This is a genomic window from Flavobacterium crocinum, from assembly GCF_003122385.1.
GTDB lineage: Bacteria > Bacteroidota > Bacteroidia > Flavobacteriales > Flavobacteriaceae > Flavobacterium > Flavobacterium crocinum.
The window spans coordinates 1,960,833-2,076,175 of the sequence record NZ_CP029255.1; the positions used below are offsets into that span (position 1 = coordinate 1,960,833).

Sequence of the window (115,343 nt, forward strand, 5' to 3'; positions counted from 1 at the left end):
AATAGCGCCATAAACCAGAATTTGTAGTAATGACAATCGCATAGTTTTTATTCAATTCAACATCTGCTAAACGAACCACTTTTTGATTTGGAGTTCCAAAAGTATCCATTGGAATAAATTCGTAGAAAATTCCGTAATCCAGCATCAATAATAAATCGCTGGAATTGTTCAAATCCTGAATAGCGAAAAAGCCTTCAGAAGCATTATAAATTTCATAGTATTTGAAATCTTTACTTGGTAAAATTTTCTTGTATTGCTCTTTGTAAGGAGAAAAACTCACACCTCCATGAAAATATACTTCAAGATTTGGCCAGAGTTCTAATAAACTTTGTTTTCCGGTATTTTCTAAAACTTTATTCATTAAAACCAACATCCAGGAAGGAACTCCGGCAAAACTGGTTACGTTTTCATTTTTAGTTTCGTTGATAATAGCAGCAATTTTAGTTTCCCACTCGCTCATCAAAGAAGTTTTACTGCTCGGTGTACTGCTGAATTCGGCCCAGATTGGCATGTTTTCAATCAAAATAGCCGATAAGTCTCCAAAGAACGTATTGTTGTTTTCATAAATCTGAGAGCTTCCGCCCAAGCGAAGGCTTTTTCCTAAAAACAATTCAGAATCTTCATTATTGTTCAGATAAAGACATAATAAATCTTTACTGCCTTTGTAATGACAGTCTTCCAGAGCTTCATTACTCACAGGAATAAATTTACTCTTAGCGTTTGTGGTACCACTGGATTTGGCAAACCATTTAATTGGTGTTTCCCAAAAAACGTTTTGTTCGCCTAAACGGGTACGTTCTATGAGAGGTTGTAATTCTTCATAAGTGGCAATAGGGACTCTTTCAGCGAAGGTTTGATAAGAGCTGATAGTCGAAAATTCATATTTTTTTCCAATAACCGTATTTTCGGATGCTGTTATTAAGTTGTGCAATAATTCTTCCTGAACTTCATTGGGGTATTTTAAAAAAAGCTCTATTTGATGAATCCTTTGTTTAAGAACCCAAGAAGCAAACGAATTAATTATGGATAAAGGCATGAATTATGATTTTTAGATTTACTGATTTTAGGTTTTAAATCTCACAATCCATGTAAAACAAAAAACTTAAAATTTGAATATAGGGAGACAAATAGTAACTTTGTCTTCATATCAAAAATAGTGTTTTTTTGTAAAAAACAATTCGATTTAAGACAAAGATTCTACTAATAAGGTCGAATTTTAACACTAAAAATTTTAATTCTGTTGATTCATCTAAATCAGCAATATAAATCAAAATAGCAATGCAATATCAAGGTGTCCTGACAAAAATGCAAACCGAATTGGGAAGTCCAATTCAATATTATTTAGTTTTTGAAGATAGTTTTCTAAACGTGAATCAATTATTGGATAAAGAAATCGAAATCAATTTTGTTGGTTTTCAATGTTTGAATTGCGGTAAAAAGAAAAAAATATACCGACAAGGTTTTTGTTACGAATGTTTTTATTCAAGTCCCGCAGTTGGGGATTGGATTATGAGACCAGAATTAAGTACAGCGCATTTAGGAATTGCAGACCGAGATTTAGATTACGAATCTAAAGTACAACTGCAGCCACATATTGTATATTTGGCAGCTGCTTGTGAAATTAAAGTTGGCGTAACCCGTAAAACTCAAGTTCCAACGCGCTGGATTGATCAAGGTGCCTCACAGGCCATTGCTGTTGTGGAAGTCCCGAACAGATATTTGGCAGGAATTACAGAGGTAGCTTTGAAAAATCATTATACAGATAAAACCAACTGGAGAAAAATGCTTCAAAATTCTGTTGAGGTTTTTGATTTGGTAGCAGAAAAAGTAAAGATTGAAAGTTTAATTCCGGATGAGGTTAAAGAATACTTTTATTCTCAAAAGAATGATTTATACGAATTGCAATATCCGGTTTTGAGTTATCCTGCAAAAGTAAACAGTTTAAATTTGGATAAAACACCTTCATTTAGTGGTAAATTAACTGGAATAAAAGGACAGTATTTGCTTTTTGAAAACGGAACAGTGTTCAATATACGTGGTTCAGAAGGCTATGTTGTGACCATAGACGTGTAAGGTTTTATTATCAAATCGTTGTGTTTTTTTGCTTTTAAGTTATTTTAATTTAAAATTTACAATTTATTTTGTGGTTTTGTGTTAATTAGTTGATGAATAATTATAGCTTTGATGTGTTGAAGCAAATTTAATTTTCAAAAACAAATACCCCTCAAATTAAATACCACATGAGTAACTTAAAAAAAGTGAATGCTTTTAGGCGTTCCCTAATGCGCAATCTGACAAAGAATATCGGCAATTCAAATGTCAGTAATACGGGATCTATTGATAAGAGTAAGATCAAAAAAGTCTTAATCTGTAGACCAAATGGCCGATTAGGAAATATGCTTTTAATTACTCCTCTGGTAGAAGAAGTGACTAAAACTTTTCCAGGTTGTAAGATCGATGTTTTTGTAAAGGGTTTTGTTGCCCCAATTGTTTTTGAAAATTATAATGATGTAGACAAAATTATTCCTCTGCCTAAAAAGCCATTTAAAGAATTAGTAAAATACTTTAAAGTCTGGACTTTAATTAAAAAACAGAATTACGATATGGTAATTAATGTCGATCAGAATTCATCTTCCGGGAGGCTTGCAGTAAAATTCTCAAACGCTAGGTACAAGTTCTTTGGAAATCTTCCTGAAAATGTTACTCTGGATCATGACGATTATGAACATATTGCAAAATATCCGGTATATAATTTTAGATACTTTTTAAGTCAATGTGGGATAGAAGATAAAAATGAGCCGATAACGCTTATAGATTTAAAATTATCTGAAACTGAAATTGCAAACGGTAAGCAAATTTTAGATAAAATTATTGATCCGGGTAAAAGAAATATTGCCATTTTTACTTATGCAACTGGTGAAAAATGTTACGGTCCTTCCTGGTGGGAACCATTTTATGCAGAATTAAAAAAAGAGTTTCCAAACGAAAATATCTTTGAAGTCCTTCCGGTAGAAAATGTTTCTCAAATCAATTTTGAAGCACCTACTTTTTACAGCAAAGATGTTCGTGAAATTGGTTCTGTTCTGGCAAATGTAGATGTTTTTGTAGGAGCAGACAGCGGAATTATGCATTTGTCCAGCGCTTCTAAAGCCCCGACAATTGGCTTGTTCTCAGTTTCGAACCTGAAAAAATACGAACCATACGGAAACGGAAGTGTAGGTCTGGATACAAATATTTTTGGGGTTCCGGATTTTATTAAAGTAATAAATAAAATTCTAAATAAATAGAATTCAGAAAATAAACAAAAAAGAAAATCCTGTTCAAGAATCTGAACAGGATTTTTTATTTATTAAAGCGAACTAAAAAACTTAGTATCTCAGCATCTTAGCTTACGGATTCTTTTTCTTGAAAAGACCATTCAGCAAGTCGTTGGCTTTTTTGGTTACTTCTTGCGTTTTTTGCTCTTTTTCAGTTTTTGCAGCCTGAGTAGTATCTTTAGCTTTTGTGTTCTTGTTGATTAAATCAGTAAGTGCTGCAGTTCCTTTTTGAGTCAGTTTTTCTTTCTGTTGATTCACCAATTGTGTTGTCAGATTGCTCACAGCAGTTTTCATATCCGTACTGATTTTAGGATTTGAAAAATTTCCGGTTAAACTGGCATTGATTGGAATATTATCCAGTTTTGCAGCATCGGCAGGAGATAATTTTGCAATTAAATTGTTTGCTTCAGTTCCCAAATATTTAGCAGGAACATCGAATTTCAGAGTGTAATTCATCGTTTGATCAAAACCATGAGTACCGCCAACAGTTACTTTTATGTCTTGATATTTTATGTCAAATGGTTTTATATTAACTTTTCCATTGTCAAAAGTCAGCGCTGCTTTGATGTCATTTAAATTTACTTTATTCAAATCGATAAATTTAACATTTGAACTTAATGCAGTAAGCAAAGTTGAGTTGCTGGAATTTACAGTAGTTGAAAGTAGTTGACCAATCAAATCACCGGAAATAGATTTTAAATCCGGAGTTAGTTCTTTTGCATCCAGATTACCATTCAGTTTAATAGTCGAATTTAATTTTCCGTTGATAATTCCGGCAATCGGAGCAATCTTTTTCATCATGTCCAACTGTGTAAAAGTCTGCGCAATATCAACCTGATTAAATCCAAGATTCATATCAAATGTTGGCACTTTTTCTTTAGTAGAAACTGCTCCGTTAAGGCCGATAGATCCTCCGAAGATATTGGTTTTAAAGTTCTCCAAAGTGGCCTTTTCATCCTTAATAAGCAATCTTCCGGAAACATCTTTTAATTTTAAATTGTCATATAAAACTGTTGTGGCTTTTGCGTTTAAGGTACAGTTTAAGAAAGCTGGAATTTTCATTGCTTCAGCTGGTTTTGCCGCAGTTTTAGTTTCTTCTTTTGCAGGTTCACCGGCAGTCATAAAATCATCTACAGCCAATTGATTCGAACTCATGTTGAAGTTTCCTCTCAATTCCTGTTTTTTAAACATAAAACCGTAGAAATTTTCCAAAACTCCATTGATGCTGATATCGCTTTTTCCGGTTGTAGCATCAAATTGTTTTAAGTTGATTTTACTAGGATTGAACTCCACCAATGCCGTACTGATGTTCATCGATTTATTGTTTTCATCAGTATATTTAAATCCTGATAAACTCATTGTCCCGGCGTTTTTGATATTTTGGTATTGGCTTTTTTCTACAGAAGCCATATCAAAATTAGTCGTAACGTCTGCTTTTAAAATACCGGCAAGAGGTTTGTCCATTTTAATTGGATAAGCTTTTGAAAGATTAGCCAAATTGATTGTTCCTTTCAAAGCGGCATCCACAATAGGATTTACAGTAATGTTTTTGATATTTGCTTTAGCATTAAAAACATCCTGATCAATTCTGAAAGATAGTTGGTCTAAGTTTACATAAGTATCGTTTAGAATTCCGGTTTCGTTGATAATTTTAGTATCAATTACAATATTCTGAACCGATTTTGGCAGGTTAGGATATTGGAAAGAAGCATTGTTAGAAGCAATTTCGATATTAAATTTAGGAACTGTCGTTTCTGTTAATTCGCCTTTTGCGAAACCGTTTACAGTAAAATCTCCAGTAGTTTTTACACCATCTAAACTCGAAGCATAAGCAGAAGGAATTAAACCTAAGAAATTGGTAAAAGATGAAGTAGGAGTTTTAAACTTCAAATCGTAAATCTGTTTGTTTTCAGCCATTTGAATAAATCCGTCAAATTCCAATGGTAATTGATTGATTAAAGCTTTGTTTTCTTTAAAAGTATATTTGCTTTGATCCAGATCAATTCCAAGAACAGCGTCTAAAGTCAGTTTTACATTTTTCATGTAATTCATTTTGTCCATGTCCAAAGAGACTTTAGCAGTAGATTTTGTTGTTAAATCTAATTTTGAATTGGTAAAATCCCCAGTCCCTTCGTGGTTTAAACTGTCAATTACCATTTTGATTTTAGAACCCTGATCGATATATCTGAAAGTAAAATTCTCGATTTTATAATTCTGAATTTTTAGAGAAAGCGGTTTACTTGCGTCGTCTTTCTTTTCTTCTTTTTTGTCTTTCAAAGCAATGTCGAAGTTTCCAACACCATCTTTATTGAAGATAATATTTACTAATCCGTTTGTAGAACTAATTCCCTGAATACTTAAAGGTTCTTCTTTTCCTTTGAAAAGTTCCTTAACACTCATTTTTAAATTTAATTCTCCTAAAGAAACCAATGTATCACCTTCAAAAGGTGCTTTGTTAATGATAACCAGTTTCTCGATTCCGACAGTTGCGTTTGGGAAATTTTTGAATAAACTTAAATCAGCATCTTTAAAACTTACTTTAGCATCAACACTTTCGTTAATGGCTTCTGTAATTTTAGCTTTGATCTGATCCTTGAAAAGAAACGGAATGGCAAATAATGCAGCAACAAATACCACAATTACAATGGCACTTATTTTTAAAACTTTCTTTAGCATATAATTAGATTTGAGGGTTTACTATTTTAAAATCGACTCTTGCAAAAATAGTTTTTTTTAGCAGAGTGCGAAGATAAAATTTTCTTAAAAATGTAAGAATAATACTTATTTTTGTTAAATAAAAAAAACCGCTTGAAAATAGTTCAAACGGTTTTTAGGTCTTGTTTATTTTATTATTTCTGAATAAATGAAACGATCTTATCTATAAGTGTTTCCGATATAGGAAGTGTTTCATTATTATAACTGGCCATATTATCATTATGATCACCTTCTATGGTTTTCATGATATGGTTCATTTTATCAATTATTACCTTTTCAGAGTTTTTATTAGCTTCTGCTAAATTTTCGGCATCCTGAACAGAAACTTGTAAATCGCTACTTCCTTGTACAATCAAAATTGGAATAGTTAGTTTTTTTATTTCTGTCTGCGGATTGTATTTAAACCAGGAAATTAAATAAGGCTGAATACTTGGTCTGAAAAGCGAATTCAGCATTGGGTCGACTTTGCTTACGGTATGCCCGCTTTTTAAACTATCAATTATTGGGAAGGTCATATCGTCCAGTTGTTTCATCTTTTTTGCCCCAATCTGTGTTTTGATAATTTTGTCAGCAGAATCTCCTGCTCCGGCAATTGAAACAAATTTATCCGCTTTTGCTCCTCCAATCATTCCAATTAAAGAACCTTCGCTGTGACCAATTACAATTACTTTCGAAAAACGTTTGTCTTGTCTTAAAAAGTTGATCCAGCTTTTCACATCCTGAATATAATTCTCAAAAACCAGAGTACTTTCAGATTCTCCGCCAGCCGCTTTACTTTCTCCAATTCCTCTTTTGTCATATCGTAAAGATGCAATTCCGTTTTTTGCCAAATCTTCTGCCAGCATTTTCAGTGAATTGTTTTTCATCATGGCATTGTTTCCGTTTCGGTCTGTTGGGCCGGAACCAGCAATGATTAATGCAACCGGATATTTTTTGGTCAAATCCGGAGTTGTCAGCGTACCGTATAATTGATCGGTATTAATTTTTAAAACAGCCGGTGCTTCCTTAAAAGTTAAGTCTTTTTTAGTCTGAGCATTTAAAACACCCAAAAATAAAACCGTCAAGTAAAGGATAATCTTATTCATCTTTCAATTAATAAATATTGATTCCGTAAGGCATTATGGTCTGGACTCCTTTTAATTTCTGGAATTTCTTTACCTGCTCAATAAGCATGTAATTTTCTTCTCCAATTTCTTCTTTTATGAAAGCCTCTTTAGATTTTGCAAAAGGCAGACCTGACAGTATATCGTTTAAAGTTTTTTCGTACTCCGGATAATTCTGAGTGCTGTATTTTTTGATTTTAGCAATCTTAGCCGCTTCTGCAATAGCATCATTTAAACCACCTATTTTATCCACTAATCTTAATTTTACTGCTTCTGTTCCTGACCAAACTCTTCCTTGCGCAATAGCATCAACCTGATCAAAAGTCATTTTACGTCCTTCAGCAACATGAGTTACAAAAGTATTGTAGATTTTTTCAACTCCTTCTAAAGTGAAGGCTTTAAACTTCTCGTCAACTGGTACAAACGGACTGTAATTAGCTGAGTTTTCATGAGTTTTAACCTGCTCAGAATTGATTCCTAATTTATTTGCTAACGGACTAAAGTTTGGCAGCATTCCGAAAACGCCGATAGATCCCGTGATAGTATTGTTTTCAGCAAATATTTTATTAGCGTTGCAGGCAATATAATATCCTCCCGAAGCAGCGTAATTTCCCATCGAAACCACAACTGGTTTTACTTTTTTAGTAATTTCAATTTCTCTCCAGATTAAATCAGAAGTTAAGGCACTTCCTCCTGGGCTGTCAATTCTCAGAACAATCGCTTTTACATTGTCATTTTTTCTCGCTTCCTGCAAAGAACGGCGCATAGAACCTTCTCCAATTGTATTAACATCACCTTCACCGCTTCCAATTTCGCCCTGAGCGTAAATAATAGCAATTTGATCAGTAGCCGTATTAGTTAAAGCAGATGTAACATTATTTTGAGTATAATCTAAAATCGAGATTTTGTTGTAATCTTCGTCTTTGTCTACTTTCAGTGCTTTTCTGATGGCATCATGATACACATCTTCGTATGCAATAACATCTACCAAATGTTGTTGTTTCGCCATTTCAGGAGTTCTCGCTAAAAGACCGTTTGCAATTTCGTTTAATTTTGGAAGCGGAATATTTCTGCTTTTTGAAATATCTGCAGAAACAGTAGCCCAAATTGAATTTAAAAGTGCAGTAATTTGTTCTCTGTTGGCATCGCTCATTTTGTTTTCCAAGAAAGGCTCAACAGCACTTTTATATTTTCCGTGACGAATCACTTCCATACGGATTCCCGATTTATCCTGAAAATCTTTAAAGAACATAACTTCAGAAGAAAGACCTTTAAAGTCCAGATCTCCTGCCGGATTTATGTAAATCGTATTCGCAACAGAAGTCAGATAATATTCTTTCTGCGAATAATCGTTGGCGTAAGCCCAAACAAATTTCCCTGATTTTTTAAAGCTTTCCAATGCATTTCTTAAATCTTTGTATTGTGCAAGACCAAGAGAAGACTGATCGTTTAAAATAGAAATTCCTTTAATGTTGTCATCTGTTTTGGCAGCTTCGATTGCATTGATGACATCCGTTAATCCAATACCTTTTTGCTCAGAAAAACGAGTAACCCAGGGATCTTTGTATTTTCCTGCGTAATCGTTTTTAATTTCTTTTAAATTCAATTCAATAACCGAATCAGATTTAACAGAAACAGCATCGTCTCCGCCAAAAAGGGTTGCAATAAATATTACTCCAAAGAAAAAGAGCATGATAAAAACAAAAATACCAATTACTGTGGCGAGTACATTTCCTAAAAATTTCATGATGTATATTTTTTTAATAAGTAGCATTAAAGGGCTATATGTTACAAAATCTTAGGATATTAATTTTCAAAATAGACAATTTAGTCTTTTTTACTTTGTTTTAATAATATAATAATTTCTTCTTTGTCTTTAAGATGTAATTCATACTGTCCCTTTACAAATATAATTTTTTCTTTTAAAGTTTTGACATGTTCTTTAAGTTCAAAAACTAATGTCTCCGATGCTGATAATAATTGTGAGCAGGAAATAGTATTGTCTTCTTTAATAGTATGGGTACCTAGTTTTTTATTTTGTATTTCATTTTTATCTACACCCAATATACTAGAAATAATGTCCCATTCAGATTCTAGTATTTTGCTACTTCCTTTTTCTTTTCGATAATACTGAGGTTGGGAAATTTTTAAATATTGAGCCATCTGTTCTTGTGAAATCCCTCTTTCTTCTCTGATTTGTCTTAGTTTAATTTCCATGGTTTGATGATTTAAATTAAGGACTTTTTTTATTATGCATTTATTATTCATGATTTTATTGATTAAGAATAAAATTATATTTTATATTTGAAATATATAATTTTTCTTACTTTTTAACATTTTGCGTACGGAGATTTAAAAGTGAGACTATACAGTAAAATTTTTATAAACTTTAAAATTAAAATTTATGAACTTAGAAAATCAATTGCCAGTCTTAATTGAAGAAAACCAATTACTTGAAAGGTTTCAAGTGGAAGAATTAGAGAAAAGATATGAGTTTGGTTGGACTGTTGTTGTGGGACCGCTAGATCCGCCAGATAATCCGATTCCACTTCCAGAACCCCCAATGCCTTTTTAAATTGATATATTAAAATTGAAAAGCCAAGCAAATTTTTAAAAAGCTTGGTTTTTTGATGTTATTGTAGCAATAGATACAACTTTTAATAATAAACAGAAATGCATGAGATTGAACTACTTTAAATTATTATTACTACTGTTATTCAAAAGTTCAATTAATGGACAAATCTTACAAATAAATAAAGTGGTTGTTGATTTCCAGACAAAACAGCCATTGGAATATGTTAATATTAGTAATGATATAGATAATACAATTTCAAATAAAGAAGGTTTATTTGTTTTTGTTTCTAGAGATAAACATATTAATATAAGCTCAGTAGGTTATGAAACCATTAATACCACTTTTGAGGAAATCAACAAACAAGACACCATTTTTTTAAAGTCAAACATAATTGAGCTTGAAGAAATTATTGTAGACAATGTAAGTTTAGTTCTAAACGAAGTGTACAGAAATGGTTATAAAAATTATTTTCTAGAACCTTATTTAGAGGAGTTTTTTTTAAGAGGTATACTAAAACGAGATAATACAATAATAAGATTTCAAGATGTTTTTGGAAAAGTTGAAAGAAATTCTTTGTTTGTAACTCAGAAAAATCCGCAAGAGAAGTATTTAGTAGAAATTTCTAGTTTAAGGAAAATTGGAATATCTGAAAAGGAGAATAATGAGTATATAGAATTTCCAAGTTTTAAAACGTTGTTTAGATGGTATTCGGCAGTTTTTAATTTGCCTAATGAATATGTTTTTACTATTGAAAAAATAAACGATTTAGATTATTTGAAGATTAATTTTTCTAAAAGCGAGGAAAATAAAAACACTTTAACTAGAAAAGGATACTATGTAATAAATAAAAAAGATAAATCGATAAAGGAAGTTAATTACAGTATGGTGGGAGATGTAGATAAAATTGAATTTAATGGAAGTAGAGGATTGAAATGGCGAACAATTGGTATTGATTTATATATTCATTTCAAGAAAAATGAAATAGAGAACAAATACTATATTGGAAATGCAACTCTTAAAAATACGTTTGAAACTATTAAAGGAGATAAAAAAACTATTTATGAAGCTTTCTATGATCTAATTACGATAAGAAATGATGTTAAAGAAAAATTGAGCTCTAATTTTTCAGTTGATAAGGATATTTTTAAAGCTAAATTTCCGTATTCAGAACAATTTTGGAATACTCAAAATCAATTGCCACTAACAAATGAACTACATGAATTTATAAAACGAGTTTTGGATAATAGAAATAATAAAGAATTTGAGATAATGGGTAACTTTAAATAATAGTCATGAAGTTTAAAAGTTATATTGAAAAACTGGATCTTCTACATAGCTTTAAAAGTCAAATTTTGGAAGAAGATTTTATAAATAAGAATCCTGTTTATTATCAAAACTATCCATCGCTTTTTTCGAAGTCTTTTTCGATAGCTACAGATGATTTAGAGTTGCTTGATATCGCGGGATACCTGTATTATCAAGCAACAATATTTACAGATTTATTGATTGATGAAGGGGATTTTTCTAAGTTTCCTTTAATTGGAATTTGCCAAGAGGAAAGCATTAAAATTTTGACTAGTATTTATGGTTTAGAAAGTGATTTTTGGAGGTATTGGAACTTGCGAAGAAATGAATATTTGCAGGCTGTCTATTTGGAAAAATCTTTTCTGCAAAGAGAAAATATGAGAATTGAAGAATATGAAGAATTAGCAGATAAAAAGTCGGCTTTTGGAAAAGTAGCGATTGACTGTCTTCATAATTTAGATAGTGAGAATAACAAAGTATATCAAAAATTGTTATTATCTCATAAATACTTTTCGACGGCTTTTCAGTTGAATGATGATATTCAGGATTTTAAAAGAGATTTAAAAAAAGGGCAATTTAATTGGGCTAATTATCTATTAAAAAAGCAAAATATAGACAGCCAAAATCCTGAAGTTTTAGAGAAATACTTGTACATACGAGGGATTAGCAGGGATATCTATGGTCTAGGAATTTCATATTGTGATAAGGCTTTAAAATTGGTAGAAAACATAATTGTTCCAGATTGGATAAAAGTATTGAATGATACCAAGAAAAGATTTGTTATGGCGATAAAAGAAATAGATAATTATTTAGAAATCTTAACTGCCGAAATCAATTTATCAGATGTAAAGAAAGAAAAAAACGATGTTCAGTGTGCTATTAGTAATTCTATTGAGTTTATTAAAAAGAGACAAAATGAAGACGGAAGCTGGAGAGAATATGTAAATCAGGGAGGTATAAGTAATATCTGGGCTACAGCATTTTTAACGGCGAAAATTTCTGAGAATAGTTACTTAAAAATAGTCTTTGAAAATGAAATTTTAAAATCATTAAAATTCTTTATTGAAAACACAAAAAACAATTTATGGAGTTACAATTCTACTTGGATAGAAGACGCTGATTCTACAAATTTTGCATTATTATCTCTTTTGCAGAATAATGTAGAAATTGATGTTAATATTATTAGCCATTTGATAAAATATCAAAATGAAACTGGAGGATTTTCTACCTACAATGATAAAAAATATTTAATTCAATCACTTGAAGATAATAATATAACAGATGTTTCGGGCTGGACTAGCTCTCATAATTGTGTGAGTGCTGTGAGTTTTTACTTTTTAGCTTTGTATAATCAAAAAAGCACTTCTTTTCTTAATTTAAGAAATTATTTTGAAATAGATTTTGAAAAGAAAACAGATTCATATTGGTGGACAAGTTCACTCTATACTTTGAATTATCTGGCCAAAACGTATTATCATCTTGAAGAATTTGAAAAACTAAATTGGATTATTATGGAAACTGAAAAACTGCAAAATGACAATGGAAGTTTTGGAGATAAATACGGAGAAAGTAAATTTTATACTGCTTTGGGTATCGAAATTTTATTGTTAGGTAGTAGTTCTAAATTGAAAACTCAAAAAGGAATATCCTATTTATTAGAAAATCAATTTGATGATGGTTCATGGGAGAATTCAAATGCTTTACAAGTTCCAAATTCCAAGAGTTTAAAACCAGATGAATTAATGTATCCAATTTCATCATTTGGAATGAATGTGAGGGCAAAAGAATTTAATAGATTATTTACTACTATTTCGGTTTTACAAACACTTTCAAAATATGAACGAAGATATAATTCCTAAGCTTTCTAATGATATTTTTATCCATTCATTGAACAAAGATGATTTCTTTATCCATCAAACTCATTTTGATCATCGAGTAAAAATTTCAAGTGATTTAAATAATTTCATAACATCAATAGATGGAAAGCAAAATTTAAAAAGTTTAGTTGAGAATTATAATGCATTATATAATATTGAATTGACAACCGATTTTGCATATGAGTTTTTATACAATAAATTGGCAAGATTTGGTATTATAGAAAGTGAAATAATTCCAGTAAAACCAAATTTAAAGCCTAGTTATATCAAGCTGAGTTTTATTGTCATAAACGAGCGCATAGTTTCTAAGTTAACTAAGTATTTAAAATTTTTACTTTTACCCAACGTGATGAAAAGTATTTTAATTACTGCAACTTTTATTTTAGCAGGATGTTTTTATTTTTTTTATGATGAAATTTTGCATACTACAATTGCAAAATCGGAATGGTTATTATTATTCTCTTTAAGTTTTATTGGTGTTACGTTTCATGAATTCGGGCATGCTTCCGCCGCTCATTATTTTGGGGCAAAACACGGAGGAATTGGTGGAGGTTTTTACTTGTTTATTCCTGTTTATTTTGCTGATGTTACAGATATTTGGAAACTTCAAAAACATCAAAGAATTATTGTGAACTTAGCAGGCATGTATTTCGAATTAGTTTATGTCGTTTTTTTAGTTTTAGTTAGTTTGCTTTTTCAAAATAATTTAATTCTTATTTTAGCATGTATATATTCGATGTCAATTCTACATAGTTTAAATCCTTTTGCAAGAAGTGATGGATACTGGGTTTTATCTGATGTTATTGAAAAACCAAATTTAATGCATCAAGGTTTTACTAGAGTAAAAACCGTTTTTAAGATTTCAAAAAAGTGGAAAGTAATGGATTATTTTTTACTTGTTTATGGTTTAATTAGTTGTAGTTTTATTCTTTTTTTTGTGTACTTCGTAGTTGTGAAAAATCCAGATTCAATTTTATATTTTCCTCAAAACTTAATCAAATTTTTAAAAACTGTTTTTGAAGATAACTCTAAATTTTCATTGGCAGATTTAGGAAAGTTATTTATTCCTGTCTTATTTTTTTATCTTCTTTTTGGATTGCTGAAAAATCTCTTTATGAAGATAAGATAGTTGCTATAGAATTTAATAAATGCGGTTAATTCTAAAATAGTTTTAGTTAATTTGCATTAATTATGAAATTACAGCATCAAGTCGTTTTATCGATAGGCAGCAACCAAGGCAGCAGACTAGAAAATATCCAAAATTGTATTGATTTAATTCATCAAAATGTAGGTACTGTCATTCAGGTTTCAAAACTTTACGAAACTCCAGCCTGGGGTTTTGAAAGTGATGCTTTTTATAATTGTGCGCTTCTTTTGCATGCCAATTCTTCTGCGCAGAAAATATTAAGTCAGGTTTTAAAGGTTGAAAAAGAATTAGGACGAATCCGCTCTAATCAAGAAGGTTATCAATCTAGAATCATAGATGTTGATTTGATTGCTTTTGATGACGAAATTATCCATTCGGAAAAACTTCAGGTTCCACATCCTTTAATGCAAAACAGAAATTTTGTTTTGCTGCCTATGCAGGATTTAAAATTAAGCTGGAAACATCCTGTTTTGCATAAAACAATTGGAGAATTGATAGCAGTTACTCCGGATGAAAGTGTTTGTACAGTAGTTCAGAGTTTAGAAAATCCGCTTGACGAAATTCCTTTAAATCAATTTAATTATATTTCTTTTGAAGGAAATATTGGTGCAGGAAAAACTACTCTGGTGCATAAAATTGCGGAGGATTTTAATGCAAAAACTGTTTTAGAACGATTTGCAGATAACCCATTTCTTCCGAAGTTTTATAAAGATCAGAACAGATATGCTTTTCCGTTGGAAATGTCTTTTTTAGCAGATCGTTATCAGCAGTTATCAGATGATCTGGCACAGTTTGATTTGTTTAAAGATTTTATTGTAGCCGATTATCATATTTTTAAATCACTGATTTTTGCTAAAATTACGTTACAGGAAGACGAATATCGTTTGTACAGAAATCTGTTTGATATTATTTATAAAGAAATGCCAAAGCCTGATTTGTATGTTTATTTATATCAAAATACAGAACGACTTCTGCAAAATATCAAAAAACGCGGCCGTAATTACGAACAAAATATTGAGGCTTCGTATTTGGAAAAAATCAACAATGGTTATTTGGAATACATAAAATCACAAACCGATTTGAATGTTTTAATTATTGATGTTTCTGATCGTGATTTTGTAAAAAGACATGAAGATTACATTTTTATATTGAATGAAATTAAGAAGAAAACAGCATCTTAAATTTATATTATTCCAAGTTGTTTTCTAAGTTTTGCCGATAATTTTTCCTGAACAAGACGATAAGATTGCTGAATGTATTTTTCCCATTCCGACTTTTTCATGCGTGTAATATCGTCAATCAAAACCCATTTGTATTTTGCAACATAGGGTGCTGGTTTAAATCCGGGTTTGCTGCTCATTTCTTCAAATTCTTCATCCAAAACTTTAAATGAGGCTGAGGTTGGATTTTGATCAAGTCCTACCACACAATACATTTTATTGCCTACCGAAAATACAAGATCATGATCCCATTTAATAGCTTCAGTTGCACCGGTTAATTTTTGACAGATTTCACGGATTGTTTCTATAGTCATATTATCGTTTTAATGTAAAGTGCCCTTTTAAAATAGGCATTGTATCATCAATTTTTAAAGCGTACCAATAATCCGAAGCAGGAAGGGGAATCTGATTTAGAGTACCATCCCAGCTCATTTTTGCTCTGCTTAACTGCGCGATTAGTTTTCCGTATCGGTCAAAAATAGTGACTTGGGCCTGAGGGTAGTTTTCCATTCCGGTTACTTCCCAGACGTCATTAAATGTGTCATTGTTTGGAGTGAAAAACGGAGGGAACACAAGAACGACAAATTGCTTTGTAACTTGCCCGCATCCGTTTTTTTCTCGCGCATAGGCTGTTTGCAATCCACCTGGAACATCGTAGAAAACAAAAGAATCCTGAAAGCTGATTCCATCTACAGAATATTCAAAATAATCTTCTGCTTTAACAGGGTAAACAATGGCTCTTGTTTCTTCAACCACTATACGGTCAATCTGTGGTATTTTATGTTCTTCTACTACAATCGTCTTTGTGCTAGAGCAATTTTCAGGATCCGGACTTGTGACTTTTACAGTGTAAGTTTCTCCCGAATTGACAGTGATCGTTTGAGTTGTAGCTCCATTTGACCAAAGATAATTCATTCCTGCAATTCCGGCGTCTAAGGTTAGATTTTGAAACTGACATAGCGTTAAATTTTCATCAGTAACAACAGGAGGCGTGTAGATTATAATGTTTATTGGAGTTCTATCTGGGTTAATACAACCATTGTTTGAAGCTTCAGCATAATAAGTTTTATTGGATGAAATAGTAGGAGTTGTAAAAGTACTACCGGAAAATATACTACTTCCGCCAGTCTCGGTTGTAAACCAGTTAATGTTTCCAATGTTTGATGTTGCTCTAATGGTTACAGTTCCGGGTCCGCAGTTAGAATAAGTGTTTTTTTCAGCAATTGGTGTGTTTGGAGTAGTATTAATAACCGCAGTTACCGATTTTCTATTCGCTTCACAACCGGCATCAACATAATAAACAGTAGTTGTATTGATGATTGGAGTAGTGTAGGTTGTTCCGGTTCCTAATAAATTTCCTCCGGTTGCGGCATCAAACCATCTAATTGAGGTGCTGGTTGTTGCTGTTGCACTAAGAGTAAAACTTCCAAAATCACAAATCGGATTTGGATTTGCTGCCAGTGTTGCTACCGGAATTGTGATTTTGGTACTGGCGGCAATTTCCAACGGGGTTTCACCAGGCATTCCGCCATATTCTACTACATAGCCTTTTGGCTGATAATTGTCTCCGGCAACTGTAGATCCCGTATTTGATAAATCATTCCATGATCCTCTAATTCCCACTCCTGGTTGTGTGATATGAGCATAATCTTCGTCGCCTTGGTTGTTAGGTTCTCCAGTATTCCAAAAAGCAAAATTTGGTGTAGAACCGTTAGCATTACCATTCCAAAAAATAGTTCCGGCTTCAGGGCCAGTAACCCATTTCCAGACACCTTCAGTTTCAGCATCACTTCCGCCAATCCATCCTGTGCCCGAAGCTTGTTCTCCAACTAATTTGGATTCATCGGCAGATAAAATAGTGGCTAAATAACCTTTAAGGCCATAATATGTACTTACTTCTGCTGCTATTTTTGCAGCACTCCATGTAATTCCTACACTTGGCACAAAGAGATAATAATGTCCTGTAGAAGGCAAATAATTGGCTTGGCCAATAGTGATAGAAAATGTTCTTGTTCCGGAAGCCGTTGCGAGTGTATTCGAAAAAACAATATCTTTTATAGCTGCTTCGAGATCAGAATATAATATTTCGCCTCCGGTAATACTTGACAGCGTAAGTTTTCCGGCAGTAGAATCCCAGGTTGTACTAATAGAAGGATAGAGAGCTGGGTTTGAAAGACTAAGTTTGTCACCGTTGGAATAACCGGAGGAAATTTGAATGTAACCGGCAGTTGTTCCTGTTTCGCTTAAATCATGTTCTATCAAAAATGTTTCAACTATTTTTATATCCGGACCAGGACAGTAAGTCTGGTCTCCAGTGGCTTTTAGTACAGGTGCTGAAGTTAGAAGTTTACTGCAGTTTGTAGAATAGACGGCAGCACCATCCTTATACGACATCCAATTGGAATTAGAAAAAACTTCGTTGTCTACCTGTATACAGTTCAGATTTGAATTTGACTGAAAGGCACCAGCAATAAGATTAGTGTTTTTTCCATTTTTTAAGTTTAGCGTCTGTAAATTATTATTGTTGCATAATAAGCGCTGTAAGGTAGTGCTGTTGGAAAAATCTAAAGCTGTTATCTGATTATTGTTGCAATAAACATTAATTAAAGCTGTATTTTTTGAAACATCTAAACTCGATAAATTATTATGGTTAGTTTCTAAATTAGTTAGAAGTGTACTAGAACTAATGTTAAGACTTGTAATTTGATTATTGTTGCAACTTAAATGGACTAATGCCGGATTTGTAGAAACATTCAGATTTACAATTTGATTTTGTTCACATTCTAAAAAATTAAGTTGCGGACTTTTAGAAACGTCCAAACTGGTTAATAAATTGTTATTGCAATAAACTATAGTCAGGGCAGTATTATTAGCAAGATTTAAACTTGTTATTCTGTTTCTTTGACAGTCCAGTTCTTTTAAGGCTATATTGTTAGAGGTGTTCAGGCTTGTAAGCATGTTAAGCCCGCAGCTTAACTTAACAAGAGCTGTGTTTTGTGAAATATCTAAAGTAGTTAAGGCGTTCTGTAGACAGTATAATTCTTGTAAAGAAGTGAAATCTTGTAAACCGGTTAAATTTGTACATCCTTTACTGGAAACATTTAAGGAAATCACTCCGGCGACACTTGATGTCAAAACTCTGCCGTCAATAGTAGGATTTGTATCAATCCCAAGATCAATTAAAGCTTTTTCGAAATTCGGATCTGGAATTGCGGTATATTGTTGGGCAAATCCAAAAAAACTCGAAAGCAGTAAAAAAAATAAAATCGATATTTTTAATAAATTGATACTTTTCATTTTATAAAAGTATCAATTTTATAATAATAAAAAAATATATTTGAATTTCTAACAATTTAGGATTCTAAATAATTCAAAAATCACAATATTTTAATAAAAGTATTCTCTAATTGTGATTTGGCCAGTTTATTTTTTGAAATAAATCCCAAACGACAATTCCGGCACTTACGGAGATATTTAAAGAGTGTTTTGTTCCAAGTTGCGGAATTTCTATACAGCCGTCGCAAATAGCAACAGCTTCCTGAGCTACACCATAGACTTCATTGCCAAAAACTAAAGCATATTTTTGTCCTTTTTCAACTTGAAAATCCTGAAGAAAAACAGAGCTTTCGACTTGTTCGATGGCCATAGTTAGAACATTTTCTTTCTTAAGGTTTTCAATAACTTCAAGAACATTTTCGTGATGTTCCCAAGCTACGGTTTCGGTTGCGCCAAGAGCGGTTTTATGAATTTCTTTATTTGGAGGAGTTGCAGTAATACCGCATAAGATTATTTTTTCTATCAAAAATGCATCAGCGGTTCTAAACACAGAACCAATATTATGAAGGCTTCGAATATCATCCAAAACTAATATTAAAGGTGTTTTTTCAGATTTCTTAAAATCTTCAATTGATTTACGGTCCAGTTCGCTGTTTTCGAGTTTTCTCATTGGTATTAAATTCAAGTCATAAAAAAAGCTTCCAAAGATAAGGAAGCTTTTTGATTATTTAAGTGTTTTTTCAGATTAGCTTTTTACTGGATCTGGTAAAACAGTACCTTTAATAGTAAGGATTTTTGTAGGTTGTCCTTCTGCATTTGAAGTAACAGTTACAGTTTTTGTAAAAGCACCAACTCTGTCAGTAGCATATTTTACACCGATAACACCTTTAGCACCTGGTGCGATTGGTTCTTTTGGAGTAGTTGGAACAGTACATCCGCAAGATCCCTGAGTGTTAGTGATAATTAATGGTTTAGTTCCGTTGTTTACAAAAACAAACTCACGTTTCCCATCAGCATTATGAGCGATAGTTCCGTAGTCGATAGTTTCTGTTTCGAAAAGCATTCCTGCTCCTTCAACTTTAGCAACTTTAGTAGCTTTAGCTTTTTTAGTTGTTTGTGCATTAGTAGCTGTAATACCAGCTACAGCTAACATAGCGAATAAAATTATTTTTTTCATCTTAAGGGTCTTTTTTTAAATGATAAACAAAGCTATATAAAAATCTCCAACCGCAAACTAAAAAAATCTTAAAATATTTTAATTTTTGAAGTTTTCGATATGCCACCAAAAAATCCTAAATTCGCTGTCTTAATTTTTCATTTAAAATATAATAATTTGGCAGCTAAAGAAAAAGTGGTGAAGGAAACACCTTTAATGAAACAGTACAACGAAATCAAGGCTAAATATCCTGATGCATGTCTGCTTTTCAGAGTAGGAGATTTTTATGAAACCTTTGGAGAAGACGCCATTAGAGCTTCTAAAATTTTAGGGATAACATTAACTAAAAGAGGTGCGGGATCTGATACCGAAACTGCATTGGCAGGGTTTCCGCATCATTCTGTAAATACTTATCTGCCAAAATTGGTTAAAGCCGGTCTTCGTGTTGCAATTTGTGACCAGCTTGAAGATCCGAAAATGACCAAAACGATTGTAAAAAGAGGTGTTACAGAGCTTGTGACACCCGGGGTTTCCTTAAATGATGAGGTTTTGCAATCGAAATCAAATAACTTTTTGGCATCAGTATGTTTTACCAATAAAAATATTGGAATTTCTTTTTTAGATGTTTCGACAGGAGAGTTTTTGACAGCTCAGGGAAATGCTGAATATATTGATAAATTGTTGCAGAACTTTAATCCAAGTGAGGTTCTGGTTCCAAAGCACAATAAAAATGATTTTAAAAATGCTTTTGGAGAAGATTTTCATAGTTTTTATCTGGAAGATTGGATTTATAAGGAAGATTACGCTTTAGAAACGCTGACAAAACATTTCCAAACCAATTCTTTAAAAGGATTTGGTGTTGAAGAATTAAAAGAAGGAATTATTGCTTCTGGAGCGATTTTGTATTACTTATCAGAGACACAGCATAATCGTGTTCAGCATATTACAGCAATTCAGCGTATTGCTGAAGATGCTTATGTCTGGATGGATCGTTTTACAATTCGAAATCTGGAATTGTATCACAGTTATAATCCAAATGCGGTTACACTTTTGGATGTTATCGATAAAACACTTTCTCCAATGGGAGGACGTTTGCTGAAACGCTGGCTGGCATTACCTTTAAAGGATGCGAATAAAGTAAAAAGCAGACATGAAGTGGTTGCTTATTTAAAGTCAAATCCTGAAATTCTGCATAATATTCAATATCAAATTAAGCAAATTTCAGATTTAGAGCGTTTGATTTCTAAAATCGCAGCAGGAAAAGTATCGCCTCGTGAAGTGGTTTATTTGAAAGAATCGTTGGATGCCATTATTCCGATAAGAATCATTGCACTGGAAAGTCCGCAGGAAGCAGTAAAAGTAATTGGAGATAGTTTGCATGCTTGTGATTTGCTTCGTGAAAAAATAAAAAATACTTTAAATCAAGATGCGCCCGTTGCCATTTCTAAAGGAAATGCAATTGCTAAGGGGGTTAATGAAGAGCTAGATGAATTACGTGCTATTTCAACTTCTGGAAAAGAATTTTTAGAAGGAATTGAGAAAAGAGAATCTGAAAGGACTGGGATCTCTTCTTTGAAGATTTCGTTTAATAATGTTTTTGGATATTATATCGAAGTCCGAAATACACATAAAGATAAAGTTCCTGAAGAATGGATTCGTAAGCAGACTTTGGTAAATGCGGAACGTTATATCACGGAAGAATTAAAAGAATACGAAACCAAAATTTTAGGTGCTGAGGAAAAGATTTATAAAATCGAAAGTGAACTTTTTGAGCAGTTAGTGGCTTGGATTTCTACTTATATCAAACCGGTTCAAATGAATGCTTATTTGGTGGCGCAGTTGGATTGTTTGTGTTCGTTTACACAAATGGCGGTTGAAAACCAATATGTGTGTCCTGAAATTGATGATACGTTTGAATTAGATATAAAAAATGGAAGACATCCCGTAATTGAAAAACAATTGCCGGTTGGTACGCCATATATTGCCAATGATGTTTTTTTAGACCGAGAAACACAACAGATTATTATGATTACCGGTCCTAACATGTCGGGTAAGTCGGCAATTTTAAGACAGACAGCTTTAATTGTGCTTTTGGCTCAAATGGGAAGTTTTGTTCCTGCTGATAGTGTTAGAATGGGAATTGTAGACAAGATCTTTACCAGAGTAGGTGCTTCAGATAATATTTCGATGGGTGAATCTACTTTTATGGTAGAAATGAATGAAACAGCTTCGATTCTGAATAATATTTCAGACAGGAGTTTGGTGTTATTAGATGAAATTGGAAGAGGAACCAGTACATACGACGGAATTTCGATTGCATGGGCCATTGCTGAATTCATACACGAGCATCCGGGAAGAGCAAAAACACTTTTTGCAACGCATTATCATGAACTGAATGAAATGACAGAATCGATGCCAAGAATTCAGAATTTTAATGTAGCGGTAAAAGAATTAAAAGACACAGTTCTTTTTGTTAGAAAATTGGTAAAGGGAGGAAGTGCTCATAGTTTTGGAATTCATGTCGCAAAAATGGCCGGAATGCCTCAATTGGTAATTTCAAAAGCGCAGAAACTTTTAAAGAAACTGGAGAAAAATCATTCCAGTGATGCTTTAAACGGAATAAAAGCTGTGAATGATGAAATGCAGATGAGTTTTTTCAACCTGGATGATCCTTTGTTGGAAGAAATAAAAGAAGAGATTTTGAATCTCGATATTAATGCAATTACACCAGTAGAAGCTTTGATGAAACTCAATGAAATCAAAAGAATGTTGGTTAAAAAATAAATTTCAGAAAAATTTCAATTTTAAAGTTTAGGTTATCAGAATGTTATAAAATAAGTGGATTTTTTTTTAAAGAAACGCTTGTTTAATTGAATAAATGTCCTAAATTTGCACTCGCAATACGGAACAAATTAAGTGTTGCGGTTCTTAAATAAAATTTGAAATGCGAAAATAGCTCAGTTGGTAGAGCGCGACCTTGCCAAGGTCGAGGTCGCGGGTTCGAGCCCCGTTTTTCGCTCAATAAAGCATCGCTCGGATGGTGAAATTGGTAGACACGCTGGACTTAAAATCCAGTGAACAGCAATGTTCGTGCGGGTTCAAGTCCCGCTCTGAGTACTAAAGCCTCTTCTTTTGAAGGGGCTTTTTTTATTTGCGGACTTGCAAATAATAAATTTACGCAGTAAATTTATTGGAATCTCAGAATCTCAGAATCAGAATCTCAGAATCTCAGAATCTCAGAATCTCAGAATCTCAGAATCTCAGAATCTCAGAATCTCAGAATCTCAGAATCTCAGAATCTCAGAATCTCAGAATCTCAGAATCTCAGAATCTCAGAATCTCAGAATCTCAGAATCTCAGAATCTCAGAATCTCAGAATCTCAGAATCTCAGAATCTCAAAAAAAAATCAACAATCTAAAATCTAAAATTTATAAATGGGTGCTTTTGTAATTAGCAGGCGATTTAATGATGAATATAAGTTTACTTTTACTTCTCGAAAGGGAAAGGTGATATTTACTAGTTTGAGTTATGAGTTGAGGTTTGAGTGTGAAGAGGATATTGAGAAATTTAAAGCGAATATTGAGCTTGCGAAATTTTTGAAGTTTAAGGGTTCCGGAGGGAAGTATTTTTTTAAATTGATGCTTGGTGATGTTCACTTTGCTACAAGTCGAAAATATAGTACAGAATTGCTTTTGCAAAAAGGAATAAAAGAAATTGTTACTTATTCTTCGCGATCAGAGATTTTGGATTTTTCTTCGAGTGAATCGATTTTTGGTGATGATGAGGTTGAGGAGGAAATGGAGGAAGTAGCAGAATAAAAAAAAAGCGTTCGTAATTACGGACGCTTTTTTTTGTTGTTTGTGATTAATGGAAAAATTAATCATAAAAAAAAACCATCTTCTAGAGATGGTTTTAAAATCGTTAGAAACTAAGTTCTAATTATTTTTTTACTTCTTCTACTTTAGCAGCAGCAGAATCAACTTTAGCAGCAGCAGAATCAACAGTTGCAGCAGCAGAATCAACAACAGCAGCAGCTGAATCAACAGCAACAGCAGCAGAATCTACAGCAGGAGCTTCAGCAGCAGCGTCAGCTTTTTTACAAGATACAACAGTTAAAACAGCAACAACAGCTAAACTTAAAAATACTTTTTTCATCTTACTTTATTATAAAAGGTTAATTATTAATTCGTGGCAAAGATATAAATTTTTTAATACGTAAAATATTTTTTCACTTTTTTTTTAAAATATTTTCCTTACTCACGATTATCTTATTTATCAAATAATATGCCAAAATAACAAAAATATTTTATATTATCGTATGTTTTGCTTAATTTATTTTTTGTTGAAAATTCTATTGGTGTTTTGGCTCTTTTGATTGAATTTTTTATGCTTTATTTTGTTTTTTGAGCGTTTTTATGAGTAATCATATTCGTGGAGAAAAAGTTTTAGTCAGTTTAATTTTCATAAAAACGTCTTCATTTGTTTTAAGAATTAGGCTTTGAGGGGTGCGAAAACGGTTTTTACTATAGTTTCGGTTGCTCCTTTATTGTTTTGAATGAATGACTTACAAATTTTGCTTTTCTGTTCGTAGAAAGAATGATCGGAGAGTAGTTGGTTGAAAATGGTTTTTAATTCGTCTGAATTAGAGATGACAGAACACCCTTGTAATTCTACAAGAGAAACAGCTTCGGCGAAATTGGAATAATTTGGGCCAATTACAATTGGGATTCCAAATGTAGCCGGTTCTAAAATATTGTGTATCCCCGGGTTTCCAAATCCACCTCCAACATAAGCGATAGTTCCGTAACTGTAGATTTTAGTTAAGATTCCAACAGTGTCAATAATAAAGACATTGTAAGTTGACAAGTCTTTGTTTTCTTTTTCCGAAAATAAAACAGTTGCTTTTGTAATTTGCGATTTAAGGTTCGCAATTTGATCTGCTTTGATATTGTGAGGGGCAATGATAAATTTTACATTTTCAGGTGCCTGATTGATATATTCTGCAATTAAAACTTCATCTTTTGGCCAGGAGCTTCCAATTACAATTGTTTGCTGATTATTTTTAAAGTTTTCAATATAATCAAGTGAATTGTCTCTCTCTAAAATTGCAGCAACTCTGTCGAAACGCGTATCCCCGGAAACAATTACATTATTAAAACCAATGGCGCTAATTTTTTGTTTTGAGCTTTCATTTTGAACAAAGAAGTATGTGAAAGCCTTCAAAGCATTTCTGTAAAAGCCTCCGTACCATTTAAAAAACATTTGGCTGTCTCTGAAAATACCGGAAATCAAATAAGTTGGGGTTTTGCTTTTTTCTAATTCCTTTAAATAGTTTAACCAAAATTCATATTTAATAAAAAAAGCCAATTCCGGATGAACTAATTTTAAAAATCGTTTAGCATTGTTTTTAGTGTCTAAAGGAAGATAAATCGTAACATCGGCAACTGTGTTATTTTTACGCACTTCGTATCCGGAAGGTGAAAAAAAGGTTACAACTATTTTGTGTGAAGGATGTTTTTCTTTGATTTTTTCAATTACGGGAAGCCCTTGTTCATACTCACCAAGAGACGCGGCGTGAAACCAGATAGTTTTATCTCCTGCTTTTATTTTTTCTTCTAATATCGAAAAGACGTTTTTTCGGCCTTCAACAAAAAGCTTAATTTTCGGACTAAATAGCGCTGTAATTCTTAAGAAAAATCCTGCGATGTAAATGGTTAGGTTATATAAAAAAAGCATGTAATAATTTTTGTGGCTAAATTACATTTCTTTCGACTATTTTCATTGGTTTGAAGCTATTAATAACTATTTTTGTTCCTCCTTTTAGAGATTTCTGATAAAATAGAGTCTTTAATTTTAAACATTATTCAAAAATGAAAAAAATACAAATGGTTGACTTAAAAAGTCAATACGAAAAAATAAAATCTACTGTAGACGCTTCAATTCAGGAAGTTTTAGATACTAATACTTACATCAACGGACCTTTGGTTCATCAGTTTCAAAAAAATCTCGAAGATTATTTAGGTGTTAAACACGTAATACCTTGTGCCAATGGTACAGATGCTTTGCAGATTGCGATGATGGGACTGGATTTAAAACCGGGCGATGAAGTAATTACTGCCGATTTTACTTTTGCGGCTACTGTTGAGGTTATTGCGCTATTACAATTGACTCCGGTTTTGGTTGATGTTGATTTGCATAATATGAACATCGATATCGATGCGGTAAAAAAAGCAATCACCCCAAAAACAAAAGCAATTGTTCCAGTTCACTTATTTGGACGTGCAGCCAATATGGATGCCATTATGGAAATTGCCAAAGAGCATAATTTATATGTAATTGAGGATAATGCACAAGCAATTGGAGCTGATTATATTTCTAAATCGGGATCAAAAGTAAAAGTTGGAACAATTGGGCACGTTGCAGCGACTTCATTTTTTCCATCTAAAAACTTAGGTTGTTATGGAGACGGAGGAGCAATTTTTACTAATGATGATAAATTGGCTCACATTATCCGCGGAATTGTAAACCACGGAATGTACGAGCGTTACCACCATGATGTTGTCGGAGTAAATTCTCGTTTAGATAGTATTCAGGCTGGAGTTTTAAATGCAAAATTGCCTTTATTGGATGAATATAATCAAGCACGTCGTTTGGCGGCTACAAAATATAATGCTGCTTTTTCCGGACATAAAAATATTATTACTCCTGAATTTGACGGAAATGAAAATGATCATGTTTTTCATCAATATGTTTTGAGAATTATTGATGCAGATCGTAATGCTTTAATGCAGCATTTGTTGGATAAAGGAATTCCTTGTGCCATTTATTATCCAATTCCGTTGCACTCTCAAAAAGCATATTTAGATCCTCGTTATAAAGAGGAGCAATTTCCGGTAACCAATCAGTTAGTGAAAGAAGTTATTGCTTTGCCAATGCATACAGAACTTGATGATGAACAAATTAAATTTATTGCGAACTCAGTTTGGGAATTTTTAAATAAATAAAAGATGAGAAGAATAAGCTTTTTAATTTTAACGATATTTCTTCAGTTTTCTGTTTTTGCCCAAAAAGCAAATTCTAAAGAAGAGAACGCTGTCAAAAGTCAGGTTGAAATTCTGCGTCAGGCAATGATTGATGCCGATGGAGTAAAATTAAAAGCACTAACTTCTGATCAGTTATCGTATGTTCATTCCAATGGTAATGTTCAAAATCAGGCTGAATTTATAGAGGGAATAGTCAGTAGAAAATCGAATTTTGTTTCTATTGATCTGCAAAACCAGACTATAGCAATTCAGAATGATGTTGCGATTGTGCGACATGTTTTGGCAGCTCATACCAAAGATGACGGCATAGATAAAGATATAAAAATAGGAATAATGTTGGTTTGGCAGAAACAAAAAAACAAATGGATTTTGATTGCCAGACAAGCTTATAAATTAACTACAAAACAAACAACCACAAAATGAAAGTATTAGTAACAGGAGGACTTGGATTTATTGGATCTCACACTGTAGTCGAATTGCAAAATGAAGGCTATGAAGTAGTGATTATCGATAATCTTTCTAACTCTTCAGAAGATGTTTTAAAAGGAATTACAGCCATTACAGGAAAAACGCCTTTATTTGAAAAAATTGATTTAAGAGAAAAAAGTGCCGTTCGGGATTTCTTTAAAAAGCACAACGATGTTACCGGAGTTATTCATTTTGCAGCTTCAAAAGCAGTTGGTGAAAGTGTTGAACAACCTTTGTTGTATTATGAAAACAACATTAGCAGTTTAGTTTATTTATTGCAGGAATTACAGCAAAAACCTGAAGCAAGTTTTATTTTCAGTTCGTCTTGTACCGTTTATGGGCAGGCCGAAAAAATGCCAATTACAGAAGATGCTCCTGTTCAGGCAGCTATGTCTCCTTATGGGAACACAAAACAGATTGGAGAAGAAATTATCACAGATACTGCAAAAGTTACCAATATCAGCGCAATTTTATTGCGTTACTTTAATCCGGTTGGAGCACATGAATCTGTACAGATTGGAGAATTACCTTTAGGGGTTCCTCAAAATTTAGTTCCGTTTATTACGCAAACCGGTGTAGGATTACGTCAGGAATTATCTGTTTTTGGAAACGATTATCCAACGCCTGATGGAACAGCTGTTCGCGATTATATTCATGTGGTTGACTTGGCAAAAGCGCACGTAATTGCTTTGCAGCGTTTGTTAAACAAAAAGAATTTAGCAAAAGTCGAAACTTTCAATTTAGGAACAGGAAAAGGAAGTTCTGTCTTGGAAGTAATTCACAGTTTTGAAAAAGTAAGCGACAAAAAATTACCATATGTCATTAAGCCACGTCGTGAAGGTGATATTACTGAAGCATACGCAAATACAGATAAGGCGAACAATGTCTTAGGATGGAAGGCTGAACTAAGTTTAGACGAAGCAATGGCAAGTGCCTGGAAATGGGAACAAAAAGTGAGGAATAAATAATTTTTAATAAAATTATAAATTTTAAGATCCCAGATTATAGTAATATAGTTTGGGATTTTTTTTAATGGCATTTTTATGAAACAAAGTTTAGATTATAAATTAATTTTTGCCCTTGCAGCTGTTGGGATTATTTGGGGAACAACCTTTTTAGGAATTAGAGTTGCGGTTGAAACCATTCCGCCTTGGTTTGTAACTTCTATTCGTCAAGGATTGGCCGGATTAATTATGATGACGATTTTATTGTTCAAAAAGGAATTAGAATGGATTGGCTGGGAAAATTTTAAACAACAGCTTATTGCTTCGGTTTTAATGCTTGTAATTGCAAATGGTTTTACGACAATTGCAGAGCAAAATATCCCCAGTGGATTAGCATCAGTAATAAATGCGCTAACACCAATTCTTATTTTTTTAGGAAGTATTCTGTTTGGATTGCAAAAAATGAGTTTAAAAGGTTTTTTAGGAGTAATTATTGGATTCTCAGGAGTAGTTTTTATCTTTAAAGATGGACTCGGATCATTTTTAGATGTTAATTATAGAACAGGAATGATGTTTATGGGATTTGCAATTTTAGCTTGGGCGGCAGGAACAATTTATACCAAAACGCATGCTAATAAATCGAAAAATATAACGCTCAATTTGTTTTACCAATTTACAATCGCATCTTGTATTCAGTTGGTCCTGGCTTCAATATTCTCACCAAATCCGGATTTTAATTCCTGGAGTTCAAAGAGTATTTTCGCTGCATTGTATTTATCTGTTTTTGGTTCGGTGATTGCTTTTTTCTGTTATAATTATGCTTTAAAACATGTTACAGCGGTTCAGGTTTCGATTCTGTCCTATATCAATACAATAATCGCGGTTTTTTTAGGTTGGTTGCTTTTAGATGAAGTAATTACGGTTGATTTTATTATTGCTACAGCACTAATTATTTTGGGCGTTTTTATCGTAAATTATAAAAAGAAGGAAAAGAAAGCTTTGTAAATTTTGATTCAATTTATTTTTTTAAATTTGTAAGAATTAAAAAGTAGGAATAATGAGCTTGGAAAAAGAAAATAAAAAAGACGATAAGGTTGAAGAGCCTAGAGTCGAATATGAAATTCAAAAACCAAAATTTAAAGGAATAGATCCTGAAACTTTTGATTTTGATGCCGAGTTTGCGAAAGGTTTAGCGCTAGAGGAAGCAAAGGCAGAAGCAAAAAGAAGGATTAGAGAATGGTGGGGAAAATAGAAGTAGTTTTTACTCCATCAGTTATTAGTTATCTTGATGATTTGGTTTTAATCTTGTATAAAAAAGAATACTTTGGTTTTATAGAATCAGCTGAAAAATATGTTGATGATATTTATGATGCAGTTTCTGATAGAATTAAAAAATCTTCACATAAGAAAACTCAAAAACCTCTTAAGTACTTAGGTGCTGAGTATATTTTTTTAAGCCCAACGCGAGAACAACTTGGTATGCGTTTTTTGAAAAAAAAATCAAAATTATCTGATTACTGGAATTTTGAATAATTACAGTGAAGAAGCAAAAGAGTTATAAAAACAAAATCCTCATAAACAATTAGTTCATGAGGATTTTTTATGAATATAGTTTTTAACTGATCACTAAAAACTGAATACTGAACACTAATTAAGCATTAGCTGTAGCAGCTTCTTTATCAATTTTATTAATCAATCCGGTTAAAACTTTTCCTGGACCAACTTCAGTAAACAAAGTAGCGCCATCAGCAATCATTTGCTGTACAGACTGAGTCCATTTTACAGGAGCAGTTAATTGAATGATTAAGTTCTTTTTAATTTCAGCAGCATCAGAAACAGCATTTGCTGTAACGTTTTGGTAAACTGGACAGCTTGGAGTTGAGAAAGATGTTGCTTCGATTGCAGCAGCCAATTCTTCTCTTGCTGGTTCCATCATTGGAGAGTGGAAAGCACCTCCAACAGGTAAAATTAAAGCGCGTTTTGCTCCGGCTGCTTTCATCGCTTCACAAGCTTTTTCAACTGCTGAAGTTTCTCCCGAAATTACTAATTGTCCAGGGCAGTTGTAATTTGCAGGAACTACAACACCGTCGATAGAAGCGCAAACTTCTTCTACAACATTATCAGCTAAACCTAAAACCGCGGCCATTGTAGATGGAGTGATTTCGCATGCTTTCTGCATCGCTAAAGCACGTTGAGAAACTAATTTTAAACCATCTTCAAAAGATAAAGTTCCGTTAGCAACCAAAGCTGAAAATTCACCTAATGAATGTCCTGCAACCATTTCCGGTTTGAAATCTTCTAAAGTTTTAGCTAAAATAACAGAATGTAAAAATACAGCTGGCTGGGTAACTTTAGTTTCTTTTAGTTCTTCGGCAGTACCTTCAAACATGATATCAGTGATTCTGAAGCCTAAAATTTCATTGGCTTTTTCGAATAATTCTTTGGCTAAAGCCGAATTTTCATAAAGGTCTTTACCCATTCCTGTGAATTGCGCGCCTTGACCTGGAAATACGTATGCTTTCATTTGTCTAATTTAATTTTTTACTTTTTTTAAAATTGAAAATTAGTTTCAATTGGTGCGCAAAAGTACTATTTTTTTAGCTTGTATAATCCTTAAACATATAAATCCATGCTAATCTTGAAAATCTCAGATTAAAGGGAGTGAATAAAACAATTGCAGCGACGATGATTGGAAAGATTCTGAAATCAAAATTCTTTTCAAAGAAAAACTGTGCAATACAATACGTTGCAATTCCCTGAGCTACGGTTAATCCGTAGTTTACGTACATGGCACCAAAGAAATAACCAGGCTCTTTTTGGAATTTATAATGGCAGTGACTGCAGTATTCATTCATTTTTGGAAAGCTGAAATTCAGAAAAATGTTTTTATCTGTAAATACTTTTCCTTTGTGACAAACAGGACATTCGTTTCTAAAAATATGAGTTAGTGCGTGTGACATGATCTTGTTATTTTTTGTTTATACAAAGGTAAATCAGAGTTTTATAAAAGTCTTTTTTATATCTTCGCTTATTATAGCACAATAAGGACATTTTGTTTTAAATTTCAAAGAATAAATTCCAAATTCCAAAATGAAAAGATATCCCATTTATAGTGTTCAGAGTTTCAGCTGTAACGATATTCACAGAGATTTTTATGTGAATACTTTTAAAGAACATTTAAAAAGCCACAGCTTTGTCGAAGAACCGCATCGACACGATTCTTATTTGATGGTGTTTTTTACCAAAGGTTCGGGATTGCATGAAGTCGATTTTGATCAATTCGAAATCAAAAGAGGAAGTTTATTTGTTTTGCAACCCGGACAAATGCATCACTGGAGTTTGTCTGAAGATATTGAAGGTTTTGTGATTATTTTTTCTCAGGAATTGTACAATTTGTATTTCGGACAGAAAAAAATCAACGATTACAATTTTTATCATTCCATACATAATAGGCCAGAAATGGTTTTTGAAGAAAAAGAGATTCCGAAAATCCTTCCATATTTCGATTTGCTGATTCAGGAAAACAGTGAGGACAACAAAATGCAGTTAGATAAATTACTGAATTTGTTAGACTGTATTCATATTGAAGTTTCGAGAAAATACAGTGAAACCTATTCGCATCAAACTCATTCGTACAATATTAAAATCAATACCTTTGAATCGCTTTTAGAAGAATATTTCAGAACTGAAAAACTGCCTTCATTCTACGCAGAAAAATTAAATATTACGTTAAAACATCTGAATAGAATCTGCAACGAAATCCTGCAAAAAACAGCGACAGAAGTAATTACAGACCGAGTAATTCTGGAAATAAAACGAATGCTGATTGACAAACAATTAGCCATAAACGAAGTCGCCTTAAAAGTTGGCTACGAAGATTATTCCTACTTCTCCCGCTTCTTCAAAAAACAAACCGGAATGTCGCCCACAGAATTTCGAAATACAGTGCGATGAGTTTTTTTGCCACAGATTAAAGGATTATTTGGATTAAAAATCTGTGGAAATCTTTTTAATCTGTGGCAAAAGAAAAAAATAATTCGTGAAAATTCGTGTAATTTGTGGCTAAAAAAACAAAACCCTGCGTCCTCACGCAGGGTTTTCAATAACCAACCAATTAAATCTAAAACCAATAGATTAGGCTTGTTTTACAAATTGTAATTCAATGTTCAAACGAACTTCTTCGCCCACTAAAACACCACCTGTTTCAAGAGCTGAGTTCCAGTTTAAACCCCAATCTTTACGATTAATTTTTCCTTCTATGCTTAAACCAACTTTAGTATTTCCCCAAGGATCAGTCATGATTCCGCTAAATTCAACCGGGAATTTTACCGTTTTAGAAACACCTTTAATGTCTAAATCTCCAGTTAATTCAAATTCTCCATCATTGATTTTTTTGAAAGCAGAAGATTTGAAAGTTAATTTTGGATGATTTTCAGCGTCAAAGAAATCACCGCTTCTTAAATGTCCGTCACGATCTGCGTTTGCAGTGTCGATAGAAGCGATATCAGCAGAAAAACTAAAATCTGCATTATCAAAACTTTCTCCTTCTGTAATTGCAGAAGCATCATAAGTTCCAAATTTTCCTGAAACATTAGTAAACATCATGTGTTTAACTTTAAAACCAATTTCTGAGTGAGTTGGGTCAATTGACCATTTTGTAGTTGCCATAATTTTATTTTTTAAATATTTTAATAATTAATTTGTTTCATTTTGATAGTACAAAGTTACGGTGACAGTTGTCCTGGAGCACTTAACCTAGATTAAGAAATAAAAAAGTCTGTAAAAAGACCTAATAGGTTTTTAAAACCTGTTAGGTCTCCTATATAAAGTTAGTCTTTCTTTTTTGAAATTGAGTAAAAAAAGAAACGATAACAATCTGGTTTACAGATTTATTATCGTTTCAAAGTACAGGTATTTAATTGTTTTTGTTTGAATTAATAATTCATCGGAACATCCATTAATAAAAATTCAGCATCTGTATTCGCTTTAATATTTAAAACATCAGTTCCTGAAATTCCAACTGCATCACGGTTGTTTAATTCCTGACCATTGATGGTTACATTTCCTTTTAAAACGAAAGCATAAACTCCGTTTCCTTCTTTTTTAATTTTATATTCAGCAGTAACTCCGGCATCGAAATTACCCATGTTGAACCAGGCATCCTGGTGAATCCAAACACCTTCATCATCTGCATTTGGAGATAAAACCTGAGATAATTTGTTATGTCTGTCAGCCACATTCAAAGTAATTTGCTGGTAACGTGGCGTAACGTTTCTTTTATTCGGAAACAACCAGATTTGCAACAATTTAGTTTGCTGATCTGCATTCGGGTTAAATTCACTATGCTGAATTCCAGTTCCCGCACTCATCACCTGAATATCACCATTTTTAATGATTTCAGTATTTCCCATACTATCTTTATGAGCCAAATCACCTTCTAACGGAATCGTAATAATTTCCATATTATCGTGAGGATGCGTTCCAAAACCCATTCCGGCAGCAATCGTATCGTCATTTAAAACACGAAGCGCTCCAAACTGAATTCTGTCCGGATTGTACCAGCTTGCAAAACTAAAACTATGATAAGCGTTCAGCCATCCGTGATTTGCATTTCCTCTTGTGTCTGCTTTGTGCAATACTATATTTTCCATGATTTTGTGTGTTTTGATTTTTATAGTACAAAGATACGGTCGATGTAGAGGAAAAGCACTTAATGTAGATTAAGAAAAGGTTCTTTTGAGGTGCAAAGGTTCAGAGTTGCAAAGGTTCAAAGGTTTTTTTTGAGTTTTTACGATTCAGCAAAATTATTTAATTATCTAATTCCCAAATTATCTAATTTTTTTTTGAAGCAGAAATATAGTTTTCAAAAGACCTGACTTCCCACTATCCGTTTCAATCTTTTGTGTCTCGTTTTTAAAACGAGACACAAAAGGATTTCCACTTCTATTGGGGCTATGCTAGAAGATTCATTTTTATTAGAAATGTATACGTAAAATTTGTAAAGGAGTTCCGGAGGAACAAAACATATTATAGGGATGGATTTTAATCCATTCTACGCATGAAGTTTGACAAAGACATAAAGGTTCCAGTTTGTCATCCTGAGGAACGAAGGATCACACAAGAAACTCCGTCTGCATAATCGCCAATCTTTGTCGAGTTCCGAGTGTGATCCTTCGTTCCTCAGGAAGACAAGAATGGGTTGAACAATTAAAAACTGAATTATTTAATCCTAATCAATTTTCCTTTCCCAACCACTTCATCAAGATAATTAGCAACCGGACTTTGTTTATCATGCATGTAAAACAGAATCGTATCTTTTGTAATCTGATCTTTCGGAATGCTGATAACTAAATCGGTATTAATGAAATTGTCCAGCAATATTGCATTGCCGTACGAAATTTTTCCTTTTGGTAAGAACTTGTTATCAAACTTAAAAACACTATCAGTAAAAGTAATTTTATCTTTTAAAATATAAGTGCCTTCGTCTTCAATCAAATAATTGTAACGGCCAGTAAGTTTATCTGTTTTCTGGTTGAAGCTGATGAAAAACAGCGTCAGTATTAAGGCAAAATATTTCATAAGATTCTAACTGTATTGATTGATAAACTGCTGCACCACCAAATCCGTATTCTCATGGCGTTTCTTTCTTTCTAAAACAACAGGAGGTGCGGCTCTTTCTAAACAATCCTGAACGGCACAGGTTTCGCAAGTTACACCAACAATTCTTTTGACCAAAGGTTTACCTTCAATAAACTTAAATTTCTTTTTCATCGTCGGATTTATCAGGATGCCAACAGAAATACTTCGAATCGTATCATGCAAAAAGGGATCTTTGGTTGCTGACGAAAATACTAAATATTCATTACCGCTGTTAGCGTAGCTGGAAATTTGAGCATCAAAAAAATGAGATTTATTTTGTTTGATGGCTTCGTCTATCGTTTTTACCGAAACCCATCTTCTGCAATAATGTTCATTAGTTTCATTGGCGTGCGGTTCCTGCTGATGTGTAATGTGTAATTCTTTATTGATTTGATAAAAATCGGAACCTGTTTTATGTGATAATCTTAGGAAAAATAAGTTTTTCAGCTGAAAATCTTTAGGTAATAAATTGGTCAATCGCTGATAAAAAGATTCAGGAGAAACCTCAAAGCTTTCAATTAACTGAACAAATTCTTCGGGTTTCGGATTTTCATTCTCCAAAAAAGAATTGATTTTATCGACAACTAATTTTCTAGGCAGAATTAAAGCGCCTGCAAAATAAGAAGCGTAAAAATTATTCAAAACCTGATCGAAATTATCAAACTTAATCCAGCTGAAAGTCAGCAAACGATCGGAAATTTTTAAATAATTGTAAGCAATTTCTTTGGCTAAAATAAAAGCTTTTTGCGGATCATCTAATTCGTTAGAAAGTAATAAAGTTTTGCTTTTTGGAACGTAAATTGAACGCAAATCGTCTAAAGCTTCCTGATCTCTAAACGCAATTTCTTTGATATTGTATTCGTATTCTTCTTTTAAAATCGCTTCCAGTTCTTCAATGCTGATTTTAGAATCAAGGTTAATCTGAAATGACTTCGAAAATGAAATCACTTTTTCTTCTAAATCGTCAAAATAATTGCTGTGCGCTTCCTGATAAGAACGCAGAGAAGCCAAAAAGAAACTTTCACGGCTTAAATTATAATGCTGGGCAATTTCGAAAATGGTACTAATAAATGCATTGACTTTTGCCGGAGCATTGGCAATAATATCAATTAGATCGGCTTCCTGAATTCCGAAAAGCTCTAATGGAATCTCTTTTAAAATTCCGGATTTTAAAATTTCTCCAATCGGAGCAAGATTATTATCGAGTTTTAGCGAAACCATTTGATCGTAAGTCACGTCCAGATGTTCGCATAGCAGCAAAATTTTGTCTGTTTTTGGATATTTTTTTCCCTTTTCAATCTCGTTTAAGTACGATTTTGAAAGATTGGTCAATTTGGCTAAACCAAAAAGCGAAAGATTTTTTTGAATTCTAACCTGCTTCAGTTTTAGCCCAAATATCAGCTTTATATAGTCTTTTTCGATATCCATAATATCAAATGTAATCGATTTAAAAATAATCGCCAAAAAAATATTTTTAAATTTTAGCGAACGTTCGCTATTTTTATCAAAAACTTTTTGTAACATTGTGGTGTAAAACTTATTAGCTGTAAAATTGTTACGTGTGTTTTGCTTTTTTAATGCAAGTCGAACTCAAAAACAATTCAATGGCTGGTTAATAAAAAAATAAACCACAGCTATGAAAAACCAAACTGAAATTATCGAAACGGCAATGGAATTTTTAGCCGAAAAAAAGCTTCGTTATCCAAAAATATGGACAGAAGAAGCAATTGTTTTTATAACCGAATTGCATAGAAAATTCGAATCACAGCGTAGACTGCTTCTTTTGCAGCGCGAACAGAAACAAGTCTCTTTTGATCAGGGAATCATGCCGGTTTTTATTCCGGAAACGAAAAGTATAAGGGAAGGAAACTGGACAGCTGGTGAAATTCCGAAAGACTTATTAGACCGAAGAGTAGAAATTACCGGCCCAGTTGATCGCAAGATGATTATCAATGCATTGAATTCCGGAGCCAAAACTTTCATGGCCGATTTTGAAGACAGCACTTCACCAACCTGGCAAAATCTAATGGATGGACAAGTGAATTTAATTGATGCAGTAAATAAAACTATCACATTTACAGATTTGGTAAAACAGAAATCGTATCATTTAAATGAAAAAATCGCGACGCTTATTGTTCGCCCAAGGGGTTTGCATCTGCCGGAAAAGCATATTTTAATTGAGGGAAATGAAGTTTCGGGTTCTTTGGTAGATTTTGGTTTGTATGTATTTCATAATCATAAAAAACTTCTGGAAAATAATTCAGGACCGTATTTCTACATTCCGAAATTGGAACATTATCTGGAAGCAAGATGGTGGAATACTGTAATTGATTTTACAGAAGATTATCTGAATCTGAAACGCGGAACTATAAAAGTGACGGTTTTAATTGAAACCATAACCGCAAGTTTTCAGTTAGATGAAATCATTTATGAATTAAAAGAACATATTGTTGGCTTGAACTGCGGACGCTGGGATTATATTTTCTCCTATATCAAAAAGTTCAGAAAAAATCCAAAATTCATTGTTCCCGATCGAGATCAGGTAAATATGACTTCGCCATTTATGAATGCGTATTCGAATTTGGTAATTCAGAGATGTCATAAAAGAGGAATTCACGCAATTGGCGGAATGGCAGCACAGATTCCGATTAAGAATAATGAAGAAGCAAATGCTGTCGCTTTCGCAAAAGTAAAAACCGATAAAGAACGTGAAGTTCGAAACGGCCACGACGGAACTTGGGTTGCGCATCCGGATTTGGTTGCGATTGCCAAAGAAGTTTTTGATAAAGGAATGCCAACGCCAAATCAGATTCATGTAAAAAGAGAACATCGCAGAATTACAGAAGCCGATTTGATCGAACCGCCAATTGGATTGATCACAGAAAACGGGGTTCGAAAAAACATCAATGTTGCCATTTTGTACTTAGCTTCATGGCTGAATGGGCAAGGAGCAGCAGCTTTACACAATTTGATGGAAGATGCTGCAACTGCCGAAATTTCGAGATCCCAATTATGGCAGTGGCTTCAGAATAAAGTGATTTTGGATAATGGACGAAAGTTAGATCTGGCGTATTATCATGAATTGGCTTTAGATGAATGCAGAAAAATCAAAGAGGAATTAGGAGCAGAAAATCACGAAAAGCAACAATTTCCTTTAGCTGAAAAAATGCTGGAAAGGCTAGTGGTAAATCTGCATTTTGTGGATTTCCTAACGATTCCGTGCTATAAATATCTATAAAAGAATTGATTTGAATTCCTGCAAGGTTTCAAAAACCTTGTAGGTATTTTAATCAAGAATGCAAATAGCTACAAGGTCAAAAAATGACCTTGCAGGAAATCATATAACACTATTACTTACTAACCACTTATAACTAAACTATATTATGAAAACGACAGAAGACAGAATTCAGGAATTGATTAACGATTGGATCACGAACCCAAGATGGAAAGGTGTTGAACGTCCTTATACTGCAAGTGAAGTAGTGTCGCTTCAAGGCTCATATCACATTGAGCATTCTATTGCCAAAATGGGTGCCGAAAAATTATGGAGAAAGTTAAAAAGTCAGGATTATGTTGCGGGTTTGGGAGCATTGACTGGAAATCAGGCGATTCAGGAAGTTGATGCAGGTTTAGAAGCGATTTATTTAAGCGGATGGCAGGTTGCTGCCGATGCAAATTTGGCGGGAGAAATGTATCCTGATCAATCGCTTTATCCTGTAAACAGCGTTCCAATGGTGGTAAAAAAGATCAATAACGCTTTGCTGCGTGCTGATCAGATTCAGATTGTAAACAAAATTGAAGATAAAAAAGATTATTTGGTTCCGATTGTGGCCGATGCCGAAGCGGGTTTTGGCGGAAACTTAAATGCTTTCGAATTAATGAAATCAATGATTGAAGCAGGAGCTTCCGGAGTTCATTTTGAAGATCAGTTAAGTTCTGCTAAAAAGTGTGGACACTTGGGCGGAAAAGTTTTGGTTCCAACACAAGAAGCAATCAATAAACTAATTGCAGCTCGTTTGGCTTCTGATGTTATGGGTGTTTCAACTTTAATTGTTGCGCGAACAGATGCCGATGCAGCAAATTTATTAACAAGCGATGCAGATCCAAGAGACCGAAAATTTTTAACCGGAGAAAAAACAAGTGAAGGTTTCTTCTACGTAAAAAACGGAATCGAGCAAGGAATTGCAAGAGGTTTAAGCTACGCGCCTTATGCCGATTTGATTTGGATGGAAACCAGTAATCCGGATTTAGATTATGCGAGAAAGTTTGCAAAGGCAATGAAAAAAGAGTTTCCAGACAAAATGCTGGCGTATAATTGTTCTCCTTCTTTCAATTGGGCTGCAAAATTATCAGTTGCCGAAATGGAAACATTTAGAGAAGATCTGGCAGCAATGGGATATAGTTTTCAGTTCATCACTTTGGCAGGATTCCATGCTTTGAACACCAGTATGTTCGAATTGTCTAAAGCCTACAAAGAGCGCGGAATGGCAGGATATTCTGAATTGCAGGAACGAGAATTCGCTTTACAAAAAAACGGATTCAGAGCGGTAAAACACCAAGCTTTTGTGGGAACTTCTTATTTCGACGCCGTTCAAAATACGGTGATGCTAGGAAAATCAGCAATAACAGCAATGAAACATTCTACAGAGGTTGAGCAATTTTAATTCAAAAGAAAATATGGCTCAATTTGCGAGCCGTATTTTTTTGCCACAGATTTCACAGATTAAAGTGATTTTTTTAGCCACGAATTACACGAATTTTCACAAATTAAATTGAATAAAAATTCGTGAAAATTTGTGTAATTCGTGGCAACATTTTTTAATCCTTTTAATCTGTGAAATCTGTGGCAAAAACTATTTCTTCAAAAGCCGAGCTTTCATTTTGCTGAAAAATTCAGGTGTTACTCCAATGAAAGAAGCGATTTGTTTTTGAGGAACTTTGTGAACCAATGCCCCATATTTTTTAGTGAATTTTTCGAATCGCTCTTCAGCAGGTAAACTCAAGTTATCCATTAATCTTTGTTGATTTGCGACCAAAGAGTTTTCAATTAAAATCCTGAAAAAACGTTCCAGTTTTGGAATTTCAAGATACAATTGTTCCTGATTTTCTTTGGATAAAGAAACCACTTCTGCTTCTTCTAAAACCTCAATAAAAAGCTGTCCCGGTTTCTGCGAAAAAAAACTGTACATATCACTCATCCACCAGCCTTCGCAGGCAAACGAAAGAACATGTTCGACAATATTATCGTTGATATTGAAGCTTCTTAAAATTCCTGAGTTTACAAAATAAGAATGTTTGCAGACTTCGCCAGCGTTTAGTAAAAGCGTTTTGGCCTTGTAAGTGTTGGTTTCTAATTTAGATAAAAAGAGTTCTTGTTCTTCTAGTGTCAAAGAAACGTGTTTAGCAATGTTTTCTAATATTAATGCCATTATTTTTTCTCGTCTATTAAAGTAAATGAAGTTGCTTTAAATCGGTTTCCTTTGATTTCTCCGGTAACTAAAGCTTTACTGATTGCATTGCAGAAACCTTTTTCAGCATGTGCGTCTCCATGATCGTGAATTGTGGTTCCGTCAACGAAATACGATTTTCCGTCAATGCGAACAGCTAAATCACAGCTTTTACCTTTCATTCCGAATTGACATTCTCCGCATGAAGCTTCAACAATTGTTGGTTTATCGAATTTCTTTTTGTCTTGTGCTTGTACTGCGATTCCAATAAAGAGGAATGTTGCTAAAAGTATATTTTTCATAGTTAAGAATTTACAGTTATTAATTTGGCCGTTTCTTTGGCACGTTCTGTTACTTCGTTGATTGGAGTGGAAAGTGTATCATGACTTAAAACGACTCCCATTCTTCGATAAGGTCTTGAAGTTGGTTTGCCAAAAATCCTGAAATCAGTTTTTGGTAAAGCGGCTACTTTTTCGATTCCAGTGAAAGTTGGGTTTGTCGAATCTTCTGAAGCTAAAATTACAGCACTAGCTCCGGCTTTTTCTAAAGTGATTTCGAAAATTGGAAGACTTAAAATGGTTCTTAAATGCAATTCGAATTCGTTGAAATTCTGTGTTCCTGCCAAAGTTACCATTCCGGTATCATGCGGACGCGGAGAAAGTTCAGAGAAATAAACGCCTTCTTTAGTTAAGAAAAATTCAACGCCAAAAAGTCCTGCACCGCCAAGTGCTTCGGTGATTTTTTCGGCCATATCCTGTGCTTCGTATAGATCTTTTTCGGAAACCAAAGCCGGTTGCCAGCTTTCCTGATAATCGCCTCGTTCTTGTCTGTGTCCAATTGGAGCGCAAAACAAAGTTGGATTTCCGTTTTGCGTAATCGTTAAAAGAGTAATCTCAGAATCAAAATTGACAAATGCTTCTACAATCACTTCGATAACATCGCCTCGTGAACCTGCAACGGCATATTGCCATGCTTTTTCGATATCGCTTTCTGTTTTAATTGTCGATTGTCCTTTTCCAGATGAAGACATCAAAGGTTTTACCACGCATGGAATTCCAACTTCCTGAACGGCTTTTTGTAGTTCTTCTGCTGAAGTTGCGTACTCGTATTTTGCTGTGCGTAATCCGAGTTCTTTTGAAGCTAAATCACGTATGGCTTTACGATTCATGGTAAAGTTTGCCGCTTTCGCTGAAGGAACAACGGTAATGCCTTGTTTTTCGTAATCATAAAAACGTTCGGTGCGAATGGCTTCTATTTCAGGAACTATAAAATCTGGCTTATGTTTGGATACGATTTGGTCAAGTGCTTCGCCGTCAAGCATGTTGATGACTTCAAAGCTGTGTGCAACTTGCATTGCCGGTGCATTTTCGTAACTGTCAACTGCAATTACAGTTTGTCCGATTCGTTGAGCGGCTATGACAAATTCTTTGCCTAATTCGCCTGAACCCAGGAGTAGTATTTTCATTTTGGAGTGTTGTAGTGTTTAAGTAGTAAAAGTACAGAAAAAGCTTTTTTTAACCGCAAAGAGCGCAAAGAATTACGCAAAGAACGCTAAGTTTTTGTTTTTAAGATAAAAAAGAACTCAAAGAATTTCTCACGCAGATTTTGGGGATTCGGCAGATTTAAATTAATAACTAGCTTGTCTTTTAGATAAAGTAACCACACAGTTTGTCATTTCGACGAAGGAGAAATCTCCACGAGTAGCTCTACAAAGATTGGCTTATTGGAACGGAGTTACTTGCGAAGATTTCTCCTTCGTCGAAATGACAAGATTGCGGAAATAACAGAATAAGTTTAACCGCAAAGTCCGCAAAGAACGCAAGGCTTCGTTTTTAAGAAAAATAAAAGGTTCGCAAAGATTATTTTAAAATCTTTGCGAACCTTTGCGTATTCCTTTGCGCTCTTTGCGGTTAAAAAAAACGTTGCGGTTAAATAATCCTAATGAAAATGATCTTCTTCAATCTCAAATTCAGCATCTTTTTCCCAGATTTCCATTTCGCAGGGCTTGCAGTTGAATTTTAGTTTGTATTCTAATTCTCCCTGTTTTAAAACCAATGGTTCTTTTACCTTAACACCAACAATATCTTTTTGGTGAATCGGGCATTTTTTTAATTCGTATTTAATGCAATATTTAGTCGTCATTACACGAGATTTTCCTGGATCCCATTGTAATTCGAATGCTTTTTCGATTTCGGTAACACCGTGACGTTCGTAGAATTTACGAGCTGTTTTGTTTGAAACGTTGTACATGAAATCCAGTTTGGTTTCTGGATAAGGATGTGACGTTTTTACCAGTTGATGTTCTTCACGAACATAATTTGCCAAACGAATTTCTGTCAACTGATCGTAAACCGTTCTTCTCATTTCGTTTATTTTTGAAATTGGAAGGAACCAGTTTTGAGAAAACATAATAGTAATTTTATCAGCTGTATAAGGCGTAAAACCTGTTTTTGCTAATTGTGTTTTGATGTTCTCTTCGATTGATTCACCCGTTTTAGTCTGCTCTTTTGGGTGTTCTAAATTTACGGTACTAACATTTCCATCTTCGTCTGTTGCGATTAATTGGAAACCAGTTTCCGTTTCGGTAAGCAGTAAAGTTGTACTCAATTTACGAACGGCACTGTCTTCTCTTTCAACAATTTTGATGAAAGCGGCGTCGTTATTTCTGTAAATGAAAGTTCCGTCTTTTACTTCTTTTAGAACGTTTGGATAAACTTTTCCGTTTTCAGCTTTGTTTACGTAGATTCCGTCGGCTTCGTTATTTTCGTTGATGAAGCAAAGTCCGTCACCGTTGTTTAACAATTCGCCATTTTCGATTTCGTAAGCACCGCCAACAGTTCTAATTAATTTTCCAATATATTGCCCCTTTGATTTTGGGCTTTCCCAAGAACCAATAGAGCTGTGTCTTTCGTTTACGAAATAATCGGTATATCCACGGTTGAAAGTTCTGTTTAATGCAGAATCAAAAGTATACGTACATTTTCCAGAAGAAGCTTTGGTGTATTTTTCACTTCCAGGACCTTCTAAATAACTGTCTAATTTCTGACGTAAATACGATACGTTGTTTTTAACATAAGCTACGTCTTTTAATCGGCCTTCGATTTTGAAAGAAACAATTCCGGCCTCAATCAAATTCGGAATCTGATCTGAAATGTCTAAATCTTTAATCGAAAGCAAGTGGCTGTTTCTGATTAAAGTATCTCCATTTCCGTCGATTAAGTTATATGGTAGACGGCAGTTTTGCGCACAAGAACCACGATTCGCACTTCGTTCTCCGTTTGCCACACTCATATAACAGTTTCCACTAAACGATACACATAAAGCTCCCGTTACGAAAAACTCTAATTCAACATCAGCGTGATCATAGATTGTTTTGATTTGATGCAAGTTTAATTCACGTGCTAAAACCACACGTTTGATACCAGCATCTTTTAAGAATTTAATTTTATCAGCATCACGGTTATTGGCTTGTGTGCTGGCGTGAAGTACGATAGGAGGCAAGTCCATTTCCATAATCGCCATGTCCTGAATAATCAAGGCATCAACACCAATATCGTATAACTCCCAGATCATGGCACGACACGTTTCTAATTCGTTATCATATAAAATGGTATTGATAACTACAAAAACCTGAGCATTGAATAAATGCGCATATTTTACTAATTCTGCCACATCTTCAATAGAGTTGTTGGCATTTGAACGCGCACCAAATTGCGGCGCACCAATATATACAGCATCTGCACCACTATTTATGGCTGCGATTCCTCCAATTAAATCTCTAGCAGGAGCTAATATTTCGATTTTCTTCTTCATTTCTAAAACTTTAGACTTTTGTGGTATTCCCGAAAAAAAGTGTGCAAAGGTCTAATAAATTATTTGAGTTTGCTAGCGATGAAGCGATTTTTTTAAAATTGTTAACTTAATTAAGAGCGTATTCTTTGGTTACGAAATCTTTTAGTAATTATTTTTTCTTTTTCGTATCAGCTCTTAGTAATTTTTTCTCATCTCCATCAAGCTTTCGTTGGAGTTTTTTTACATCTTCTGCTGGTAACAGATTTTCAGGGATAATGCCTCTTTTAGTCAGCATTTCTCTAACTGCAATATTGTTATCAATATGTTCGGTATCTATTTTGCTTTGTCCTTCTAAATCTTTGCTTTGAACATTTAAACCTGTCATTTCTGCTGCTAGATCTTTTGCTTTTATGCTTATTGTAGGTAAGAAATCGGCAACAGGTCTATTATCAGGAATGCCCATTTTCTTTTTTAGCATATTAGTGTTTAATCTAAATAGAGCTTGATCTCCTTTGCTTCTAATTACTGCGAATCCATGACTGTCAACTCCTCTTTCATATAAAATTCCAGATAATTGTTTTTCGGTTTGGCTTAGTTTTTCCCGAGCTTTTATTCTTTCAAATTCCAAAAGACGTTGTTCGACCATTTCTGCTTTACGGGTTTGAACTGCGAAATAATTTTGTGCAAATGCAATTTCTTGTTTTCTGCTGTCTCCATTTTGTGCAATCAAATAACATGCATAACGCGTTAGTGCAATATCGTTTATTGATCTTTCAGAATTTGACCCTAGCTCAACCATTTTCCTGACGTCAGGAAAATGGTTGTCTATATTTTCACCGGCATTTTTGCAGGCATCTTTCGCTTTTTGAATTACTTTTTCAAAATTTTCCCATTTACTATAACCAAGTAATAATTGTAAATCGCGAGCACTCCAACATTCAATACCTTCTAATTCTAATGTAGCTGATTCAAATTTTTCAAAAAGTTTCTTGATTTCGTCCGATTTCATATTCATTTATTTTAGAATCTAAATTGTTTAAATATAATAAAAACAATAGAAATAAGTAGGTTATTTCCTGTTTTTTTTGAAGGGCTAAATTTGAATATTTCATGAGGACAAAAAAAAAACGCCCAATCCGAAGACTGAGCAGTTCTCAAAAAAAAAGCATGAATCGATTAAATTCCTTTCATTTTAATTTGTGATAAAGTATTTTGAATACTATTTAATTGTTTGGAAACAATATAAACCTGACTGTGTTCCAATTCATTATCATCGAGTGCTTTTTTGTATTTTTCAATGGCAGCTTCTTCTCCGGTAATGCAGGCATTGATGATTGCTTCAGGATCTCCATCGGTAAAGGATGATTTGATGTCAATCCAGGTTCTGTGTAAAGCTCCTAACGGGCCACCGCCAGAAGTGTCTGTAGATTTTCCTAGTTTGTTGATTTCGTCTTGTAGTTCTACAATAAATAAGGCTCTTTCGCGAGCATATTCCAGAAAATCAGTTTTCATTGCCGGGTTGTTTACATGCTCTGCTGCGTTTGTATATCCTAGTTTTCCATCTTCAAGAATTGAAATTAATCCTTCTAAGGTTTTTACTGCTTCTTTTGTGGTTTCATCTGTATGTATCATGACGTAATAGTTTTTAAATTAATACATTACAAAGTTGTCGATTTCTAAAGAGTTATGTTTTACAGGATTACAAGCGTGGTTTTACAATATTGTAGAATGGGAATTTTGAAACTTGTATTTTTTGTTTCTCGCAGATTGAGCAGATTTTGGTAGATTTTTTTCTTTTGAAAATGAAAGTTTCTCGTTTTACGGTTTGCGTGAGGGATTGAGGCGGTATCCTTTTATGAAGCGGAGCGAAATAAAAGATATAGCCGAAAGCCCGACCCGGAGGGACACGCCCAAAATAAGCCCATAAAAAAAACAGCTTAAAGTATAAAAGTGATGAAACTTTTGAACCTTAAGCCGTTTTAATAAAACTTAGAATATTGTTATGCAGTCAAAGCTTCTTTGATTCTGCGTAATGCTTCTTTTAAAATATCGTTGCTTGTTGCGTAAGAGAAACGAATACAGTTTGGATTTCCGAAAGCGTCTCCGGTTACTGTTGCTACGTTTGCCTCAGCTAAAAGATACATAGAGACGTCGTTTGCATCTTTAATTTCGTGTCCTTTTAAAGTTTTTCCGAAGAAAGAAGAAACGTCTGGGAATACGTAGAAAGCTCCTTCTGGAACGTTGATTTTTACTCCTGGGATTTCTTTTAATAATCCAACTACTAAATCTCTACGACCGTGAAAAGCCTGAACCATTTCGTTTAATACGCTTGGATCAGCATCTACGGCTGTAATTGTGGCGCGTTGTGCTACAGAGTTTGCTCCGGATGTTACTTGTCCCTGGATTTTTGTACATGCTTTTGCAATGAATTCTGGAGCTCCGATGTATCCAATTCTGTATCCTGTCATGGCAAATGCTTTTGCAACTCCGTTTACAGTGATGGTTTTTTCTAACATTCCCGGAATAGAACCGATGCTGCAGAAAGTTCCTGAGAAGTTGATGTGTTCATAGATTTCGTCAGCAACTACGTAAATATTTGGGTGTTTTTCTAACACTTTTGCAAGCGCTGTTAACTCTTCTCTGCTGTAAACAGATCCTGAAGGATTACATGGAGAAGAAAACCACATCATTTTTGTTTTGGTGTGATGGCAGCTTCCAATTGTTCTGGTGTGATTTTGAAATCTGTTTCAACAGAAGTTGGAACTTCAACTGGAACTCCGCCAGAAAGTTTTACGATTTCGAAGTAAGAAACCCAGTAAGGTGCTGGTAAAATTACTTCGTCACCGTCGTTTAACATTACTTGTGCAATGTTGTATAATGATTGTTTTGCTCCTGTAGAAACTACGATTTGAGATGGTTTGTAATCTAAATCATTATCTCTTTTGAATTTTCTGCAAATTGCTTCTTTTAAATCCTGGTATCCATCAACTGGAGAATAAGTGCTGTAATTATCATCAATTGCTTTTTTAGCAGCTTCTTTAATAAAGTCAGGCGTATTGAAGTCAGGCTCACCTAAACTTAAACTGATAATGTCTTTTCCTTGTGCTTTTAATTCTCTTGCCAAAGCGGCCATTGCTAATGTCTGTGAAGTCGCAAGGTTGTTGATTCTGTCCGAAAGAATATGATTCATTATAAAAATTTTGAATGTCCTTAATTTGTTGTGTTGATTAAGGATGGTTATTATTAATAGATTTTTTTTTAGTTTTTAAACTGATAATTCCGGTTTCATTCCCAAATCACGTAAATGTTTGAAGTGAGCAATAACGGCACTTCGCATTGTTTTGTATTCGTAATAAGGTAAGTTGCATTCTTTTGCTGTTTCTTTTACAATTTTGGCAATTTTACCGTAATGAATGTGACTAATATTTGGGAAAATATGATGTTCGATTTGATGGTTTAATCCGCCTGTGTACCAATTTACGATTGCGTTTTTTGGCGCAAAGTTAGTCGTAGTGTATAATTGGTGAATAGCCCAGGTATTATCCATTTCTCCTAAATCGTTTGGAGTTGGATTTGTAGTATGGTCTACCACATGTGCCAATTGGAATACAATACTTAAGATTAATCCTGCGGTATAATGCATAGCGAAAAATCCAATAAGGACTTTCCACCAGGTAATTCCGATTAGGATTGGTAAAACAATCCAAATAGAGACATAAATCATTTTAGTAATGATTAAAGTAGTCCACAAGATTTTTGGATTCTTAGGTTCTCCGTAAGATAATTTTCTTTTCAAATAATTTCTCATTTGCTTAAAATCGGTTGTTAGTGCCCAATTGAAAGTCAATAAACCGTATAGGAAAACAGAGTAATAATGTTGAAAGCGGTGAAAACGATGCCATTCCGCATGTTCTGTAAAACGAATAATTCTTCCTGCATCTAAATCTTCGTCATGCCCGGGAATATTAGTGTAAGTGTGGTGTAGTACATTATGTTGTACCTGCCAGTTGTAAACATTTCCAGCCAGAACATAAATAGTTCCGCCCATGAATTTATTGATCCAGCTTTTGTTTGAGTAAGAACCGTGGTTTCCGTCATGCATAACGTTCATTCCAACGCCAGCCATTCCAACTCCCATTACAATTGAAAGTAATAACATTAACCAAAAAGGCATTTCCAATGTTAGGATTAGAAAGTACGGGGTCAGGAAAACGGCAAAAAGAATAACAGCTTTTAGGTGTAATTTCCAATTTCCGGTTTTCTGAATATTATTCTCCTTGAAGTAATTGTTTACCCGAGAATTAAGTGTTCTGAAAAACTTCAGATTGTCTTGCCTAGCAAATGTCGGAGCCGTGTTATTCATAATTAATTTAAATAGTTTTCAAAGGTAATTATTATAAATTTTCAATTTGCAAAATTGAGTTAAATATTTCAATCGTAAAGTAGTACTTTTGTTAAAAATTTACAGCAATGGATGAGATATTGAAATATTTTCCAAATTTGACGGATCTTCAAATTGAACAATTTCAAAAATTAGACTTTTTATACCACGATTGGAATGAGAAAATCAATGTTATTTCTCGAAAAGACATTGATTCATTATATACAAAACACATTTTGCATTCGTTAGGAATTGCGAAAATTATGAAATTTGAAGCAGGAACAACGGTTTTAGACGTTGGAACTGGTGGTGGCTTTCCGGGAATTCCGTTAGCAATTCTTTTTCCTGAAACCCGCTTTTATCTGATTGACGTGATTGCAAAGAAAATAAAAGTGGTTCAAGGCGTTGCGGATGCATTGGAATTAAAGAATGTAAAAGCAGAACAAAAACGCGCTGAATTGGTAAAGGGCGATTTCGATTTTATCGTAAGCCGTGCCGTAACTAATATGCCGGATTTTGTTTCCTGGATAAAAGATAAGATTAAGAAACAACACAAGCATAAATTGAAAAATGGTATTCTTTATCTGAAAGGTGGTGATTTGGCAGAGGAATTGAAAGATTTTCCAAATGCTACACTATACGATCTGGCAGATCATTTTGAAGATGAATTTTTTGAAACAAAGAAAGTAGTTCACCTTCCTTTGAAGTTTAAGCCTTAAAAAGTAATAACCCGGTAGATTTTTCTCCGGGTTATTTTTTTGAATAAATAAAAACTATTAAAAAAATTAAGAATATATTCTTGTAAGATTTAAAAACTGGTTTGCCTGGTAATTTAAATTATCAATAAAACCATGTATTGCATTTTCTGACGCTTCATTGGTGGCTTTAAATTCAGAATCAAAGAAAAAATCCCGACATATTACAGGTTCATGTGAAGAATCGTAAACAGCTTCTTCTTTCTCGTCTAAATCCAAGTTCTCATATTCACAAGCATATAAGCAAATTAAATCTACTATAATACGATTGAACCATCGATCAAAAACTTTCTTTTTAGGAGTAACATGTCGGGCTAATAATACTAATCCTATGAGTTCGTTTTGTAGATAATAAGAGCCTTTTCTATATAAAGTATCAATCATTCTTACATTCATATGTGCAATCCATAAAGGTCCATTTACACTACCCGAAGCTGGCATATCAAATTCGGTATCAAATAATAATGGATTAGTTTGTTCCGGATTGTCTATTGAACACCAAAGTGCTTCAATACGTTTTTGAGTATCATTTGTATCTTTTGTATATCCGGTAAAACGCCAATATATCCATTCTAATAATGCGGCTGATAATCCAACAGAAGCTTTGTGGTTGATTTGCAATAATAGATTTTCTAAATCTTCATTTTCTCCGAAAGGATCCAGTAATTCGTTTATTTTCTTTTTATTCCATTTAAAATCAATTGCGTGACCAATACTTTTTGATTCTAAAATGATTTTAGGCACATTGTTTAAATTTCTCATAAGTTTAAAACTGTTTAAATAATACTAATTGATTTTTATAAGGCAAATGTATTATGATGTTTTTTTTTGAGATGGAACAAGAAGTTTTTAAAATATTAAAATAAGTTTTTTGTTGAACGTATGTTGTTGTAAATCAGTAAAATAAGAAAATTACTACAAAACATTATTAGGTTGTTTTTCTAAAAACTGATTTGTTTTTTATCTGAATTAGTTTTCTAAAATCTATAAGAAATTATATTTTAATGAACTGTTTTTTTAATTTCCTCTTACTAGCTCTTAAATAATCTATTAAAGTTAAATTATTATTTGTGAGAAGTGATTTTTCTTTAATTGAGAAAAAAAATAAAAGCGGATAATTTCATTTGAAATTATCCGCTTTTTATAATCTTAAATCTGAACTCTAAAATCAGATTAGCCTAAGAAAGGATATCTGTAATCTTCAGGAGTTACAAAAGTTTCTTTGATCGTTCTTGGAGAAGCCCAACGCAACAAGTTCAATGCAGAACCTGCTTTATCGTTAGTTCCTGAAGCTCTTGCTCCACCAAATGGCTGCATTCCAACAACTGCTCCAGTTGGTTTGTCATTGATGTAGAAGTTACCTGCAGAATTTTGTAATTTAGTAGTAGCCACTTCAATAGCGTAACGATCCTGGCTGAAAACTGCTCCTGTTAAAGCATACTCAGAAGTAGTATCTACTAATTCTAAAGTTTCTTCCCATTTAGCATCTTCGTAAACATAAATAGTGATAACTGGTCCAAACAGCTCAGTTTCCATTGTAGTATATTTAGGATTTGTAGTTACAATAACTGTTGGTTCAACAAAGTACCCAACAGATTTATCATAATTTCCTCCAACGATGATTTCAGCGTCAGCATCTTTTTTCGCCTGATCAATATAACTAGCTAATTTGTCGAAAGAACCTTCGTGGATAACTGCTGTAATGAAGTTTCCAAAATCTTCCGGAGAACCCATTTTCATAGATTTCACGTCAGCAATCAATTGTTCTTTTACAGCTGGCCATAAACTTTGTGGGATATAAGCTCTGGAAGCAGCAGAACATTTTTGTCCCTGGAATTCAAAAGCACCACGAGTAATTCCTGTAACTACCTGTTTTACGTTTGCGCTTGGGTGAGCAATGATAAAATCTTTACCTCCAGTTTCACCAACGATTCTTGGGTACGTTTTGTAATTGTGAATGTTTGCTCCAATTTTAGCCCAGATGTCTTTAAATACGTGAGTCGATCCTGTAAAGTGAACACCGGCAAAATCACGGCTTGCTAAAACTGTATCAGTAATCATTAAAGCATCACCAAAAACTACGTTGATAACACCGTCCGGAACTCCGGCTTCTTTGAATACATCGATGATAACTTTAGCAGAAAATACCTGACTGTCACTTGGTTTCCAAACCACAACGTTACCCATCATAGCAGCACTTGCAGGAAGATTTGCAGCGATAGCAGTAAAGTTAAATGGAGTAATAGCGTAAACAAAACCTTCAAGAGGTCTGTATTCTACGCGATTCCAAACAGAAGAATCTGATTTTGGCTGATCGTTATAGATTTGAGTCATAAACTCAACATTGTATCTTAAGAAGTCGATTAATTCGCAAGAAGAATCGATTTCTGCCTGATGAATATTTTTAGATTGACCAATCATTGTAGCTGCATTGATGCGCGCTCTGTATGGTCCTGCAATAAGTTCTGCAGCTTTTAAGAAAATAGCAGCACGTTGTTCCCATGCCATGTTTGCCCATTTTTTTCTTGCTTCAAGAGCATTGGCAATTGCTTTTTCGATATGTTGTTTTTCAGCTAAATGATATTTTCCAACGATATGTTTGTGATCGTGTGGAGCAGTAATGTTTCTTGTATTTCCAGTTCTGATTTCTTCGCTTCCAATATATAAAGGAACGTCAATTTGAGAATTCCACATTGTGGTGTAAGCTGCCTGAACAGCTGCTTTTTCTGGTGAGTTCGGTGCGTATCCTTTTACAGGTTCGTTTACCGCTTTTGGTACATGAAAAAATCCTTTAAGCATGTTATTTAAAATTAGATTATTAGATAATTTATAGTTAGAAAATTTGATTTGTTACGAATAATCTAACGTTGCACAAAAGTACAAAGGATAAATTAATAAATTGATAATTTTATGATTAAGATAACGATAAAAAGAATCGAAGTAAAAAGGTGCCCTTAATTTAAAGCAAAAGGAGCACACATTCTAAAAGTAGGGACAATTACTTTGAATGTTTTTGTAGTGGTAAAATTGATCATATTAAAATGACCTTTCATTGCTCCGTAAGGAGACGATAATAAACAGCCAGAACTATAAGTGTGATTTTCACCTGGTTTTAAAACAGGTTTTTTGCCAATAACACCTTCGCCGTCTACTACTTCCAGATCATTTAGAGAATCAAAAATTTCCCAGTGGCGCGAGGTTAACTGCACAGAATCTTTACTGTGGTTTTCAATCGTAACTACATAACTAAAAGCAAAATGAATCTTGTAGTTTTTGAAGTAAGTACCTTCAAAACTAGTTAAAACAGATATTTTTATGCCTCGTGTAATTTGAGAAACCATACTAACGCAGTATATATGTGGTTGTTATAGTGGCAAAGTTAAGAAAAAAAATCGTTTAATCTAGAACCTTAACATTGTTTTAATTGACTATATTGATAGAGTTTGCATTTCCTTTACCAATAACACGCTGATAACGATCTGTTGCCTCTTTATAATAAACCAGAATTGTGTACTCGTTTTCAGTTTGGTAAAAGTTTCCGTCAATAGCATTTTCGTTATCAATAACGCCTTTTTTATCAGCAACAGTGTACTGGAAATTAGTGAATCCCTGCTTGATCATTATGGCTTTTTCGAAAACGGCTTTATCAGTGTTGTAGTCCATTTTATATTCCGGAGAAAGACTGTAATTGTTAAACATTCCAGCAATATAAATGTCTTTATTTAAACGGAATGCCGGAGCGGATAAAGTGAAATAAACCCAGGCATAATCAGCTTCTATATCATTGTTGGAACCATTGATGTTTTTAACCACAAAGTTTCCGTTTACATCTTGATAATTGGTGTAAATCTGATTTCCTCTGGCGGCATTAGTGTATAAATGAGCGCTGTAAATATCACCGTTAGAACCTACTTTGGCAACATTATTACTGGCAGCCCGAATGTCTTTATTCTCAAAATATAAAAATTCATTTCCGCCCCAAAACTGTGTTTCTTTATCATATTTATAAACCAGTTGATTGCCGATAGTGTATTGGGGGACGACATTTTTTATCGCAGTATTAAAATTTCCATTTTGTAATAGAAGTACTTTTACATTCTGTAAAGGAGTCTGAAATACAATATCATTAGACAAAATAGCAAAATCTAAGTTTTGTTTGTAATCAATATTGCTGAGATTTCGGCTTCTTTTTACTTGGGCTGTTACAGTTGAATGATTTTCGTATAAAATAAATTTTCGTGAAAACACTAATTCTCGGTCTTCATTTAATATTCGCAGTATATAATTTCCGGAAAGCTTGATTTGCGTTGTAAACTGATTCGGAAAAGATAGTCTGTAATGCGAATAAATCTGAAGTGTATTAAAGGAATTAGAATAATCGTTAATTCTTTGATTGTCTAAACCACCAATATAATCCGTTTTCGGAATATCAGTTGGTATCCAGTTGTAATCACAATGTACAACTTCAAAATAATAATTGGCCTCACTTCCAAATAAATCATCGAACTGAAAAGCAAACGAAGAACCTAGTTCAAAAATAGGAACAACATTACTTCCGTTTTGAATAAAAGAAACAGTTTTAATATTATAAGGTGGTTCAACCTCGTTTTGTACTTGCTGAGCAGTTATCGAACTAAAGAAGCAAAAAAATAAAAGGCTATGATATAAAAATTTTGACATCTTATTTATGTTGTAAGATTGTAAATATAACAATTTTATACAACGAAAAACAGCCGGATTTATTGGTTTAACTTATTAAGAGTTTAAAATGTATTCTAAATTGGCTTCGATTTCGTCATTGATGTAACTTTCTTCTAAAAGCGAATCAGACAACAGTTTTTTGTTTTCCTGCAGTTTAATGATTTTTTCCTCAACCGTATTTTTAGAAATAAACCGAACAACATTTACTTTGTTCAATTGCCCGATTCTATGTGCTCGTCCAACTCCTTGTTTTTCTGCGAAAGGATTCCACCACGGATCCAGAAATAAAACGTAAGATGCTTTGGTGATATTTAAACCAACGCCTCCCGCTTTTAATGAAATAAAAAACAACAATGGTTCTTCTTTTTCCTGAAATAATTTTACTTGTTGTTCTCTTGTATTCGCTGGAGTTTCTCCTGTGATTTCACAATATTGAATCTTGTTTTCCTTGCACCAATCTGTATAGAATCCAAGATTGGTGACAAACGAACTGAAAATAATAACCTTTTGTTTTTCGTGGACTAAAGTTTCGAGATAATTCGTAACCGCAATATATTTTCCGGAATCAATTTCTGATTCCTGATCGACCATTTTTGGGTGATTACTCAATTGTCTTAATTTCATCAGCGTATTAATAATGCTGATTTTATCCGGACTTGAGCCATCTGTTTTGAGTAAAAAGTTACGCGCTTTCGATTTTTCTTTTTCGTATAATTTCTCCTGTTCAGGATCCATTTCACAGTAGTAAATCTGCTCAGATAATTCAGGTAAATCTTTTAAAACCTGTTCTTTTGTTCGTCGCAAAATATAAGGTTGAACAAGAGTTTTTAATTCTGATAAAATAGTCTCGTCCTGTCTTTTTTCGATTGGCGTTTTAAAATTATCCATGAAAAACTTGTAATTCCCCAAAATGTCAGGATTTATAAACTGCATTTGTGACCATAAATCGTCAAGCGAATTTTCGATTGGAGTACCGCTCAAAGCAATTTTATGAGCTGTGCTAATCTTGTTGATTGCTTTAAAAATCTTAGAATCTTTGTTTTTAATGTATTGACTTTCGTCTAAAATCAAATATCTAAAATCGTATTTTTCTAAAATTGAAATATCACGATGAACAATGCTGTAACTCGTAAAAATCAAATCGGTTGTGGCTAATCTGCCGGCTAATTGTTTTCTGTCATTGCCCACATATTGCATTTTTGAAAAATGCGGAGTAAATTTCAAAGATTCATTATACCAGTTAAAAACTAAGGAAGAAGGTAAAACAATCAACGTTTTGAGTGGTTCTCTTTCGATTGTAGTTTCGTTTGAAAATAAATCAAAATTGGTTGTTTTGGTTGTAAATCCTAATTGTTCTTGAACGGCAACCAAAACGGCCAAAGTCTGCAACGTTTTTCCAAGTCCCATATCATCGGCAAGACAAGCGCCTAAATTCGAATTGAAATGTCCTAAAAGCCATTGCACGCCTTCAATTTGATAAGGTCTTAAAGTTGCTTTTAATAAATCAGAAGCTTTGTATTCGGCTTTTGTTGTTATATCGTCTTTAATTTCAGGAATGGCATCTAATGCCGTAAAATTACTTTTACGCAAAAGAAGATTTCCTCCTTCGGTTTTTGCCAATTTTGCCAACGAACTGTATTTGCTAAACCATTCTAAAGGAATCAGAAAATAATTTCCGTCAGGCAATTGAAAAAGTCGTTCTTTGCTTTTTATGTTTGGAATAATTTCGCTGAAATTAATTTTATACGTTCCAATCGTAATGATGATTTTAATATCAAACCAATCTCCGGCTGTTTCTTTGGAAGCTGAAACAATATGATTTTCGGTGATAATTTCTTTGCTTTCCGCTTTTAGATTTTCAATTGTAAATCCTAAGCTTTCCAGTTTTTCTTTATGATCAATAATAAATTGAATATTAATATAAGGATCTGGGTTTTCTATCTCAGAATCTAGCCCGTAAAATTCATTTTTGATTACGGTCAAGCCGAGTTCTGCCAATTTATCGGTATAAAAAGCCTCTTCAGAACTTCTTTTAAATTGAATTATTTTAGGCTGATTGGCAATGCTGAAATCAACAAACGAATGTGTTTTTTTTGTTTTGGAAGCATCAAATAAATAACCATCATAATCAAAATAAAGATTTAGATAATAACAATTTTTAAAGAAATCATGAACCGGCTGAATCGTACAAGAGATAATTTTATCACGACTTTCGACTTCAAAACCTGTTGATTCAATGTCGATTTTCTTTGCTATTTCAGGAATAAAACTTTTGAAATAATCATCGACTAATTTTGATGGAATTTCAATTGATTTTTTCTTTAAAAAAGGCATTAGTTTTTTAGCGTTAAGCGCTGTTAACTGCCCCAGTTTTTTATTGATAATTAACCATCCTGGCTCGTCTAAAAGAATCTCGGCTTTTTTATCCATAGGTAAAAAGGCAGTTTCGTTTTCTTTTAGAGAAAGGGTGTAGGTGATTCCTTCGTCGTGTTTGTCGAATTGAATCTGAGGTTCAAAATAAAGCGGACTCACATCAACTCTGGAACGATAAAAATCTTTTTCAGGTCCGAGGTTTAATGACAACGGAAATTGCTCTTTTACAATTAAATCATAAAATGAACCCAAATGAAATTTTAAATGCTGACGAATTGCAAAATCAATTTTGGAATCTTTCTGCAAATCGGCAATCGTCTTAGCTGATTTGATTTTAGCGCTGAATTTTTTAAAGATAAATTCAGGTTTTAAAGATTCGCAGGCGGTCAGAATTTTTTTTGAATTAGAATCCAGATTATCGTAAACAATCCCGAAACTTTGTATTACGCCGGGACTTGCTTTTTTATCCAAATATTTAATTTCATCAGAATTCTCAACAATGTAGGCGGTTGGGATATAAGTGTTGAGGTTTTTTTCTAAACTGATGTCAAAGCAAAATTGAAATGATTTTGTAGGTTCCAAGATTTAGGTTTTTGGTTAGGCTTGTATTTTGGGAATAGGGCAAAAAAAGAAAGAGTTTTCAAAATAGAAATAATTTGAAAACTCTTTTAAATGAACTTATATCACTTTTATGATGAAAAAATTAGTTTTCAGGTTTAAAGCAAAGCGGAATAATTTCGCCTTTTGCTAAACAATATTTTTCAACCAGTTCTGGTGCTATTTTATTAGTATAATCTTCTTCAATCACGATAAAACCAATGCTTCTTAATTTGTCGAAATAATCGCGTCCGTAAATACGAACGTGATCGTATTGGCCAAAAATTCTTGCACGTTCTTTCTGATCTGTAATAGAATCATCTGCAAAGGTAACTTCACGATTTAAATCCTGAGGAATTTGAAGAATCGCCATTCCGCCTGGTTTTAAAACACGGAATAATTCCTGCATTGCTTTCGTATCATCCGGAATATGCTCTAAAACGTGATTACATAAAATCACATCGTATTCATTGTCTTTAAAAGGGAGATTACAAATGTCCGCTTTTACATCTGCCAAAGGCGAAAACAAATCGGTTGTCGTGTAATCAAGATTCTTTTGCTTGCGGAAAAGTTTGTAAAAGGCCTGTTCCGGAGCAAAATGCAATACTTTTTTAGGTGCTGTAAAAAAATCAGTTTGGTCATTTAAATACAACCAAAGTAAACGGTGTCTTTCTAATGAAAGTGTACTTGGCGAAAGGACATTATTACGCTGTTTTCCGTATCCGTAAGGTAGAAAAGATTTAAAGCTTCTTCCGTCAATAGGATCAGTAAATTTATCTCCTCTTAAAGAAAAAGCCAAAATAGGACGCGCCACATAACTCAAACGAATTAATAATGGTCTTGGAATGGTATTTAGAACTAATTTGAAAAGTTTCTTCATGGGGCTATTTCAAAATATTTTTTGTTTTCCTGCAAGGTTTTCAAAACCTTGTAGGTATTTAAGTTTGAAAAAAGACACCTACAAGGTTTTTGAAAACCTTGCAGGAGTTCGATTTTTTTTAAGTTTTTTTGAATCTCGGCTATAACTACAGCACTAACGGCACTTGTCTAAATTCATCTTCTTCATTACTCTCAATTCCAAGAGCTTTGTAGATGTATTGGAAAGTCGATAATAATTCTGGTTTTCCATCAATTAACGCTACATCGTGCTCGAAATGTGCACTTGGTTTTCCGTCAGCAGTCAGGATTGTCCAGCCGTCTTTTAGTTGTTTGATGTTTCTTGTTCCCATGTTAATCATCGGTTCAATCGCCACAACCATTCCTTCTACAAAAAGTTTTCCACGTCCGCGTTTTCCGTAGTTTGGCATTTCTGGTTCTTCGTGCATTTTTTGTCCAACTCCGTGTCCAACCAATTCACGAACCACTCCGTAACCGTGAGCTTCGGTATATTTCTGAATCGCATTTCCAACATCTTCAACGCGATTTCCAGCTTTAAATTCTCTAATTCCAACGTAAAGAGATTCTTTGGTAACTCTTAAAAGTTTTTTTACTTCAGGAGCCACTTCACCAATCTCGAAACTGTAGGCATGATCTCCGTGATAGCCATTTTTAAAAGCGCCACAGTCTACTGAAATAACATCTCCGCTTTTCAAAGGAACATTATTAGGAATACCGTGAACAACCTGAGCATTTGGACTCATACAAAGCGAATTCGGGAAATCATACAGACCAAGAAAACTTGGTACAGCACCGTGATCACGAATAAATTCTTCAGCTAATTTGTCAAGATATAATGTAGTCACTCCTTCTTTAATTTCAGAAGCAATCATTCCTAATGTTTTTGATACGATTAAAGCACTTTCGCGCATCAATTCGATTTCCTCTCTGGTTTTTTGGATGATCATATTTTTTCAGATTTTCAGTTGGCAAAAGTACAATTTTTAATTAATTTTTTTTGAGTTATTTTTTTCTGCCACGAATTCACGAATTATCTCAAAACAAAACTTTTAAAAATGCAGATTGCACGAATTAATGAATTAATTTTTAAATAAAATTCGTGAATTCGTGGCTATTTAAAGACAAAGAATGAAGAACGGTCTCAGAAAAAAGCCCTAAATTAGTAGTAAAAACGTATGTAATTATGGAAACTGTTACAGATCAGGATATAGAAAAAGCTAAGGCTTTAAAGAAAATGAAGCGATTTGCTTTGTCGCTTTTAGGAATTGCAGTCTTGCTTTTTATCATAGCAATTTATTTTAAAATTCCGATGCTGCAGGCTTTTAGTGAAGCCGCAATGGTAGGTGGAATTGCCGATTGGTTTGCGGTTGTGGCGTTGTTTCGTCATCCGTTGGGAATTCCGATTTGGCATACAGCTATTATTCCGACCAAGAAAAATGAAATAGGGGAGAATCTTGGAAATTTTGTTTCAGAAGAATTTCTGAATCGGGAGAAGCTAGAAATTAAACTCGACGAATTCAATTTTGCAACCAAAGCTTCTGATTGGCTTTCGCAGGAAGAAAATGCAGCTAAAATTGCCAATGTTGTTGCAGTAAATATCATTCCGGGGATTTTAAGAACCATTAAAGATGAGGATGTCAAAAGATTTATTCAGGTTCAGTTTAAGGAAAAAATGGAAGGAATAAATTTTGGAAATTGGGTTGCCGTTGCTTTAGAACCTCTTCAAAAGGGAGATTTAAAAAATCAGATGCTGACGAATCTTTTGGAAGTAATGAGTGCTGAATTAACCAATAACAAAGATTTAATTAGGCAGAAAGTAAAAGCTTCCACGCCACTTTTAAGTTTTGGTTTAGCCGATAAAAGTATTACCGAAGGTGTTTTTAATGGTTTACAGGATTTTTTAAATGAAGCCAAAAAGCCTGAAAGTGCAGTTCGTTTAAAGATTGATGAATATATTTTTGACTTTTTAGAGAAAGTAAAAAACTCAGAAGAAATGAGAGTTAAAATCAACGATATGATTTTAGGTTTCGTTGGAAAAAAAGAAGTTCAGGATTACATCAATGGAATTTGGGACGAAATCAAACTCTCGATTACAAATGATTTGGATAAAGGAGAGGAATCTTCCATCAAAAATAGTATTTCGAGTTTAATTCAAACCTTTGGAAACGGAATCAAAGAAGATCCTGTAATGATTGATAAAATCAATAATTTCATCAAAAATGATTTGCTTTCTGTTCTCTTGAATAATAAAGAAGTAATTGGCGACCTGATTTCTTCAACTGTAAAATCCTGGGATGGAAAAGAGGTTTCTGAAAAATTGGAACTGGAAATTGGAAAAGATCTTCAATACATCAGAATCAACGGAACTTTAGTTGGGGGTGTTATCGGACTTATTATTTATGGTGTAGAACAGTTGTATCATTTATTTTTATAATAAGATATTCGTAATTTTTGCCATTTCGACTGAAAGGAGAAATGACAAAATTGGGTGTAAAAAAAGAGGCAAATTTTAAAAGTTTGCCTCTTTTTTTTAAAAGAAAAATATTTTTACAATAACGAATGACAAGTCATTGCATTTGGCTGTTGTACACCCATCAATTCTAAAATTGTTGGAGCAATATCACCTAAAACACCATCCTGAATGCTTTTTAGCTGTTTGTCAACTAAAATAATCGGCACTGGGTTTGTGGTGTGAGCCGTATTTGGAGAACCGTCAGGGTTAATCATCGTTTCGCAGTTTCCGTGATCCGCAATTACGATTGTAGTGTAATCATTTGCAAGAGCAGCATCAATTACTTTTTTAGCGCAAGCGTCAACTGCTTCACAAGCTTTAATAGCTGCTTCCATAATTCCGGTGTGTCCCACCATGTCACCGTTGGCAAAGTTTAAGCAAACAAAATCAACTTCACCTTTGTTCAATTCAGGAACAAGAGCATCTGCCAATTCGTAAGCGCTCATTTCTGGTTTTAAATCGTAAGTGGCAACTTTAGGAGAATTTCTTAAGATTCTTTCTTCGCCTTCAAAAGGAGTTTCTCTTCCTCCCGAAAAGAAGAAAGTTACGTGTGGATATTTCTCAGTCTCCGCAATTCTGATTTGTTTTTTGCCTGCTTTTTCTAAAACCTCGCCAAGAGTTTCGGTAATATTATCTTTATTGTAAACCACTTTTACGTTTTGGTATGTTTCGTCGTAATTAGTCAACGTTACATAGTACAAGTTTAGTTTGTGCATGTTTTGTTCGTGAAAATCTTGCTGAGAAAGCGCCTCAGTAAGTTCACGTCCTCTGTCAGTTCTAAAGTTAAAGAAGATTACAACATCGCCTTCTACAATTGTAGCAAGAGGTTTTGCATTTTCGTCAACAATAACTACTGGCTCAATAAATTCATCTGTAACGTCTTTCTCATAGCTTGAAAGAACACTTGCAACAGCATTTGTTGATGGAGTTCCAACGCCGTTTACAACAAGATCATAAGCTAATTTAACACGTTCCCATCTTTTATCACGGTCCATTGCATAGTAACGACCGATAATTGAAGCAATTTTTACAGGAGTATCTTTAATGTAATCATCAAGATCATGAATATATTTTGCTCCGGATTTTGGATCAACGTCACGTCCGTCTGTAAAAGCATGAATGTAAACCTGATCTAAACCATATTCCTGAGAAGCATCGATTAAGCCACGAAGGTGTGAAGTATGTGAGTGAACACCACCATCTGAAACTAATCCTAAAAAGTGTACTTTTTTATTGTTTTCTTTAGCATAAGTAAAGGCGTCAATCAAAACTTGCTCTTTTGCTAAAGTTTTATGTTCTACAGCTAAATTAATTTTGGCTAAATCCTGGTATACAATTCTTCCGGCACCAAGGTTCATGTGCCCAACCTCACTGTTTCCCATTTGTCCTTCAGGTAAACCAACATTTAAACCGTCAGTTCTAAGTTGAGCGCTTGGGTAGTTTTTGTAAAGACTGTTTATAAAAGGAACATTTGCATTGTCTATTGCAGATACTTTAGGGTCAGGAGATTTTCCCCAACCGTCTAAAATCATAAGGATAACTTTTTTGTTCATTATATTTTTGTTTTCTACAAAGATAAGGCATTTCTAAACTTTGCGGGAGAGAACCGGTGCATATTTATGTTTAATAAAATGAACTCAGATAAAAAATATTAATTTAATTATAGAAGTCTTTATTTTTTAAAATTAATTCACACTAAGTTCTCTTTTTAGCTTTGTTTTTGACAGGATTCTGTTCAATAAAATAGTGCGTATGAGACAGAAAGCCTAAGAAGTTAGAAAATTATTATATCAATTTGTTTTACTTAATCAGGTTTTAGTTTCAAGATTTCCACTTTTTGATGTTTTTTTAAGAAAAATGACAAAAATGTTATGTTTTTTAGCGTGAGAAAAAAATCTTACAGAAATAGCATTTTTATGTTAATTATGTTAAAGTTTAAACAAAAAACGCCTGAAAATCAGGCTTATATTTTGCAAGGAATGAATTTTTTATACTTTTGCGATACCCAAATTTTTGTTTAACCTAAAGAAATTCAATGATTTACAAAATTTATCCGCTATTTGTGTTTTTGTTATTGTCTTTTGGAAAAGATTCAAAAAACACTACAGATCTTAAAAAGAACGCTATTGTAAAGTCGATTGCAAAAGTTGAAAAAGTAACAGTTGATTCTAAAATTGAAAGCGTTTACAATGCCCTAAATTCAAACAATTTTAAAATGCCGGAATTTAAAACTTTTACAGAAGCTTTAAAGGGATTTTATTTGTTGAAAGAAAAAGGAGTTATTAAGAAAAACATTTTGACTCTTATTGATTTCAGTTTGTCATCAAACACAAAACGTCTGTGGGTGATTGATTTGACAACTAACACTATCTTGTTTAATTCTCTTGTGGCTCACGGAAGAAATACAGGTGAAGAGTTTGCTACGGCATTTTCAAATCTGAATTCTTCATTTAAAAGTAGTTTAGGATTTTATGCCACAGGCGAAATTTATCAGGGAAAACATGGTGCTTCATTGCGTTTAGACGGTTTGGAAAATGGTGTGAATGACAATGCGCGTCAAAGAGGTGTTGTAATGCATGGTGCAGATTATGTTTCCGAATCTTTTATCAGAGATCATAAAAGATTAGGCAGAAGCCAAGGCTGTCCTGCAGTTCCAGTTGAATTGACTGATGAAATAATTGAAACCATTAAAGATAAATCGTGTTTGTATATTTATCATCCTTCAAGAAGTTTTACGATGGAAGAAAGGCTAATTTCTTAGTTTAGCATATAAATCCGAATCTAAATTATAAATATCAGCTCTGAACAAGAGCTGATTTTTTTTGCTCCAAGCTGTCCAGTACCATTGATACAAGGCATACTTTTTCGTGATTTTGAAACTCATGGTTTTCTTAGAAGCTATAATGGTATCAATTCTGTTCTGAGGCCAGGTTCCGTCAACGTCCAAAATATGCTGCGCCAATTCTAACGGATTTTCAACACGTACACATCCGGAACTCATCGAACGATTATTTCGGCCGAAAATGTTGCGGTGATTGGTATCGTGCAGGTAAACGCTATGATGGTTTGGAAACAAGATTTTCATTAAGCCTAATGAGTTGGAATATCCGGGACTTTGTACATAACGATAATTGTTTGGCTTATTTTCATTCCATGAAACTGGATCTACAACATTTCCTGATGTGTCATAAATAGTGATATTTTTCTTAGCTAAATAATTTCGGTTTCGTTTCATTGCCGGAACAACGTCTTCTTTTAAAATTGTAGGTGGAACAGTCCAGGTCGGATTAAAAACCACCGTTTTCAAGAAAGAAGTTATAACAGGAGTTCTTCTTTTACTGGTTCCTACAACAACATTTCTAACCAAAGTAGTGTCTTGATTTTCAACAACATTTAGGCTGTAGTCAGGGATATTGATAATAAAATAATTCTCTGCCAGTTCAGATGGATACCATCTCCAGCGCTCTAAATTAGCAATAATTTGTTCCTTTCTTTTTTCTTTTGAATAATTTAAAGCCTTAATTGTGCCAATACCAATTACTCCGTCAGAAGCAAGCCCGTGTCTTTCCTGGAATTGTTTAACGGCTTCAAAAGTCTTATTGTCATAAATCTTTGTAAGACTGTCTTTTCTGCCAGACATATCATTCCAGTATAAAAGCCTTTTTTTGATATTGATTAGAGCGGAATTGGTATCGTTTAAAACAATTTTCTCCACAGATTCAATAGTATTGATGTTGTCGTCCGGAAAAGTATTAATGATTTCCAGTGCTTTTAATAGTTGTTTGTAGGTTTGTGTTTTAGGCTGAATGTTGTCTACAATGCTGTCTAATTTGTTTTTATTGAAAGCTTTAATAAGAACATTGTTAACGTCAAATTCCTTTTCATCCAGATCCCAGTTATTGTAGAGTTTTTTAGGATCTAGTTTTCCTTTGTATAAATGGCTTAGGTATTTTTCGAAATTGTACGTAAGTAAAATATCGTAAGTTGCTAAATCTTTATCATTTAGTTTACCAATTTTACTTTCGAATTTTTTTAACTGAGAAGCTTTGTAGTCTTCAGGGTTTAATCCTAATTTATCTGAATTTTCTAATTGAGCTAAAACGTATTTTCTCTTTGCAAGATTTCCCCAAACGGTTTGGTTTTCAGAAGCAATATAAAATTGCTTAAGCGTTTCGCTTTTAAAAGTGCCTATTGCGGCAGTATCTATTTCAACTTTTCTTTCGTCAGTAAGTATAATGGCCGGCACCGGTTTTTTGATAATCGGAGTCGGTTTAGGAGTTTCTTTTTTACAACTCACAAAAATGCATATTACTACTAAAGAGTAAAGTTTCTTCATATTATAGTTTTTTAAACATCAAATAATGTTCGCCAACGTCTTTAATATCAAAAGCATCACCTTGGGGCTGGTAATTCATTTTTTGATAAAAGCCAACAGCTGCTGTTCTGGCGTTAAACCAAATCAAATCGACTTTGTTTTCATTGCAGTAGGTTTCACAATGTTTTACCAAAGCTTCTCCAAATCCTTTTTTTTGATGGTTTTCTAAAACTGCCATTCCTCGAATCTGGGCTTGATTTCGCTCGGCAAATATAGGATTGATTTTTTCGAATAACGAAATAATTCCTGTTAAATTTTCATCATCAAATAATCCGAAATGATGCGTCGTTTCCAGATCATCTCCATCAAAGATGCAACTTTCGATTGGCTTTCCTTTTCTTAAAACGGGTTGACGAACAGCATAAGTTTCTTTTGATGGAATTTCTTTAATTGTAATCATGATTTTTTTTAAAAATAGCGAATTTATAACTTTTTAATTTTAAATTAGTTATAAAAAAATGTTGTTTTTTATTAATTTTTTTTGCCCAAAAGCTTGTTTTTAACTGAACTTTCTTTCTATATTTGCACCACCAATGCGAAAGTAGCTCAGTTGGTAGAGCTCCAGCCTTCCAAGCTGGTTGTCGCGAGTTCGAGCCTCGTCTTTCGCTCTAAGAAATCTAAATAATTAAGTTTTGATTTCTTTGTCAAAAATAAATATTTTTTGATTTTTATTTGGTTTGAAAATTAAATTATTTATATTTGCACCCTGTTAATGCGAAAGTAGCTCAGTTGGTAGAGCTCCAGCCTTCCAAGCTGGTTGTCGCGAGTTCGAGCCTCGTCTTTCGCTCTTCAAAAGCCTCAAACACTGTTTGAGGCTTTTTTGTTTTTACATCAAAATGAAAAGGGATCAGGGATCAGGTGGATCAATACAAAAACCGGATCAGGTTCAAAAGTTGGGGATTAAGCAAATTCCAAATTCCAATTTTGCAATTATTTGTTTTTAGTTTGGAATTTGGAATTTAAAATATTTAAATTTTTAATTCAGATTGCTTAAGTCGCTTTCTGGTTCTAGTTCTTCGGGAGTTTGGTTTTGTTTAAAAAGCCTTGCTTTCAGATTTCCTTTCAAAGTGATTTTTTCTCCTTTTACTTCCAGCCAGCTTCCTTCTCTTAAGCCTAAAACTGGAATAGAGTTGAATGCGTGAAATTCTTTAATTCTGGTTTCACGGGTTTCTCCCATGTGCTTGGATTGTAAATCGGCATCCAGATAATGCGGATTTAAATTAAACGGAATTAATCCTAATGTCTGGAAACTTGGAGGGTAAATTATAGGCATGTCGTTTGTTGTCTGCATTGACAGGCCGCAAATATTACTTCCAGCGCTAGATCCTAAATATGGAGTTCCGTTTTTTACTGTTTCAGAAAGTAATTGCATGACGTTGTTTTTGTAAAGTTGTGTAACTAATAAAAATGTGTTGCCGCCTCCTGTAAAAATCCCTTCTGCATTTTTTATAGCCTCCTGCGGATTTTCAAATTCATGGATTCCTTTAACTTCTATGTTAATTGACGAAAAAGCTTCTTTTGCTTTTTGCGTGTATTCATCATGTGATATGCCGCTGGGACGTGCGTAAGGAATAAATAGTATGGTTTTGCAATTCTTAAAATGTGATTCTAAAGTTGGTAAAATATATTCTAAATATTTTCCTCCGTGTAAAGTAGAGGTGCTTGCAATAATAATGCTTTTCATGATTTTTTATCTCAAATATTTGTTGGTTAAAGGTATTAAAAACTCGGTTTTGGTGTTGTTATTTTATGATTTTAATTAACATATTTTTACCAACTCCTTAGTATTAAATTTGGATGAGATTAAGATATTTTTACCGTTTTAAGAATATTTTTAATTTATTTCATTTTGTTTCAGAAAATCACTTGTTTTTTGGTTGTTATAGCGGGTCAGGCATGTTTAGCTCAAACTCAGGATCGTTCTGTTTTTAATGGTAAAATAACTTCAAGCACTTCAAATGTTGAAGGGGTTTATGTTATTAATGCACAAACAGAAGAAACTGTAACTTCGGATGCTTCCGGATCATTTTCAATTTTAGCTAAAGCAGATGATGTTCTGGTTTTTTCTTCAATAGCTTTTAAGGAAAAAAGGATTATGCTGAAACAAGAAGATTTTTCAAATCTTAATTTTACTGTTTCTCTCAATATGGTGATGTATCAGTTACAGGAAGTAGTGATTAAGAGGTATGACAATATTAATGCAGAAAGTTTAGGTGTAATTCCGGAAGGGCAAAGAAAATATACTGCCGCTGAAAGGAAATTGCAGACAGCAACAGCTCTAAATGCCACCGCAAATGCAGGAACTATGGCAGGGGGATCTATTTCTGCCGATCCTTTGCTGAATTTTTTCTCAGGAAGAACTGCTATGTTGAAAAAAGAAGTGGCTGTTGAGAAAAAAGAATTTTTTATGAGGCTTTTGGAAAATATGTTTAGTCTGGAGCATTTTATTGACAGATTAAAAATCCCTGCAGAATATGTGAAAGGATTTGAATATTATGCTGTGGATAATGAAAAATTTACTGCAATTTTGAATTCTAAAAATAAAACTTCAACCGAGTTCCTTTTGGGAGAACTGGCAGTGAAGTATAAAGAAATAATTGCGAGTGAGAATAAGTAAAGTAATATCGACTATTGTTTTGTTGGCTTTTGTTCAAATCGTTTTTGGGCAAACCGGTAATATGAAAGTATTGCCAGGAAGAGTAATGGAGCAATCAACTCCGATAGAAGGAGTGAATATTATTAATAATGCAACTCAGGTTGCAACAGTTTCAGATTCCGATGGCAATTTTTCGATTGCGGTGCGTGAAGGGGAGGTTTTGGTGTTTTCTGCTGTAAATTTAAACCCTGTTAAGTATAGGGTGACTGCTAATGATTTGCTTTCTAGTCTGTTATTGATAAAAATGACAGCTAAAGAAGTTGAATTGAAAGAGGTGGTAGTAAACGAAAATGCTAATATAACGGCAGAAAATCTGGGGATTATTCCATACGGACAAAAAAAATATACCCCTGCAGAACGCAAAGTTTACACGGCTACTTCGACATCTGTAGATAAACTTCTGAATGCAATTTCGGGACGCACAACAATGTTGAAAAAAGAGGTGAAAGTAGAGAAAAAAGAAGCGCTTTTTAGAAAGTTGGAATATCTTTTTGATGAGAATTATTACACAGACAGATTGCGAATTCCGGTTGATGATATCAAAGGATTTCAATTATTTTGTGTGGAAGATGCCGATTTTGCTGTATCTTTGAATACTAAAAACAAAACAATGAGTATGTTTTTAATCACAGATCTAGCAAGAAAATATCTAACAATTCTCGAAAATGAAAAATAAATTAGGAGTACTCGTTGTCTGCTTATTTTGTCAATTTGTATTAGGGCAAAACGGTTTCAGGAAACCATTACACGGTCAGGTTATCAATGATTTTTTAGCCATAGAAAGTGGTTATGTGATGAATATTAATGCAAATGTTCGGACCTTTATTGGTGCTGGTGGTTTGTTTGATATTATGGCGCAGCCAAAAGATACTTTGTTATTCTCTGGTCTGACATTTCAATCAAAAAAAATCGTTTTAACAGAAAAAGATTGTGCTGAGGTTCTTTTTAAAGCAAAATTAGATTTAGTGAATAATCAATTGAAAGAGGTTGTTGTTCATAAAGAATTGAAAGTTAAGTCGCTGAAAGGCGGTTCTCAGGGAATTGTAGACATGCAGTTTGAAGATGATAATTTATCCTCGCCGGAAAACAAAGCTATGCTTTCTGATCAAACCATAAAATACGGAACTGATTTTGTGCGAATCTTTAAAGATGTTAAAAAGCTTCTGAGTAAAAAAGAAGAAGTTAAAGAGGAAGAAATTACAGATATTGCTTTTGTAGAATATGCTAAAGATAATTTTACAAAAGATTTTTATAGCAAAACACTTGGTCTTAAGCAGGATGAAATTGAATTGTTTTTAATGTATTGCTCAAACGATCCGCATTCAAAAGAACTTGTTAATCCGGATCAGAAATTTCAGTTGATGGATTTTATGGTCAATAAGAATAAAGAATTTAAGAAAGCAGTGGCTGCGCAAAAATGAAAAATAGATTAGTTTACTTTTTACTTGCTGTTTTGTTTGTTTTATCTTCTGCATTCACATTTCATAAATTTTATGTTGGTGTTTTTCAGGTAAATTATGCTGCCGAAAAAAAGATGCTGCAAATTACCTCCCGTATTTTTATTGATGATTTAAATAATGCGATGGAAAAGAAGTATCACAAAAAAACTTTTGTAGGAACAAGTAAAGAAAGGCCGGAAGATGTGGAATTATTAAAAAAATATCTTTCAGAGCATTTTTCAATTAAAGTTAATGGTCAGTCTAAAATCATAACTTTCTTATCAAAAGAAGTAGAAGCGGATGATGTTTTGGTATGTTATTCCAGAATTAAAGACATTGATAAATTTAAAACGCTGGAAATTTCAAATACTATTTTAGTGGATTGGAACGGAGAGCAGCAAAACATTACACATATTACAGCATTTGATACTAAAAGGAGTGTTCTTTTTACAGAATCTTCAAGGAAAGAAGTGTTAAAGTATTAATGAGGTTGTATAATTATTGTTTTAATTGTTATTTTCACGACCTGATAAATTACCATTAAATTTTTATGAAAAAAATTTCATTATTATTGCTTTTTCCGGCAATGCTGATTGCGCAGGAAAAGGCAACAACCACACCTACAAGGCAGCAGGGGAAATATGACACGAACAAGTTCAGTCAGATGTATGATTTGTTGGCAACTCCAAACATGTTTCGTACTGCGTCCGGAGCTCCGGGACCAGCTTATTACCAACAACAGGCAGATTATAAAATCGATGTTGAACTGGATGATAAAAAATCAAAATTAAGCGGATTTGAAACTATAACTTATAGTAATAATTCGCCAGACAGTCTGGAATACTTATGGGTTCAGCTGGATCAAAATCAGGCTAGGGCAAACGGACAAACTTCATTGGCGGAAGGTGAAAAAATTAATCAGGTTTTGCCGCTTGAAGGTTTTTCTTCTAAATATTTGAAAAAGGATTTAGAGCGTGGTTTTAATATTGAGCAGGTAAAAGATGCAAAAGGAAACGCAATGTCATATACTATCAACGAAACAATGATGCGTATTAATTTGGCTTCTCCTTTAAAGCCTGGTGAAAAAATTTCGTTTTCTATAAAATGGTGGTACAATATCAATAATTACAGAAAAGAAGGCGGGCGATCAGGATATGAATTATTCGAAAAAGATGGAAACAAACTGTATGTTATCGCTCAGTTCTATCCAAGAATGGCAGTTTACAATGATGTAGAAGGCTGGCAGAATATGCAGTTTTGGGGAAGTGGAGAGTTTGCTCTTCCTTTCGGAAACTTTGATGTAAATATTACAGTTCCTGCGGATCACGTAATTGATGCTACAGGGGAATTAACGAATAGAAGCGAGGTTTTTACTGCTGAACAAGTTAAACGTTACGAGCAAGCTCAGAAATCATTTGACAAACCTGTAGTTATTGTTACTCAGGCAGAAGCAGAAGCAGCAGAAAAAGGGTTTTCTGAAAAGAAAAAAACATGGAAATTCAGTGCAAAAAATGTTCGTGATTTTGGAATCGCTTCTTCTAGAAAATTCATTTACGATGCAATGGCTGTGAAAATTGGAAACAGAACTGTTATGGCAGAATCTGTTTACCCAAAAGAAGCAAATCCACTTTGGGGAGAAACTTCTACCATGGTGGTTGCGCATACTTTAAAAAGTTATTCATCTCACACTTTTGATTATCCTTATCCAAAAGCAGTTTCAGTTTCTGCAGAAGATCAGGGAATGGAATATCCAATGATTTGCTGGAATTATGGTCGTCCTGACGAAAATGGTGTGACTAGCAAAGAAGTTAAAAACGGAATGATTGGCGTTGTTATTCATGAAGTTGGTCACACATTCTTCCCGATGATTGTAAATTCGGACGAACGTCAATGGACATGGATGGATGAAGGATTGAATTCATTTTTAGAATATTTAGCTGAGCAGGAATTAGATCCAAATTTCCCGTCAAGAAGAGGACCAGCTAAAAATATTGTCCCTTATATGAGCGGTGACCAGAAGTTTTTAGAGCCAATTATGTCGAATTCTGAAACAATTCACCAATTTGGAAATAATGCTTACGGGAAACCGGCTACAGGTCTTAATATTTTGAGAGAAGTGGTGATGGGAAGAGAATTGTTTGATTATGCTTTTAAAACATATGCAAACAGATGGAAATTCAAACACCCGACTCCTGAAGATTTCTTTAGAACGATGGAAGATGCTTCTGCAGTAGATTTAGACTGGTTTTGGAGAGGTTGGTTTTACTCAACGGATTTTGTTGATATCGGAATTAAAGATGTAAAACAATATTACGTTTCAGATACTCCAACAGCAGATCTTAAAGATGTCAAAGTGAGAAAAGGACGTTTTGGATATGAAAAAGGACCTTTTGTGTACTTAGTTGCGGGAGATAATACAGAGGTTAATCAATCTAAGAAAAAAGCTTTAAAAATTGAAGATTTCAAGCCATTGGCAGATTATGTAGATCAGACTTTTACAGCTGAAGAAAAAGCAAGCATCAAATCGCCTAAATATTTCTATGAGGTAGAATTCAATAAACCAGGCGGAATGATTATGCCAATTTTAGTTGAGATTACTTATGAAGACGGTTCTAAAGATAGTTACCAGTATCCGGCACAAATCTGGAGAAAGAGTAACGAAACGGCTAAGAAAGTGTACGCAACAACAAAAGCGATTAAGAGTATTCAAATCGATCCAAAATTGCTGACAGCAGATATCGATGTAACTAATAATTCTTGGCCTAAGGCAGAAACAAAATCAAAATTTGACTAAAATCAAAATAAAAGAACATTAAAAAGTTCATCAGGTATTAAAAGCTTGATGAGCTTTTTTCTTTTTAAGAAATGTATTTTAAAGGACTTTTTAAGTTAATTTTAAAACTCTAAGCTGCAAAATTTAATATCTTTGCGACAACAAAAAATAAAAGTTATGTTTGGTATAGGAGGAGGAGAATTAGTTTTTATTCTATTTATAGTACTAATGCTTTTTGGTTCAGATAAAGTGCCTGAAATCGCTCGTACAATGGGTAAAGCTATGGCTCAGTTAAAAAATGCAACTAATGATATCAAAAGTGAAATTCAAAAAGGAGCAGAGGCCAACGGTCTTGATTCTAAATCTTTGAATGATCTTACAGGAAACATTAATGCCGAAATTAATAATGCAAAATCGAATTTGCTTGGAGATACAGGAAATCTTTTAGGAGATACCACAAATGAAATCGAAAAAGTAAAAGAAGATATTGACTCTCTTTCAGGACCTATAAAACGCCAAAGATAATGCTTGAAAAAATACAGGAATTAGATAAAGATCTTTTAATATTTCTTAACGGATTAGGTTCTGAAACTTACGATAAACTTTGGCTGATTATTACAAATCAGTTGTATTGGACGCCATTTTTTATATTGCTGTTCTATCTTATTTATAAAAAAATAGGAGGAAAACAAACCCTGTATTTATTGCTTTTTATAGCTATTTTGATTGCTTTTACAGATCAGACTTGTAATCTGTTCAAACACACTTTCCAACGTTTACGTCCATGTAATGATCCGGAAGTAAACTCAATCATCAGAGTTGTTCAGGTCAGAAAATCGTTTAGTTTTTTCTCAGGACATGCGGCTAATACCATGGCTGTTGCAACATTCTTATTTTTGGTTTTAAAACGATACTTTAAATATTTAGGTTTCCTATTCTTATGGCCGCTAATTTTTGCTTACAGCCGTATTTATTTAGGATTGCATTATCCGGGTGATATTCTAGCAGGATATTTCTTTGGAGCTGTTTTCGGTTTCTTAATCTATTTGGTTTACAAAAGATTGAAACCACAGTATTTTCCGGGATAGATTTTTTTTTAAAGATGCTAAGATACTGAGTCGCTAAGATTCTAAGATTTTTTTCGGTAAGATTTCCTGTAGAGACGCTAACAAAATTGGAAAAATTTCAAATTATAAAAAAACCTCCAGTTAAAGCTGGAGGTTTTTTTATGAGAACTAATTCTGAAAAATTGTTTTTTCACTCCATTCTAAACCGTTAGGGAGTTGTTGTTTACTGAATTCAATATGAATAACTCTTCTTCTTTCGTTATTTGTGGTTTTGTTTGAAGCGTGAAAAAGTAGTGGTTTCATAATCATAATACCGCCTTTGTCTACTTCGCAAATGGTTTCTTTTTCATTTTCAAAATCCAAATTTTCAATTCGGATTATTCCTTTTGAATGGGAATTATTAATGACTTTCAAAGCGCCATTGTCTTTTGTGGTTTTATCAATATGAATTCTAATGGTAAAATTATCTTCTAAAATTTCTGTTGGAGGCTGAACCGCAAATTGATTTTGTTTTAAAGTCCAATTTTCAAAATTCTCAACTTCAATTTTTCTGTCTACCGAAATAGTCAAATCCTGATGATAGGCCACAAACCAGTTTGATTTTTCAGGTTTATCAAAATAAATTGATTTGGTTATGAAATATCCCTTTCCAAAATTGGATTCGATAATTTCGTTTAAATTTTCATTAAAAATAAAAGCTAAAGTCTCAGGAACTTCTTTATGAAATTGTCTGATGGCAAATAAATCTTGTGATTTTCTGAAAGTAGCATTATCAGAATCTTTTTGGGTTGCATTTTCAATTAACGAGATCAAATTTTCAATCTCATTTTCAGTAAAAACATTATTTATAATTGAAAAACCTTCGCTATGAATTTGTTTTGAGTGAATCATTTTTGAAATCTGAAAAGAAAAAACTTAGAATCTCAGCATCTTAGCAACTTAGAAACTGAAAAATTATAAAACCCTACTCACCGTCAACCCATCACGAATAGGCAGTAAAACCGTCTCGACTCTAGGATCATCTTTCAAAAGCTGATTGTATTCTAAAAGTACTTTTGTGCTAACATCATTTGGATGAACCGGTTCTAAAATTTTTCCACTCCATAAAACATTATCAGACAAAATAATACCGCCTTTATTCATCTTTGGAACAATCATTTCCCAGTAATTGAGATAGTTTTCCTTGTCAGCATCAATAAAAACCAAATCAAATTTTAGATCTAAATCCGGAATAATATTTACGGCTTCACCTAAATGTTGAAAAATTTGTTTTCCCCAAGGTGATGCATCAAAATACTTTCGCTGAAAATCAACCAATTCTTCTTTAATATCAATCGTGTGTAATTGTCCGTTTTCCTGCATTCCTTCACATAAACATAAAGCAGCATAACCGGTATAAGTTCCAATTTCCAGAATATTAACAGGACGAATTAGTTTGGATAACATACTCAAAACACGTCCCTGAAAGTGGCCACTTAACATTCTCGGCAAAAGTATTTTCTGGTAGGTTTCTTTGTTGAGTTTCGCTAATAATTCCGGTTCATTTTCAGAATGCTGTTCGATATAATCTTCGAGTTCTTGTGATATAAAATGCATGTTGTAGTATCTTGTAATTTCAAATGCAAAAATACAAAAAATAGTAACGAACTATTGCGCATAAAAAAACCATTCGTTGTAGCGAATGGTTTTCGTTTATTAGCTTTTATTAATTTATTTTTTCAAAGCTTCGTTTACTTCTTTAGCTGTTTTTACAGTTCCGTCTTTGGCAGCTTTAGCAGCATTTTCTACTTTTTCAGCGCCTTTTTTAGTCGCGTCTTTTACATCTTCAGCGGCTTTTTTAGTCGCGTTTTTTACATCCTGAGCAGCAGTTTCTGTTGCATCTTTTGCTTTAGTAGCAGCACTTTCTGCCTTGCTTACGGCGCTGTCTTTTACTTCTTCGATGTCAGTGGTAAGAGAATCTACTTTGTTGCCAAGAGTTAATTCGTCTTCTGCAGGTTTGTTTTCTTTTTTCTCGCATGATTGAACAGCAAATGCTAATAAAGCAACGACAGCTAAACTTAAAATTTGTTTTTTCATAATTACATTTTTTTTTAGGTTGATAAAACTTAAAGGTTATATGGCTGAAAAATAAAAGTACAAATTTTAAAATGATTGAGCTCTTTGTAAGATTATTTTTCTTTTGAGAGCAAAACAATTCCTGTGCCAAATTTTTAATTTTTGTTATCGTGCTGTTTAATTTTTTATTAGAGAAAAAAATCACTTTTTATACAGACTGAAATTGATTACAATATCATCTTTTACTTTGATTAATCCAGCCATTTTTACTGGCGGTTCTAATTCGATATCAGAGAATTTTAAATTAAGTGTTCCCTGAATTTTATCATCAGTGTTGTATAAAATGAAGTCCTTGTATTTTAAAGTTTTGTCTGTAATGTAGAAATTCAATCTGCATTTGTAATTTTTACCGCTTGGTTTGATGTCCGAAATCGAAACCGTACTGTTTGGAAATTTTTTTACTTTGACCGTTCCCTGTAAATCTTTGGTCATGATTTTGTTGCCGCAATCAAAGTCAGACATTTTAATTTCGGTATTAAACGTATTTTTTTTAATGCAGTTAACATAAACCGTATCCTTTATAGTAAAGGTATTAGAGCAATTGTATTTGCCAACTGTAGATAGTCCTGTGATTTCTATTTTAATTTTATTAATTACCACAGCGCTATCTTCTGGGAAAAAAGTGGGTTTAGCACTTCCTAGTAAAAAGAATAGTACTAAACCCATAATTAATATTTGAAATCTCGTTTTCATTTTTTTATATTAGAATGCAATGGTTGCTTCGAATACTAAACCTTCAAATTTACCACCATAAAAGTTGTTTAGATTTCCAGTAGCAGGATCTCCTGTAAATTGTGAATAGTCTTTATATTTTTGATTCACGTAGTTCAATTTAGCTAAGATGTTTTTAGTCATAAACCAGCCAGCACTTGCTTCAAATTTATCTACGGTAACCTTTTTAGCATCAGCATTAGATAATTTTCCGGATACGGTATTGTATTTTCCTCCGATATAGAATTGTTCAGTATTTCCAAATCTATAAATAAGCTCTGAAGCATATTGATTAGCAGTACGTTTGTCATCAGTACCAGCTTTATCTCCTCCTGAAGCTAATTCGATTGTTCCAAAGAATTCAAGTCCTTTATATTTCACAAAAGGGTTAATCATATAGGTAGTTGCCCAGTTTTTAAAATTAGGGTTGAACGTTGCCTCCGGAGTAGATGTTTTACTAAAAGTAGTAGCCACATCAGTCGTAGTTGTAGAAATAACATTCCCACTAGCATCGGTCTTAGTAATGGTATTTTTATAAGCGTTGTTGTTCAAGATACCCCAATAACCAAACCCTGATCTGTTAGCAGAATATATGTTTGCGTTACCCAGATTTGCATTATGATAAAGAGAACCGGTTAATCTCACTCTTAAATCTTCATTAAGCTGTTTGTCATAACCCAATTTAGCTAAAATTGAAGGGCTGTGTGTTGTGTTAGTATTTGGTCCGTTAGTATAAAAAACTTCTTCATTACTTTGATTTAAATTACCATTCGTAACACCTAACATACTTACCAATCCATTTCTGTTATAGTAAACTTCCATACCCATTTCTGTAGTGAAAGAATACATCACGTTGTTCCCAACAAATGCATTTCGGATTGTATTACCATTATCAGAACCTCTAAAGTGAGCATCACCAAAATTGTTCTCCATTTGTCCAATTTTAATGGTAGCATATTTCATGAAATCAGCCAGGAAGTCTTTTTTGATGAAGTCTAACTTGTCAATTTGTAAGTATCCACCTTTTACATAAGAATCATTGTGGTGTCTTGAAGCTAAATAAACATCTAAATTCACTCTTACTCCGTCAAACAATTGAGCACCAATATACATATCAGCAGCAGGAAGAGTAAAATTGTTTTCAGTATTCATTAAGCGATATCCTGTAATTGATCTAGTCGTAGTTCCAGTAGCTGTAGTGGTCGTAGTCGTAATGCTGGCAGGTTGGTCGTTGAATGAATTTGTTGCCTGGAAATCCATGTTGAAAGCACCACCAAGGTCAATGCTAAGGCCTTTAAATTCTCTAGTGTCTTTTTGTACATCGAAAACATTGATACCGTCTTTCCCTCTTGATATTTGGTTTTGCATGTTTCCAAAGCTAACTTGTGCATTAACAGCAAACGTACTTATTAATGTAATAAATAGGATATAAATCTTCTTCATGGCGGTTATAGATTAAAGTTTAAATTAAATTTTAGTGTTAGGTCCTGACCTGTTTTAATAGTGCCAAGCATTGCAGTTGGCGATTTCATTCCGAAATCTGTAAAAGTGATTTTATTAGATCCCTGCAGATTCAAACCGTCTTTTGTAACAGTCGTTTTTGCAGTTGTTTTATACACTTTGCTGACTCCGGCAATGGTGTAAGTTCCGGTTAGTTCCCAAGTAGTTTCGTTTACTTTTTCGGCAGATTTTAGAACATATTTTATGTTTTTATTTTTATCTGTTTTTAAAGTCTCATAAGCTACTTTATCCATGCTTTTTTTCTCGCTTTTTACGGTTTCTGCCGGAAGGGTTATGGTTAATGCATCGATATCTGTTAATTTTCCGCTAGCGATGTTTAAGGATGCTGTTCCAGTTCCGGAAGCCGATTTCATTTCCCAGTCGTGAAGTGTTGAAGTTCCTGCAACAGAGAAAGTAGATTTGCTGTCTAAATTGTATGATTTTTGTGCAGTAACAATTGATGTAATTCCGAAGAAAGCGGTTACTAATGCGAAAAATTTTATTGTACTTGTTTTCATGTTAGTCATGTTTTTTTTATTGTAAAAAAATAAGTTAATAAGTCGGCCAGTTTCTATTTAGTACTAAGAATGTTGTTTTAACTTGTATCAAAGATCCCCCTATAAATCAGAGAAATACATGATAAAAATCATTGTTAAAATTTTATTAAATAGGTATTTAATAGCTACAACGTTTTCATTTTTTACGAAATCGATCACTAAGGCAAAAAAGAACGTAGAATTTTGTTGAATTATGAATTTTTAAGATTTTAGAAGTAAGAATCCCTAGGGATAATTTGGAGGATTTTTAACAATCAAAAAGTGCTTTGTTTAGCTTAAAATGATGTTGAAGATTACTGTCAAGTCTTTTCCCGCTTTTACAACACCAAGAGCTGCTTTTGGCGGAGCCATTTCAAAATCGGCAAAAGTGATTTGATTGGAACCCTGTAAGGTAAAAGTTCCATTATTATAGGTCACTCTTACTTGTGTTACAAATTCTCTGCTTACGCCTGCAATTGTATAAACTCCTGTAAGATTCCAAGTGGTATCGTCAATTTTAGTAGCAGATTTTAAAACGTATTCAATGTTTTGATGATTTTCTGTATCCAAAGCTTCATATGCCACTTTATCCATACTGGCTTTATAACTTTTTAAGCTTTCTGCTAATAATGAAATGCTCAAGCTATTTATTTCAGTTAGTTTAGAATCTTTTATGGTTAAGTTGGCTGTTCCGGTTCCCTCTGTGGATTTCATTACCCAATCGTGTACAGTTGAAGTTCCTGCAACTTCAAAAGTGGAACTTGCGTTTACGTTATAAGTTCTTTGCGCATTTATTTGTAAAGTAGCTGTTGTGAAGAGTACCGTTAATAGGATTGATTTAATTGTTTTCATCTCAATTATGTTAGGTTAATTTTAATCAGGAGTGTTCGGTGAAGTGGTTGTGAATTACCCTTATTTCTTGGATCAAAATTAGAACTGACATAAAACAAACGGAATGATAAAAATCATGACAAAAGTTTTATTAAATCTTTATTGTAAAGGATGAATTGTTGAGGTTATATATAGGTAGGATTTATGAAGAATAATTTCGGTTGTAAATATTTGTCTTTTATGGAGTTGTGTGTTTTTTGCGAAAGCTTTGATGATTCGTCTTTTTTGAAGTAGATTTTAAGAATATATCTAAAAAGCAAAGAAAAATGACAAAAGTGATTAACTTTGCAGCATGCAAATGGAGAAAAAAGACATACGCGCCTTATCAAAAGACCAGCTTCGCGATTTTTTTGTTGAAAATGGAGATAAAGCTTTTCGCGGAAATCAGGTTTATGAATGGTTGTGGAGCAAAGGAGCTCACAGTTTTGAAGATATGACTAATGTAGCTAAAACTACAAGGTCTATGCTGGAGAATAATTTTGTAATCAATCATATTAAGGTTGATACCATGCAAAAAAGCAGTGACGGAACTGTAAAAAATGCCGTGAGACTTCATGACGGACTTGTTGTGGAATCTGTTTTAATTCCAACAGAAACGAGAACTACAGCTTGTGTATCGAGTCAGGTTGGGTGTAGTTTAGATTGTAATTTCTGTGCTACTGCAAGATTAAAAAGAATGCGTAACCTTGAACCGGGCGAAATTTACGATCAGGTTCTGGCTATCGATAAAGAAAGTCGTTTGTATTACAATCATCCACTTTCGAATATTGTTTTTATGGGAATGGGAGAGCCTTTAATGAATTACAATAATGTCATTAAAGCAATTGATATGATTACTTCGGAAGAAGGTTTAGGAATGTCGCCGAAACGAATTATGGTTTCGACTTCCGGAATTCCGAAAATGATCAAAAAAATGGCAGATGACGATGTGAAGTTCAAATTAGCGGTTTCATTACATTCTGCAATTGATGAAACACGCGCGCGAATCATGCCTTTCAGTAAAAACTTTCCTTTAAAAGATCTAAGAGAAGCTTTAGAATATTGGTACAGAAAAACCAAAAGCAAAATTTCATATGAATATGTAGTTTGGAAAGGAATCAACGACGACAAAGCTTCGGTTGATGCGTTAGTGAAGTTCTGTAAATATGTGCCTTGCAAAGTCAATTTAATTGAATACAATCCAATTGATGACGGCGAATTCCAGCAAGCCTCAGAAGAAGCTATTATGGCTTATATAAAAGCCTTAGAAAATATTGGAGTGGTGGTAAAAGTAAGAAGAAGCCGAGGAAAAGACATAGATGCAGCTTGCGGTCAACTAGCCAACAAAGAAGCGTAAAAAAAATACTCGCCAGAATATACTCCGCTAGGAGTATCTCATCGGAAGAAAAAATATGTTCGTGCACCATTTTGGGATATCAACAAAAAAAAAGCATTAAAAACAAGGCGTTAGCCTCATTTTTAATGCTTTTTTTGGGCAAAAAGGATTCTATTTTTTCAAATCAATTTCTTCAGTAACTCCGTCTTTGGTTACTGTAGCAAGAGAGTCGCACTCTCCGCTTCCGTAATCTATAGTTGCCGAAGCACCATTTTTAGTAATAGATACAATTCCTTTTACAGCAAAAGGTTTTCTGCAAATAGCATTAAACTCTAAAGGAGTTGTAATTTCTGCCGAGTAGGTATCTCCATTTGGGAAGGTCGTTGAACCGCTTCCTGTTACTACAAAAGCATTGTCATCCCAATCAAACCAAGTGTCGTAACCTGAGGTCATTTCTTTGACTAATGTTCCTTTTCTGGTATAAACTCCGCCATCATCGAACGTAATCGTTAAATCTATTGATGCGGTAGAAACAGGATGAGGTGTAACCTGTAAATTGGTTTCTTTAATAGTTCGAACAATACTTTTGTTTCCCTGAAGTTTTTTACCATTATGATAAAATCCTTCAAAAGTGTAACTAATAGTTTGAGTCGAAGAACTAAAATCATTAGAAAAAGAAACAACCATTTTTCCTTTAACCGTATTTCCGTTATTCAAAGTACAGCCTTCCACACCAAAATCAACAGTTTTTGTCCAGGTGTTATTGGTTAAAACGGTTGTTATAGTAGCGCAGCTTGGAAGAAAATTCTTTTTAGGTCCGCTATATTTTGAATTTATATTTAGTTGTGAGGTAAATTGATCTTCGGCAATATTGGTAACATCATCTACAGTGGCATCGATTTTAGAATTGGTAATAATTTCCTCGTTGGTAATCGCTGTTCCTGATCCATCATTTGTTTTTTCATCAGAATTACAGCCGATGAAAAAAGACATAGTAATACAAGTGCTAAGTAATAAAAATTTTGTTTTCATAAATAAATAGTTTTGGGTTCTTCTTTTAAATAAATGAATTCAAATCAGTATTAGTTAGAGCTATTTTTGGTGGGTGTTTTTAGATTAAGAGATAAAATATTAAAATCCTAACCTAAAATACACAACGTATTTTTATTTAAAATAGTATATTTGGACTCTAAATGAATATTACGTCTCAAATAAAGCAGCCTATTTTTAACGAAATGGAACTTTTCGAAAAAAAGTTCCATGAGTCGATGACATCTAAGGTTGCCTTACTAAACCGAATCACTTATTATATCGTAAACCGCAAGGGAAAACAAATGCGTCCGATGTTTGTTTTTCTTACTGCAAAAATGGTTTCAGGCGGTACTGTAAACGAAAGAACGTATCGCGGAGCTTCGGTTATCGAATTAATTCATACCGCAACTTTAGTGCATGATGATGTGGTGGACGACAGCAATCGCCGCCGTGGATTTTTCTCTATCAATGCGCTTTGGAAAAATAAAATAGCTGTTTTAGTTGGAGATTATTTATTGTCTAAAGGTTTATTGCTTTCTATCGATAATGGCGATTTTGATTTATTGAGAATCATTTCGGTTGCCGTTCGTGAAATGAGCGAAGGAGAATTACTTCAAATAGAAAAAGCAAGAAGACTGGATATTACCGAAGACGTTTACTACGAAATCATCAGAAAGAAAACAGCAACGCTTATTGCAGCTTGTTGTGCGCTTGGCGCGAAAGCTGTAATCGAAGATGATATTCAGGTAGAAAATATGCGAAAGTTCGGTGAATTGATCGGAATGGCATTCCAAATCAAAGACGATTTGTTTGATTACAGCGAAGAAGCCATCGGAAAACCAACCGGAATCGATATTAAAGAGCAAAAAATGACTTTGCCTTTAATTCATGTTTTAAATACTTGTACACCGCAGGAAAAAAAGTGGTTAATCAACTCCATCAAAAACCACAACAAAGACAAAAAACGCGTAAAAGAAGTTATTGCCTTTGTAAAAAATAATAATGGTTTGGCTTACGCCGAAAATAAAATGGTCGAATTCCAGCAGGAAGCTCTTGCTCTTCTTCAAAACTTCGAAGATTCTGAATATAAAGACGCCTTGACTTTGATGGTTAATTATGTAATCGAGAGGAAGAAATAATCTTTTTAATTAGATAATTGATTACTTTTCAAGCCAATTTTTCCATCGTTTAATTTTTGGATCATTGGTTATTAATTTCTGGTTTTCACTATCATAAAACACTTGTAATTGCTCGCTTTCCGTTCCGATGCATCCTAAATTACTCCAAAGCGTTATAAATTCTATAAAATTATCGGCAAGCTTTTCCCCATGCAAAGGGCCATCATCATGGCTTAAATACATAACTTCATCATTTTGATTGAAAGCAATCAAATCGCCGTTTGGAACTTCAATAAATGGAATCTTATTATAATAATGTTTACCATAAGAATCTAAAGGATTATTATAGCAGTTCTTAAGCCAGCTTAAATAAGTTTGGTATAAATCAGGAAGTAGATCAAAATCCCATAAGTAAGGCTTTGTTTTGTAATCAGAAACGCCTCCTGCACCACTGAAAATTGAACTAAATTCTTTTTCTGGATCATCATCGTTAATTTGCCATCCTAATATTACTCTACTAGAATATTCAGTTAAAATAATTTTAAAATCATCAGGATATTTAATTGATAATTCTTCTTCGAGTTTATTTATTTGATCGATAACGATTTTTGGTTGAATTTTAATTGATTCGAAATCCCAATTCCTTTTTTTAGCAATTGCTAATATCCAATTCCAATTTTCGATCCATTTATTCCAAATAATTGTATTCATTAATGTTTTCTTGTAAAACTATAAAATATTTTATATCTAAAAAATAATTGCTTTTTTCTTTTTAGAAGTTATAACTCACTTATTCTTAAGTTTACACTGAACAAACAGAGAGGAAATATGTTGGTTTGGGATTTGGAATTTAAAATTTTTAGTTTTTTTACCCCCATGCAACCATTTCAAATCGACAATCGTCTATGCTAATAGAAGTCTGTTTCTAAAACCAAAACCAAAAGCTTATTAATGAAAATTATTTCGTTACATCAAGAAGAAACCAAAATTATAAAGTTGGCTGTCGAGAACAATCGTCAGGCACAGCAGCAGATTTATAGTAAGTTTTCTTCTAAAATGTTAAGTGTATGTCGTCAATATATAAAAGACATTCAATTGGCAGAAGATGTAATGATAACGGCTTTTATGAAAGTGTTTACGAATTTGAAAAATTTTGAACACAAAGGAAGTTTTGAAGGCTGGATCCGCCGAATTATGGTTAACGAATGTATCTCCTATTTAAGAGTTCAAAAGAAAGTAAAGTTTGCTGAAGATGAATTTTTTGTTGAAGAAAGCTTTAATGAAATTGACAGTCAGTTTACCGTAGAACAGATTCAGTATTTAATTGATGCCTTGCCGGATGGTTATAAAATGGTTTTCAATTTATACGCAATTGAAGGTTACAAACACAATGAAATTGCCAAGATGTTAGGAATTAATGAAGGAACATCGAAATCGCAATTATCGCACGCCAGAAAAATGCTGCAAACACAAATTACTATTTTAAAAAAACAAGATAATGGAACCGAATAAATTTGAAAAGGATTTCCGTGAAAAACTAAACGAACGCAAAATTGAGCCAAGCGAAAAAGCCTGGGATCGATTAGATGCCATGTTGAGTGTAACAGAACAAAAGAAACCTAAGAAAAGCAAAAAATGGCTGTATATCGCTGCAAGTTTTATCGGTTTTTTATTGATTGGTACGATATTTTTCAATCAAAATAAAAATCTTGTTGATACACCAAAAACTGTAGTTGTAGAAAAAGAAATCAAAAAAGAGTCAGTTTCAGAACCTATTTCGATTACTACAGATTCTGTGAAAACGGAAATTGCTATTTCTGAAAAAACTTCAGAAGAAAATGTAACTAAACAAGAAAAAATAAACAATCATATCTTAAATAAAACCAATAAAAATGAATCGAATCAAATAGCGGAGTCTTCAATCATCATCAAAAATAATCAATCAACAATCAATCAAACTGTAATTACAGAAACTCCTCAAAAGGAAAATGTTGACCAATTACTGCAAACTGCAGAGGATAAAGTTATAGCCCAAAGCGGCGCTAAAAAAGCAAAAGTAAAAATCAATGCCGCCGATTTGTTAAATCAGGTAGACGGCGAATTGGAACTTTCTTTTAGAGAAAAAGTAATTACTAAAGTAAATAAAAACCTGCAAGAGGTAAAAGTCGCTTTATCAAACAGAAATAAACAGGAATAGTTGGAATACCAATGCCAATCTCAATTAAAAAAAATCATCAATCACTAATCAATCATTTTAAAAAATCAATCAATCATGAAAAATTTTACTATTTATTTCATTCTTTTCTTTTTCCTTTTGGTAAGTAAAGTAATGGGACAAGAAACTTTTGAATCTGAAACGAAAAGAATTGCTAATAAAATCGAGAAGATTACAAAAGAAGAAAAAGAAGCCTTAAAAGAAGAGGTTGAAGCTGTAAACGTTCAATTGTCTGAAGGAAAGATTACGCAGGAACAGGCTGAAAAGCGTAAAAAAGAATTAGCAGAAGCAAGAGCTGTAATTATGGAAGAGAAAATTACACTGGCTCAAAATGAATTAAACGATTTGGTTCAGAAAAAAGTCGACGGAAAAATCAAAGAAGATTCTTCTAAAGTATATATGATTCGCTGGAAACCAGGAGATCGTAATAAAGATTCTATACGCGGTGAAAGAAGAACAACTTCTCAGTTTGTTTTTGCAATGGGATTAAATAATACACTTGCCGACGGAAAACTTCAGGATTCAAATTACAGTTTTATAGGTTCACATTTTTACGAATGGGGTTTTACGTATAATTCAAGATTAATGAAAAACGATAATCTGCTTCATGCTAAATATGGTTTGTCGTTAATGTATAACAATATCCGCCCGACAAACAATCGTTCATTTATGGTTGATGGAGACCAAACCAATTTAGTCGAAAATCCAATTCATTTAACCGAATCCCGTTTTAGAAATGTGTATTTGGTTGCACCAGTACATTTGGAATTTGATTTTACAAGACCAACAGAAAAAGATGGTGTAAGATATTTTAAAACCCATAAAAATTTCCGTTTTGGAGTTGGAGGTTATGCAGGAATCAACGTAAAATCAAAACAGATTTTAAAATATGAAGAAGAAGATTTGAAATATAAAACGAGAATAAAAGGCGATTACAATGTAAACAATTTTGTTTATGGTCTGAGTTCGTATATCGGCTACAGAGAATTGAGTTTATATTTTAAATACGATTTAAACCCATTGTTTCAGGATAATTTAATCAAAGAGAATAACATATCGTTAGGACTTCGAGTAGATTTAAACTAAAGGATTGGTCGTTTAGTTAGTGAAAAAAAGCATCTCATACAAGATGCTTTTTTGTTTCAAAAAAGCAGCAAAATTCCAACAAGATTTGCGTATTTTTGCAAGCTCTCAACTTTTAAAATTTAATACACTTTGATTTCACAAAAGACCATTGATACTGTTTTTGAAACCGCTCGAGTAGAGGAGGTTATCGGCGATTTTGTGAATTTAAAACGCGCAGGAAGTAATTTCAAAGGACTGAGTCCGTTCTCAGATGAGCGTTCTCCGTCGTTTATGGTTTCGCCTGCAAAAGGAATCTGGAAAGATTTTAGTACAGGAAAAGGAGGGAATTCCGTTAAATTCTTAATGGAACATTCGCAATTTACGTATCCGGAAGCCATTCGCTATCTAGCCCGAAAGTACAATATCGAAATTGAAGAAACAGAGCAGACAGATGCAGAAAAAGCGATGACAGATGTCCGTGAAAGTATGTATCTGGTTTCTGAATTTGCGGCTAAATATTTTCACGACGTACTCCTAAATAGTGAAGAAGGAAAAGCCATTGGATACTCTTATTTTAAAGAAAGAGGATTCACAAACGAAACAATCAAAAAGTTCAATTTAGGATATTCTCCGGAAACCTGGGACGCTTTGACGAAAGAAGCCCTTGGAAAAGGATATAAATTAGAGTTTTTAGAAAGTACAGGTTTAACCATTCCAAGAGAAGACCGCCCGTTTGACCGATTTAAAGGACGTGTGATGTTTCCAATTCAAAGTATGTCGGGGCGTGTTTTAGGCTTTGGAGGACGTATTTTAACGAATGATAAAAAAGCAGCCAAATATCTGAATTCGCCTGAAAGCGAAATTTACCATAAGAGTAAAGTGCTTTACGGAATTTATCACGCTAAACAATCTATTGCCAAACAAAATAACTGTTATTTGGTAGAAGGTTATACCGATGTGATTCAGTTTAATCAGGCAGGAATTGAAAATGTTGTGGCTTCATCCGGAACGGCTTTAACGCCGGACCAGATTCGTTTGATCAATCGTCTGACCAGAAATATAACCGTTCTTTTTGACGGAGATGCCGCGGGTTTAAGAGCTGCAATTCGAGGGATTGATTTGATTTTGGAAGAAGGGATGAACGTTCGTGTTTGTTCTTTCCCCGAAGGTGAAGATCCGGATAGTTTCGCTCGAAAAAATTCACATGAAGCATTAGTCTCTTATTTAGAAAACAATAGCAAAGACTTTATACAGTTTAAAGCTTCTATTTTGATGGATGAAGCGAAAAACGATCCCATCAAAAAAGCTGACCTGATTCGTGATATGGTATCGAGTATTTCGAAAATACCGGACCGTATTCAGCGTGAAGTTTATATTCAGGAATGTGCCCGAATTATGGATATTTCGGAGCAGGTTTTAGTAAGTACACTGGCACAGCTGATTCAAAAAGATCTTGCTGATGCAAACAAAAAACAAAAGCAGGAACAAAAACCTTTTGAAGTTCATAGAAACCAACCTCCAAATGCAGGGACATTTTCAGGAGGAGATCCTGAAGATCCAAGAACAGGACCACCTGAAGGTTATGATTATCCGGGAGATCCGGGATATTATCCGCAAGAACAAAATCAAAAAATAGATATTTTGTATGGTTTCGAAAGGAAAGTCATTGAGGTTTTACTTTTGTATGGAAGTGTGGTAGAAGATTTTGAAGATGTTTTCCTGAAAGCAGATGAAGAAGGAAATGTAAAAGAAGTTTCGGAAAAAAGACAATATAAAGTATTCGAAAAAATATATTTAAGTCTTCAGGAAGATGAAATACAATTGTCAAATGTTTTATTTCAAAATATTTACAATAATATTATTGATTTTTATAATCAGAATGAGACCTTTAGTTTAGATAAATATTTGATGCGTCTTGAACCTGAATTTGCTCAGGAAGTAACCAATATTTTAATGGAAGACGAAAGATTGACCATTCATAATTGGGAAGGGCAGAATATTTTTCCGAAACAAAAAAGTGAAACTATTGAGCAGAATGTTTCTGAGACCATATTTGCTTTGCGATGGTATTTGGTGTCGGCAATTATTTCGGAATTAAAGAATTCTCTTTTAACCAACCCGCAAGAAGACAATTCAGAAACTTTGAGTATGGTTATGGATTATTCTAAATTACTGAATAATTTTTCTAAAAAACTGGGTCGTGTAGTGGTGCCTTATCACTAAAAAAGAAAAACTCTATCAATCTGAAATCAGAATGATAGAGTTTTTATTGTTTTTCGACTGTCTAAAAATAGACTTTTGCCGATTAAAATTAAATAATTTCTAAAGTCTTAGCTTTATTTACTAAGTCAACTAAATTAGTAACGTTTAATTTAGTCAATAATCTTAGTTTGTAAGTACTGATCGTTTTTTCGTTCAGATTTAAGATTTTAGAGATTTCATTGTTTTTCTTTCCATCACTTAAGTAACGTAAAACTTCAATCTCACGATTAGAAAGTTTTCTGTACAGACGCTCGCTTTTGCTTTGTTTCGCGATAAGGGCCATGTTTTTGCGTACTGTTTCGTTGATGATGATTTTTCCTTCTTGTACTTTAATAATAGAATGTCCTAGAGTTTCTAGTTTTTCTGTTTTGTGTACATACCCGGAAACTCCTGCTTTAATTGCGTTTGGAGCGTACATTTGCTCAGCAAGATCACTGAAAATAACAATTTTTGTTTTTGGGAAATTTTTCAGAATCGATTTGATTTCGAAAATACTTGAAAGACCTTCAAGCTCTAAATCCAGGATTAGGATGTCGATTTCCTTCGTCTGAAGAATATCTCTAACCATTGAAAAATTGCCTACATTGGCAACAATTGAAATTTGATCGTGGTCTTTGAAATAAGACTTAACGCCAAAGTGCGTCACAGGATGATTGTCTGCTAGACATACTTTAATCATAATTTTTACCTTTTTTAGAATTGTTCATGTTTTTGGAACTGTAAAATTAATAAATAAATTCTGTAGTTTATAGCTGACAAATGTTAAAAAAATTATTTTAACGTTTTTGGTATAGTGCAGACCGGAATTGGGTCCATTTTATGCTTATTGCTGGTGTTTAATCTTTTATAAATTTCGAAGACAGTTTTTTCTCTTCCATCGAAGTCAGCTGCCGTCTTTCCTGACTCCGCGGCTAACATTGCCCATTCCAGTTCGTCATAACTTGCTCCTAATTGATCCTCATCAGTACGATTATCTCCAAATAAGCCATCTGTAGGTGCTGCTGTTAAAATTGATTGCGGAATTTCTAAAAATTCTCCCAAAGCATACACATCAGATTTCATTAAATCGGCAATTGGGCTTAAATCTACGCCGCCATCTCCATATTTTGTATAAAAGCCTACGCCAAAATCTTCTACTTTGTTTCCGGTTCCGGCAACCAGTAAACCATGAATTCCTGCTAAATAATATAGAGAAGTCATTCTTAGACGTGCTCTTGTGTTTGCTAATGCTAAATTTACTTTAACTTCGTCATCTGTCTTTGGAACAGCAGTTTTAAAGGATTCAAAAACTGCAGTCAAATCAGTTTGTACATCAGAAACGTTAGGGAAACGTTTTTTTAGCTGATCAATATGTTCTTTTGCTCTGTTTACCTGGCTTTCTGCCTGATGAATCGGCATTTCTACACATAAAACTTTCAGTCCTGTCTGTGCGCATAAAGTTGAGGTTACAGCAGAATCTACGCCACCTGAGATTCCAATTACAAAACCGTTTACTTTTGCATTAGCAGCATAATTTTTTAGCCACTCTACAATATGCGTATTTACTTTTTCTGTCTGAATTGTGCTTTTTTTAGCCATAATAATTTAAGTTTTAAAGTACAGGGATGTATATTTGCAGAATTATTTTTAAGTACATAGTTGCTTAAAATTCCGGTAACACAAATCTAATTAAAATAAAATGAAAATATATCGCTTTGCAGTGGTTCTGTGCCTGTTTTTTTTGTCTTGCGACCAAAAATCTAAGGTAGAAAAAGAAGTAGAAGAAATACCTGTAGATATTAAAGTAGAACGTTTTGATAAGGCGTTTTTTGAAACCAAACCGGAAGATCTTGCAAAGATTAAAAAGCAATATCCTTTTTTCTTTCCGGCGGGGAATGATGATAGTGTCTGGTTGCAAAAGATGCAGGAGCCTATTTGGAGAGAAGTTTATGATGAAGTTCAGAAAAAGTACAGTAATTTTGAACCTGTAAGAGAAGAATTCAATACTCTTTTTCAGCACGTAAAATATTATTTTCCAAAAACTAAAATTCCAAAAGTAATTACCGTTATTGGAGAAATGGATTATACTGCTAAAGCAATTTATGCGGACAGTCTTGTAATTGTGTCTTTGGAGTTATACCTTGGGAAAGATCATAAGTTTTATGAGTTTCCAAATTATCTAAAACAGAATTTTGAAGAAAAACAAATAATGCCGGATGTGGTTTCCAGTTTTTCTTATCGAAATATTTCAAATTCAGTTGATAAAAGTTTGGTTTCTCAAATGATTTTTGAAGGGAAACAACTTTATGCTAAAGATTTACTTTTGCCAAACTATACTGATGCTGATAAAATAGGTTATACACCGGAACAAATTAAATGGTGCGAAGAAAATGAAGCCTATATGTGGCGTTACTTTTTGGAGAATGAAATGCTTTACAGTGTTGATCCAAAATTAACAACAAGATTTATAGCTCCTGCTCCTTTCTCTAAGTTCTTCTTAGAGATTGATAATGATTCTCCGGGCCGTGTTGGCGCATGGATCGGCTGGCAGATGGTACGTTCTTACATGAAAAATAATAGTAATGTTTCTTTGGCTGAATTATTTAAGATTGAGCCAAAGGAAATTTTTGAAAAATCAAAATATAAACCTAAGAAATAATGGCAAATATAAACTCAGAGATTAAATTCAATATAGAATTAGATGAAAACCGTGTTCCGGAAAAATTAACATGGAGTGCACAAGATGGCGGAGTACAGGCAGAAGAGGCAAAAGCAATCATGCTTTCAATTTGGGACAGCAAAGCTAAAGAGACGATGCGTATCGATTTATGGACAAAAGATATGCCGGTAGATGAGATGAAGATTTTCTTTCATCAGACTTTAGTAGCAATGTCAGATACTTTTAAACGTGCAACAGATGACGAAAAAATGTCTGATACAATGAAAGATTTTTGTGATTACTTTGCAGAAAAATTAGAATTGACAAAATAATTGAAATTTCAAAAATGAAATTCCAAATTCCAAGTGTTATAATTGGAATTTGGAATTTTTTTATTGTTTTGTTTTGAAGTATAAGGTCAGAATTTTCTTTTTCTTTTATTGTTGATACCTGATTTTTTGTGTCAATTTAATCTTAAATTTTTATTCTATTTATTTATTAGATAACTTTCGTACAGTATGATTAATGCTGTATGTAAAATTTTACAATATGTTGTTCCCATTTCTTGTAAGCCTTGTAGGACTGTTTTTTTTATTGATCAACAGTGTTTGTTTTTATAAGACACGAAAAAACAAAGATTTCCATTATAATACATTAATGGTTTATTTGATTTGTTTATTTGTCAATGAATTGCTTTGCAATATTATTGGATTTTATGCTCCGGGATCTAATTTTTTCCTTTCGCATTATTATTTTGTTTTCCAGTTTGTTTTCTTGAGTGTATTTTTTCGAAGCCTCTTTTCGAATGTTATCTTAAGAAGAGTGATACTTGTTTTTCTTGTGCTGGTTATGGTTTTGTTAGCAATACAGTATTACAGGACACCTGATCTTTATTGGAGGTTTAATTTATTTGAAATTGGAGTTACCTCTATTTTATTGGTTGTGTATGCGTTAACTTATCTGATTCAGAATTTCAAAAACTTTAAAGCAAATTATATGTATTTTGCTAACGGATTGATTATTTATCTGGTTAGTAGTTCTACAATTTTTTTGAGTGGTAATACAGATTCTGTAATTTTTACTGAGCCATTTTTACTTGATTTTTGGTTTTTTAATTCCTTGTTTTACATCCTGTATCAGTATTTGATATTTAAAGAATGGAAAAATTTAAATAAAAGATTTAAGTAAATAAAAAATCCAAATTCCGTTTTTAAAATTGGAATTTGGATTTTCTTTATTATGTATTTATTTCTAAAATTCAGAATTGTTTTTAAAGACTTCCTCGTTTACTTGGTCAATATAAGACAGAAGTTCCTCTTTTCCGATTGATTCTGTAGATGAAGTCACAAAATATTGTGGCATTTCTGCCCAATTGTTGGCATACATTTGTTTTTTGTAAGCTGCAATATGAGAATCAATTTTTCCTTTACTGATTTTATCGGCTTTGGTAAAAATAATACAGAACGGAATTTCGCTTTCGCCCATATAAGACATGAACTCAATATCGATATTTTGAGCCTCGTGGCGAATGTCAATCAAAACAAAAGCGCAAACAAGTTGTTCTCTAGTTTCGAAATAATCGGTAATAAACTTCTGAAAAGTTGATTTTGTTTTTTTTGAAACCTTAGCATAACCATAACCAGGCAAATCCACTAAAAACCAATTATTATTGATTTTAAAGTGATTTATTAATTGTGTTTTTCCTGGTTTTCCGGATGTTTTAGCTAAGTTTTTATTGTTGGTAAGCATGTTTATTAACGATGACTTACCTACGTTTGATCTTCCTATAAAAGCATATTCCGGCAAAAAATCCTTTGGACATTTTGATGCATCAGAATTGCTGACAATAAATTCGGCGGTGTTAATTTTCATGTTTCTTCGTTTTAAAACCTCCTAAAAAGTAAATAGTAATGGCTATAATTTTTTTTCAGTAAGCCATTTTTCAAGAATTTCATTAAATTCCTGAGGGTGCTCCATCATTGCGGCATGTCCGCATTTATCAATCCAGTATAAGGTAGAATTTGGTAATAATTTATCAAATTCTTCTGCTACATTTGGAGGAGTTACAGAGTCATTTCGACCCCAAATAATGCAAGTTTCAACATCCATTTTAGGCAAATCTTTAGCCATGTTATGGCGAATGGCACTCTTTGCAATGGTTAAAGTTTTGATTAATTTGATTCGGTCGTTAGCCGTCGCATATACTTCATCAATCAAATCGGGAGTTGCAATTTTTGGATCGTAAAATACAGCTTCAGCCTTTGTTTTGATGTATTCATAATCACCTCTTCTTGGGTAGCTGTCTCCCATTGCACTTTCGTAAAGTCCAGAACTTCCGGTTATTACAAGTCCTGCAACTTTTTCAGGATAAAGCTTTGTATGATACAATGCAATATGTCCTCCAAGAGAATTTCCCAGAAGAATTACTTTATCAAAACCTTTAAAAGTAATAAAATCTTTAACGTACTTGGCAAAACTTTTTACGTTCGTTTTTAAAATGCTTTGTGTATAGATTGGCAAATCCGGAATAACAACTTTATATCCTTTTGTTGGGAAATATTGTGCTACACCATCAAAGTTACTTAGGCCTCCCATTAACCCGTGAAGAATAACGATAGGTGTACCTTCTCCAGCTTCAAAATAGCTGTATTTGCCTTCTTTTTTGTAGTGTTTGTCCATCTAGTTTTATGCCAATTTCAATTTCGACAAATATAGGGTTAAATAAATAAAAATGAATTTTTGGTGCCGTTTTTTAACTACATAATTTCAGTAGAATTTATAAATAGCTAAAAATCAGTAATTAATGTCTTATTTGCAGAATTATCTAAATGTTAAGAAAACTGCATTATAATCATTTTTTTAAGAAAATTAGCGCATTATATTTTTGAATGAATAATGGATCTGTGAATCTGTTAATTAATAGTTAAGGTATTGATTGATTGTTGATTACCGAAAGTGGTAGTAAAGTGGTTAAACTTATTAACAAAGTGGTATAAAGTGGTAAAATGTGGTAAAATTTTTTATATTTTTGCTGTATAACATGTTATACTAGTTTTTTGAACACAATTGTTGGGACATACGAATGTAAAGTCGATGCTAAAGGAAGGTTAATGATGCCTGCGCCTTTGAAAAAGCAGTTGACAGCTTCACTTCAGGACGGATTTGTCTTGAAGCGTTCTGTGTTTCAACCGTGTTTGGAGTTGTATCCTATGGTAGAGTGGGATGCAATGATGAAAAAAATCAACAAGCTTAATCGCTTTGTAAAAAAGAACAACGATTTCATTAGAAGGTTTACTGCTGGTGTTAAAGTAGTTGAGGTTGATGCGTTAGGGAGATTGTTAGTGCCAAAAGACTTGGTGACTTTTGCAAGTATTTCTAAAGATGTTGTTTTTTCATCGGCGGTTAATATAGTAGAGATCTGGGATAAGGATTTATACGAAAAATCAATAAGCGGCGAAGATATGGATTTTGCAGATTTAGCCGAAGAAGTAATGGGAAATATTAATGACGACGAAGATGGAATATCATAATCCGGTTTTGCTACATCCAACAGTAGATGGTTTAGATATTAAACCTGATGGGGTGTATGTAGATGTGACGTTTGGAGGCGGTGGTCATTCAAAAGAGATTTTAAGAAGATTAGGGCCAAACGGAAAATTGTTTGCCTTTGATCAGGACGAAGATGCATTAGCAAATGCATTACCAGATGAAAGGTTTACGCTGATAAATGAGAATTTTAGGTTCATAAAAAGATTTTTACGTTTTCACGGAGTAAAAGCAGTAGATGGAATCTTAGCAGATTTAGGGGTTTCATCACATCAGTTTGATGTTCCGGAAAGAGGTTTTTCAACCCGATTTGATGCCGAACTGGATATGCGGATGAGTCAAAAAAATGATTTAAATGCTTATCGTGTGGTGAACGAATATGAAGAACAGGATTTACGTCGTGTTTTTTTTGATTATGGGGAATTGAAAAATGCACCGGTTTTGGCAAGAACAATTGTTGAAGCAAGAAAAGATTATCCAATCAAAACAACTGAAGAATTAAAAGACGTTCTGAAAAAGTTTTTGCCGGAGAAAGTTCGAAATAAAGTACTGGCTCAGATTTATCAGGCAATCAGAATTGAGGTAAATCAGGAAATGGATGTTTTAAAAGAATTTATCGAACAGTCGTTAGAGATTTTAAAACCAGGTGGAAGATTCTCGGTAATATCATACCATTCTTTGGAAGATCGATTGGTGAAAAGATTTATAAAAAATGGAATGTTTGAAGGAGAACCAGAAAGAGATTTTTATGGAAATTTTTCAGTTCCATTCAAAACAATAGGGAAATTGATTGTTCCGGATGATGCGGAAATCAAGATAAATAATAGAGCCAGAAGTGCCAAATTAAGAATCGCTGAAAAGATATAATATATATTAAGGTATAAAGAAGAATGAAAAGTGGTGTATTTAGCATATTAAAAGCAAGATTCCTGATTCATGAAGATGCGGTAAAAAACTGGAGATTCATTGTTTTTATAATTCTGCTGGCCATTTTGATGATTGCCAATACACAGCGATACGAACAAAAGGTTTTTGAAATTGCGAAATTGAATAATGAAGTAAAAGAACTAAGATCGGAGTTTGTAGATCGACGTTCAGAATTGATGAAGCTAAAAATGGAGTCAACCATTTCGGATAAAATGTTAGAAAAGCAAATTTTTCCGTCGACAGTTCCTCCGGTGAAAATAGAAGTTAAAAAGGAAGAAGAAAAAAGTTTCTTTAAAAGAATATGGCAGTAGACGATAAACATATATCCTACAGAATTTACCTCGTAGCAGTTTTCATCTTTTTGATGGCAATTGCTATTGTTGTTAAATTGACCAATATTCAATGGGTTGAAGGAGATTATTACAGACAACTGGCAAAACAACGTACCGTTAGAAACTTTGTAATCCCTGCAAACAAAGGAAATATTTATTCTGCCGATGGAAGTTTGCTGGCAACTTCAATTCCGAATTACGAGATTCGTTTTGATGCCAAAGCGCCAAAAACAGAAACTTTTGAGAAATATGTAAAACCATTGTCAGATTCATTGGCAACAGTTTTGGATAAACCGAGCAGTTATTTTCAAAAGGAATTACGAAAAGCTCGTGAAAATAAGAACCGTTATTATTTGATTGCCCGCAAGTTGAGTTATACAGAATATGTGAAAATTAAAAGTTTTCCATTGTTCAATTTAGGAGCTTTTAAAGGCGGAATTATAGTGGAGCAGGAAACTGTTAGAAAACATCCTATAGGTAAAATTGCTGAAAGGACTATTGGTTATGACAAAATTGATCCAGCAACTGGAGTAGAAGTTGGAAAGGGAATTGAATGGGCTTTTAAAAATTATCTGAATGGGAAAGATGGTAAAATTCTAAAACAGAAAATTGCAAAAGGCCAGTGGAAACCAATTCGTGATGTAAACGAAGTGGATCCAATTGATGGTTACGATGTAATTTCTACTATAGATGTTTTTATTCAGGATATTGCACATCATGCTTTATTGAAACAATTGGAAGATTATGAGGCAGATCACGGTTGTGTGGTGGTAATGGAAACAGAAACAGGACATGTAAAAGCAATTTCGAATTTAGGAAGAGCAGAGGATGGTTCTTATTATGAAACAACAAATTATGCAATTGCTGAATCTCACGAGCCAGGATCAACTTTTAAATTAGTCGATTTAATGGCGATTTTAGAAGATAAAGTAGCTGATACAAGTACAGTTTACGACAGTCACAATGGTGTAGTTAAATATTATGGAAGATCAGTTCGTGATTCGCATAACGGTGGTTACGGAAAAGTTTCATTAGCACGCGGATTTGAGCTTTCGTCCAATACTGTAATGGTTCAGGCGGTTTATGAGGCATATAAAAGCAATCCGTCAAAATTTGTAAATCATATTAATAGTTACGGGTTAAATAAGACGCTGGGTTTACATTTTAAAGGAGAAGGAAGACCGTATATTCCACAGCCAGGAGATAAACATTGGTCAGGAACTACGCTTCCATGGATGGCTTTTGGATATAATGTTTCAGTTACGCCAATGCAGACATTAGCATTGTATAATTCGGTTGCCAATAATGGAGTAATGGTAAAACCGCAGTTTGTATCCGAAATTAAAGAATGGAATAAAACCATTAAAAAGTTTGATGTAGAGGTTATAAACCCAAAAGTTTGTTCGCCGGAAACATTAAAAAAAGTAAAAGCGGTTTTGGAGAATGTGGTAAAAAAAGGAACAGGTTCTAAGTTGTATTCAAAAGATTTTTCGATGGCAGGAAAAACAGGAACGGCTCAAATGAATTATGGAGGGAAAGAAGGAAAATCAGCATTGTATTATGCGTCTTCATTTGTAGGGTATTTTCCTGCTGATCATCCGAAATATTCTTGTATTGTAGTAGTTCATAAACCGAATACATCAAGAAATAATTATTTCGGTGCAGATGTGGCCGGACCGGTTTTCAAAAGAATTGCACAAAAGATTTTTACTGATGCGCCTTCGACAAATAAAATAAAAAAATTAGACTCTAGAATTCCAAAACAGGAAGATAGTTATAATAAATATACGGCTGAAGCCAATAAGAAAATCAATCAGATTCCGAATTTAAAAGGAATGCCGGGAATGGATGCGATTGCTTTACTGGAAAATTTAGGTTTAAAAGTAAAAGTAAATGGAATGGGGAAAGTAAAGAATCAATCAATTCAAGCAGGAACCAGTATTAGCAAAAACACAACAATTGTATTAGAATTATCGTGAAAGTATTAAAAGATATATTATATAAAGTAGCTATTGAATCTGTAAAAGGTTCAACGGAAACTCCTATTCATAAAATTGAATTTGATTCACGTAAAGTCGAAGCAAATGATGTTTTTGTAGCAATCAGAGGTTCGCTTTCTGACGGGCATGATTATATTGAAAAAGCGATTCAGCTTGGAGCAAAAGCAATTATTTGTGATACGCTTCCAGAAAATATAGCAAGCGAAGTAACTTATATTCAGGTAAAAGATACCAACACAGCTTTGGCTTTTATAGCCGCCAATTATTTTGAAGATCCTTCTGGAAAACTAAAATTAGTTGGTGTAACGGGTACAAACGGAAAAACAACAATTGCTTCATTATTGTTTCAATTGTTTCAAAAAGCAGGTTTTAAAGTGGGATTGTTATCAACTGTAAAAATTGTAGTAGATAAAATAGAATATCCTGCAACACATACAACGCCAGATTCTTTGACGATCAATCATTATTTAAATGAAATGATTGAAGCTGGAGTTACACATTGTTTTATGGAAGTAAGTTCGCATGGAATCCACCAAAAACGTACAGAAGCCTTGCATTTTGTGGGTGGAATTTTTACGAATCTGTCTCACGATCATTTGGATTACCATCCAACATTTGCTGAGTATAGAGATGTGAAAAAATCATTTTTTGACTCACTTCCAAAATCAGCATTTGTATTGTCAAATATTGATGACAAAAATGGTTCTGTAATGCTTCAGAACACAGTGGCTAAAAAACTGACTTACGCTTTAAAATCGTACGCAGATTACAGGGCTCAGATTTTAGAAAGCCAATTATCTGGATTGTTATTGAAAATAAACGACAATGAAGTTTGGGTAAAACTAATTGGTACTTTCAACGCATACAATGTTTTAGCCATTTACGGAACGGCTGTAGAACTTGGAATTGATAGTCTTGAAGCATTGCGTTTGTTGTCTGATTTAGAGAGTGTTTCGGGACGTTTTCAGTACATCGTTTCAGACGGAGGCATTACGGCTGTTGTAGATTATGCGCATACACCAGATGCTTTAGAAAATGTTCTAAAAACGATAAATGATATCCGTACTAAAAACGAACAATTGATTACGGTTGTAGGTTGCGGAGGAAATCGAGACAAAACGAAGCGCCCAATTATGGCAAAGATTGCTTCAGATTTAAGTGATAAAGCAGTTTTGACTTCTGATAATCCAAGAAATGAAGATCCAGAAGTTATTTTAGACGAAATGGAGCAGGGAGTGGAGCCTCAGAATTATAAAAAAATGCTTCGAATTACGGATAGAAAACAGGCAATTAAAACCGCTTGTCAATTGGCAGAAGCAAAAGATATTATTCTGATTGCAGGAAAAGGACACGAAACCTATCAGGAGATAAATGGTGTTCGCCATCATTTTGATGATATGGAAACAATTAAAGAAATTTTAGAACAATTAAACAAATAACAATCAATTATTAAGTTCAAATACCACCAAAATGATTGGAATTTGGAATTTCAAAATTGGAATTTAAAAAATAGAAAACTATGCTGTACTATTTATTTGAATATTTTGACAAAACATTGGACGTTCCTGGAACGGGAGTTTTCCAGTACATCACATTTAGATCGGCTTTAGCATTTATGCTTTCATTGCTTTTGTCAACTATTTATGGTAAAAGGGTAATTAACTTTTTGCGCCGTCAGCAAGTTGGAGAAACGGTTCGTGAGCTTGGTCTTGCTGGTCAGAATGAGAAAGCTGGTACGCCAACAATGGGGGGATTAATTATCATTTTTGCCACATTGATTCCGGTTTTGTTATTCGCAAGACTGCATAATATTTATATCGTATTGCTGATTGTAACTACGTTATGGATGGGAACGATTGGATTTGTAGATGATTATATCAAAATATTCAAAAAAGATAAACAAGGATTAAAAGGAATTTTTAAAGTAATTGGTCAGGTTGGTTTAGGAATCATTGTAGGAACAGTTCTTTATTTTAATCCTGCTGTTACAGTAAGAACAGATACAGGACGTACAGATGTTTTTAGAACAGCTGCTAATACAACGGTTGTACTTCCTGCGCCAATTGAAGAGAAATCTACAGCAACAACAATTCCGTTCGTTAAAAACAACGAATTTGATTATGCCGAAGTATTGTCTTTTATGGGAGATGGATACGAAAAATGGGCTTGGTTAATTTTTATTCCTGTAGTAATTTTTATTATCACAGCAGTTTCAAACGGAGCCAATCTAACAGATGGAATTGATGGACTCGCGGCGGGAACCTCCGCAATTTCTGTCCTCGCGTTAGGGATTTTCACGTTCGTTTCTGGAAATATCATTTTCTCGAATTATCTGAATATTATGTATATCCCGAATTCGGGAGAAATGACGGTCTTTATATCGGCCTTTGTGGGAGCGTTGATTGGTTTTCTTTGGTACAACTCTTATCCGGCATCTGTTTTTATGGGAGATACTGGAAGTTTAACAATTGGTGGAATCATCGCGGTTTTAGCTATTGCAGTTCGTAAAGAGATATTGATTGTTTTATTCTGTGGAATTTTCTTAGCAGAAAGTGCTTCAGTCGTAATTCAGGTGTTTTATTTTAAATATACAAAGAAACGTTTTGGTGAAGGGAGAAGAATTTTCCTGATGGCGCCTTTGCATCATCATTACCAAAAGAAAGGATATCACGAAAGTAAAATCGTAACTCGTTTTTGGATTGTAGCTGTAATGTTAGCCATTTTATCAATCATTACCCTAAAATTAAGATAAATGAGATTAGTAGTTTTAGGAGGAGGAGAAAGCGGAGTTGGAACCGCGATCCTCGGTAAAAAGCAAGGATACGACGTTTTTGTATCCGATTTTGGAAAGATAAAAGAGAGTTATAAAGAAGTTCTTATCATTAATAAAATTGCCTGGGAAGAGGAACAGCATACAGAAGATTTAATCCTGAATGCAGACGTGGTAATGAAAAGCCCCGGAATTCCAGATAAATCTCCGATAGTAAAAAAAATAATCGCAGCTGGAGTTAAAGTGATTTCGGAAATTGAATTTGCAATTCCTTATACAGAAGCAATGACAATCGGAATTACCGGAAGTAATGGTAAAACCACCACCACAATGCTGACTCATCATTTGCTGAAATATGCAGGATTAAATGTCGGATTGGGCGGGAATATCGGAAAAAGCTTTGCCTGGCAGGTAGCTGAAAATAAATTTGATGCCTACGTTCTTGAATTAAGCAGTTTTCAGTTAGACGGAATAATAAATTACCGGCCAGATATTGCGATAATAACCAATATAAGTCCGGATCATTTGGATCGATACGATTATAAGTATGAAAATTATATCAATTCAAAGTTCCGAATAACGATGAACCAGACGGAAAGCGATTATCTCATTTACGATGCAGATGATGTGGCAAGTGTAGAATGGTTAAAAAACAACAAAACAAAAGCAAAATTAATTCCTTTTTCATTGACAAAAACATTTGACGAAGGAGCTTCTATAAATAACAACAAAATGGAAATAAAGATCAACCAAGAAGAGTTTACAATGGATACAGAACACATTGCGTTAGAAGGAAAACATAATATGAAAAACGCCATGGCAGCAAGCTCTGTAGCAAAGTTGATGCAAATTAGAAATGCAACGATTCGTGAAAGTTTATCTAATTTCCAAGGTGTTGAACACCGTTTAGAAAAAGTATTGAAAATACAAAATGTACAATATATCAACGATTCAAAAGCGACAAATGTAAATGCAACGTTCTTCGCTTTAGACAGCATGAATGTGCCAACAGTCTGGATTGTGGGTGGTGTTGATAAAGGAAATGATTACAACGAATTAATGTCATTGGTTCGTGAAAAAGTAAAAGCAATTATCTGTTTGGGTGTTGACAACCGTAAAATTATAGATGCTTTTGGAAATGTAGTGGATATTATGGTTGAAGTGAACAATATGAACGATGCTGTAAAAACGGCTCAAAGATTAACAGAAAAAGGTGATGCCGTTTTATTGTCTCCAGCCTGCGCAAGTTTTGATTTATTCGAAAACTACGAAGACAGAGGAAGGCAGTTTAAGCAAGCGGTGCACAATTTATAATTTTAGATTTTAGATTTTAGAGTTTAGATTTCTTCTAAGCTTTGACTTTAAAAAATAATATAAGTTCTTTTTGATTATGACGACGGATGAAATGAAGATGAGAACAAAAAAGTTCTCTTTAATGATAATTGAATTGGCTGAAAAAATGCCAAATACAAATGTGATTAGATCAATTGCTAATCAGATAGTAAGAAGTGGAACATCTGTTGGCGCAAATTATCGAGCAGTTTGTCGAGCCAGGAGCGATAGGGAATTTGTAGCCAAAATGAATATCGTTTTAGAGGAAGCTGATGAAACTTTATTTTGGTTAGAAATTATAAAAGAAAAAATGTGGATTGCAAAATCTGAATTAGAAACAATTTGGAAAGAAGGGAATGAGTTAACAGCCATTTTCGTGAGCAGTTTGAAGACGGTAAACAATAGAATCAATAATAAAAATTAGTATAAAAGTTTAGTGAGAAAAAATCTGAAATCTAAACTCTAAAATCTAAAATATGAAAGAGCTGGTAAACAAACTAAAAGGAGATAGGGTAATATGGTCATTCGTGGCTTTATTGGCTTTGTTTTCGTTTATGCCTGTTTTTAGTGCGAGTAGTAATCTGGCATATATTGGTCATGGAACCGGGAATACACTGGGTTATTTAGTAAAGCATTTGGCTCACGTTTGTATCGGTTTCCTGATTATTTACTGGGTTCACAAAGTGCCGTATCATTATTTTAGAGCAATTTCTAAAATTGCACTTCCGGTAGTGTGGTTATTATTGCTTTACACTTTGTTGAAAGGAACTGTAATTGCAGGAGCAAATGCAAGTCGTTGGATTCAGGTACCGTTCATTGGAATTACGTTTCAGACTTCGACTTTAGCGGCAAGCGTATTGTTTATTTACGTTGCCCGTTATTTGTCGAAAACCAAAGAAGAAAATGAGCCGTTTCAGACTTCGTTTATCCAGCTGTGGATTCCGGTTTTTATCACTTTGGCATTGATTTTACCTGCGAACTTCTCGACAACAGCGTTGATTTTTTCAATGGTAATGATGTTGACATTCATAGGTAAATATCCATTAAAATATATTGCTTTTATTATAGGGTCAGGAATTGCCATGTTGGCGTTTTTCCTTTTGGTAGCAAAAGCATTTCCAGAGTCAAGGTTTTTCAGCAGGGTATCCACTTGGGAAAGTCGTATTATGAATTTTACGACAGACAAACCAGATGAAGACGATTATCAAATTGAAAAAGCAAAAATTGCAATCGCATCAGGAAAGCTGGGAGGATTAGGACCAGGAAAAAGTGTTCAAAAGAACTTTTTACCACAATCTTCTTCCGATTTTATTTATGCAATTGTAGTTGAAGAATATGGTTTAGTTGGAGGAGTTGCAATATTAGTTTTGTATCTGTTATTGTTATTCCGTTTTGTGGTTGCTTCACATAAAGCGAATACTTTATTTGGAAAATTAGTAGTCGTCGGACTCGGATTTCCAATGATTTTTCAGGCAATGATTAACATGGCGGTTGCAGTTGAATTATTGCCAGTAACTGGACAAACATTACCGCTAATAAGTTCTGGAGGTAGTTCAATTTGGATGACTTGTTTCTCTTTAGGGATTATAATCAGTGTGACGAAAAAAGAGGAAGAAATCGCAGAAGAGAAAGAAGAAAAAGCAAAACGTAAAGAAGCTTTACAGCGATTGATAGATAAAGAACTGGCAGAAGAAGATTTAGTTTCTGAAGAGATATATGAAGATGGACCAGTGTATTCGATAGAAGACAGTTCAAGAAATCCGATGAATGCGGTTTTAAACAAATAAAGTTAAAATATAAAAGTTTTTTAAAAAGTTGTAATTTTTAGAAAGATGACAAAGTATAAATTCATACTTAGCGGAGGAGGAACAGGAGGACATATTTATCCTGCGATTGCGATTGCAAACGAATTAAAATTACAATTTCCTGATGCAGAATTTCTTTTTGTAGGTGCCAAAGATAAAATGGAAATGCAGAAAGTGCCTCAGGCAGGTTACGAAATAAAAGGTCTTTGGATTGCGGGTTTACAGCGAAAACTGACTTTACAAAACTTAATGTTTCCGCTTAAACTAGCAAGTAGTTTATTGGAATCAAAAAGAATAATTAAAAAATTTAAGCCAAATGTGGTAATTGGTACGGGTGGTTTTGCCAGTGGGCCTTTATTACAAGCGGCAGGTTCGGCAGGAATTCCGACAGTAGTTCAGGAACAGAATTCATTTCCTGGAATAACAAATAAACTGCTGAGTAAAAAAGCCAATGCGATTTGTGTGGCGTATCAGAATTTGGAACGTTTTTTTCCAAAAGAGAAAATTGTTTTAACTGGGAATCCGGTTCGTCAGGATTTAATTGATATTGACAGCAAACGCGATGAAGCCATTGCTTTTTATGGGTTAGATCCCAATAAAAAAACATTATTGGTTCTGGGAGGAAGTTTAGGAGCGAGAAGAATCAATCAGTTAATTGAAAAAGAATTGCAAAATTTCCTTTCGCAAAATGTTCAGGTAATCTGGCAATGCGGGAAATTATATTTTGAAGAATATAAAAAGTACAATCAGCCAAATGTAAAAGTGGTTGATTTTATTGAAAGAATGGATTTTGTTTACGCGGCATCAGATATCATAATTTCACGTGCAGGAGCTTCTTCGGTATCAGAATTATGTATTGTCGGAAAACCGGTGATTTTTATTCCATCTCCGAATGTGGCTGAGGATCATCAAACTAAAAATGCGCAGGCAATTGTTGATGCTAAAGGCGCGATTTTGTTGAAAGAATCTGAGTTAGACAACGAGTTTAGCATTGTTTTTGAAGCGCTGCTGAAAGATTCAGGAAAACAGAAACAGCTAAGTGATAATATTAAAAAACTGGCAATGCCAAAAGCAACTCAAGCAATTGTTGCAGAGATTGTGAAGTTAATTAAGTAGTAAAATAAGCCGAAGGCTAAAGCATATAAAAATGAATTTAAATCAAATACAAAACGTTTATTTTATTGGTATCGGAGGAATCGGAATGAGTGCCTTGGCTCGTTATTTCAAATTTATTGGAAAACAAGTTTCAGGTTACGATAAAACGCCTTCTATGCTGACTAATGAATTGATTGAAAGCGGTATTGATATTCATTTTGAGGACGATATTAACTTAATTCCAAAAGAGTATTATGTGGAGAATACGTTGGTGATTTATACGCCTGCGGTTCCAAAAACACATTCTGAATGGAATTATTTTATTGAAAGACATTACGAGGTTAAAAAACGTGCAGAAGTTCTTGGAATTATTAGTAAAGATACTTTCTGTTTTGCCGTTGCAGGAACACACGGAAAAACAACAACATCAAGTATTTTGGGGCATATTTTATTTCAAAGCGGTGCTGATGTAACTGCTTTTATTGGCGGAATTGTAGAAAATTACAATTCTAATTTAATCGGAAGCGGGAAAACGGTAACAGTGGTAGAAGCAGATGAATTTGACAGATCGTTTCTGCATTTACGTCCAGATATTGCTTGTGTGACTTCTATGGATGCAGATCATTTGGATATTTATGGAACTAGTGAGGCAATTCAGGAATCTTTCAGAGAATTTGCTTCAAAAGTAGAAGATAAAAATAATCTCTTCATAACAAAAGAATTACCGCTTGACGGAATTCAATGTGCTATAAATGAAGATGCTGTATATAAGGCTTTTAACGTTCGTATAGAAGATGGGGCTTATGTTTTTGATGTGCAGACGCCATCAGAAATCATGAAGGATTTACGTTTCGGACTGCCTGGTAAACACAATTTAATGAATGGATTGATGGCTATTGCAATGGCTAAGACATTCGGCACCCCGACCGATTCTATTGCAAAAGCCATTGCTTCATTCAACGGAATTAGAAGACGTTTTTCATATCAAATAAAGAGTGAAAATTTAGTATATATTGATGATTATGCGCATCATCCAACAGAAATAAATGCTGTTCATCAAGCAGTTAGGGAGCTTTATCCGGGCAAGAAAGTTTTAGCGATTTTCCAGCCTCATTTATTCAGTAGAACTAAAGATTTTGTGGATGGATTTGCAGAAAGTTTGTCAAAGTTTGATGAAGTGTTTTTGATGGATATTTACCCTGCTAGAGAGCTTCCGATGGAAGGAGTAACTTCTGATTGGCTTTTGGGTAAAATGACCAATACGAACAAAAAAATTGTTGCAAAAGAAGATTTATTAGGTGAAATCAAAGCCAGTGATGCGCCAATAATTGTAACAATTGGAGCTGGTGATCTGGGAGAAATGGTTCCGTCAATTAAAAAGATTTTAAATGAAAATATTTAATTGGGCAAATATTCGATTAGTACTAATTTTCGGACTGGTTTTGTTTCTGTATTCTTTCGCGCAACATCGAAACGGAGATCGAAAACTGAAAAAATCAATGGTTGTTTTTGTAGGAGAAAATACGCTTTTTTTGAAGCCGGAAACGGTTAATAAATTGTTGATAGAAAATAAAAGAGACGCTTCCAGTATTAGAAAAGATGAAGTAGATTTGAATAAGATAGAGAAAACCCTCGATACGCAAGAGATGATTGAGAAGTCAAACGTTTTTGTAAGTATTGATGGAGTTCTAAAAGCAGTAGTAAAACAGAAGACGCCCATAGCAAGAGTTTATGACGGCGGCGCTTCTTTTTATATTGATTACGAGGGTAATAAAATGCCTTTGTCTGACAATTTCACTGCGAGAGTTCCTCTTGTTTCAGGGGCAATTAATGAAAAAAATAACGAAGATTTAGCGGCTTTACTTCGCACAATTTACGATGATGAGTTTTTGAAAAAAAACATCATTGCCATCGAGATTATGCCGAATGGAAGCTTAAAATTGTTTAATCGTAACTATGATTACTTCATAGATTTCGGCAGAACGATGAATGTTGATAAGAAATTTAGAAACTATAAAGCGTTTTTTCAAAAAGCAGTTTTAGATAGTTCGTTATACAAATACAAAAAAATTGACCTTAGGTTTACGGAACAAGTAGTTTGCACTAAATAATAGAAAATGGAAAAAGATAATATTGCAGTAGGTCTAGATATTGGAACAACCAAAATCGTTGCCATGATTGGCAAGAAAAATGAGTATGGTAAGTTGGAGATTTTGGGCATTGGTAAATCCAAAAGTTTGGGTGTTGCCAGAGGAGTAGTAAACAACATTACGCAGACGATTCAGTCTATTCAACAGGCCATAATCGAAGCGGAAAATAATTCGGGTTACAAAATTAAAGATGTGGTAGTGGGGATTGCCGGACAGCACATCAGAAGTATTCAGCATACGGATTACATCAGCAGAAACAATCCTGAAGAAGTAATCGGCGAAAATGATATTCAGCTTCTAATCGATCAGGTAAATAAACTGGCGATGTTACCGGGAGAAGAAATCATTCACGTTTTACCTCAGGAATTTAAAATCGACGGACAGTCTGAAATTAAAGAGCCGATCGGAATGTACGGCGGAAGATTAGAATCTAGTTTTCACGTTGTAGTGGGTCAAGCATCATCAATCAGAAATGTTGGAAGATGTATTCAAAGTTCAGGAATTGAATTGTCTGGATTGACATTAGAACCATTAGCTTCGGCAGATGCTGTTTTAAGTCAGGAAGAAAAAGAAGCGGGTGTTGCATTAATCGATATTGGTGGTGGAACAACAGATTTGGCTATTTTCAAAGACGGTATCATTCGTCACACAGCTGTAATTCCTTTTGGAGGAAATGTGATTACAGATGATATCAAAGAAGGATGTTCGATTATTGAAAAACAAGCGGAGCTTCTAAAAATAAAGTTCGGATCTGCTTGGCCAGGAGAAAATAAAGACAATGAGATTGTTTCTATTCCAGGGCTGAGAGGAAGAGAGCCAAAAGAGATTTCACTAAAAAATCTTTCTAAAATTATCCACGCAAGAGTAGTGGAAATTGTAGAACAGGTTTTTGCAGAAATAAAAGCATACGGTCACGAAGATCCTCGCAAAAAGCTTATTGCCGGAATTGTTTTAACTGGTGGAGGTGCACAATTAAAGCACATCAAACAATTGGTTGAATACATTACGGGAATGGATACCAGAATTGGTTATCCTAATGAGCATTTAGCAGGAAACTCAGGAGAAGAAATTTCTAGTCCATTATTTGCAACAGCAGTCGGATTAGTTATGAATAGTATTGAAAATAGTTCTCAAAGTGCTGTTAGAATGGAGTTGGTTAATGAACAGCCAAAAGTTGTTTACAGAAATGCTCCGCCAGTACAGCGATACGAAGTGGAAGAAAACTACGTTGAGAAAGTAGAGACTATCGAAGAAACTAGAGAGGTTGTAAGCCAGAAGGCATCTAAAGATGAATCTACCGAAACCAAAATAAGACGATCATTTTTTGATCGATACGTCGACAAAATCAAAGAATTTTTAGACAACGCAGAGTAATTAGAGTAAAACAAGAAGAAGGAAATTACTTTCTGGCCCCAAGTCAAGAAGTAAAAAATGTACTTAATAAGAATTTCAAAAAACCAAAAAGATGATGAGCAACTCAGAATTTGGAAGTATTTCATTTGATTTACCAAAAAATCAATCAAATGTAATCAAAGTAATAGGTGTAGGTGGAGGCGGAAGTAACGCAATTAACCACATGTTTAAGCAAGGTATTAAAGGCGTAGATTTTATCGTTTGTAATACCGATTCGCAAGCGCTTCAAAATAGTTCAGTACCAAATAAGATTCAGTTAGGACTTAATTTAACTGAAGGATTAGGTGCAGGAGCAAACCCGGACGTTGGACAGCAGTCGGCTATCGAAAGTATTTCTGATATCGAAAAAATGTTGGATAAAAATACTAAGATGGTATTTATCACTGCTGGTATGGGTGGAGGAACTGGAACTGGTGCAGCTCCGGTAATTGCTCAGTTGGCAAAAGAAAGAGAAATATTAACAGTTGGTATCGTGACGATTCCGTTTCAGTTTGAAGGGAAAGTACGTCAGGAGCAGGCGATTATTGGAATTGAAAAATTGCGTAAGCAAGTCGATTCTTTAATTGTAATCAACAATAATAAATTAAGAGAAGTATACGGAAATCTTGGTTTCAAAGCAGGATTCTCTAAAGCGGACGAAGTTTTGGCAACGGCCTCCAGAGGTATTGCTGAAGTAATTACGCACCACTATACTCAAAATATCGATTTACGTGACGCGAAAACTGTTTTGGCTAACAGTGGAACTGCAATCATGGGATCTTCTGTGTCAGAAGGTGAAAACAGAGCAAAAGACGCCATCGTTTCTGCTTTAGATTCCCCATTGTTGAACGACAATAAAATTACAGGTGCCAAAAACGTATTGTTGCTTATCGTTTCTGGAACTAACGAGATTACTCTTGACGAAATCGGAGAAATCAACGATCATATTCAGGCCGAAGCAGGTTACAATGCCAATATCATCATGGGAGTTGGTGAAGACGAATCTCTTGGTGAGGCTATCGCGGTAACTATTATTGCAACAGGTTTTGATGTGGAACAACAAAACGAAATTGTAAATACAGAACCAAAGAAAATCATTCATACGTTAGAAGATGAGCAGAGAAGTGTTCATAATTTAACAAACAGACCGATTTCATCTTTCGACTTAACAGTGGATACACCAACTGCAAAAGTAGAAGACAAAGTTGTTTTTGATTTAATAGACGACGATGAAACTTTTACTCCAACTCCTACAAATGCTGTTGCTCCAGCAATTAATCAGGAAGAGTTGGTAGTTATGTCTGAATTTATTAAAAATCTGGATGTAACTTTCGAAATTGTTTCGCCAATTACAGATATTGATTTTACAATTTCTTCGCCAGAGAAACCAGCTGTTCAGCAATTTCAGCAGCAACAGCCAGTTCAACAGCAACCAATTAAGCAACAGCAACAAGTACAGCAGCAAAGAGTATTTGAAAGAGAAGAACAAACCGCTTTTTCTTTTGATCTTCCTTTGTTCAAACAAGAGCCTGTAAAAAGAGAGCCGGTTGTTGAGGATAACAGAGTTTTGTTTGAATTAACAAATGAAACTCGCGAAATAAAAGTAAACGATCCAGTACAGTTTGTTCCTGTAACAGAAGTTTCGGAGAACGGAATCATTAAATATTCTCTTGAAGAATATATGGAAGTTGAAAACGATTTGATGGCTTCTAAACCAGTAGAAAAAAAGGTTGAAGATACAATTCCAGAAGAATTGAATATCACTTTAAAACCAAGAACTGATTTTGCTAGTCAGCCTGATTTTTCAACAACTTCTGAAGTTTCTCCATTAGAATTGACAATTGAAGAAACACTTCGTTTAAGAGCTGAAGAAAGAAGAAAGAAACTAAAAGAGTTTAACTATAAATTCCATAACAATGTTTCTAGAATTGATGAGTTGGAAAAAGAGCCAGCTTATAAAAGATTAGGAATTGATTTGTCAAATTCGCAATCAAATAATACGAATTCAAGAATCTCTGTTGGAACCGATAGCAATAATGATTTACAATTGCGTTCAAACAATTCATTTTTGCACGATAATGTAGATTAATTTTTAGCATCATAATACTAGATGACCCGAAAATTGGATTTAATTTTCGGGTTATTTTTTTTATCTTCGCACAGAATTTAAAAATTTGACTTCCTAAATAGGTTTTTAAAGTTAATCTTATTGTCAGTTCGAGTGGAGTTGAGAACAAATTCCAAATTAATATATCAATTAATAAGCATTGGCTTATTTAAAATAAAACATAAACATGAGTTTACAAACACAAATCATGGACGAAATTAAAACGGCCATGAAAGCAAAAGATACAGTAGCGTTAGAAGCTTTAAGAGCAGTAAAATCTGAATTGTTATTGGCTTCAACATCTTCTGGATCTAAAGAAGAATTATCAGAAGACGAAGAAATTAAATTATTGCAGAGATTGGTTAAAACTCGTAAAGAAAGCGCAAGAATCTTTACAGAGCAAAATCGTCCTGACTTAGCTGAACCAGAATTGGCTCAGGTTGCTGTAATCGAGAAGTTTTTACCAGCTCAATTAAGCGAAGAAGAAGTAGAAGCTGTAATAGCAAAAATTATTGCTGAAACAGGAGCTTCTGGAATTGCTTCAATGGGTAAAGTTATGGGATTAGCATCTGCTCAATTAGGTGGAACAGCTGAAGGAAAAACTATTTCTACAATTGTAAAAAAATTACTTTCGTAATTTTTAAATTCCAATAAAGAAAATCCAAATCCCAAATTGGAAAACTCAATATGTAAATTCCAAATTCCAAGTTTAGCATTGGAATTTGGAATTTAAAAAATTGAAATTTAAATATTTTTGACCTCGTAGTTCAACTGGATAGAATATCAGATTTCGGCTCTGAGGGTTGGGGGTTCGAACCCCTCCGGGGTCACTATGAAAAAATGAAAGCCTGAGAATATATGTTCTCAGGCTTTTTTATGGTTAAAAAATTTTAAATATTTTCGTCTAGTTATTAATTTGACTATTTCTTAAAGTATAAGTTACCAGATTTTTTATACCCTCATGAGTATTATTATATTTTTTATTCTCCAATTCAAAGTTCATTTTTTTTAATATTGATACAGAATTAATGTTGTCAGAAGACGGAAAAGCAGTTATTATTTTTGCTTTTATTTTTTCAAACGCATATTCTATTATTTTTTTGATTACTTCCGTCATTATTCCTTTACCTTGAAATTCACTCAACATTTCATATCCTATTTCTACAATTTCATTTTCGATATCAAAATTCCATAAACAAATTGAACCAATTAGATTGTTGTTTCCTTTTTCAGTTATAACCCAATAAATGCATTCATTTCTCGCAATTAAATTTTGCATTTTAATGATGTATTCTTCTGCTTTTTTTAAGTTTGATGAATTCTCTCTTCCAACAAAAGCATTTACAATTGCATCAGAATGTAATTTATGAATTAAAACAACATCAGTTTTTTCAATATTTCTTAATATTAATCTTTCGGTAATTAGTTTAGGGAAGTCTTTAAAATTCAATTCCATTCTGTACTTTTTTTGATTAATTTTTTATTTGGAATTTTGGCTTTTGCTTGTCGCTAACTAGTGAATACTACTGCAGTCAAAACCATAAAAAAAATCCCGAGAATCTAAACTCTCGGGCTTTTCTATTTTATCGAATAATCTTCAAATAAGAAGTATAAACATTATCACCAAGAGTAGTTCGCATATAATATACGTTTTCATCTTTTTCGGTTAAATCGAACTGAATTAAACCAGCGTCACAATAATAATAAAGCAAATTATCATCGGCAGGAAATTCAATGTTCGAAACTGGCAGTGTTGTCAATTTTGTTTCGAATACGGTCTCTCCGTTGAAGTCTAATTGGAACAGTTTTTTCTTTTTGGTATAGCCCCAAATATTATTCACTTCTTCGGTAATGTATTCGATGTTGTCGTCTTTAAAATCTACTTTCCATAGCTGTGTTCCTGCTTTTGAATCAATGGCATAAACAGAACTAACTTGTGAACCCTGCGCGCCAATAAAGATTTTTTTGTCTTTATATAAGATGCGTTCTTTCACGTTATTTTGATTTTCATCAAACTTAAACTGCCATAAAACATCTAGTTTTTCAGGACTTAAAGCATAAAGAGTGTTTTTTTCGCTTGCGATAAATATATTTTCGCCATCCGTTATTGGTTTTCCGGTTATATTTTCTTCAAAAGTTTTTTGGCTTAGCACTTTCCCTGTTTTTGCATCAAAACTATAAAGATTGGTTGCGCTTGGAAGGAAAATTTTTCCGTTGAAAAAAAGAGGTTCAATATCATTTTGTGCCGAATCTAATTTGTAGTTCCATACCAAACTGCCATCTTTTATATCAAGAGCATAAAGGTTGCTGCCTTGATTTTGATTTTGAGCTGTTATAAATAATTTTCCATCGTTTATGATTGGTGTTTGGTCTTTAAGAACAATCTGATCTGTAATATTACCTAATCTTGATTTCCAGAAAATATCACCGCTTTGATTGTCTATCGCGAAAATTTCACCATTAATGAATGGAACATATAAAACGCCATTTAGCATCGTGATTTTATTAGCACACATTTCAGTGTAAGCATCCGTAGCTTTTACAGTCCAATTAATAGATTCGGATACTAAGTCAAATGAAAAAAGAGAACCATCGTAATCATAAATCAGAATTGAGGTATCGTCTAATGGGATTTTTTTTATCGGACGTATGGCTTTATTGGTAACCATTTCTGCGGGAGATAAACTAGTATTAGAAGTATTGGTTTTACCCGTTTTTGTGGTTGCCGGTACCTGCCCAAACATATTTATAACGGTAAATACAAATAAAAGAGTTATTAGATTTTTTTTCATTTTTAAGATTTGGGTTTATTTTTTTGCTTTGTTGATTTCAACAATTGAGCCAAAGGCTAGTCCAAATATAATGAAAAAATATATTAGGGTTTTGAAGTGATAACTTCAACAAATTGTGAAATTGAACTTCTAAAAAAATACTCGGAAAGAAAAAGACTAAAAGTTGATGCGAATTATTTTAATTGGTGTAAATTTACACCAATTAAAATAATGTTGTTATGGCACGACAAAGTATTTCATTAGCCACCCAGAATGATGAATGGCTGAAAGAACAAGTAAAGAACGAGGAATTTTCAAGTAAAAGTGAGGCTATCAATTATCTTATTAAGCAAGCTCGCTCACAAGAGCAATATTATGAGTTTGTTCGCAATAAAATAGAACGAGGAGAAAAAAGTGGCTTTGCAAAAAAACAGACTAGAGAAGAAATGTTAGCAGAATTCAAGAGAGATCTTGGAAATGTATAGTTATTTTTTAAGCAATGAAGCCAAAGAAGATTTAAAAAGAATTTATTATTACGGAATTGGCAGATTTGGTTTGGCTCGAGCAGATAAATACTTTGATATGATTCATGATTGTTTTGAAAAGATAGAAGAAAATCCATTTTTATTTCCTTCAGCAGAATTTATAAAATTTGGATATCGTTACTGTGTTTGTGGTGTTGATACAATCTATTACCGTATAGCGAATGATAATAAAATTGAAATAATTTCAATAATTGGCAGACAAAATTTTAATGCAATTTTTTAAAAGAAAAGCCTGAGAATTAAGATTTTCAGGCTTTTTTTGTATAACTCTCTGATTTAACAAGAATAGAGTACTTTTTAAGTGATTCTAATCTTACTAAATATTCAGAAATAAGTTTTACTTCTCAGATCGTTTTTTCCTAAAATCCTTTATTATAACATAAACTGAAAACAGGAAAGTAATGGCATAAACAGCTGCCAATACGGGTTTTTCAAACTGCATCGTTTTAAAATCAAATTGTTTGTATAATGCAATACCTACAATGATTGCCACAATTCTTAATACGAATACCGGAGCATTATTTTTATTTTGCATTTGGAAGAGGATTAAAGGTTTCTACATTTAATTTCTTTATTCAATAAACTAAAGTTTATCAATAATGGTGTAAAAACTATTGGGAGAGAAAAAACAGGAATAAGCGCGGCAATGGATTCTTTTAATCCTTTTGAAGCAATTAAATAAATAGAGACAGCAAGAGCTAGTATAAAAATAACTCCAAAGCCAATGGCAATTCCTTTTAATAAATTTCTTGTTTTTATCAGTTTTGCATCCGTGAAATTCTCATAAATATTTTTATTCATAATTATTTGTAATTGGTTGATTAGTTTATAGTGGTAGGCGAATATAAAAAAATATACGAAAAATACATTAGTTTTTTTCTGATTTACTTTAGAAATACCAAATCTAATTTTTATGAAAAGATTTTTAGAAGATTTTTCTTTTTAAACAAATCTCATTGATATTTTCCTATTTTAGCGAAACAGAGGCCAACGCACTATTCTGTTTTTTATGAAATTAAAACTATGCTGTTTTTCCTTTTAATTGGAATTTTATTTCTCTTCGTAATTGTATTCAGGATTATTGAACCAGTGTATTTAATGCTGTTCAATAAACCGTTGTTTATCTTTTGGTATCCCGTTTTGAAAAAATTGGATCCGGAAGATAAAGCATTGTTGAGAAGTGAATTTTCGTATTATACTAATCTGTCTGTTAAAAAGAAAGGATATTTTGAACACCGTGTAGAAAGTTTTATTGAACATTATAATTTCGAAGGAAAAGATATTCAGGTTACCCGCGAGATGAAACTAATTATTGCCGGAACTTATGTGATGCTTACTTTTGGAATGCGAAATTACCTGATTGAATTATTCGAAAATATCGTTATTTATCCCTCTGTATATTATTCTGTAATTAATCAGGAATATCATAAAGGAGAATACAATCCCAGAATGAAAACCATTGTTTTTTCGTGGGAAGACTTTCTGAGCGGACATGAAACAAAAGATAATATCAATCTCGGATTACATGAATTTACACATGTGCTGCATTTTCATTCCAAAAAAAGTTCCTCTCCCGGGGCCGTTATTTTCTATGATGAATTTACAGAAATTGAAAAATATTTTGATCAGGAAGAATTAACCAATAAAATTAAAGAAAAACAGTATTTCAGAGAGTATGCTTACACTAATAAATTTGAATTTCTGGCAGTAATTCTGGAGCATTTTTTTGAAACCCCGGAAATCTTCAAACGAGAGTTTCCGGAGTTGTATCAAAATGTAAAAACAATGATTAATTTTAGAGAAGATCTTTAAGTTTTATAAGTTTTTTTAGAAGCATAATCCAGCCATCCACTATATCTTTTATGGTGAACCCCACCATAAAAGGATGCCGTTCCTGTCTGGGCTAGACACTCATTTTCAAAAGAAATTCCGGAAATCTATTTCGTATGCTGTAAAAAATTATCGATGTAATTTACTACGAGTGGAATATTTTGGTGCTGGGGAGCGTGCCCAGTCTGCGGCAGCAAAATTAACTGTGATGTTGGAAGCTGTTTGGTCAGCGGATACCAGTTTTCTACAGCAAAACTTGTGTCGTGATCTCCGGAAATTATTAATATTGGTGTTTTGGTTGTACTCAGTTTCCCTCTGTAATTTTCCTTGTCTTCTACGGCATTTTCGCCACCGGCAAAATACAATTGAAAAACTTCCATGGTCGATGGAATTTTAGAAACATCTATTCTTTTGCCAATTCTGTCATGAGAAGCCTTTGCAGCCTTTACGCTTTCTTCAGACTCTGGTTCAAAGAAAAGAATCACTTCATCGTTAAAATCATTGATTGGTTTTAATGCATGATCCAGAAAAGACTGTTCCAGCGGGACAACTCTTGGACCAATTGGACCAGTTCCTAATAAAATAGTGTGAGTAACCAATTCCGGATATTGATGCATTGCAGCTTGTGTAACCAGCCCGCCATAAGACCAGCCCATAAAAATAGCTTTTTTGATTTTAAGATGATCAGCGAGATCTTTTACATCTTTTGCAACTTCTTTAACATCGGTAGGAAGCGTTCCTGTCGAATATCCAATTCCCGAATAATCAAAAGTAATCACCTGATGTTTTGCC

Annotated in this window: 107 protein-coding genes, 5 tRNA genes and 1 pseudogene (2 of these 113 cut by a window edge); 59 read left to right on the forward strand and 54 right to left on the reverse strand. The window is 33.6% G+C overall.

The features are described from left to right. A protein-coding gene (locus HYN56_RS08980; protein WP_109191868.1) for a GH3 auxin-responsive promoter family protein crosses the window boundary here: on the reverse strand, positions 1-1,036 show its 5' portion. It extends 488 nt beyond the left edge of the window; the window shows 1,036 of its 1,524 coding nt (coding positions 1-1,036); its start codon is at positions 1,034-1,036; the stop codon falls past the left edge of the window. Positions 1,037-1,278: 242 nt separating this feature from the next. Between HYN56_RS08980 and HYN56_RS08985 the strand changes: the two genes are divergently transcribed. After that, positions 1,279-2,073, forward strand: coding sequence for a DUF2797 domain-containing protein (locus HYN56_RS08985; RefSeq protein ID WP_109191869.1), 795 nt, complete (start codon positions 1,279-1,281; stop codon positions 2,071-2,073). Positions 2,074-2,240: 167 nt separating this feature from the next. Beyond that, entirely contained in the window at positions 2,241-3,287 is a 1,047-nt protein-coding gene (locus HYN56_RS08990; protein WP_109191870.1) for a glycosyltransferase family 9 protein, read from the forward strand. 102 nt (positions 3,288-3,389) lie between these two features. Here the strand turns inward: HYN56_RS08990 and HYN56_RS08995 are convergent, their stop codons facing one another. The 4 genes from HYN56_RS08995 to HYN56_RS09010 all read right to left on the reverse strand — a co-directional run bounded on the left by HYN56_RS08995 (position 3,390) and on the right by HYN56_RS09010 (position 9,352). Then, positions 3,390-5,993, reverse strand: coding sequence for an AsmA-like C-terminal region-containing protein (locus HYN56_RS08995; protein ID WP_109191871.1), 2,604 nt, complete (start codon positions 5,991-5,993; stop codon positions 3,390-3,392). Positions 5,994-6,166: 173 nt separating this feature from the next. After that, on the reverse strand, positions 6,167-7,117 hold the full coding sequence (locus HYN56_RS09000) for an alpha/beta hydrolase (RefSeq protein ID WP_109191872.1): 951 nt from the start codon (positions 7,115-7,117) through the stop codon (positions 6,167-6,169). Positions 7,118-7,124: 7 nt separating this feature from the next. Beyond that, complete coding sequence (gene sppA / locus HYN56_RS09005; RefSeq protein WP_109194758.1) at positions 7,125-8,882, reverse strand: signal peptide peptidase SppA; 1,758 nt, start codon at positions 8,880-8,882, stop codon at positions 7,125-7,127. Between the two features lie 80 nt (positions 8,883-8,962). Continuing rightward, complete coding sequence (locus HYN56_RS09010; protein ID WP_167398289.1) at positions 8,963-9,352, reverse strand: helix-turn-helix domain-containing protein; 390 nt, start codon at positions 9,350-9,352, stop codon at positions 8,963-8,965. A 187-nt stretch (positions 9,353-9,539) separates the two neighbouring features. Here HYN56_RS09010 and HYN56_RS25035 point away from each other — a divergent pair, with 187 nt between their 5' ends. The 5 genes from HYN56_RS25035 (at position 9,540) to folK (ending at position 15,220) form a co-directional block, all read left to right on the forward strand. Then, entirely contained in the window at positions 9,540-9,710 is a 171-nt protein-coding gene (locus tag HYN56_RS25035; RefSeq protein WP_167398290.1) for a hypothetical protein, read from the forward strand. 102 nt (positions 9,711-9,812) lie between these two features. After that, positions 9,813-10,997 carry a peptidase associated/transthyretin-like domain-containing protein gene (locus HYN56_RS09015; protein WP_109191874.1) on the forward strand — a complete coding sequence of 395 codons (1,185 nt, stop codon included), beginning with the start codon at positions 9,813-9,815 and terminating at the stop codon, positions 10,995-10,997. 5 nt (positions 10,998-11,002) lie between these two features. Continuing rightward, positions 11,003-12,874, forward strand: a complete 1,872-nt coding sequence (locus tag HYN56_RS09020) for a prenyltransferase/squalene oxidase repeat-containing protein (protein WP_109191875.1) — start codon at positions 11,003-11,005, stop codon at positions 12,872-12,874. Further along, a complete protein-coding gene (locus HYN56_RS09025; protein ID WP_109191876.1) occupies positions 12,852-14,021 on the forward strand; it encodes a peptidase, M50 family protein in 1,170 nt (389 codons plus the stop codon). Before HYN56_RS09020 ends, HYN56_RS09025 begins: the two co-directional genes overlap by 23 nt. Positions 14,022-14,083: 62 nt before the next feature. Continuing rightward, on the forward strand, positions 14,084-15,220 hold the full coding sequence (folK, locus tag HYN56_RS09030; RefSeq protein ID WP_109191877.1) for a 2-amino-4-hydroxy-6-hydroxymethyldihydropteridine diphosphokinase: 1,137 nt from the start codon (positions 14,084-14,086) through the stop codon (positions 15,218-15,220). Between the two features lie 2 nt (positions 15,221-15,222). Here folK and HYN56_RS09035 read toward each other — a convergent pair whose 3' ends face one another. The 4 genes from HYN56_RS09035 to HYN56_RS09050 form a co-directional block, all read right to left on the reverse strand. Further along, positions 15,223-15,573, reverse strand: coding sequence for an MmcQ/YjbR family DNA-binding protein (locus tag HYN56_RS09035; protein ID WP_109191878.1), 351 nt, complete (start codon positions 15,571-15,573; stop codon positions 15,223-15,225). A 1-nt stretch (position 15,574) separates the two neighbouring features. Beyond that, positions 15,575-18,556, reverse strand: coding sequence for an Ig-like domain-containing protein (locus HYN56_RS09040; RefSeq protein ID WP_240622678.1), 2,982 nt, complete (start codon positions 18,554-18,556; stop codon positions 15,575-15,577). Positions 18,557-18,662: 106 nt separating this feature from the next. Then, positions 18,663-19,205 carry an RNA methyltransferase gene (locus HYN56_RS09045; protein WP_109191879.1) on the reverse strand — a complete coding sequence of 181 codons (543 nt, stop codon included), beginning with the start codon at positions 19,203-19,205 and terminating at the stop codon, positions 18,663-18,665. Between the two features lie 75 nt (positions 19,206-19,280). After that, positions 19,281-19,712, reverse strand: coding sequence for a DUF1573 domain-containing protein (locus HYN56_RS09050; protein ID WP_109191880.1), 432 nt, complete (start codon positions 19,710-19,712; stop codon positions 19,281-19,283). A gap of 156 nt (positions 19,713-19,868) precedes the next feature. Here HYN56_RS09050 and mutS point away from each other — a divergent pair, with 156 nt between their 5' ends. The 4 genes from mutS (at position 19,869) to HYN56_RS09075 (ending at position 23,510) form a co-directional block, all read left to right on the forward strand. Next, a complete protein-coding gene (gene mutS / locus HYN56_RS09055; protein WP_167398360.1) occupies positions 19,869-22,475 on the forward strand; it encodes a DNA mismatch repair protein MutS in 2,607 nt (868 codons plus the stop codon). Between the two features lie 162 nt (positions 22,476-22,637). Further along, positions 22,638-22,710 (forward strand) — tRNA-Gly (locus HYN56_RS09060). A 12-nt stretch (positions 22,711-22,722) separates the two neighbouring features. Beyond that, positions 22,723-22,808, forward strand: a tRNA-Leu gene (locus tag HYN56_RS09065). 318 nt (positions 22,809-23,126) lie between these two features. Next, entirely contained in the window at positions 23,127-23,510 is a 384-nt protein-coding gene (locus tag HYN56_RS09075) for a DUF1508 domain-containing protein (RefSeq protein ID WP_109191882.1), read from the forward strand. Positions 23,511-23,631: 121 nt separating this feature from the next. Here HYN56_RS09075 and HYN56_RS09080 read toward each other — a convergent pair whose 3' ends face one another. Together HYN56_RS09080 and HYN56_RS09085 are read right to left on the reverse strand one after the other, a co-directional pair. Continuing rightward, positions 23,632-23,847, reverse strand: a complete 216-nt coding sequence (locus tag HYN56_RS09080; RefSeq protein ID WP_109191883.1) for a PG1828 family lipoprotein — start codon at positions 23,845-23,847, stop codon at positions 23,632-23,634. A 336-nt stretch (positions 23,848-24,183) separates the two neighbouring features. Further along, positions 24,184-25,428, reverse strand: a complete 1,245-nt coding sequence (locus HYN56_RS09085) for a 3-deoxy-D-manno-octulosonic acid transferase (protein WP_109191884.1) — start codon at positions 25,426-25,428, stop codon at positions 24,184-24,186. A 134-nt stretch (positions 25,429-25,562) separates the two neighbouring features. Between HYN56_RS09085 and HYN56_RS09090 the strand changes: the two genes are divergently transcribed. From HYN56_RS09090 to HYN56_RS09115, 6 genes are all read left to right on the forward strand, one after another. Further along, positions 25,563-26,696: a DegT/DnrJ/EryC1/StrS family aminotransferase gene (locus HYN56_RS09090; protein ID WP_109191885.1), complete on the forward strand. Its 1,134-nt coding sequence runs from the start codon at positions 25,563-25,565 to the stop codon at positions 26,694-26,696. 3 nt (positions 26,697-26,699) lie between these two features. After that, a complete protein-coding gene (locus tag HYN56_RS09095; RefSeq protein WP_109191886.1) occupies positions 26,700-27,158 on the forward strand; it encodes a nuclear transport factor 2 family protein in 459 nt (152 codons plus the stop codon). Further along, positions 27,155-28,171: a UDP-glucose 4-epimerase GalE gene (gene galE / locus HYN56_RS09100; RefSeq protein WP_109191887.1), complete on the forward strand. Its 1,017-nt coding sequence runs from the start codon at positions 27,155-27,157 to the stop codon at positions 28,169-28,171. Before HYN56_RS09095 ends, galE begins: the two co-directional genes overlap by 4 nt. Positions 28,172-28,246: 75 nt before the next feature. Beyond that, positions 28,247-29,152: a DMT family transporter gene (locus HYN56_RS09105; protein WP_109191888.1), complete on the forward strand. Its 906-nt coding sequence runs from the start codon at positions 28,247-28,249 to the stop codon at positions 29,150-29,152. Between the two features lie 52 nt (positions 29,153-29,204). Further along, positions 29,205-29,399, forward strand: a complete 195-nt coding sequence (locus HYN56_RS09110) for a hypothetical protein (RefSeq protein WP_109191889.1) — start codon at positions 29,205-29,207, stop codon at positions 29,397-29,399. Then, positions 29,384-29,680 carry a hypothetical protein gene (locus HYN56_RS09115; protein ID WP_109191890.1) on the forward strand — a complete coding sequence of 99 codons (297 nt, stop codon included), beginning with the start codon at positions 29,384-29,386 and terminating at the stop codon, positions 29,678-29,680. Before HYN56_RS09110 ends, HYN56_RS09115 begins: the two co-directional genes overlap by 16 nt. A 118-nt stretch (positions 29,681-29,798) precedes the next feature. On the opposite strand, the gene fabD is transcribed toward HYN56_RS09115, so the two are convergent. Beyond that, positions 29,799-30,671 (reverse strand): ACP S-malonyltransferase, encoded by an 873-nt coding sequence (gene fabD, locus HYN56_RS09120; protein ID WP_109191891.1) that lies wholly within the window; start codon positions 30,669-30,671, stop codon positions 29,799-29,801. Positions 30,672-30,744: 73 nt separating this feature from the next. Beyond that, on the reverse strand, positions 30,745-31,107 hold the full coding sequence (locus tag HYN56_RS09125; protein WP_109191892.1) for a DUF983 domain-containing protein: 363 nt from the start codon (positions 31,105-31,107) through the stop codon (positions 30,745-30,747). A gap of 130 nt (positions 31,108-31,237) precedes the next feature. Between HYN56_RS09125 and HYN56_RS09130 the strand changes: the two genes are divergently transcribed. Next, positions 31,238-32,101, forward strand: coding sequence for a helix-turn-helix domain-containing protein (locus tag HYN56_RS09130; protein WP_109191893.1), 864 nt, complete (start codon positions 31,238-31,240; stop codon positions 32,099-32,101). Positions 32,102-32,281: 180 nt separating this feature from the next. Here the strand turns inward: HYN56_RS09130 and HYN56_RS09135 are convergent, their stop codons facing one another. From HYN56_RS09135 to HYN56_RS09150, 4 genes are all read right to left on the reverse strand, one after another. Next, the gene (locus tag HYN56_RS09135) at positions 32,282-32,815 is read right to left on the reverse strand and encodes a YceI family protein (RefSeq protein ID WP_109191894.1); all 534 of its coding nucleotides are present in this window, start codon (positions 32,813-32,815) and stop codon (positions 32,282-32,284) included. Positions 32,816-33,081: 266 nt separating this feature from the next. Next, a complete protein-coding gene (locus HYN56_RS09140) occupies positions 33,082-33,798 on the reverse strand; it encodes a pirin family protein (RefSeq protein ID WP_109191895.1) in 717 nt (238 codons plus the stop codon). A gap of 568 nt (positions 33,799-34,366) precedes the next feature. Beyond that, complete coding sequence (locus HYN56_RS09145; RefSeq protein ID WP_109191896.1) at positions 34,367-34,726, reverse strand: hypothetical protein; 360 nt, start codon at positions 34,724-34,726, stop codon at positions 34,367-34,369. 6 nt (positions 34,727-34,732) lie between these two features. Then, entirely contained in the window at positions 34,733-36,214 is a 1,482-nt protein-coding gene (locus HYN56_RS09150) for a helix-turn-helix domain-containing protein (RefSeq protein WP_109194761.1), read from the reverse strand. A gap of 208 nt (positions 36,215-36,422) precedes the next feature. Between HYN56_RS09150 and aceB the strand changes: the two genes are divergently transcribed. Then, complete coding sequence (gene aceB, locus HYN56_RS09155) at positions 36,423-38,024, forward strand: malate synthase A (RefSeq protein ID WP_109191897.1); 1,602 nt, start codon at positions 36,423-36,425, stop codon at positions 38,022-38,024. A gap of 145 nt (positions 38,025-38,169) precedes the next feature. Then, complete coding sequence (gene aceA / locus HYN56_RS09160) at positions 38,170-39,450, forward strand: isocitrate lyase (RefSeq protein WP_109191898.1); 1,281 nt, start codon at positions 38,170-38,172, stop codon at positions 39,448-39,450. Positions 39,451-39,639: 189 nt separating this feature from the next. Here the strand turns inward: aceA and HYN56_RS09165 are convergent, their stop codons facing one another. From HYN56_RS09165 to HYN56_RS09200, 8 genes and pseudogenes are all read right to left on the reverse strand, one after another. Further along, positions 39,640-40,215, reverse strand: a complete 576-nt coding sequence (locus tag HYN56_RS09165) for a Crp/Fnr family transcriptional regulator (RefSeq protein WP_109191899.1) — start codon at positions 40,213-40,215, stop codon at positions 39,640-39,642. Next, the gene (locus HYN56_RS09170; protein ID WP_109191900.1) at positions 40,215-40,535 is read right to left on the reverse strand and encodes a DUF6370 family protein; all 321 of its coding nucleotides are present in this window, start codon (positions 40,533-40,535) and stop codon (positions 40,215-40,217) included. Before HYN56_RS09170 ends, HYN56_RS09165 begins: the two co-directional genes overlap by 1 nt. Before the next feature lie 2 nt (positions 40,536-40,537). Further along, positions 40,538-41,698, reverse strand: coding sequence for a formate-dependent phosphoribosylglycinamide formyltransferase (gene purT / locus HYN56_RS09175; RefSeq protein ID WP_109191901.1), 1,161 nt, complete (start codon positions 41,696-41,698; stop codon positions 40,538-40,540). A 473-nt stretch (positions 41,699-42,171) separates the two neighbouring features. Then, on the reverse strand, positions 42,172-44,046 hold the full coding sequence (locus HYN56_RS09180) for a peptidase U32 family protein (protein ID WP_109191902.1): 1,875 nt from the start codon (positions 44,044-44,046) through the stop codon (positions 42,172-42,174). A 148-nt stretch (positions 44,047-44,194) separates the two neighbouring features. Beyond that, entirely contained in the window at positions 44,195-45,034 is an 840-nt protein-coding gene (gene dinD, locus HYN56_RS09185) for a DNA damage-inducible protein D (protein WP_109194762.1), read from the reverse strand. Positions 45,035-45,201: 167 nt separating this feature from the next. Then, positions 45,202-45,657, reverse strand: coding sequence for a ferritin-like domain-containing protein (locus HYN56_RS09190; RefSeq protein ID WP_109191903.1), 456 nt, complete (start codon positions 45,655-45,657; stop codon positions 45,202-45,204). A gap of 368 nt (positions 45,658-46,025) precedes the next feature. Further along, positions 46,026-47,215 (reverse strand): annotated as a pseudogene (locus HYN56_RS09195) (pyridoxal phosphate-dependent aminotransferase). A gap of 75 nt (positions 47,216-47,290) precedes the next feature. Next, positions 47,291-48,388 (reverse strand): fatty acid desaturase family protein, encoded by a 1,098-nt coding sequence (locus HYN56_RS09200; RefSeq protein ID WP_109191904.1) that lies wholly within the window; start codon positions 48,386-48,388, stop codon positions 47,291-47,293. 107 nt (positions 48,389-48,495) lie between these two features. Here HYN56_RS09200 and rsmG point away from each other — a divergent pair, with 107 nt between their 5' ends. Continuing rightward, entirely contained in the window at positions 48,496-49,125 is a 630-nt protein-coding gene (gene rsmG, locus HYN56_RS09205) for a 16S rRNA (guanine(527)-N(7))-methyltransferase RsmG (RefSeq protein WP_109191905.1), read from the forward strand. A 66-nt stretch (positions 49,126-49,191) separates the two neighbouring features. On the opposite strand, the gene HYN56_RS09210 is transcribed toward rsmG, so the two are convergent. From HYN56_RS09210 to map, 7 genes are all read right to left on the reverse strand, one after another. Then, positions 49,192-49,923, reverse strand: a complete 732-nt coding sequence (locus tag HYN56_RS09210) for a hypothetical protein (protein ID WP_109191906.1) — start codon at positions 49,921-49,923, stop codon at positions 49,192-49,194. 411 nt (positions 49,924-50,334) lie between these two features. Further along, complete coding sequence (pruA, locus tag HYN56_RS09215; RefSeq protein ID WP_109191907.1) at positions 50,335-51,960, reverse strand: L-glutamate gamma-semialdehyde dehydrogenase; 1,626 nt, start codon at positions 51,958-51,960, stop codon at positions 50,335-50,337. A gap of 155 nt (positions 51,961-52,115) precedes the next feature. Then, complete coding sequence (gene apaG, locus HYN56_RS09220; RefSeq protein WP_008467225.1) at positions 52,116-52,502, reverse strand: Co2+/Mg2+ efflux protein ApaG; 387 nt, start codon at positions 52,500-52,502, stop codon at positions 52,116-52,118. Positions 52,503-52,581: 79 nt separating this feature from the next. Then, positions 52,582-53,841 carry a type IX secretion system plug protein gene (locus tag HYN56_RS09225; protein WP_109191908.1) on the reverse strand — a complete coding sequence of 420 codons (1,260 nt, stop codon included), beginning with the start codon at positions 53,839-53,841 and terminating at the stop codon, positions 52,582-52,584. A gap of 75 nt (positions 53,842-53,916) precedes the next feature. Then, the gene (locus HYN56_RS09230; protein ID WP_109191909.1) at positions 53,917-56,817 is read right to left on the reverse strand and encodes a DEAD/DEAH box helicase; all 2,901 of its coding nucleotides are present in this window, start codon (positions 56,815-56,817) and stop codon (positions 53,917-53,919) included. A gap of 121 nt (positions 56,818-56,938) precedes the next feature. Next, on the reverse strand, positions 56,939-57,712 hold the full coding sequence (locus tag HYN56_RS09235) for a class I SAM-dependent methyltransferase (RefSeq protein ID WP_057117668.1): 774 nt from the start codon (positions 57,710-57,712) through the stop codon (positions 56,939-56,941). A gap of 145 nt (positions 57,713-57,857) precedes the next feature. After that, positions 57,858-58,676, reverse strand: coding sequence for a type I methionyl aminopeptidase (map, locus tag HYN56_RS09240; protein WP_109191910.1), 819 nt, complete (start codon positions 58,674-58,676; stop codon positions 57,858-57,860). A gap of 236 nt (positions 58,677-58,912) precedes the next feature. Here map and HYN56_RS09245 point away from each other — a divergent pair, with 236 nt between their 5' ends. Further along, positions 58,913-60,163, forward strand: a complete 1,251-nt coding sequence (locus HYN56_RS09245; protein ID WP_109191911.1) for a DUF445 domain-containing protein — start codon at positions 58,913-58,915, stop codon at positions 60,161-60,163. A 113-nt stretch (positions 60,164-60,276) separates the two neighbouring features. On the opposite strand, the gene gpmI is transcribed toward HYN56_RS09245, so the two are convergent. Beyond that, positions 60,277-61,794 (reverse strand): 2,3-bisphosphoglycerate-independent phosphoglycerate mutase, encoded by a 1,518-nt coding sequence (gene gpmI, locus HYN56_RS09250; protein WP_109191912.1) that lies wholly within the window; start codon positions 61,792-61,794, stop codon positions 60,277-60,279. A 482-nt stretch (positions 61,795-62,276) separates the two neighbouring features. On the opposite strand from gpmI, the gene HYN56_RS09255 reads away from it, so the two are divergent. Beyond that, positions 62,277-63,002 carry a murein L,D-transpeptidase catalytic domain family protein gene (locus tag HYN56_RS09255; RefSeq protein WP_109191913.1) on the forward strand — a complete coding sequence of 242 codons (726 nt, stop codon included), beginning with the start codon at positions 62,277-62,279 and terminating at the stop codon, positions 63,000-63,002. On the opposite strand, the gene HYN56_RS09260 is transcribed toward HYN56_RS09255, so the two are convergent. Next, a complete protein-coding gene (locus HYN56_RS09260; RefSeq protein ID WP_109191914.1) occupies positions 62,991-64,577 on the reverse strand; it encodes a L,D-transpeptidase family protein in 1,587 nt (528 codons plus the stop codon). The two genes, HYN56_RS09255 and HYN56_RS09260, sit on opposite strands and share 12 nt — an antisense overlap. Position 64,578: 1 nt before the next feature. Then, the gene (locus HYN56_RS09265; protein WP_109191915.1) at positions 64,579-65,016 is read right to left on the reverse strand and encodes a GNAT family N-acetyltransferase; all 438 of its coding nucleotides are present in this window, start codon (positions 65,014-65,016) and stop codon (positions 64,579-64,581) included. A gap of 135 nt (positions 65,017-65,151) precedes the next feature. Between HYN56_RS09265 and HYN56_RS09270 the strand changes: the two genes are divergently transcribed. Next, a tRNA-Gly gene (locus HYN56_RS09270) sits at positions 65,152-65,224 on the forward strand. Between the two features lie 106 nt (positions 65,225-65,330). Next, a tRNA-Gly gene (locus HYN56_RS09275) sits at positions 65,331-65,403 on the forward strand. A gap of 189 nt (positions 65,404-65,592) precedes the next feature. Here the strand turns inward: HYN56_RS09275 and pepE are convergent. Beyond that, positions 65,593-66,300: a dipeptidase PepE gene (gene pepE, locus HYN56_RS09280; RefSeq protein WP_109191916.1), complete on the reverse strand. Its 708-nt coding sequence runs from the start codon at positions 66,298-66,300 to the stop codon at positions 65,593-65,595. A gap of 165 nt (positions 66,301-66,465) precedes the next feature. Between pepE and HYN56_RS09285 the strand changes: the two genes are divergently transcribed. The 7 genes from HYN56_RS09285 to HYN56_RS09315 all read left to right on the forward strand — a co-directional run bounded on the left by HYN56_RS09285 (position 66,466) and on the right by HYN56_RS09315 (position 72,572). Next, positions 66,466-67,233, forward strand: coding sequence for a carboxypeptidase-like regulatory domain-containing protein (locus HYN56_RS09285; protein ID WP_109191917.1), 768 nt, complete (start codon positions 66,466-66,468; stop codon positions 67,231-67,233). Positions 67,234-67,294: 61 nt separating this feature from the next. Then, complete coding sequence (locus tag HYN56_RS09290) at positions 67,295-67,948, forward strand: carboxypeptidase-like regulatory domain-containing protein (RefSeq protein WP_167398291.1); 654 nt, start codon at positions 67,295-67,297, stop codon at positions 67,946-67,948. Next, positions 67,938-68,693 carry a hypothetical protein gene (locus HYN56_RS09295; RefSeq protein ID WP_109191919.1) on the forward strand — a complete coding sequence of 252 codons (756 nt, stop codon included), beginning with the start codon at positions 67,938-67,940 and terminating at the stop codon, positions 68,691-68,693. The genes HYN56_RS09290 and HYN56_RS09295 overlap by 11 nt, the downstream gene beginning before the upstream one ends. Beyond that, positions 68,690-69,196 carry a DUF6702 family protein gene (locus HYN56_RS09300; RefSeq protein ID WP_109191920.1) on the forward strand — a complete coding sequence of 169 codons (507 nt, stop codon included), beginning with the start codon at positions 68,690-68,692 and terminating at the stop codon, positions 69,194-69,196. The genes HYN56_RS09295 and HYN56_RS09300 overlap by 4 nt, the downstream gene beginning before the upstream one ends. A gap of 65 nt (positions 69,197-69,261) precedes the next feature. Beyond that, complete coding sequence (locus tag HYN56_RS09305) at positions 69,262-71,505, forward strand: M1 family metallopeptidase (protein ID WP_109191921.1); 2,244 nt, start codon at positions 69,262-69,264, stop codon at positions 71,503-71,505. A 156-nt stretch (positions 71,506-71,661) separates the two neighbouring features. Beyond that, positions 71,662-72,009, forward strand: a complete 348-nt coding sequence (locus HYN56_RS09310) for a Sec-independent protein translocase subunit TatA/TatB (protein WP_109191922.1) — start codon at positions 71,662-71,664, stop codon at positions 72,007-72,009. Next, positions 72,009-72,572, forward strand: coding sequence for a phosphatase PAP2 family protein (locus HYN56_RS09315; RefSeq protein WP_109191923.1), 564 nt, complete (start codon positions 72,009-72,011; stop codon positions 72,570-72,572). Before HYN56_RS09310 ends, HYN56_RS09315 begins: the two co-directional genes overlap by 1 nt. Before the next feature lie 147 nt (positions 72,573-72,719). Here the strand turns inward: HYN56_RS09315 and HYN56_RS09320 are convergent, their stop codons facing one another. The 7 genes from HYN56_RS09320 to HYN56_RS09350 form a co-directional block, all read right to left on the reverse strand. Next, complete coding sequence (locus tag HYN56_RS09320; protein WP_109191924.1) at positions 72,720-73,442, reverse strand: phytanoyl-CoA dioxygenase family protein; 723 nt, start codon at positions 73,440-73,442, stop codon at positions 72,720-72,722. Between the two features lie 63 nt (positions 73,443-73,505). Continuing rightward, positions 73,506-74,147: an O-methyltransferase gene (locus HYN56_RS09325; RefSeq protein WP_109191925.1), complete on the reverse strand. Its 642-nt coding sequence runs from the start codon at positions 74,145-74,147 to the stop codon at positions 73,506-73,508. A 114-nt stretch (positions 74,148-74,261) separates the two neighbouring features. Then, positions 74,262-74,627, reverse strand: coding sequence for a hypothetical protein (locus HYN56_RS09330; protein ID WP_109191926.1), 366 nt, complete (start codon positions 74,625-74,627; stop codon positions 74,262-74,264). 180 nt (positions 74,628-74,807) lie between these two features. Beyond that, positions 74,808-75,332, reverse strand: coding sequence for a hypothetical protein (locus tag HYN56_RS09335; RefSeq protein WP_240622679.1), 525 nt, complete (start codon positions 75,330-75,332; stop codon positions 74,808-74,810). A gap of 36 nt (positions 75,333-75,368) precedes the next feature. Then, positions 75,369-76,820 (reverse strand): hypothetical protein, encoded by a 1,452-nt coding sequence (locus tag HYN56_RS09340; protein WP_109191928.1) that lies wholly within the window; start codon positions 76,818-76,820, stop codon positions 75,369-75,371. 5 nt (positions 76,821-76,825) lie between these two features. Then, positions 76,826-77,395: a YceI family protein gene (locus tag HYN56_RS09345; protein WP_240622680.1), complete on the reverse strand. Its 570-nt coding sequence runs from the start codon at positions 77,393-77,395 to the stop codon at positions 76,826-76,828. A 309-nt stretch (positions 77,396-77,704) separates the two neighbouring features. Then, positions 77,705-78,265, reverse strand: coding sequence for a YceI family protein (locus tag HYN56_RS09350; RefSeq protein ID WP_109191930.1), 561 nt, complete (start codon positions 78,263-78,265; stop codon positions 77,705-77,707). Positions 78,266-78,596: 331 nt separating this feature from the next. Here HYN56_RS09350 and rlmN point away from each other — a divergent pair, with 331 nt between their 5' ends. Beyond that, positions 78,597-79,640, forward strand: coding sequence for a 23S rRNA (adenine(2503)-C(2))-methyltransferase RlmN (gene rlmN, locus HYN56_RS09355; protein ID WP_109191931.1), 1,044 nt, complete (start codon positions 78,597-78,599; stop codon positions 79,638-79,640). Between the two features lie 150 nt (positions 79,641-79,790). Here rlmN and HYN56_RS09360 read toward each other — a convergent pair whose 3' ends face one another. Next, complete coding sequence (locus HYN56_RS09360; RefSeq protein ID WP_109191932.1) at positions 79,791-80,651, reverse strand: hypothetical protein; 861 nt, start codon at positions 80,649-80,651, stop codon at positions 79,791-79,793. 161 nt (positions 80,652-80,812) lie between these two features. On the opposite strand from HYN56_RS09360, the gene HYN56_RS09365 reads away from it, so the two are divergent. Then, positions 80,813-81,790 carry a polyprenyl synthetase family protein gene (locus HYN56_RS09365; RefSeq protein WP_109191933.1) on the forward strand — a complete coding sequence of 326 codons (978 nt, stop codon included), beginning with the start codon at positions 80,813-80,815 and terminating at the stop codon, positions 81,788-81,790. Between the two features lie 21 nt (positions 81,791-81,811). On the opposite strand, the gene HYN56_RS09370 is transcribed toward HYN56_RS09365, so the two are convergent. Then, a complete protein-coding gene (locus HYN56_RS09370) occupies positions 81,812-82,480 on the reverse strand; it encodes an SMI1/KNR4 family protein (RefSeq protein ID WP_109191934.1) in 669 nt (222 codons plus the stop codon). A gap of 240 nt (positions 82,481-82,720) precedes the next feature. Between HYN56_RS09370 and HYN56_RS09375 the strand changes: the two genes are divergently transcribed. The 4 genes from HYN56_RS09375 (at position 82,721) to dnaG (ending at position 87,272) form a co-directional block, all read left to right on the forward strand. Beyond that, positions 82,721-83,281 carry an RNA polymerase sigma factor gene (locus HYN56_RS09375; protein WP_109191935.1) on the forward strand — a complete coding sequence of 187 codons (561 nt, stop codon included), beginning with the start codon at positions 82,721-82,723 and terminating at the stop codon, positions 83,279-83,281. Beyond that, the gene (locus HYN56_RS09380) at positions 83,268-83,966 is read left to right on the forward strand and encodes a hypothetical protein (RefSeq protein ID WP_109191936.1); all 699 of its coding nucleotides are present in this window, start codon (positions 83,268-83,270) and stop codon (positions 83,964-83,966) included. Before HYN56_RS09375 ends, HYN56_RS09380 begins: the two co-directional genes overlap by 14 nt. Before the next feature lie 75 nt (positions 83,967-84,041). After that, positions 84,042-85,070, forward strand: coding sequence for a hypothetical protein (locus HYN56_RS09385; RefSeq protein WP_109191937.1), 1,029 nt, complete (start codon positions 84,042-84,044; stop codon positions 85,068-85,070). Positions 85,071-85,199: 129 nt separating this feature from the next. After that, positions 85,200-87,272: a DNA primase gene (dnaG, locus tag HYN56_RS09390; RefSeq protein ID WP_109191938.1), complete on the forward strand. Its 2,073-nt coding sequence runs from the start codon at positions 85,200-85,202 to the stop codon at positions 87,270-87,272. Positions 87,273-87,360: 88 nt separating this feature from the next. On the opposite strand, the gene HYN56_RS09395 is transcribed toward dnaG, so the two are convergent. Continuing rightward, a complete protein-coding gene (locus HYN56_RS09395; protein ID WP_091492550.1) occupies positions 87,361-87,990 on the reverse strand; it encodes a response regulator transcription factor in 630 nt (209 codons plus the stop codon). A 92-nt stretch (positions 87,991-88,082) separates the two neighbouring features. Then, positions 88,083-88,889 carry an NAD(+) synthase gene (gene nadE, locus HYN56_RS09400; protein ID WP_109191939.1) on the reverse strand — a complete coding sequence of 269 codons (807 nt, stop codon included), beginning with the start codon at positions 88,887-88,889 and terminating at the stop codon, positions 88,083-88,085. Positions 88,890-88,989: 100 nt separating this feature from the next. Here nadE and gldB point away from each other — a divergent pair, with 100 nt between their 5' ends. Both gldB and gldC read left to right on the forward strand, forming a co-directional pair. Beyond that, positions 88,990-89,949 carry a gliding motility lipoprotein GldB gene (gldB, locus tag HYN56_RS09405; protein WP_109191940.1) on the forward strand — a complete coding sequence of 320 codons (960 nt, stop codon included), beginning with the start codon at positions 88,990-88,992 and terminating at the stop codon, positions 89,947-89,949. Beyond that, entirely contained in the window at positions 89,949-90,281 is a 333-nt protein-coding gene (gene gldC, locus HYN56_RS09410; RefSeq protein ID WP_008467164.1) for a gliding motility protein GldC, read from the forward strand. Before gldB ends, gldC begins: the two co-directional genes overlap by 1 nt. A 919-nt stretch (positions 90,282-91,200) precedes the next feature. Here gldC and yihA read toward each other — a convergent pair. Both yihA and HYN56_RS09425 read right to left on the reverse strand, forming a co-directional pair. Then, complete coding sequence (gene yihA, locus HYN56_RS09420) at positions 91,201-91,821, reverse strand: ribosome biogenesis GTP-binding protein YihA/YsxC (RefSeq protein WP_109191942.1); 621 nt, start codon at positions 91,819-91,821, stop codon at positions 91,201-91,203. A 42-nt stretch (positions 91,822-91,863) separates the two neighbouring features. Next, a complete protein-coding gene (locus HYN56_RS09425; protein ID WP_109191943.1) occupies positions 91,864-92,628 on the reverse strand; it encodes an alpha/beta fold hydrolase in 765 nt (254 codons plus the stop codon). A gap of 377 nt (positions 92,629-93,005) precedes the next feature. Here HYN56_RS09425 and HYN56_RS09430 point away from each other — a divergent pair, with 377 nt between their 5' ends. The 16 genes from HYN56_RS09430 (at position 93,006) to HYN56_RS09505 (ending at position 110,235) form a co-directional block, all read left to right on the forward strand. After that, positions 93,006-93,479, forward strand: coding sequence for a division/cell wall cluster transcriptional repressor MraZ (locus HYN56_RS09430; protein WP_035691746.1), 474 nt, complete (start codon positions 93,006-93,008; stop codon positions 93,477-93,479). Next, positions 93,454-94,362 (forward strand): 16S rRNA (cytosine(1402)-N(4))-methyltransferase RsmH, encoded by a 909-nt coding sequence (rsmH, locus tag HYN56_RS09435; protein ID WP_205727652.1) that lies wholly within the window; start codon positions 93,454-93,456, stop codon positions 94,360-94,362. The genes HYN56_RS09430 and rsmH overlap by 26 nt, the downstream gene beginning before the upstream one ends. Positions 94,363-94,385: 23 nt before the next feature. Next, a complete protein-coding gene (locus tag HYN56_RS09440) occupies positions 94,386-94,733 on the forward strand; it encodes an FtsL-like putative cell division protein (RefSeq protein ID WP_008467159.1) in 348 nt (115 codons plus the stop codon). Next, positions 94,724-96,733, forward strand: a complete 2,010-nt coding sequence (locus HYN56_RS09445; RefSeq protein WP_109191945.1) for a penicillin-binding protein — start codon at positions 94,724-94,726, stop codon at positions 96,731-96,733. Before HYN56_RS09440 ends, HYN56_RS09445 begins: the two co-directional genes overlap by 10 nt. Then, complete coding sequence (locus tag HYN56_RS09450) at positions 96,730-98,193, forward strand: UDP-N-acetylmuramoyl-L-alanyl-D-glutamate--2,6-diaminopimelate ligase (protein WP_109191946.1); 1,464 nt, start codon at positions 96,730-96,732, stop codon at positions 98,191-98,193. The genes HYN56_RS09445 and HYN56_RS09450 overlap by 4 nt, the downstream gene beginning before the upstream one ends. A gap of 80 nt (positions 98,194-98,273) precedes the next feature. Beyond that, the gene (gene mraY, locus HYN56_RS09455; protein WP_109191947.1) at positions 98,274-99,506 is read left to right on the forward strand and encodes a phospho-N-acetylmuramoyl-pentapeptide-transferase; all 1,233 of its coding nucleotides are present in this window, start codon (positions 98,274-98,276) and stop codon (positions 99,504-99,506) included. Then, positions 99,507-100,838, forward strand: a complete 1,332-nt coding sequence (murD, locus tag HYN56_RS09460) for a UDP-N-acetylmuramoyl-L-alanine--D-glutamate ligase (RefSeq protein ID WP_109191948.1) — start codon at positions 99,507-99,509, stop codon at positions 100,836-100,838. It begins immediately after the preceding gene. Positions 100,839-100,959: 121 nt separating this feature from the next. Then, positions 100,960-101,280 carry a four helix bundle protein gene (locus HYN56_RS09465; protein ID WP_240622681.1) on the forward strand — a complete coding sequence of 107 codons (321 nt, stop codon included), beginning with the start codon at positions 100,960-100,962 and terminating at the stop codon, positions 101,278-101,280. Between the two features lie 52 nt (positions 101,281-101,332). Beyond that, complete coding sequence (locus tag HYN56_RS09470; RefSeq protein ID WP_109191950.1) at positions 101,333-102,643, forward strand: FtsW/RodA/SpoVE family cell cycle protein; 1,311 nt, start codon at positions 101,333-101,335, stop codon at positions 102,641-102,643. 45 nt (positions 102,644-102,688) lie between these two features. Then, positions 102,689-103,777: an undecaprenyldiphospho-muramoylpentapeptide beta-N-acetylglucosaminyltransferase gene (gene murG, locus HYN56_RS09475; RefSeq protein ID WP_109191951.1), complete on the forward strand. Its 1,089-nt coding sequence runs from the start codon at positions 102,689-102,691 to the stop codon at positions 103,775-103,777. Between the two features lie 31 nt (positions 103,778-103,808). Further along, entirely contained in the window at positions 103,809-105,158 is a 1,350-nt protein-coding gene (murC, locus tag HYN56_RS09480; protein WP_109191952.1) for a UDP-N-acetylmuramate--L-alanine ligase, read from the forward strand. Then, positions 105,145-105,867 carry a cell division protein FtsQ/DivIB gene (locus tag HYN56_RS09485; RefSeq protein ID WP_109191953.1) on the forward strand — a complete coding sequence of 241 codons (723 nt, stop codon included), beginning with the start codon at positions 105,145-105,147 and terminating at the stop codon, positions 105,865-105,867. The genes murC and HYN56_RS09485 overlap by 14 nt, the downstream gene beginning before the upstream one ends. A gap of 6 nt (positions 105,868-105,873) precedes the next feature. Then, positions 105,874-107,280: a cell division protein FtsA gene (gene ftsA, locus HYN56_RS09490; RefSeq protein WP_109191954.1), complete on the forward strand. Its 1,407-nt coding sequence runs from the start codon at positions 105,874-105,876 to the stop codon at positions 107,278-107,280. 91 nt (positions 107,281-107,371) lie between these two features. Beyond that, the gene (gene ftsZ, locus HYN56_RS09495; RefSeq protein ID WP_109191955.1) at positions 107,372-109,387 is read left to right on the forward strand and encodes a cell division protein FtsZ; all 2,016 of its coding nucleotides are present in this window, start codon (positions 107,372-107,374) and stop codon (positions 109,385-109,387) included. Positions 109,388-109,592: 205 nt separating this feature from the next. Further along, entirely contained in the window at positions 109,593-110,042 is a 450-nt protein-coding gene (locus tag HYN56_RS09500) for a GatB/YqeY domain-containing protein (protein ID WP_109191956.1), read from the forward strand. Positions 110,043-110,161: 119 nt separating this feature from the next. Continuing rightward, positions 110,162-110,235: transfer RNA gene (locus HYN56_RS09505), tRNA-Arg, on the forward strand. A gap of 74 nt (positions 110,236-110,309) precedes the next feature. Here HYN56_RS09505 and HYN56_RS09510 read toward each other — a convergent pair. Next, complete coding sequence (locus HYN56_RS09510) at positions 110,310-110,861, reverse strand: GNAT family N-acetyltransferase (protein ID WP_109191957.1); 552 nt, start codon at positions 110,859-110,861, stop codon at positions 110,310-110,312. A gap of 127 nt (positions 110,862-110,988) precedes the next feature. Next, positions 110,989-112,197 carry an outer membrane protein assembly factor BamB family protein gene (locus HYN56_RS09515; protein WP_109191958.1) on the reverse strand — a complete coding sequence of 403 codons (1,209 nt, stop codon included), beginning with the start codon at positions 112,195-112,197 and terminating at the stop codon, positions 110,989-110,991. Positions 112,198-112,415: 218 nt separating this feature from the next. On the opposite strand from HYN56_RS09515, the gene HYN56_RS09520 reads away from it, so the two are divergent. Together HYN56_RS09520 and HYN56_RS09525 are read left to right on the forward strand one after the other, a co-directional pair. Continuing rightward, positions 112,416-112,661, forward strand: a complete 246-nt coding sequence (locus HYN56_RS09520; RefSeq protein ID WP_109191959.1) for a ribbon-helix-helix domain-containing protein — start codon at positions 112,416-112,418, stop codon at positions 112,659-112,661. Next, entirely contained in the window at positions 112,654-112,944 is a 291-nt protein-coding gene (locus HYN56_RS09525) for a type II toxin-antitoxin system RelE/ParE family toxin (RefSeq protein ID WP_109191960.1), read from the forward strand. The genes HYN56_RS09520 and HYN56_RS09525 overlap by 8 nt, the downstream gene beginning before the upstream one ends. 114 nt (positions 112,945-113,058) lie before the next feature. On the opposite strand, the gene HYN56_RS09530 is transcribed toward HYN56_RS09525, so the two are convergent. Further along, positions 113,059-113,256 carry a hypothetical protein gene (locus HYN56_RS09530; RefSeq protein WP_109191961.1) on the reverse strand — a complete coding sequence of 66 codons (198 nt, stop codon included), beginning with the start codon at positions 113,254-113,256 and terminating at the stop codon, positions 113,059-113,061. An 11-nt stretch (positions 113,257-113,267) separates the two neighbouring features. Beyond that, positions 113,268-113,522, reverse strand: a complete 255-nt coding sequence (locus HYN56_RS09535) for a hypothetical protein (RefSeq protein ID WP_109191962.1) — start codon at positions 113,520-113,522, stop codon at positions 113,268-113,270. Positions 113,523-113,744: 222 nt separating this feature from the next. Between HYN56_RS09535 and HYN56_RS09540 the strand changes: the two genes are divergently transcribed. After that, a complete protein-coding gene (locus HYN56_RS09540) occupies positions 113,745-114,533 on the forward strand; it encodes a zinc-dependent peptidase (protein WP_109191963.1) in 789 nt (262 codons plus the stop codon). A gap of 125 nt (positions 114,534-114,658) precedes the next feature. Here HYN56_RS09540 and HYN56_RS09545 read toward each other — a convergent pair whose 3' ends face one another. Then, positions 114,659-115,343, reverse strand: the 3' portion of a protein-coding gene (locus HYN56_RS09545) for an alpha/beta fold hydrolase (protein ID WP_109191964.1). The gene runs 167 nt beyond the window's last position; the window shows 685 of its 852 coding nt (coding positions 168-852); the start codon falls outside the window, past its right edge; its stop codon occupies positions 114,659-114,661.

Coding starts and splice junctions, on each gene's coding strand:
- HYN56_RS09300 (WP_109191920.1), top strand. CDS start 68,690: ATGAAAAATAGATTAGTTTACTTTTTACTTGCTGTTTTGTTTGTTTTA.
- HYN56_RS09090 (WP_109191885.1), top strand. CDS start 25,563: ATGAAAAAAATACAAATGGTTGACTTAAAAAGTCAATACGAAAAAATA.
- HYN56_RS09360 (WP_109191932.1), bottom strand. CDS start 80,651: ATGAAAACAAAATTTTTATTACTTAGCACTTGTATTACTATGTCTTTT.
- HYN56_RS09540 (WP_109191963.1), top strand. CDS start 113,745: ATGCTGTTTTTCCTTTTAATTGGAATTTTATTTCTCTTCGTAATTGTA.
- galE (WP_109191887.1), top strand. CDS start 27,155: ATGAAAGTATTAGTAACAGGAGGACTTGGATTTATTGGATCTCACACT.
- HYN56_RS09020 (WP_109191875.1), top strand. CDS start 11,003: ATGAAGTTTAAAAGTTATATTGAAAAACTGGATCTTCTACATAGCTTT.
- HYN56_RS09350 (WP_109191930.1), bottom strand. CDS start 78,265: ATGAAAACAATTAAATCAATCCTATTAACGGTACTCTTCACAACAGCT.
- HYN56_RS09525 (WP_109191960.1), top strand. CDS start 112,654: ATGTATAGTTATTTTTTAAGCAATGAAGCCAAAGAAGATTTAAAAAGA.
- purT (WP_109191901.1), bottom strand. CDS start 41,698: ATGAAAATACTACTCCTGGGTTCAGGCGAATTAGGCAAAGAATTTGTC.
- HYN56_RS09225 (WP_109191908.1), bottom strand. CDS start 53,841: ATGTCAAAATTTTTATATCATAGCCTTTTATTTTTTTGCTTCTTTAGT.
- HYN56_RS09290 (WP_167398291.1), top strand. CDS start 67,295: ATGAAAGTATTGCCAGGAAGAGTAATGGAGCAATCAACTCCGATAGAA.
- HYN56_RS09515 (WP_109191958.1), bottom strand. CDS start 112,197: ATGAAAAAAAATCTAATAACTCTTTTATTTGTATTTACCGTTATAAAT.
- gldB (WP_109191940.1), top strand. CDS start 88,990: ATGAAAATATATCGCTTTGCAGTGGTTCTGTGCCTGTTTTTTTTGTCT.
- gldC (WP_008467164.1), top strand. CDS start 89,949: ATGGCAAATATAAACTCAGAGATTAAATTCAATATAGAATTAGATGAA.
- HYN56_RS09015 (WP_109191874.1), top strand. CDS start 9,813: ATGAGATTGAACTACTTTAAATTATTATTACTACTGTTATTCAAAAGT.
- rsmG (WP_109191905.1), top strand. CDS start 48,496: ATGGATGAGATATTGAAATATTTTCCAAATTTGACGGATCTTCAAATT.
- dinD (WP_109194762.1), bottom strand. CDS start 45,034: ATGAAATCGGACGAAATCAAGAAACTTTTTGAAAAATTTGAATCAGCT.
- yihA (WP_109191942.1), bottom strand. CDS start 91,821: ATGAAAATTAACACCGCCGAATTTATTGTCAGCAATTCTGATGCATCA.
- HYN56_RS09040 (WP_240622678.1), bottom strand. CDS start 18,556: ATGAAAAGTATCAATTTATTAAAAATATCGATTTTATTTTTTTTACTG.
- mraY (WP_109191947.1), top strand. CDS start 98,274: ATGCTGTACTATTTATTTGAATATTTTGACAAAACATTGGACGTTCCT.
- HYN56_RS09105 (WP_109191888.1), top strand. CDS start 28,247: ATGAAACAAAGTTTAGATTATAAATTAATTTTTGCCCTTGCAGCTGTT.
- HYN56_RS09095 (WP_109191886.1), top strand. CDS start 26,700: ATGAGAAGAATAAGCTTTTTAATTTTAACGATATTTCTTCAGTTTTCT.
- HYN56_RS09375 (WP_109191935.1), top strand. CDS start 82,721: ATGAAAATTATTTCGTTACATCAAGAAGAAACCAAAATTATAAAGTTG.
- HYN56_RS09235 (WP_057117668.1), bottom strand. CDS start 57,712: ATGAAGAAACTTTTCAAATTAGTTCTAAATACCATTCCAAGACCATTA.
- HYN56_RS09335 (WP_240622679.1), bottom strand. CDS start 75,332: ATGGGTTTAGTACTATTCTTTTTACTAGGAAGTGCTAAACCCACTTTT.
- murG (WP_109191951.1), top strand. CDS start 102,689: ATGACAAAGTATAAATTCATACTTAGCGGAGGAGGAACAGGAGGACAT.
- gpmI (WP_109191912.1), bottom strand. CDS start 61,794: ATGAACAAAAAAGTTATCCTTATGATTTTAGACGGTTGGGGAAAATCT.
- HYN56_RS09345 (WP_240622680.1), bottom strand. CDS start 77,395: ATGAAAACAAGTACAATAAAATTTTTCGCATTAGTAACCGCTTTCTTC.
- HYN56_RS09180 (WP_109191902.1), bottom strand. CDS start 44,046: ATGAAGAAGAAAATCGAAATATTAGCTCCTGCTAGAGATTTAATTGGA.
- HYN56_RS09000 (WP_109191872.1), bottom strand. CDS start 7,117: ATGAATAAGATTATCCTTTACTTGACGGTTTTATTTTTGGGTGTTTTA.
- map (WP_109191910.1), bottom strand. CDS start 58,676: ATGATCATCCAAAAAACCAGAGAGGAAATCGAATTGATGCGCGAAAGT.
- HYN56_RS09500 (WP_109191956.1), top strand. CDS start 109,593: ATGAGTTTACAAACACAAATCATGGACGAAATTAAAACGGCCATGAAA.
- folK (WP_109191877.1), top strand. CDS start 14,084: ATGAAATTACAGCATCAAGTCGTTTTATCGATAGGCAGCAACCAAGGC.
- ftsA (WP_109191954.1), top strand. CDS start 105,874: ATGGAAAAAGATAATATTGCAGTAGGTCTAGATATTGGAACAACCAAA.
- HYN56_RS09425 (WP_109191943.1), bottom strand. CDS start 92,628: ATGGACAAACACTACAAAAAAGAAGGCAAATACAGCTATTTTGAAGCT.
- pruA (WP_109191907.1), bottom strand. CDS start 51,960: ATGCTTAAAGGATTTTTTCATGTACCAAAAGCGGTAAACGAACCTGTA.
- HYN56_RS09385 (WP_109191937.1), top strand. CDS start 84,042: ATGAAAAATTTTACTATTTATTTCATTCTTTTCTTTTTCCTTTTGGTA.
- HYN56_RS09050 (WP_109191880.1), bottom strand. CDS start 19,712: ATGAAAAAAATAATTTTATTCGCTATGTTAGCTGTAGCTGGTATTACA.
- HYN56_RS09135 (WP_109191894.1), bottom strand. CDS start 32,815: ATGGCAACTACAAAATGGTCAATTGACCCAACTCACTCAGAAATTGGT.
- HYN56_RS09470 (WP_109191950.1), top strand. CDS start 101,333: ATGAAAGAGCTGGTAAACAAACTAAAAGGAGATAGGGTAATATGGTCA.
- HYN56_RS09365 (WP_109191933.1), top strand. CDS start 80,813: ATGAATATTACGTCTCAAATAAAGCAGCCTATTTTTAACGAAATGGAA.
- HYN56_RS09255 (WP_109191913.1), top strand. CDS start 62,277: ATGATTTACAAAATTTATCCGCTATTTGTGTTTTTGTTATTGTCTTTT.
- HYN56_RS09115 (WP_109191890.1), top strand. CDS start 29,384: ATGGTGGGGAAAATAGAAGTAGTTTTTACTCCATCAGTTATTAGTTAT.
- HYN56_RS09370 (WP_109191934.1), bottom strand. CDS start 82,480: ATGAATACAATTATTTGGAATAAATGGATCGAAAATTGGAATTGGATA.
- HYN56_RS08995 (WP_109191871.1), bottom strand. CDS start 5,993: ATGCTAAAGAAAGTTTTAAAAATAAGTGCCATTGTAATTGTGGTATTT.
- pepE (WP_109191916.1), bottom strand. CDS start 66,300: ATGAAAAGCATTATTATTGCAAGCACCTCTACTTTACACGGAGGAAAA.
- HYN56_RS09110 (WP_109191889.1), top strand. CDS start 29,205: ATGAGCTTGGAAAAAGAAAATAAAAAAGACGATAAGGTTGAAGAGCCT.
- HYN56_RS25035 (WP_167398290.1), top strand. CDS start 9,540: ATGAACTTAGAAAATCAATTGCCAGTCTTAATTGAAGAAAACCAATTA.
- HYN56_RS09440 (WP_008467159.1), top strand. CDS start 94,386: ATGAAAAGTGGTGTATTTAGCATATTAAAAGCAAGATTCCTGATTCAT.
- HYN56_RS09260 (WP_109191914.1), bottom strand. CDS start 64,577: ATGAAGAAACTTTACTCTTTAGTAGTAATATGCATTTTTGTGAGTTGT.
- HYN56_RS08990 (WP_109191870.1), top strand. CDS start 2,241: ATGAGTAACTTAAAAAAAGTGAATGCTTTTAGGCGTTCCCTAATGCGC.
- fabD (WP_109191891.1), bottom strand. CDS start 30,671: ATGAAAGCATACGTATTTCCAGGTCAAGGCGCGCAATTCACAGGAATG.
- HYN56_RS09210 (WP_109191906.1), bottom strand. CDS start 49,923: ATGAGAAATTTAAACAATGTGCCTAAAATCATTTTAGAATCAAAAAGT.
- HYN56_RS09520 (WP_109191959.1), top strand. CDS start 112,416: ATGGCACGACAAAGTATTTCATTAGCCACCCAGAATGATGAATGGCTG.
- rlmN (WP_109191931.1), top strand. CDS start 78,597: ATGCAAATGGAGAAAAAAGACATACGCGCCTTATCAAAAGACCAGCTT.
- murC (WP_109191952.1), top strand. CDS start 103,809: ATGAATTTAAATCAAATACAAAACGTTTATTTTATTGGTATCGGAGGA.
- HYN56_RS09330 (WP_109191926.1), bottom strand. CDS start 74,627: ATGAAAAAACAAATTTTAAGTTTAGCTGTCGTTGCTTTATTAGCATTT.
- HYN56_RS09265 (WP_109191915.1), bottom strand. CDS start 65,016: ATGATTACAATTAAAGAAATTCCATCAAAAGAAACTTATGCTGTTCGT.
- HYN56_RS09445 (WP_109191945.1), top strand. CDS start 94,724: ATGGCAGTAGACGATAAACATATATCCTACAGAATTTACCTCGTAGCA.
- HYN56_RS09145 (WP_109191896.1), bottom strand. CDS start 34,726: ATGAAATATTTTGCCTTAATACTGACGCTGTTTTTCATCAGCTTCAAC.
- HYN56_RS09530 (WP_109191961.1), bottom strand. CDS start 113,256: ATGCAAAATAAAAATAATGCTCCGGTATTCGTATTAAGAATTGTGGCA.
- HYN56_RS09150 (WP_109194761.1), bottom strand. CDS start 36,214: ATGGATATCGAAAAAGACTATATAAAGCTGATATTTGGGCTAAAACTG.
- sppA (WP_109194758.1), bottom strand. CDS start 8,882: ATGAAATTTTTAGGAAATGTACTCGCCACAGTAATTGGTATTTTTGTT.
- ftsZ (WP_109191955.1), top strand. CDS start 107,372: ATGATGAGCAACTCAGAATTTGGAAGTATTTCATTTGATTTACCAAAA.
- HYN56_RS09320 (WP_109191924.1), bottom strand. CDS start 73,442: ATGATTCACTCAAAACAAATTCATAGCGAAGGTTTTTCAATTATAAAT.
- HYN56_RS09125 (WP_109191892.1), bottom strand. CDS start 31,107: ATGTCACACGCACTAACTCATATTTTTAGAAACGAATGTCCTGTTTGT.
- HYN56_RS09200 (WP_109191904.1), bottom strand. CDS start 48,388: ATGAATAACACGGCTCCGACATTTGCTAGGCAAGACAATCTGAAGTTT.
- HYN56_RS09170 (WP_109191900.1), bottom strand. CDS start 40,535: ATGAAAAATATACTTTTAGCAACATTCCTCTTTATTGGAATCGCAGTA.
- rsmH (WP_205727652.1), top strand. CDS start 93,454: ATGACGACGAAGATGGAATATCATAATCCGGTTTTGCTACATCCAACA.
- HYN56_RS09245 (WP_109191911.1), top strand. CDS start 58,913: ATGGAAACTGTTACAGATCAGGATATAGAAAAAGCTAAGGCTTTAAAG.
- HYN56_RS09535 (WP_109191962.1), bottom strand. CDS start 113,522: ATGAATAAAAATATTTATGAGAATTTCACGGATGCAAAACTGATAAAA.
- HYN56_RS09325 (WP_109191925.1), bottom strand. CDS start 74,147: ATGCATTTTATATCACAAGAACTCGAAGATTATATCGAACAGCATTCT.
- aceA (WP_109191898.1), top strand. CDS start 38,170: ATGAAAACGACAGAAGACAGAATTCAGGAATTGATTAACGATTGGATC.
- HYN56_RS08985 (WP_109191869.1), top strand. CDS start 1,279: ATGCAATATCAAGGTGTCCTGACAAAAATGCAAACCGAATTGGGAAGT.
- HYN56_RS09025 (WP_109191876.1), top strand. CDS start 12,852: ATGAACGAAGATATAATTCCTAAGCTTTCTAATGATATTTTTATCCAT.
- HYN56_RS09485 (WP_109191953.1), top strand. CDS start 105,145: ATGAAAATATTTAATTGGGCAAATATTCGATTAGTACTAATTTTCGGA.
- HYN56_RS09035 (WP_109191878.1), bottom strand. CDS start 15,573: ATGACTATAGAAACAATCCGTGAAATCTGTCAAAAATTAACCGGTGCA.
- HYN56_RS09010 (WP_167398289.1), bottom strand. CDS start 9,352: ATGGAAATTAAACTAAGACAAATCAGAGAAGAAAGAGGGATTTCACAA.
- HYN56_RS09465 (WP_240622681.1), top strand. CDS start 100,960: ATGATAATTGAATTGGCTGAAAAAATGCCAAATACAAATGTGATTAGA.
- HYN56_RS09310 (WP_109191922.1), top strand. CDS start 71,662: ATGTTTGGTATAGGAGGAGGAGAATTAGTTTTTATTCTATTTATAGTA.
- HYN56_RS09190 (WP_109191903.1), bottom strand. CDS start 45,657: ATGATACATACAGATGAAACCACAAAAGAAGCAGTAAAAACCTTAGAA.
- murD (WP_109191948.1), top strand. CDS start 99,507: ATGAGATTAGTAGTTTTAGGAGGAGGAGAAAGCGGAGTTGGAACCGCG.
- HYN56_RS09395 (WP_091492550.1), bottom strand. CDS start 87,990: ATGATTAAAGTATGTCTAGCAGACAATCATCCTGTGACGCACTTTGGC.
- HYN56_RS09140 (WP_109191895.1), bottom strand. CDS start 33,798: ATGGAAAATATAGTATTGCACAAAGCAGACACAAGAGGAAATGCAAAT.
- HYN56_RS09085 (WP_109191884.1), bottom strand. CDS start 25,428: ATGCTTTTTTTATATAACCTAACCATTTACATCGCAGGATTTTTCTTA.
- HYN56_RS09315 (WP_109191923.1), top strand. CDS start 72,009: ATGCTTGAAAAAATACAGGAATTAGATAAAGATCTTTTAATATTTCTT.
- HYN56_RS09380 (WP_109191936.1), top strand. CDS start 83,268: ATGGAACCGAATAAATTTGAAAAGGATTTCCGTGAAAAACTAAACGAA.
- nadE (WP_109191939.1), bottom strand. CDS start 88,889: ATGGCTAAAAAAAGCACAATTCAGACAGAAAAAGTAAATACGCATATT.
- HYN56_RS09295 (WP_109191919.1), top strand. CDS start 67,938: ATGAAAAATAAATTAGGAGTACTCGTTGTCTGCTTATTTTGTCAATTT.
- apaG (WP_008467225.1), bottom strand. CDS start 52,502: ATGGTTTCTCAAATTACACGAGGCATAAAAATATCTGTTTTAACTAGT.
- HYN56_RS09340 (WP_109191928.1), bottom strand. CDS start 76,820: ATGAAGAAGATTTATATCCTATTTATTACATTAATAAGTACGTTTGCT.
- HYN56_RS09510 (WP_109191957.1), bottom strand. CDS start 110,861: ATGGAATTGAATTTTAAAGACTTCCCTAAACTAATTACCGAAAGATTA.
- HYN56_RS09045 (WP_109191879.1), bottom strand. CDS start 19,205: ATGAGAAAACTCGAAAACAGCGAACTGGACCGTAAATCAATTGAAGAT.
- HYN56_RS09165 (WP_109191899.1), bottom strand. CDS start 40,215: ATGGCATTAATATTAGAAAACATTGCTAAACACGTTTCTTTGACACTA.
- HYN56_RS09075 (WP_109191882.1), top strand. CDS start 23,127: ATGGGTGCTTTTGTAATTAGCAGGCGATTTAATGATGAATATAAGTTT.
- HYN56_RS09305 (WP_109191921.1), top strand. CDS start 69,262: ATGAAAAAAATTTCATTATTATTGCTTTTTCCGGCAATGCTGATTGCG.
- HYN56_RS09130 (WP_109191893.1), top strand. CDS start 31,238: ATGAAAAGATATCCCATTTATAGTGTTCAGAGTTTCAGCTGTAACGAT.
- HYN56_RS09080 (WP_109191883.1), bottom strand. CDS start 23,847: ATGAAAAAAGTATTTTTAAGTTTAGCTGTTGTTGCTGTTTTAACTGTT.
- aceB (WP_109191897.1), top strand. CDS start 36,423: ATGAAAAACCAAACTGAAATTATCGAAACGGCAATGGAATTTTTAGCC.